This is a genomic window from Streptomyces uncialis (assembly GCF_001905345.1).
In the GTDB taxonomy this organism is placed as follows: domain Bacteria; phylum Actinomycetota; class Actinomycetes; order Streptomycetales; family Streptomycetaceae; genus Streptomyces; species Streptomyces uncialis.
This window is the reverse complement of the sequence record NZ_LFBV01000013.1, coordinates 1-114,480: the sequence shown is the minus strand read 5'-3', so window position 1 is coordinate 114,480 and position 114,480 is coordinate 1. Positions and strand designations below refer to the sequence as shown.

Genomic DNA, 114,480 nt, shown 5'->3' with positions numbered 1-114,480 from the left:
GGGCAGCGCGGGCAGATGGTGACTGCCGGTGTCGTACGCGGCCGGGACCCGGATCGGGGCGATCTGAGGTGTGCCCCGCTCTGCGACGAGGGAGTCGTAGATAGGGGTGTCCCGGAAGGACGGCGCGGAGTAGAAACCGCCGCCATAGGTGGAACGGGGGGAGGTCATGCCACCTAAGTTAAGCCCACGATGTGCTGGTTGGGGAGACCGATAAGAGGGTTGTTTTCCGTGCTCGTCGTAGCCGCGGATACCCAATCCGAGCGAACCCGGGAAAATCGGTCGCATGAGGGCGTAGGAATCCTGTAAAGGCGGAGTTCCCGGCAGGTTACCGCCGGTTGACCAGTGGTCATCCCCGTCGGCCGGAAATCCGTCCGTTCACCCGCCGCGCGTCCGCGCGCCGTTCGGTGAACACGGCGCACCAAGAACTGCCGCACCGTGCGGAACCGCTCACGCGGCCCCGGCCGTGAACAGCGGCGATGGAAGCGAACATGTCATCAGCACCTCATCCGCACACCATCCGCACGGTGTCCGTCCGGCGTTCACCGAAAGCGCCGAGGACCACCGCCGCGGTATCCGCGTCCCGTCCGAAAACGGATCACGGACGACGACAGCGCACCCGCGGGTGATCACTCCCGGTCACTGCTCGCCCGGGGCCACCCCGGCGTCCCCGGCGGCCAGCCCCGGCTCCCCCGGCGGACGGCCGGGGGGCACCCGGTCCGGCCGGGTGTAGGTACGGCCCTTCCAGCCCGTGCCGAGCCCCCGGTGGTGCCGTACCGCCGACTCCACCGTCATCAACAGGTACAGCAGGGCCGTGAACGGCAGCAGCGGCGCCGTCCACGCGCTCTCCCGGTAGTAGCGCAGCATCGGCAGATACGTCAGCGTCATCACCAGCCACGCCAGCCCGCCCAGGACCACCGGTGCCGCACCCGGCACGGTGCCCGTGGCACCGAGCACGACCGCGGCCGGGGGCACCAGGTACACCAGCGCGAGCCCCAGCACCGTCGCCACGAGCACCGCCGGGCGGTACCGCAGCTGCGCGTAGGCGCTGCGCGACACCATCCGCCAGACATCCGCCAGCCGGGGGCAGGGCCGCACACTGTCCACCTGGTCCGCGAGCCCCAGCCAGATCCGCCCGCCCGCGGCCTTCACCGCACGCGCCAGCGACACATCGTCGATCAGCGCGCCCCGGATCACCTCCGGCACCCCCGCCCGCTCCGCCGTCTCCGACCGCAGCAGCACACAGCCACCCGCCGCCGCGGCCGACCGCCCGCCCGGACGGTCCACCCGGCGGAACGGGTAGAGCTGCGCGAAGAAGTACACGAACGCCGGGACGAGCAGCCGCTCCCAGCCGCTCACCATCCGCAGCCGCGCCATCAGCGAGACCAGGTCGTAGCCGCCGGACTCCGCCGCCGTCACCAGCCGCTGGACGCTCGAAGGCCCGTGCGCGATGTCCGCGTCGGTGAACAGCAGATACCGGGGCGCGCCCTCCCGGGCCTGCGCCATCCCGTGCCGCAGCGCCCACAGCTTGCCCGTCCAGCCCTCCGGCGGCTCACCCGGCGACGTCACCGTGAGCGGGGCGCCCCCGTACCGCCCGGCCAGCGCGCGGGCCAGCTCGCCCGTACCGTCCGAGCTGCCGTCGTCCACCAGGAAGACCTCCAGCCGCCCCGGATAGTCCTGGGTCAGCAGCGACGGCAGGGTCCGCGGCAGTATCGCCGCCTCGTCACGGGCCGGGACGACCACGGCGACCGACGGCCACACCCGTGGCGCCCGCCCCAGCGGCAGCCGGACATCGGTCCGCCAGAAGAAGCCCTGGCCCAGCAGCAGCCACAGCCAGGCGGCGAGAGAAACAGCGGTCACCCACACCCACACGCTCACCCGCCGCAGTCTGCCCCACGACCCCGGGCCGGGCGATGCCCATCGTCTATGGTGACCGGGTGAAGATCGCGCTCATGGACTCCGGTATCGGACTGCTCGCCGCCGCCGCCGCGGTGCGCCGGCTGCGCCCCGACGCCGACCTCGTCCTCTCCTCGGACCCCGACGGCATGCCCTGGGGTCCCCGTACCCCCGAGGGTGTCGCCGAGCGCGCGCTGATCGTCGCCGAGGCCGCCGCGGAGACCGGCGCGGACGCCCTGATCGTCGCCTGCAACACCGCGTCCGTGCACGCGCTGCCCGCCCTGCGCGCCCGGCTCGAACCGGCGCTCCCGGTCATCGGCACCGTCCCCGCGATCAAGCCCGCCGCCGCCGGTGGCGCGGCCTTCGCGATCTGGGCGACCCCCGCCACCACCGGCAGCCCCTACCAGCGCGGGCTGCTCACCGAGTTCGCCGCCGGGGCCGCCGCCACCGAGGTCCCGTGCCCCGGACTCGCGGACGCCATCGAGCAGGCCGACGAGGACGCGATCGACCGTGCCGTCGCCGCCGCGGCGGCCCGCACCCCGAACGGCGTAACCGCAGTCGTCCTCGGCTGCACTCACTACGAACTGGTCGCCGAACGCGTCCGCGCCGCCGTCCGCGCACCCCTCGCCCAGCTGCCCGCCGCGCCGTCCCAGCCGGTGCCCCCGCTGATCCTGCACGGCTCCGCCGGGGCCGTCGCGGCCCAGGCGCTGCGCCGGATCGGGGTGAGCCCCGACCCGCAGGCGCCCCCTGTCGGATCGGTCACAGTCCTGCACAGCGGACGCCCCGCCAGCCTGTCGACACGCGCCCTCGCGTATGTCGAGGGACGGCTGCTGGCCGCCGTGGGCCAGCCCCGATAGCCTCCGGGCGCGCCCCGCCGTCACCCTCCGTGCTCCCCTGCCCCCGGTGCTGTTCGTCGGTACGCTCGACAGCATGAGGGACCACGCGCACGGCGATCGGGGCCCCACCGAGGGCCCCGACGAGATCTGGACCGGACGAGCGAGCAACCGCGTGCAGTGGCTGCTCGCCCTGGCGGGCGCCGCCTGTATCGCGCTCGGCGTCGAACTTGCTGTCGTCTCCGAGTGGGACAGCGGCGTCCTCGCCCTGGTGATGTCGGTCGTCGGCTGCATCGCGGCCGGGCTGCTCGTCCTGTTCGGCACCGTGGCGTTCGTCCATGTGGCCGTGCGCGTCGACGCCGACTCCCTGGAGGTCCGCTGCGGCCATATGGGACTGCCCCGGCGCCGTATCCCGCTGGCGCAGATCGTGGGTGTCGACTTCGCCCCCGCGGTCACCCCCCGGCAGTGGGGCGGCTGGGGCTACCGCTGGCGGCCCGAGATCGGTACGGCCGTGATCGTGCGCCGCGGCGAGGCCGTCGTGCTCAGCCTCGGCGACGGCCGCAAGTTCACCGTGACCGTGGACGACGCCGAGGCGGCCGTCCGGATCATCCGCGCCCGGCTCGGCCCGCCCTCCACCCCGGTCGCCCCCACAGCGGTCCGACCCTGATCCACCGACCGGGGACGCCCCGCCAGGTAGGCCGCCGTCCGCCCCAGGGCGCGCCCCGCATCCGTACGCGGCGTCCCGGTCAGTCCGGTGGCGCGGCGGCGGACGGCAGGGGCTCCGGGGACAGCGGCCGGGCCGTCGCGACCCCCGCGAGGAGCCCCGCGCCCACCGTCACCACCATGAAGCTCAGTGCGTCCCCGACCGCCGCCAGGGCCGCCAGCGCGGTGAGCGACGCCCCCGCCGTCAGCACCACACCGGTCGGCCGCGGTGAGAGCGCCAGGGCGTGCAGCACCCAGCAGAACACCGCCCCGAGCAGCGCCACCCCCACCAGCCCCTGCTCCGCGGCCTGCTGGAACAGCGCCGAATGCGGCCGTCCGTCCGGGACGACCGACTCCGCGACAGTCGGACTCAGCCCGCCGAAGAGGTTCGGACCGACCCCGGCCCACGGGTGCTCCCGTGTCATCTCCAGCGCGTCACGCCACAGCAGCACCCGGTACGGGGTGAGCTGGCCCTCCAGCGAACTCATCAGCCCGTCCGGGAGGACATCGGCCGCGACCGCCCAGGCCGCCGCCCCGACCCCCGCGACGGCGAGCCCGTAGCAGCTCAGCGCCGGGGCCCGCCGGGCCGTCCGGGCGGCGGCCGGGGAGATCAGCAGCACCCCGGCGCACAGGGTCAGCCCCGCGAGCGAGTCGAGGAGCAGGGCGCTCAGCGTCACCAGCACGGCGAGCGTCCACAGCGCGCGGCGGGCCCCGCGGTGCCGTGCCGCCCACGCCGCGCAGCAGGCCGCGCCGGTGGCCAGCGCGAGCAGGGCCGCCGCCGCGCCCCCGTGGCCCAGCGGCGAGGAACCCTCGGGGGCGGCCCGCAGATGCGGGAGGAGGAAGGCGAGGACGGCACCGGCGAGCGCGCCGACGGCCGGGGCGCCCACCGGGAACACGGCCCCGAAGATCCGGCCCGCGGCATAGGCGGCGGCCATCGCGAGGACGGCGAGCAGCAGTCCCTCGGGCCGTCCGCCGGTCGCCGCCGCGGTCATCAGCGCCCAGCCGGAACAGGCCGCAAGCAGGATCATGCCGACCGCGTCGGACGTGGGGCCGTGCGCGTCGGCCGCCCGTACCGTGCTCGCGGCGGACCGCTCGGCCGTGCCGCTCCCGCGCGCTGTCCCCGCGCGCCCCGCAGACCCCATCCGTCGCCCCCCGACGTCATGACGGGCCCCGGCGGCGGACCCCCTCCGGCCGTTCGTCCAGGGCTGCGGCACACGGTAACCGCTGGTACCGGCTTTGGGCACTCCCCGTGCCGACCTCGTCCGGTTCGCCACGGGCCCCTTCCCGGGGGTGTATTGCCCCCGGAAGGTATCCGGGGCCCGACCCGTAGACTCGCGGGGTGACCGTCACCGCCACCCCGACAGACGAGCCGGAGCGGCTCGGCGCGACCGAGGCGGCCTCCACGCGCGCGTCCCGTGCCGTACACCGGCTCCTGCCCACCCTCGTCGCCGCGCTCTCCGGCGTACTGCTCTATGTGAGCTTCCCGCCGCGCACCCTGTGGTGGCTCGCGCTGCCCGCCTTCGCCGGGCTCGGCTGGGCGGTGCGCGGGCGGTCCTGGAAGGCCGGGCTCGGCCTCGGCTACGTCTTCGGGCTCGGGTTCCTGCTGCCGCTGCTGGTGTGGACCGGGGTCGAGGTGGGCCCCGGCCCGTGGGTGGCGCTGGTGGCCATCGAGGCCCTCTTCGTCGGTCTCGTCGGCGCCGGGGCCGCGCTGGTGTCCCGGCTGCCCGGCTGGCCGCTGTGGGCCGCCGCCCTGTGGATCGCCGGTGAGGCGGCACGCGCGCGCGTGCCGTTCGAGGGCTTCCCCTGGGGCAAGGTCGCCTTCGGCCAGGCCGACGGCGCGTTCCTGCCGCTCGCCGCCCTCGGCGGCACCCCGGTCCTCGGCTTCGCCGTCGCCCTGTGCGGCTTCGGGCTGTACGAGGCGGTACGGCTGGCCGCCGACGCCCGGGGCGGCCGGAGCGTACGCCGGGCCGCCGCCGTCGCCGCCGCGGTGGCCGTGGTCCTCCCGCTCGCCGCCGCCTTCGCCGCGCGTCCGCTCGTCGGCGCGGAGGCCGAGGACGGCACGGCGACCGTCGCCGTGATCCAGGGCAACGTCCCGCGGATGGGCCTGGACTTCAACGCCCAGCGACGGGCCGTCCTCGACCACCATGTCAAGGAGACCGTGCGGCTCGCGGACGAGGTGCGGGCGGGCCGCGCGAAGCAGCCCGACTTCGTGCTGTGGCCGGAGAACTCGTCCGACATCGACCCGTTCCGCAACGACGACGCGCGCGAGGCGATCGATCGGGCCGTCACCGCCATCGGGGCACCGGTCTCCGTCGGCGCGGTCGTCGAGTCGGACGACGGCCGGCTGCTGAACGAGCAGGTCCTGTGGGACCCGGACAAGGGACCCGTCGACACCTACGACAAGCGGCAGATCCAGCCGTTCGGCGAGTACATCCCGCTGCGCTCGGTCATCAGCGTCTTCAGCAGCGACGTCGACATGGTCCGCAAGGACTTCAGCCGGGGCTCGGAACCGGGCGTCTTCACGATGGCGGGCACCCGGGTCGGGATCGCCACCTGTTACGAGGCGGCCTTCGACTGGGCGGTGCGCGACACCGTCACGGGCGGCGCCCAACTGCTGTCGGTACCGAGCAACAACGCCACCTTCGGGCGCAGCGAGATGACCTACCAGCAGCTCGCGATGTCCCGTATCCGCGCGGTCGAGCACAGCCGTACGGTCGCCGTACCGGTCACCAGCGGCGTCAGCGCCGTGATCATGCCGGACGGCCGGGTCGTGGACCGCACCCGGATGTTCACCGCGGACTCGCTGGTGGCCGAGGTGCCGCTGCGCTCGTCGCGGACGCCCGCGACCCGGCTGGGCACGGCACCGGAGGCGGTGCTGGTCCTGATCGCGGCGGGGGGCCTCGGCTGGACGGCGGCGCGTGCCGCGCGGGCCCGCGCGGCACGTACGGGAGAGCGCTCCCCGGCTCGTGTCTGACGGTTCGCGGCCAGGTGCGGTGCCGGGCGTCGCGGGCCGCGCGGCGCGTCCGGGAGAGTGATCCCGGGGGCCTTGAGCAGGCCCTAGGGTCGGGACATGGCTACTCCTGACTTCATCCGTGAACTCCGTACCACCGCCGGGCACCAGCTGTTGTGGCTTCCCGGGGTCACCGCGATCGTCGTGGACGACGACGACCGCGTCCTGCTCGGACGCCGCAGCGACACCGGTGAGTGGGCGGTGATCGGCGGTATCCCGGAGCCGGGGGAGCAGCCCGCCGTGTGCGCGGTGCGTGAGGTGTACGAGGAGACCGCGGTGCACTGCGTCGCGGAACGCGTCCTCCTGGTGCAGGCGTTGTCGCCGGTGCGGTACGACAACGGCGATGTGTGCCAGTACATGGACATCACGTTCCGCTGCCGGGCCGTCGGCGGGGAGGCCCGGGTCAACGACGACGAGTCGCTGGAGGTCGGCTGGTTCGCCGTCGACTCGCTGCCGGAGCTGGGGGAGTCGACGCTGCTGCGGATCAAGCTGGCGTTCTCGGACGACCCGGCGTGGTTCGAACCCGTGGAGTGAACCGGTCCCGCACAGCCGTCACCCACATGGGTGCATCGGGAGCGCGGGGGACCGTGGCGCGCGGGCTCAGCGCCGGTGCTCCGCCACCGTGGCCGTGATGGCGCGCGCGATCCGGGTGATACCGGGGGAGGGGACCGGACACGGCCTCGACCGGGGGGTCGTGGGTGCCAGACAGAAGTGCAGATAGTCGTCGTCGCGGTGCAGCGCGGTACGGTCCCGGGCCCGGTCGGTGCAGGCTCCCGCCGTCGTCCGCTCCCGCTCGGTGCAGGGCAGGTACTGGGTCCAGGTGTGGCGGGCGCCGGGCGCGCTGACCGCCGCGCCCGCGTCGGCCAGGAGCTCCCCGGTGTCCCGCGCGCGTTCCGCGTACACGGCGTTGACCTCGCGGACACGGTCCGGGGTGATCGGGTCCGGCCCCTGGAGCACCCAGACGATCCGGGGCGGCGTCGTCCCCGCGCGGCGGGCGGCGGCGGAGATCTGCCCGGACAGCCGTCCGGCGTCGGCCGCGTAGCGCTGGAAGTACGCGGCGGGGGACGCCTCGTGGGTGAGGCCGCCCATACAGGGCGTGTATCCCCAGGAGTTGCCCCAGAACTGGAGCACCACATAGTCGGGCCGCTCCTCGGCGACGAGCGTCGCCGCCTTGTGCTCCGTGGGGACGAGGGAGTCCTCGCCGGTGCCCTCCAGGTAGTCGCACAGTGTGGTGCCCGACCGGGGCGCGCTGGTGTACCGCGCCCCGAGCCCGTCCCGCAGTTGCTTCCCGAGCACGTCCTGGTTCTCCATGGCGAGCGAGTCGCCGAGGTAGAGCACCCGGGGGCCCTTCCTGGGGGTGGGGGAGGGCCGGGGCGGCCGGGTGGCCTCGGGTGACGCGGCGGGCCGCTGCTGGGTGGTGGCCGGCGGGCGGCCGGTCTCCTCGCGGGTGGGGGCGGGCGGGGCGGCGGCCGGTGACGACGGGTCCCCGCAGCCGGTGAGCAGCAGCAGCCCGAGCACGGGCACGACGGCCCATGGCTTCCGCATGCGGTAACCCCCGGTAAGTGTCAGCGGAACGGTCCCTCAGGCAAACACACGCCCCCGAGCCGTGAAAGTGCGGATCGCGCCACGCGAGGCATGGGTTTTCAGCCATGCGCGGGCGGTACGGGAGTGCCGGTACGGGATCGCCTCGCACCGGGTCGGCGTCAGCGTCGCGTAAGCGCCGGGCCGATCGCCGTATGCGACGCGTCAGGGGACGCGGGACCCCCGGGTCCGCCGCCCTAGCGTCGGCGGCGCGGCCCCGGCGGCGAACGCCCGGCACACGCCCATTGCCTCACCCCCGACCGCCCCATGGCCGATCCCCGCCCCCCGCTTCCCGCCCCCCGCATCCCGCATCCCGCATCCCGAGGAGCATTTCCATGGCAGCACTCCGGCCGGAGCGCGCACGATGACGCCCTCCGGTGGCGGGCCACCGCCCCCGCGCCGATTCCCCGCGCCGCCCGCGTGGGCCGCCCGGCACCTCGTCGCGGTACGGGTCGTCCTCGCCCTGACGCTGCTCGTCGGCCTCGGGTATCCGCTCGCCATGACCGCCGCGGCCCGGCTGCCCGGACTGCGGGACGCGGCCCAGGGCTCACCGCTCACCGGTCCCGGCGGCGAACACCTCGGCAGCACCCTGATCGGCCAGTCGTTCACGGACCCCGACGGCACCCCGCTGCCCGGCCGGTTCCAGCCCCGCCCCTCGCACGCGGGCGACGGCTACGACGCGCTGGCGTCCGGCGCCGGGAACCTCGGACCGGAGTCCACGGTCGACACACCGCCCACCGGCGGCGAGCCGGGCACCCCGGCGCTGCTCACCCAGGTCTGCGCCCGCAGCAAGGCGATCGGGCAGCGGGAAGGCGTCGACGGGTCCCGCCCCTACTGCACCGCCGACGGCGTCGGCGCGGTGCTCGGGGTGTTCCGCGCGGACGGCGCCACCGGCACCGCCACCCGGGTCGTGAGCCTCAACCAACCCTGTCCCGCCCGCCCGTTCCGCGCCCGCTACGAAGGGGTCCCGGTCGAGTGTGCCCGCCCCGGCGAGGACCACTCGGTGGCCGTCGTCACCCCCGTCCGAGGCGACGCGCCCGCCCGGCCCCGTGTCCCCGGCGACGCGGTCACCGCGAGCGGCAGCGGACTCGACCCCCACATCAGCCCCGGCTACGCCCGGCTCCAGACCCCACGGGTGGCCAGGGAACGGGGCATCGGCGAGGACGTCGTACGGGCCCTGGTCGCCGGATGCACCACCGGACGCCCGCTCGGTGTGCTCGGGGAACCCACGGTGAACGTCGTCCGGCTGAACGCGGAGCTCGACCGCGTCCGTCCCGGTGAAGGGGGCTGACATGCACGGCTGGCTCCAGGCCGCCCTCGTCGTCGCCGTGGTGGTGGGACTGCATGTCCCGCTCGGCGACCATATGGCCCGGGTCCTCGGCGGGGCACGCCACACCCGGGCGGAGCGGGTGCTGTACCGGTTCCTCGGTGTCGACCCGGAGAGCGAACAGCACTGGCGGCACTATCTGTCCGCCGTGCTCGCGTTCACCACGGCCGGGATCGCCGCGCTGTTCGCGCTCTTCACCTGGCAGCACGAACTGCCCTGGTCCACCGGCCACGACGGCATGCCGTGGCGGCTCGCCCTGCACACCGCCGTCAGCTTCACCACCAACACCAGCTGGCAGAACTACGCGGCCGAGGACACCACCGGCCATCTCGCCGTGATGGCGGGCCTCGGCACCCAGGCGTTCGCCTCGGCAGCCGTCGGGATATGTGTGGCGCTCGCGCTGATCCGGGGGCTGATCCGGCAAGGAGGGGACGCACTCGGGAACTTCTGGGTCGACCTGACCCGTACCGTGTTCCGCGTCCTGCTGCCGCTCGCCGTCGTCGCCGGGCTGTTGTTCATCGCGCTCGGGGTACCGCAGACCCTCGGCGCCCCGCAGCCGGTGACCACCGTCGCGGGCGGTACGCAGGTCCTGCCCGGCGGCCCGGTGGGCTCCTGGGAGTCGGTAAAGCTGTTGTCGGGGGACGGCGGCGGCTTCTTCAACGCGAGCAGCGCGCATCCCTACGAGAACCCCTCGGCGTGGTCCAACGCGCTGTCGGCCGTGCTGATGCTGCTGATCCCGACGGCGTTCGTCCGCACCTACGGACGGCTCATCGGTTCGACCCGGCAGAGCTGGACCCTGCTCGCCGTCGTCGGTGTGCTCTTCGGGCTGCTCGCCACCGCCGCGACCCTGGCACAGGGCGCCGGGGGCGGGACGGTCACCGAGGCGGTCGGCGGTCAGTACGAGGGGACCGAGACCCGGATCGGTGTCCCGGGCTCCACCCTGTTCGGGATCGCGGCCACCGCGAGCGCGGACGGCGCGGGAGGCTCCTCGTACGACAGTTTCTCCGCGTTGGGGGGCGGGGTGCTGCTCAGCGCGATGATGCTCGGTGAGATCGCCCCGGGCGGTACCGGCAGCGGGCTGTACGGGCTGCTGATCGCGGTGCTGGTGGCCATGTTCGTCGGCGGACTGATGGTCGGCCGGACGCCCGAGTACCTCGGCAAGCGGCTGGGGTGGCGGGAGATGCGGTTCGTCGCCCTGTACACGCTGGTCGCCCCCGTCACGATCCTGTCCTGCGCCGCCCTCGCGGTCGCGCTGGGGCCCGGGGTCTCGTCGATGGACGAGCCGGGACCGCACGGGCTGACCGAACTGGTCTACGCGTACACGTCCGGTGTGGTGAGCAACGGCAGCGCGATGGCGGGCTTCGACGGCACCACCGACTTCCATCAACTGCTGATGACCGGGGCGATGCTGATCGGCCGCTGTCTGCCGATGGTGTTCCTGCTGGCCCTCGCCGGGCGGCTGGCGCGCCTGACTCCGTCGGCGGCCACCTCCGGCACCCTTCGGGCCCGCGGCGCGGCCTTCGTGGTCCTCGCGACCGGTTCCGCGCTGATCCTGGCCCTGCTCAACTTCCTGCCCGTCCTGTCGCTGGGCCCGCTGGCGGAAGGTCTGGGGTGAGCTGCCGGGGTGCGCGGGGAAGCGGACGGCATGTGCGGGAGAGCGACACGTCCTCATATATGAGCAGGACAGGGTGAGTTGCGCGAAGGGCGCGGCGTATTGCCGCCATATCCCGTGCACCGTGCGGTGGTTGGTGGGTCGGGAGGGCCGCCGGAAGCTATTTGTGGCCGGATTCCGGTGACCTAATTGGTCTAAACCCTTGACTGGTACAGACCAAGGCGATTGAGTGGCAGCCCACCCCCCACAGCGGTCCGCCCGTCGCGTATCAGCCGCCCCCAACCGGCAGTGCGCGGGACCCACTCCGTCCCCTGTCACGGGCGAGGCCGTACGCGCAACGAGGAGTAGATCGCATGTCCAAGCGACGCTTCACCGCCGTACTCGCCGCCCTCGCCGTCGCCGGCGGGGCCGCGGTGATCATCCCGGCGACGCAGGCCGCGGCCGCGCCCTGTTCGAGCTACCAGTCATGGGTGCGCGGCCAGTCGTACCAGGTCGGCGACATCGTGCGGTACACCGACGGCCGGGCCTACATCGCCGAGCACGCCAACCCCGGCTACGACCCGACCGTCTCCACCTGGTTCTGGAACCCCCACACGTGCGAGACCGGGCCCGTCGAGCCCGAACCCACGGAACCGGCCGGCGACTTCGTGGTGAGCTCCGCGCAGTTCAACCAGATGTTCCCGGGCCGCAACTCCTTCTACACGTACGCCGGGCTCAAGGCCGCGCTCAGCGCCTACCCGGCCTTCGCGAAGACGGGCAGCGACACGCTCAAGAAGCAGGAGGCCGCGGCCTTCCTCGCCAACATCAACCACGAGACCGGCGGCCTCGTCCACGTCGTCGAGCAGAACACCGCCAACTACCCGCACTACTGCGACGCGAGCCAGCCCTACGGCTGCCCCGCGGGCCAGGCGGCGTACTACGGACGCGGCCCCATCCAGCTCAGCTGGAACTTCAACTACAAGGCCGCCGGTGACGCGCTCGGCATCGACCTGCTGCGCAACCCCTCGCTCGTCCAGAACGACTCGGCCGTCGCCTGGAAGACCGCCCTGTGGTACTGGAACACCCAGTCCGGTCCCGGCACGATGACCGGCCACAACGCGATGGTGAACGGCGCCGGGTTCGGCCAGACCATCCGCAGCATCAACGGCTCCCTGGAGTGCGACGGCCGCAACCCCGCGCAGGTCCAGAGCCGCATCAACTCCTACCAGCGGTTCGCCGGCGTCCTCGGCGTCCCCACGGGAGGCAACCTCTCCTGCTGACCCGCGTCGGCCGCCCCTCCCCAGGGGCGGCCCGACCCGCACGGCGGACCCAGACCAGCGGGCGCCCGGGGTGAACCGCCCCCCGGGCGCTTCTGCTGTTTTCCGCCTGCCAGCTCCTCTCATGAAGCGCCAAGGCGGGTCCGCTCCGCCGGTTTGCGCGGGGAGCGGTGACCGTGCCACCCTCCGACAAAGGCTCCCCGAAAGGCACTTCATGACGCTCGGCATGGTTCTCGGTGACCGCTCCTCCCGCGCTTCGACGCGGAAGCGGTAGCCCGGCCCGTCCGACGCACCGGCCCGTGCCACGCACGGGATCGCCCTCCCGCTCCTCGTCGCAGTGCGCTCCGTGCCCCGCACGCCCGCACCCGAGGAGCAGCCCCATGTCCACCGTCCGCTGGACCGAGAACGGCACCACCCGCGTCGCCCGCTGGCATTCCGAGAACGCGGCACCGGCACCCGGCCGGATCGTCACCGCCGACGACCGGATGAACGCCACCCACGCACACCGGTTGATCCGGACCGGCACGGCCCTGCTGTGGCGGGGAGACCTGCCCCAAGCGCGCGGCCTCCTCGCCGCCCTGGGCCGCCGCGTCGACCGACGGGCCCCCGACCCTGCCGCCAGCCCTCCCACCTGCCCCGCCGACCTCGCCGAGTCATACCGCGCACACCGCCGCGCCCGGCGGCACCGCGCCCGTACGCTCGGCGGACTTCTCGTCCTGCTGGGGGACGATCACGCCTTGGACCTGCGCCGGGCCCTGGACGTCCGGCGGGCGTGCGCCGAGGCGTACGGACCGCCCACCGGCCCGACGGTCGTCTCCCTCACCGAACTGCTGGGCGTGATCGGGGCCCACCAGTGGCGGCGGAACGGTGTGGAGGTCGCCGCCCTGGGCGCGCACGTCCATCCGCACTACGGAGTCTTCTCCCCGGTCAGGGGCGAGTACGTCGACCTCGTCGCCAGGGCCCCGCTACCTGCCCGCACAGTCCGCGCCTTCGACCTGGGGACGGGGACGGGTGTGCTGGCCGCGCTCCTGGCCCGGCGGGGGCTGCGGGAGGTCGTGGCCACCGATATCAACCCGCGCGCGCTGGTCTGCGCCCGTGACAACGTCCGGCGGCTGGGCCTGACCGCGTGCGTCGAGGTGACCGGTCCCGCGCTGTACCCCGAGGGCCGCGCCGATCTCGTCGTCTGCAATCCGCCCTGGCTGCCCGTCCCGCCCTCCTCCGCCCTCGAACGGGGCGTCCACGACGCGGACGGTGCCATGCTCCACGGTTTCCTCGACGGGCTCACCGCCCATCTGCGACCCGGCGGGGAAGGGTGGCTCGTCCTGTCGGATCTTGCCGAGCACCTCGGACTGCGGACGCGGACCGAACTGCTGACCGCTGTCGGAGCGGCCGGTCTGCGGGTGGTGGACCGGATCGCGACCCGGCCCCGGCACCCGCGGGCCCGGGACACCGGTGACCCGCTCCACCCCGCCCGCGCCGCCGAGATCACCTCGCTGTGGAGGCTCGCCCCCGGCTGACCGGACCCGGCCACCGGAACATTCCGGAGGTATCGGGCGAGCCCCCGCCGGAGCGGGGCGGCGGAGGGGGATCGTTGCGGCCGTATGAACACTCCGGCGGCCGGGGAATACCGGCGTGCCCCTCCGTCCTTGGTGCCGATGTCGCAGATGGAGAGTCGCAGGTGGAGAGCAGGCAGCCCGCCGACGAGCGAGAGGATGAGGTCCCATGCCGAAGGCATTCGTGTTCACCCGTCACGGCGGCCCCGAGGCCCAGGCCCTCGTGGACCGGGCCAAGCCCGTGCCGGGCCCGGGTGAACTCCTGGTCGCCGTACGGGCCGCCGGGGTCAACCCGGTCGACTGGAAGCTCCGGGAAGGGCTGCGCAGACCGGGCGCCGGGGAACCGCGCTTCCCGGTGGTCCTCGGCAGCGAGGTCGCGGGGACCGTCGAGGCGCTGGGGCCGGACGTCAGCGGGTTCCGGGTGGGGGACGCCGTCTTCGGCAACCCGTCGGACGGCGGCTACGCCGAGTACACCCTGTTGCCCGTCGCCCTCGCCGCCCGCAAACCGGACGCGGTCTCCTTCACCGACGCGGCGGCCCTGCCCGTCGCCGCGGCCACCGCCCTGGACGGAGTGCGTCAGCTCGCCCTGCCCCGGGGCGCGACCTTGCTGGTGACGGGCGCGGGCGGCGGGGTCGGCGCCTCGGCCCTGCAACTCGCCGTGGCCTCGGGGCTGCGGGTCGTGGGGCTCGCGAGCGCCGGGAAGAAGGAGTTCGTGGAGTCCCTGGGCGCCGTGCACGTGGCCTCCGGCCCCGGCTTCGCCGCCCTGGTGGGCGCCGTCACCCCGGACGGCGTGGACGGTGTGCTCGACCTCGTGGGCGGTGAGGTGCTCCAGGAGGCCGGGCCGCTGGTCGCCGACCGGACGAAGCTGGTCAGCGCCGGGGACCGGGAAGGCGTCACCCGGCTCGGCGGCGCCTTCGTGGTCCGCGCCCGTGCCGCCGACGTCCTCGGTGAACTGGCCGCCCGGGTGGCCGACGGCTCCCTGGACCCCCGGGTCACCCGCGTCGTGCCGCTGGACCGCGCGGCCGAGGCGCTGCGCGAGGTCGAGGAGGGGCACGCCCGGGGAAAGACGGTCATCGAGATCGGCGGCGGTGACCCGGGCGGTGACCCCGGCGGACATCCCGGTGGGCACGTCGGCCGAGATCCTGACGGGCATTCCGGCGGGCACCCCGGTGAGCACCCCGGCGGAGACCGTGACGGGCGTCCCGGTGGGGAGGTCCGCCGGTGAGCGCCCCGTCCCGTACCGCCGAACTGTCCGCATCCGGCCCTGCTCCGGAGACCGGCCTCGCCACGGCGGCCGGTCCCGTGCGGGACCCGGGTACCGGTACGCCCGCCGGTGCCGCCCCCGGTACCGCGAACGGTCCCGCGCTCGACGAGGCGTCCGCGCTGACCGGGGTGCCGCACATCCTCGACAATCCGGCGTACGCCGCGCTCCACGGCCCGCACGCGCGCTTCGCGGAGCGCGTCGGCCGGGTCGTCCGCTATCAGCTGGACGTGTCGCCCTGGCTCGGGATGCCCGAGGAGCCGGGCCCGCAGGACTGGGCGGACCTCGCCGCGCTGGTGGGGCCGGACACCGAGGTGCCGCTCCCGGCGACCGGGGTGACCCTGCCCGAGGGCTGGACGCTGGTCGACCGGCTGGCCGGGGTCCAGTTCGTGGACGCCGGTCTGGTGGCCGCGCATGACGCCGAGGCGGTACGGCTCGGGCCCGCCGATGTGCCCGAAATGCTGGATCTGGTGGCCCGGACCCGGCCGGGGCCGTTCCTGCCCCGGACCGTCGAACTCGGCACGTATCTCGGTATCCGGCGGGGCGGCGCGCTGGTGGCGATGGCGGGGGAACGGCTCAGACCGCCCGGCTGGACGGAGATCAGCGCGGTCTGCACCGACCCCGGCCACCAGGGCCAGGGCCTCGCCGCACGGCTGGTGCGCGCGGTCGCGGCCGGTGTCCGGGACCGCGGTGAGGTCCCGTTCCTGCACACCAGCGCGCGCAACACCCACGCCATCCGGGTGTACGAGCACATGGGATTCCGGCTGCGCAGGACCACGGAGTTCGGCGCCGCGCGCACCCCGCCGGCCGCAGGACGGTAGCTCCCCGCGCGGCTGCCGCTCCCGCGTCGTACGGCGACGGCCGACGGCTCCACCCCGTACGTCACGGCAAGCCGGTTCCGCGTACGGCGACGGCCGCCGCCCGGGGTGGGCGGCGGCCGTCGGGTGGAACGCCTCAGTGCTGACGCGCCCCGCCTTTGCGCCGTAGGTACAGCACGGTGGCGGCGACACCTGTCAGCACCAGGCCCCCACCGCCGACCAGGGTGAGGGTGCGGTGGTCCGTGGCGCTGCCGCCCAGGCCGCCCCGTACGCCCGCCGGTGCGGTCGTCGACGACAGGGTCGGTGCCGCGTTGACGGTGACCGATCTGGTCCCCGCCGTGGAGCCGTTGCCGCACACCACCGACACCGAGTAGGTGCCGGAGCCGACGTTCGTCCAGGTGGCGGACTGGGTGGCCCCCGTGCTGAGGGTGGCCTGCCGTCCCTGGGAGAAGTCCGCCTGGGTGCCCGTCATCAGCGACGCGGTGCCGCCCCCGGCGCAGGCACCGGTGCTGACCTGCACCGTCGACCCGGACGAGGTGACCGTGATGCCCGGTACCCCGGTGCCCCCGGCGAACACGGGGGAGGCCGTCGCCAGTGGTATCGCGGCGACGGCCACCGCGAGTCCGGCGCGGACGGCTATCTGAGTGGTGCGCATGTGTCTGCCCTCCGACGGCACGGTTGGCGGTACGTCCCGTGCGCCGCCGAGGGTGGGGAGTCGTCCGTGCTGCCTGGGTCGAGCCAACGGCCGATCGGAGCGGCCCGCATGCGGGCGCGGTCCGGGCAGGTGACGGGGTCCCACGTCCGGGGGACCCCGCCGCGCGACCGGCGGTACCGGCCGGACCGGGGAACCGCCCCGGCCCGGCCGTCCGCTACCGCTTCGGGGCCTCGCCCGTCACCACGACCCGCTCCGGCGAGTACTCCCCGAACGTGCCGTCCGGCAGCATCGCCTGGATGCGCACGCGATAGGTGACGCCCTTCTCCCGGTCGGCGTAGAAGCTGTGCTTCGCGCGGCCCTTCGGCGGATTGCCGCCCCAGACCAGGGACGTGGTCTGCTCACGGTTGAGCTGGATGCGGTACTGCATCACGACCCCGTCGGTCTCCGGCGGGTTCCACGACAGGTCGATGTGGTACGACCCGTCCTCCTCGCGGGAGACCGCCTCGAACTCGGTCGGCGCCGTGCCCCGGGCGTCCTCCGCGCCCTCGGCGGTCGTCAGCCGCAGCGCGTTGCTCGCGGCCGAGGAGTTGTCGGACGCGTCCCGCGCCTTGACCGTGAAGGTGTAGTCGGTCCCGGGCCGCAGCCCGGTCACCACGGTGCGGGTGGCCTTCGCGCCCGCGCTGTGGATCTTCGTGCCCGACTGGTAGATGTCGTACGACGCGACGGCCTGGTCGTCGGTGGAGCTCTTCCAGGTCAGCAGCGCGCTGCGGGCACCCCGGGCGTCGCCCTTCAGCTCGCCGGGTACCGTCGGCGGCTTCTTGTCGGCCTTCTTGAACCGCGGGGTGGTCACCTTGACGGCCCTGCTCCTGGGGCCGAGGGTGCCGCGGTCGTCGCGCGCCCGGACCGTGAAGGAGTACGAGGCCGAGGGCTTGAGCCCGGATATGTCGACCATGTACTGCTCACCGGGCAGTTCCTTGACCAGTTTCTCGCCCTGGTAGACGGAGTAGCCCTCGACCTTGGCGCCGGGGCCGGGCCGGTTCCACATGACATGGACGGTGCTGGAGCTCCCGGCCTCGGCGGTGACGCCGATGGGCGCGGCGGGCGGTGCGACGGACGGGCCGTCGTCGGTCCACCCGCAGGAGGTCAGGAGGAACGCCGCCGCGCACAGCGGCAGGGCGCGGAGGGGGATGCGGTGTGGGGGGATGTGTCGCACCGTGGTGCCTTCCGGTCGGCATTGGTACAGACCTGTATGACATGAATGTTGAGTGCACATCAAGGGGTTGACAGCGATCCGAAACCGTCCACCGCGTGCGGCGTCTGCGCCGACCGGGTGGCGACACGCCGCGCGACCGCCGGTTCACCCGCCCGTCCGGCCCCGGAGCGATGGACGGATGTCCCGTAACGGGCACAAATGTGTGACAGCTCGTCACTGTCCGCATCTGGAGGGTCTGTTCATCGTGCACAACCGGACGACGGTACTCGCCACCGCGATCGGCACCGTCCTGCTCGCCCCCGCCGCCCTCTCGGCCGAGGCTCTTCCGCTGCCCCCGCCGCCGCGCTGGGAGCACCGCGCCCCCGTCGTGCGGGAGGCGGCCGTCACGGCCGCCGACCTCCTCGCCGCGGTGAAGGGCTGCGCCCAGGTCTCCCAGGGCAGGTTCCGCACCGACGCCGTCGCGGCGGCGGAGACCGTCCCGGTGTGCGGGACGGCCGGGGCCGTCCACTGGACCGCCGACATGGACATCGACTGCGACGGCCGCCCCGGGCGGTACTGCAACAAGGAGACCGACCCCTCCTTCACCGCCATGACGGCCTTCCAGCAGTCGGACGGCCGCTATCTGAGCGCCGAGGAACTGCCGTTCATCGTCGTGCCCGCCCGTGGCTCCCGGTGGAAGCACAGCGACCACGGCGTCCACGGCGGCAGCGTCGTCGCCGTGATCCACGAGGACAAGGTGCTGTACGCCGTCGTCGGTGACACCGGCCCGACCGGGATCATCGGTGAGGCGTCGTACGCGGCGGCCGAGGCGCTGGGTATCCCGTCCGATCCCCGGACGGGCGGAGTGCCGTCCGGGGTCACGTACATCGTGTTCAAGGACTCGAAGGCCAAGCCCATCGAGAGCCGTTCGGCCGCCGTCACGGAGGGGGAGCGGCTGGCCCGGGAACTCGTCGCCCGCACCGGCTGACGGACCCGTTGCCCGCGCCCGGCGGGGCCGCTTTGGGGACCGTGCCGCACCGGCTGACGGACCCGTTGCCCGCGCCCGGCCGGGCCGCTTCGGGGGCCGCGCCATGACGACGAGAGCCGCGCGCCCGGCCGGGCGCCCTCGCCGCGAGGTCCCGCACGCGTGCCGTGGCCGGTCGTCCGGCCACGGCAATCCCCGTCACACCTTGCGGTAGTCGTACGCCTCCGTGGCCGCCGTGGCGACCGCGTCCAGATCGGCGCCGGTGGACGCGGTGACCAGCGCGGCGATCGCCCCCTCCACGAACGGCGCGTCCACCAGTCGGGTCGCCTCGGGGAGTTCGTCGCCCTCGGCCAGCAGCGCCTTGACGGTGAGGACCGCGCTGCCGAGATCCGTCAGCACCGCGACCCCCGCGCCCCGGTCGACCCGGGCCGCCGCCACGGAGATCAGTTCCGAGCTCGTACCGAGTCCGCCGCCCTCGGTGCCGCCCGCCGCGGCGATCGGCGCCGGGGCGCCGCCCGCGGCCAGCCCCAGCGCCAGTTCGGCGACCGACGCCGCGACCGCCGCGCTGTGCGACACCAGTACGATGCCGACGACCCGCTCACCGGGCCGTGCGTCCGCCGCCCGCGCGCCCGCGTCGTTCCCTCCCACGGACTCACTCACCGGACGCCCCCGATCCGGCCGCGTCCGAGAGCGCCGCGATCAGCAGCGCGGACGAGGTCGCCCCCGGATCCTGATGGCCGATGCTGCGTTCACCGAGATAGCTCGCCCGGCCCTTGCGCGCGAGCATCGGTGTCGTCGCCTCCGCGCCCGCGTCCGCCGCGGCCCGCGCCGCGGCGAACGAGCCGCCGTCGCCCAGCGCGTCCACCGCGGGCAGCAGCGCGTCGAGCATCGTCTTGTCGCCGGGCGCCGCGCCGCCGAGCGTGGCCACCGCGTCGACCCCGGTACGCAGCGCCGCCGCCAGATCGGCCTCGGACACCTCGTCCGCGTCGCCGAGCGCCTTCCCGGTCCGGCGCAGCAGCGTCCCGTACAGCGGGCCCGAAGCACCGCCGACGGTGGAGATGAGCTGACGGCCCGCCAGGACGAGGACGGCGCCCGGTGTCGCCGGGGGCTCCTTGTCCAGGGTGGTCACCACGGCGAGAAAGCCGCGTTGCATGTTGCTGCCGTGGTCGGCGTCCCCGATCGGGGAGTCGAGCGCGGTGAGACTCGCCGCCTCACGGTCCACGGACACGGCGGTCGCGCTCATCCAGCGGCGGAAGAACTCGGAGTCGAGCACTGGGCCTCCTTGCGGTTCATGGGGTCGGGCAGGGGTCGCACCCGGGCGTGTGCGGTTCGTTGTCCGCGCCTTCCGGGCCGCGCCCCTCGCGATGTCGGTTCGTACGGGGGTCACATGCCCCAGCGCAGGCCGGGGGTGCTGACCGGGGCGTCCCACAGGCGCAGCAGCTCCTCGTCGACCTGGCAGAGCGTCACGGACGCGCCCGCCATGTCCAGCGAGGTCACGTAGTTGCCGACCAGGGTCCGGGCCACCGTCACCCCGCGCTCGTCGAGGACCCGCCGTACCTCGGCGTGATACCCGTAGAGCTCCAGCAGCGGGGTCGCGCCCATGCCGTTGACGAGGACCAGGACCGGGTTCCTCGGCTCCAGGTCCTCCAGTACGGCCTGCACCGAGAAGTCCGCGATCTCCCGCGCGGTCATCATCGCCCGCCGCTCCCGGCCCGGTTCCCCGTGGATGCCGATGCCGAGCTCCAGCTCACCGGACGGCAGGTCGAACGTCGGGCTGCCCTTCGCGGGGGTGGTCACCGAGCTGAGCGCGACCCCGAAGCTGCGGGAGCTCTCGTTCACCTGACGGGCGATCGCCTCGACGCGCGCCAGCGGCATGCCCTCGTCGGCCGCCGCGCCCGCGATCTTCTCCACGAACAGGGTGGCCCCGGTGCCGCGCCGGCCGGCGGTGAAAAGGCTGTCCAGCACCGCCACGTCATCGTTGACCAGGACCTTCGCGACCTGGATGCCCTCGTCCTCGGCGAGCTCGGCCGCCATGTCGAAGTTGAGCACGTCACCGGTGTAGTTCTTGACGACGAACAGCACCCCGGCACCGCTGTCCACGGCCGCCGCGGCCCGCAGCATCTGGTCGGGCACGGGCGAGGTGAAGACCTCGCCCGGACACGCGGCCGAGAGCATTCCCGGCCCCACGAATCCGCCGTGCAGCGGCTCGTGCCCGGACCCGCCGCCCGAGATCAGCCCGACCTTCCCGGCGACGGGCGCGTCCCGGCGCACGATGACCCGGTTCTCCACGTCGACGGTGAGTTCCGGATGTGCCGCGGCCATCCCCCGCAGGGCGTCGGCCACCACGGTCTCGGCGACATTGATGAGCATGCGCAAGGGTTCCTCCCGGGAAGTTCCGGTCGGCCGCACGAGCGGCGTCCCGTCTGATCAGTGGGGATCGGATCGTGGGTGGCTGGGTGGCTGGGTGGGGTCGGGACCTGGATGGGCGGGCGGTCGGTGTGCCGGGTGCGGTGACGGGGCGTCCGGCGGGCGGTGTTCGTCCGGCGCGGGTCCGTGCCCGGGTGGCGACAGGCCCAGTATCGAAGACGGCGGGGTGATCAGGCACGACCCGCCCGCCGAATCCCGGAAATCCCCCCGAAGCGCCGGGTGGAAGACCGGGTCGGCCCAGCATCCGCCGGATCTCCGCGACGGTGGTCCCCTCGGGCGACCGTGCCCCAGCCGTCCGCTTCCTGCGGCTACGGCACCCGCCGCCGGATCAACCCGGGCGACCCTGGGCCATCGGGCGGGCGGGCTCCGTGGCCCGGTCGCCGGTCGCCTCGGGGGACGGACCAGGCCCCGCGCCGGACACCCGGCGCGTCCACAGGAGGGCCGCCGCGAACAGCACGGCCGACACCAGCAGCCAGGGCAGCGGCCCGGCGGGGAGCGCGGTGACCGTCAGGCCCGCGACCACTCCCGCCAGTTGCAGCGCCAGGGACTGCACGGACAGCGCGGTCGCCCGTCCGGCGCTGGTCACGCTCCGGTGCAGCAGGTCGTTCTCGTTGGGCCCCGCCGCGCCCAGACCGAGGTACAGCAGCCCGTAGCCCATGGCCGCCAGCGCCAACGGGGCGCCGTCCGTGGCCGCGCTGGTCACCCCGAGCAGCAGCAGACCGGCGGCACAGACGCTCAGCGACGCCAGCACCGCGCGTTCCCCGCTGCCCGTCAGCCGGGCCGTCAGGGGCGCGAGCTGGTTGCCGAGTGCCGAGCAGACGAACCCGGTGCAGGCGAGCCCGGCGAACAGCACGGCCCCCGACTCCGGGGCGCCCGTCAGGGCCGCCGCCCGTCCCGGGACGAGCAGTTCCACCGTGGCGAGTCCGCCGCCCGCCGCCGCCGCGCTCAGCAGCACCCGCCGCACCAGCGCGTTCCGTCCCCCGAGCCGCAGTCCGGCGGCGACGGTCGCGGGAACGCCCCGGAGCACACCCGCCGGTGTCACCGACGGACGTCCGGGTTCCCGGAGCACGGCCAGCACGTACGCGACGAACACCAGCGCGACCGCCGAGCCCATCAGGGGCGGCACGGACAGCGGGAGCACCGCACCCGAGGTCGCCTCGCGCAGCCGCTCGCCCGGGTCCGGGCCGAGGCCCAGCAGCCAGGGCACCCCGCCGCCCACCAGGGTGCCCACCGCGAGCGCGGCCGAGACCGCCGCGCCGCCCCGGGCCAGCCCGGTCCGCAGCTCGGCGCCGGGACCTCGCGCGGCCTGCACGGTGTCGACGTACCAGGCCTCCGCCGGGCCGCTGGACAGCGCGCGGGCCGCGCCCATCAGGGCCATGCCGACGGTGATTGCCCAGGCGGTGGTGCCCAGGGCCTGGAAGGTGAAGGCGACGGCGTTCAGCAGTCCGGCGGCGGCCAGGACGGCGCGGCGGCCGATGACGTCCGAGAGCCCGCCGGTGGGCAGTTCGAGCAGCGCCGTGGTGAGGGAGTGCGCGGCGAAGAACCCCGCGACGGCCGTCAGCGCCATGCCCCGCTCGGTGAACAGCAGCACCAGCGGCGCGATGGTCAGCCCTATGGGCAGCCAGAAGAGGGCGCACACGGTGATGTACCGGCGGCGCGCCTTCCGCACGGTCGCGTCCGGGTCCGGGTCCGGGTCTGTGCCTGTGCCCGTGCTCGCGGCGGTCTTCGTGTCGGCCTTGGGCTCGGCGTCGGGTTCGGGTTCGGGTATCGGGGGCGGGGGAGGAGTCATCGGGTGCTCCCGGGGCCCGGCCCGTCTTCGGCTGCCCCGGCGCCGGGGGCTGATCCGGCGTCCGGGGCCGGCTCCGTGCTTTCGGCGGGGCCGGTGTCCTTGGCGTCCACGGTCGATCCCGCGTCCCGGGTGGTGTCCCCGAGGGGGCCGGTGGTGTCCTCGGTGGGCCCGGTGCCCGCTGCTTCCGGGGCGAGCGGGAGGGTGGCGGTGAGCACCACGACCTGTAGTGCGCGGGGGTCCTCGGCGTCCTGGGCGGTGAGTTCGGCCAGGCGCTCCTCGTAGACACGCTGTAGTTCGACGGCCGACTCGGGGGTGAGCCGGGGCAGCAGGTCGGTGATCCCGGAAGGCTCCCGCCACTCCTGGCCCAGCCGCCCGGCCTCCACGTCCGCCTCGTGCTGGTCGAGCGAGGCCGCCAGATGTTCGACCTGCCGTCGTCGCATGGCCGCGACCGCGGCCCGGCCTTCCGAGGACGCGCCCATGGCCTCGTTGCTCCACGAGGTGACCAGATGCTCCGCCCGCCAGCGCCGCTCCCGGCCGTCCCGGTGCACCGCCTCGGCGACGAAGGCGTACTTCGCCAGTACCCGCAGGTGGTAGCTGGTGGACGCGGACGACTCGCCGGTACGGGCCGCCAGCTCGCTGGCGGTCGCCGGACCGTGCTGGCGCAGCAGGCCGAGCAGCCGGATGCGCAGGGGGTGGGTGAGGGCCTTGAGCGCTGCCGCGTCGCGCTCGGGGTCCAGGACACGACGGGTGCCGTCGCGACGGGTCTCTTCGGTGGTCACCTTTCGAGCGTAGGCCGGGCGAGGTGCTTTCCCAAAGTATTTTTGCAGAATACATTTGGGAAAGTTCGGGAGCGTGGATTTCGGGGGTCTGGAGTGGTGAGTGGGCCGGGCCGGGCCGTCGCGGTCAGGCCCGGCCCGGCCGGCGGGGTCCGGTCAGCGGAAGTCGTCGACGTGGTCCCGGGCCCAGGCGGCGAAGGGGCGGGCGGGCCGCCCTGTCGCGGTGGCGGCCGGGAAGCAGGGCGCGGACGATCCCGCCGTGTCCGTGTCCGTGTCCGTGTCCGTGCCGGTGCCGGGGTCGGCGTGCTGGCCCGTGTCCTGGTCGGCGGTGGGGCCGGGGTCCGCTCCGGGGTCATCGTCCTGTTCGGGGTCGACGGGGTTGCCCTCGTAGTCCGTGAAGCCGAGCAGCATGTCCGCGTTCTCGGCGGCGAAACCGCCCTGGCGGAGATAGTGCTCGCGCGCCTCCTCCGGGGTGACCTCGTCGAAGCGGATCTCCTCGCCCAGGGCGGCGGCGATCGCGCGGACCTGCTCGCGCAGGGTGAGGGGCGCGGGTCCGTCGACCGCGTAGGCGCGGCCCGTGTGCCCGTCCGCCAGCAGGGCGGTGACGGCCATGTCCGCGATGTCCCGCTCGTGCACGGGACGGCTCTCCAGATCGGGATACGGGTGGCGTACGACCCGCTCCGTACGGATCGGCGGCCCCCACAGGGCGACATGGTTCATGGCGAACTCACCGGGCCGTACATGGGTCCACTCCAGCCCCGACTCCTCGGCGGCGCGCTCCACGGGCAGGTGGTAGCTGGTGTCGTATCCCGCCGTGACGGCCCCCGAGGACAGCACCACCACGCGCCGGACCCCCGCCTCCCCGGCCAGGGCCATGACCTCGCGGGCCGTGTCGGGCTCCGGGAAGAGATACAGCCGCTCGACCCCCTTGAGCGCGTCCCGGAGGTCGGCGGGCCTGGTGAGATCGCCCGTCACCGCCTCGGCTCGCGCGGGCAGACCGGCCCGGCGCGGGTCCCGGGTCAGCGCGCGGACGTCCGCCCCCGCGTCGATCAGTTCGCGCACCACATGACGGCCGACCGTTCCTGTCGCACCGGTCACCAGAATCCTCATGACAGCCCCTCCCGTGGTCCTGTGATCCGGGCCGCGCGGGCCCGGGTTCCGTGCGGATGCCCCAGGGCGGCGGTCCGTTCGCCCCGGGGCGGTGTGCTCAGCCCTGTCCGCCGGTGCCGACCTGTCCGCCGGTGCCCAGCGACTTCGAGAGCGACAGCAGGCAAGCCGCCAGCGAGTCGTGCTTGGAGGCTCCGTGGTCGCGTACATGGGTCCACGCCGTGTAGAGGGTGGACCACATCAGTTGCTCCATCCACGCGGCGGTGAACCGCGCGTCCAGGGTCCCCTCCGTGCGGCCCCGGCCCAGCAGGGACCGCAGCGCCACGTCGGTGGCCGACTCCTCCTCCTCGGCCTCGTTCTCCCAGCCGGGCGCCACCAGCATCACGATGTCCCCGAGGTCGAACAGCTCCCGGGCCAGCCGCAGCAGGGCCTCCAGGGCGGGCCCGTCCTCGACGTGGGCCCGGTGGGTCGCGTCGTCGATCTTCTCCGTCGCGTACGTGGAGAGCGCGGCGAGCAGCGCGGAGCGGTCCGCGAAGTACCGCTGGAGGGTGCTGCGGGCCACTCCGGCCACGGTCGCGACCTGGCTGAGCGGGGCGGACTGGTCCTCGCCGAGGACCGCTACGGCGGCGTCGAGGATCGCCAGGCGGGTCCGGGACCGCGTACGGGATTCCTCGGAAGGCATCTGATTGAGCACGCCGTCAGTGTAGACGAATCGGTAATCGGTTGCCGCTTGTCGGGCGGTCATGCTTCACTTTGGGGCATGAGTGACCTATTTTCTGAACCGGCGGGCGGCCGAGCGCCGACCGCGTCCACCACCGCGTCCACCACCGCGCCCGCCCCCACCGCTCCCGCGTCCGGCACGTCCGCGCCCGACCGGGACCCGCCCGCCTCCGACCCGCCCGCGCGCGGCGGGCCCGCCTTCGTCCGGCTGCGGGTGCTGTGGAGCTTCGCCCGCCCCCACAAGGGCGGGCTCGCCCTCGGTCTGGTGCTGGCCCTGCTCGGCTCCGCGATGGAACTGGCCACCCCGATGGCGACCAAGGCGGTGCTGGACACCCTCAGCGGGGACGTCCGGTTGGCCTGGCCGATCACCGTCCTGCTCGCGCTGCTCGCCGTCGGCGCGTTCGTCGGCCTCTGGCAGGCGATCCTGCTGGGCACCGTCGCCGAACGCATCGTCCTCGACGCCCGGGAGTCCGTCGTCCGGCGTTACTTCCGCGCCGCCCTGCTTCCCCTGTCCGGACGCTCCACCGGCGAGCTCGCCACCCGTGTCACCTCGGACACCGTCCTGCTGCGCGAGGCCGCGTCCTCCAGCGTCGTCGGGCTGATCAACGGAGCCGTCCTCCTGGTCGGCACGCTGGTCCTGATGGGCACCCTCGACCTGGTGCTGCTCGGTGTCACCACCGGCGCGGTCGTCGTGATCGCCGTCGTCTTCCTGCTGCTGATGCCGGGCATCGCCACCGAACAGGAGAAGGCGCAGGAAGCTCTCGGGCGGATGGGTGGCGCGCTGGAAGGCGCGCTGCGCGCCCTGCGGACCGTCAAGGCCGCCCGTGCCGAGGAACGCATGGCGGACCGCGTGGTCGTCCACGCGCGCACGGCCGCCGCGCACGGCACCAGCGCCGTCCGGCGCGAGGCCGTCGCCTGGACGGTCGCCTTCGCCGGCATCCAGCTCGCCGTCATCGGCATCCTCGGCTTCGGCGCCTGGCGGGTCTCGGCCGGACATCTGGAGGTCTCCAGCCTGATCGCCTTCCTGCTCTACATGTTCACCCTCATGGGACCCGTCACCGAACTGTCCACCCATATGACCGCCCTCCAGTCCGGCATCGCCGCCGCCGCCCGCATCCGCGAGGTGGAGGCCATCCCCCTGGAGACCGCCCCCACCGCCCCCGCCGGGCACCCCACGACCCCGCCCGGCAAGACGTTCCCCGCGCCGCGCGCCGACCGCCCCGTGCTCGAACTGCGCGCGGTCACCGCCCGGTACGCCCCCGGCACCGAACCCGCCGTACGCTCCCTGGACCTCGCCGTCCCCGCGCGCGGCCACACCGCCGTGGTGGGCCCCTCCGGCGCGGGCAAGACCACCCTGTTCTCCCTGCTGCTGCGCTTCCTCGACGCCGAGCACGGCGAACTGCGCCTCGACGGCACCCCGTACACCGAACTGTCCGCGGCCGAGGTGCGCGCCCGCTTCGCGTACGTCGAGCAGGACACCCCGCTGATCCCCGGCACCCTCCGCGAGAACCTGCTCCTCGGCCACCCCGACGCCGCGGAGGACGACCTGTACCGCGTCCTGGACGAGGTCCGGCTGGGGGACCACGCCCGCGCGCTGCCCGAAGGGCTCGACACCGAGCTGTCCGCCACCTCCCTCTCCGGCGGCCAGCGGCAGCGGGTGGCACTCGCCCGCGCCCTGCTGCGCGCCCCCGATGTGCTGCTGCTGGACGAGGCGACCGCGCAGATCGACGCCCTGACCGAGGCGGCCGTCACCGAGTACGTCCGCGCCCACGCCGACCGGGCCGCCGTGATCTCCATAGCCCACCGGCTGTCGACCGTGATCAGCGCGGACCGCATCGTCGTGATGGAGGACGGCAGGGTCCGCGCGGTCGGCACCCATCAGGAACTCCTGCGCGCGGACCGCCTCTACCGCGACCTGGTCGAGGCCCTGCACATGTCCGGCGTCCCCGGGGACCCCGGTGCCCGTACGCCGTCGCCGTCGGCGGAGGTGGAGTACGCGGGCGCGGCGGGGGAGCAGCGGGAGTAACCCCCGCCAACACCGGACAGCACATCATCCACACCGGCGGGGAACACGCGTCCTACCTGCGACTGCCGGTCAAGGCGGTCCGACCCTCCTAGGGCCGGTCGCCCGGGGCGCCGTCGGTGCGGTCGGCGAGCCCGCAGTCGCCGCACTTGGCGCCCGCCGGGGCCCGGTAGTAGAGACAGCAGCTGCGGCGCCGGAACGTCAGCGCCGGACCGGTGACCCGGCCGGTCCCGGCGAGGCGCCCGGTGCGCAGCAGATCGTCCACGAGGACGGTGAGCGGCTCCCGCGCGGCGGGGTGGGCGGCGAGGATCGCGCGGCCCGCCTCGACCAGCGCGGACGCGGAGTTGCCGTCGAGGAGCCGGGGCGCCACCTTGACCCGCAGCCCGGCCCGCAGCACCTCCAGCTGGCCGGTCATCACGATCCCGTACAACGCGTCGGCCAGCCGGGGCACCCGCGCCGCGTACCGTCCGGCGGGCGCCGGGAGCCGCAGGGCCGGACCCTCGTCGGCCCGCTGGAGCCCCGACAGATCGGGGACGATCCCGTGCAGGACCGTGCACGCCAGCACCGGTGACCACAGCCGGGCCGCGTGCCCGAGCTGGGCGATCGACGCCCCGAGCCGTGCTTCGGGGCTGCGGTGCCGGGCCGCCGTCGCGGCGACCAGGTCCGGGAACCCGCGCGCGTACGACTCGGTGACGGGGTGCCAGCCCCCGTCGGGGCCGCCGAGCCGGACCGCGAAGAAGCCGCCGAGCCCCGCCACGTCACGCAGCGCGGCGCCGACCTCCGCCGCCGGGACACCGTCCGAGGACGCTCCCGGCGGCGGGTCACCGGGGCGGGACTCCGTCGTGCCCGGGGGACGGGGGCCTGCCGGGTCCGGGATGCGGGGGCCCGTCGCGTCCGGGAGACGGGGCCCTGTCATGGGCGGTCCGGTGGTTGTGCCGTTCCCGTCAGCAGGGTGATGTGCGGGACGCCGGTACGGGGGTGCTCGGTGACCTCGGCGTCCACCCGGTACACCTCCGCCAGCAGCCCGGTCGTGAGCACCTCGGCGGGGGAGCCGAGCGCGACCACCCGGCCTGCCCGCATCACACACACCCGGTCGCAGAACGCGGCGGCGAGGTTCAGGTCGTGCAGCGCGACCACGGCCGTGACGCCCAGCTCACGCACCAGCCGCAGCACGTCCAGCTGATGGCGCAGGTCCAGATGGTTCGTCGGCTCGTCCAGGACCATCGTCCCGGTGCGCTGGGCCAGGGCGCGGGCGATCAGTACCCGCTGCTTCTCCCCGCCGGAGAGCCGGTCGAACGGCACCTGCGCCAGCGGCGCCACATCGAGGCGCGCCAGCGCCGCCGCGATGACCGCCCGGTCGTCGGCGTCGTCCCCCGCGAAGGCCCGCTTGTGCGGGGTGCGGCCCATCGCCACCACGTCGTACACCGACAGCTCGAAGTCCCCGGCGCTCTCCTGGAGAACGGCGGCGAGCCGCCGCGCCAGCCGCTTGCCGGGCATGGCCCACACATCGCCACCATCCAGCAGCACCCGCCCCGACGTGGGCCGCAGCGTCCGGTACACCGTGCGCAACAGGGTCGACTTGCCCGCCCCGTTGGGACCCGCGAGCCCGACCACCTCCCCGGGGGCCACCTGTAGCGACACCCCGTCCACCAGCGCCCGGCCGCCCATGACCACCGACACGTCCTGGAGTTCGAGCAGACCGGGCACAAGTGCCTGAGGCTCCGTCAGCGGCGCCGTCATGAGGTCCTCCTTCGCATCAGCCACAGGAAGAACGGGCCGCCGACGAGCGCGGTGAGAATGCCGACGGGCACCTCCTCCGGGCTCATCAGGGTGCGGGCCGCCAGATCCGTCATGATGAGGAACGCCGCGCCCAGCAGCGCCGCCGCGGGCAGCGCCCGCCGGTGGTCCGCGCCCACCAGCAGCCGCACCACATGCGGCATGATCAGCCCGACGAACCCGATCTGCCCGCTGACCGCCACGATCGTGCCGATCATCAGCGCCACCAGCGTGAACAGCGCAGCCCGGAACCGGTGCACGTCCAGCCCGAGGGCGGTCGCCGCCTCCTCACCGGCCAGCAGCAGGTTCAGCGGACGGCTCACCCCGAGCAGCACCGCCGTACCGGCCAGCACCACCACGGCCGGTATCCACAGCATCGACCAGGTGGTGCCCGCCAGCCCGCCGAGCATCCACCGCAGCGCCGACTGGGTCTTGTGCGGGTCGTTGGACGTGACGATCAGGAAACTCGCCAGCGCCGACAGCACCTCCGCCGTCGCCACCCCCGCCAGCACCAGCCGGATCGTGGTCATCCGGCCGCCCGACCGGGCCAGGAAGTACACCGCGACCAGCGCCGCCAGCGCCCCCGCGAACGCCGCCACCGGCAGGGTCACCAGCCCGAACACCGTGATGTTCAGGACCAGTACCGACACCGCGCCGACCGACGCGCCCGAGGACACCCCGAGCAGCATCGGATCGGCCAGCGGATTGCGAACCAGGGCCTGGAGCGCCATCCCGGAGACGGCGAGCCCCGCGCCGACCACCCCGGCCAGCAGCACCCGGGGCAGCCGCACATCCAGCACGATCGTCTCGCGGACCGGGGTCCACGTGACCTCGGCGAGCCCCGGATGCACCTGGTGCAGGAGCATGCCCCAGACCTGCCCGGCCGGGACACTGATGGAACCGGCCGCGACACCCGCCGTCGCCGCGAGCACCACCAGTACCGCGAGCCCCGCGAGGACCAGCGCGTACGGCGGCCGGCCCCGGCCCCCGGCCGGGGCGGTGCCCGGTCCGGGAGCCTTGGCGACACTGCTGAGGACGACGTTCCCCGAGGACCGGGGCGCGCCCGTCACCGGACCCGGTCCGGGTGCAGCTGCCGGGCCAGCGACTCCACGCCCGCCGGGACCCGCACACCGAGCACCGTCGACGACAACGGCAGCACCGCGAACCGCTTCTTCTTGATGGCGGGCACGTCCTGGAGCGCCGGATGCGACAGCAGGAACTTCTTCTTGGCCGCGAGGGGCTGGTCCCCGTAGTCGTAGATCACGACGACCTCGGGGGCCCGCTCGGCGACCTGCTCGAACGAGACGTCACCGAACTGCTTGTCCAGATCGGCGAAGATGTTCACCCCGCCCGCCTCCTTGATCATCTCGTTGCCGACGCCCGCGCCGCCCGCGGTGAACGCCGTCTTGTCGCCGCTGTCGTACACGAACACCTTCAGCGGATCGACGTCACCGAGCTTCTTCTCGACCGCCCCGAGCGTCGCCTTCGCCTTCCTGACCTCCCGCTCGGCGCGCTCCGGGACCCCGAATATCTTCCCGACGGCGCGCAGTTCCTCGTCGATCATCGCCATCGTCACCGGACCGGTCGGGCATTCCTCCACATTCAGATAGGAGTTGACACCCGCCTTCGTCAGCGCGGCCCGGCCGCGGCCCTCCTTCTCGTCGAAGGTGCTCGCGAACCCGGCGTACGCGAAGTCCGGTTCGGCGTCGAGCAGCACCTCGAACGACGGGTACTCCTTCGAGAGCACCTTGATCCCCTCGTACGCGTCCTGGTACTCCGGCAGGATCTTGTCGTCGAGATAGGCGGTGCCCACCATCGACTTCTCCAGACCGAGAGCCAGCAGCACCTCGGTGGCGTGCTGGTTCAGCGTCACCGCGCGCTCGGGCGGACGCTGGTACGTGGTCCTCACCCCGCAGTTGGTCACGGTGACGGGGAAGCCCTCGGCCGTGGCACCCGACGCGGCCGGGTCGTCCCGGTCACCGGAGGTGCCACCACCGCAGCCCGCCACCAGGAAGGCGGCAGCGGCCAGCAGGGACAGAGAGCGTTTCGCCATGGTGTGGTCGGTCCTCTCACCGCGTACGCCCGTGCGCCGCGGTCGGTTGGAAGGGTTCAGCGGGGATCGGCGGACGACGCGCCACGGACCCGCCGCGGCGGGGTGAAGGCGTAGAGGTCGAGGATCTCCGGCAGCGGGGCGGCCCCGGGGCCGCCCGCCCGTACCCAGGCGACGATGTCGCCGGTCGCGGCGGGGTCGTTGACGAGGCCGAGCCAGACAGGACGGGCGCCGGCGGCGCGTTCCGCCGCCGAGGGCTGGACGACCACCACGTTCGCCTGGTCGCAGACGTCCAGGCACTCGGAGATCCGTACCGGCAGGTCTTTGCTCAACGCGGCGACCTGCGCCGCGTGATCGACACCGGTCACCTTCGCGCTGCCGCAGCAGCAGTCCCGGCACACGACGACCCGGCACGGCGCCGGAGCCCCGGAACGTTGCCCTTCGGGCATTGCGACCCACACTCCCCCCTGGGGAGATCCGCCCCAGTTCTGTCGAGGAGGCGACCGCGTGAGTCTCCTGGCTCTCGGGTCAACGCTCGCCCCGGCCTTCCCACCCGCGTACGGGCAGTGGTCTGTTCGGGGTCCGCTCGCCGATCACAGTGGCGGGACCGCACCGGATTCACACCGGTTTCCTCGATCCGCCGTCGCCTATCGGCGTCATCATGACAGACCGCGCGGCCGGATCGTATGCCCGGGGCGCGGTTGCAGCGCAGGTCACACGGCGCCCGGTCCGACCGGGCGGCCGGACCGAGGCCCCGGCCGGGTGGCGGGACCGCGTACCGGCCACCCGGCCGGACCACCGCGCACACCACTGCCCCGGGCGTTCACGGGCCCGCGACGCCCATGATCAAATATCCGCCGTGCCCTTCACGCTCTCCCATCTCGCGGCCGTCATACCCGTCGCCCGGGGACCGTTGGTGCCCTCGGCGCTCGCCGCCGGTGCCATGTCCCCGGACCTCCTCTACTTCGTCCTGCTCCGGCCGGGCGGACGCGAGGCCACCCACAGCGCCTGGGGGATCGTCGCGATCGACCTGCCTCTCGCGCTCCTCGCCCTCGCCGTCTTCCGGCTGCTGCTCCTGGAACCACTCGTGTCGCTCGCACCTGCGGCGGTCCGCGCCCGGGTCGCGCCCCTGTGCGGACCCCCGCGCCTGTCCTGGCGCGGCGCCCTCGCCGTCGTCGTGTCGGTACTCCTCGGCGCGCTCACCCATGTCGTGTGGGACGCCTTCACCCACGCCGGTGGCTGGGGCGTGGAACTGGTCCCCTCGCTCACCACCGAGGTCGCGGAGGGCATCCCCGCCTTCAAGATCGCCCAGTGGACCAGTTCGACCCTGGGCGGCCTCGCCGTGCTGATCTGGTCCGGCCGCTGGCTCCGGCGGACCCCCGCCGGACCGGTGCCCGAGCGGTTCGCCCCGCCCGCCCGGCCCGCCCTCCTGGCCGGAGCCGTGGTACTCGGCGCCGCCGCCGTCGCCGTGCTGTCCGTGGCGATCTCGACGCAGGGCGGCTTCCACGCCTCCCTGGTACGCGCCACCATCGGAGCCATGACCGGCGCCGTCCTCGCCCTGGCCGGATACGGGCTGCTGCGCCGCACGGTCGGCACCCGGGCCGGGCGCCCGGCGACCTGAGCACCGGCCCCGCCGCAGTCCCGCCGCCTTCTCCTCAGCGGGACGGCGTGGACGACGGTCGCGCGCCGGACGTGGACCCGGAGTCGGGCTCGTGCTCTGAACCGGACCGGGGCCCAAGGCCCGACACCGAATCGGACCCGGAGCCCGGATCGGCGGCCGTACCGCTCGGGTAGCGGCGGACCGAGCAGGCGATGACCAGTGCCGCCAGCAGCCCGATACCGGTGGCGGTCACGGCGACCCCCGTACCGCCGTGCGCGGAGACCGCCCAGCCGCCGACGGCCGCGGCGACGGCGATACCGGCATAGAGACCGCTGGTGTTCAGGGCGACCGCCTCGGCCTCCGCGTCCCGGGCCAGTTGCAGGGCGCGGGTGTTCATCGGGGGGTTGAAGCCCCAGGCCGCGAATCCCCAGACGGCGAGGACGGCGGCGAGCAGCCAGACAGGGGCTTCGTCGGTGAGCACACCGGTCGCGGCCAGCGCCGCCGTGGCGGCCACCAGCCCGCCGAAGGTGGCCAGCAGGGCCAGGTCCGCGCCCCAGCGGTCGGTCAGCCGCCCGCCCAGGAAGGTCCCCGCGGCCCCGGACACACCGATGACGGAGATCAACAGGGCCAGGACCGCCCCACCGCTCCCGGTGATGTCGCGGGTGAGCGGGGCGATATACGTATAGGTCATCAGACCGCTGGACGCGCCCAGGACCGTGCCGGTGACACAGAGCAGCACGGCAGGCCGCGACAGGATGCGCAACTGGCGGCGGACACCGATCGCGGGTGCGCCGGGCAGCACGGGGAGCAGCCGCCAGGACGCGACGGCGACCGCCGTACTGAACAGGGCGACGGCGACGAACGTGGAACGCCAGCCGAAGGCCGAGGACAGCAGGGTGCCCAGCGGCACACCGACGAAGAGGGCGACGGTCAGTCCGGCGGCGACGGTACCGATCGCCCGCCCGACGCGTTCGGGGGCCGCGGCACGGGCCGCCACGGCGAACACCGCGGGGGTGATGGTCGCCGCGATCAGCGCGGTGACGATCCGCAGGAGGATCAGGCTCGTGTGGTCGGGGGCGAAGGCGGTGACGGCGTTGGCCGCCGCGAAGACGGCCAGACCGCCGACGATCAGGGGCTTGCGGGGCAGCCGCGCCGTGGCCACCGCGAGCGGGGGAGCGGCGAGGGCGTAGGTGAGGGAGAAGACGGTGACCAGTTGCCCCGCCGCCGCCTCACCGACGCCGAGGTCCGCGGCGATCTCGGGCAGCACACCGGCGATCACGAAGTCGTCGGTCCCGATGACGAATGTCGTCAGCAGCAGACATATCAGCCACCCCGTGCCGCGCTGACCTGCTGTGTTGTTGCTTCCGGAAGTCATGCGCCGACGCTAGGACCTTGACGCCTGTGTCAAGGTCAACCCTGCCCGCCCCGCCCCGCCCTTGCCCGCTTCCGCCACCTCGCCCCGGCCAGGTCCCCGGACTGTCGTCACGTCTCCCGTGCCCGCCGCGCCTTCGGTTCCTTCCGTGCCTTCGGCGTCTCCCGTGCCTTCGGTGCCTTCGGTGTCTGCCGGGAGTCGACAGCCGCGTCGACGGTGGCGCTGTGCCGGGCCAGTCGGTCCCTGAGTTCCTGGAGCCGGGCGATCCGGTGGTCCAGGGACTCCAGCCGCTTGTGGATGGTGTCGCTCTCGCCCGCACACCGCGGGGTCTGCGCGAGCGGCTGTTCCAGGCAGCCCCGTTCCAGATAGTGCAGCACGTCCTCGGTGGTCAGTCCCACCGCGAGGAGTTCCTTGATGTTGCGGGCGCGCACGAGCGCGGTCTCGTCGTACTCCCGGTACCCGTTGCTGTCACGCGTGGGGGACAGCAACCCCTGCTGCTCGTAGTAGCGCAGTGAGCGAGTGCTGGCGCCCACGCGCTCCGCGAGTTCCCCGATCCGCATCCGCATCGTCATCCCCACCCCATGTCCCCACATCCCCGCGTTCGCATGTCCGCATCCCGGTCTCCGGCGGCAGGCGGCGTGGTCCAGGGGAACACGGCGCTGCCGCGAACCCCATGACCGTGGCGACCCGCGTGCCGGGTTCAGCGTTCGGCCGGGACCTGGCTCCTGACCAGTTCCAGCAAGGTGGTGTGCGTCCGCCGGTCCGCCGCCACGATCAGCCCGTCCGCGCCGGTGCCCAGGGGCTGTCCGTGGAGCGCGGTCACCACACAGCCCGCGGCCTCGCACAAGGCGATCCCGGCGGCGAAGTGCACACTGTCGTACGGCCGTCCGTCGGTGACGTAGGCGGCCCTGCGCCCGGCGGCGACCCAGGCCACCGCGAGGGTCGTGGAGACGACCCGGGGCCGGAAGTGCTCGCCGAAGGCGGGGTCGGTGAGGAGACGGGCCGCCCGGAAATCCGGTGCGTTCGGGAACGGCGGATCGAGATTGACGTCCACCAGCCGCGAACCGGCCGACGGCACCAGCACCTCGTCCGCACCGCCGCGCCGCACCCGGGCGTGTTCACCGTCGGTCCAGAACACCTCGTCGTTGAACGGGTCGGCCGCGGCGGCCACGGTGGTGCCGGCCCCGGTTCGCAGCGCCACGTTCACCGCGACGAGCATCGTGCGCACGGCGTAGTTCAACGTCCCGCACAGCGGATCGACCAGCCATCGGCGCTCGGCGTCGGCCGCCCCGGTGCGCCCGCTCTCCTCGCCCGTCACGGCGTCATCGGGACGTGCGCCCCGAAGTACGTCCAGGACGGCCTTCTCCGCCGCGAGGTCCGCCGCTGTCGCGAAGTCACCGGCGCCCTTCTCGAACCGCGCCGACGGTTCCCCGTACATGTCACGGACCACGGCCGCACCCGCTTGCGCCGCCGCCACGGCCAGCCGCGCGTCGGATTCCCTGTTCGTGATCGGCATGCGCGCAGGATATCCGCGGCCGTCCCGTCGGGGTCGGGAGCCCGTACGAGTATCCGTACGAGTACGGGGGGAACCGGATCGGGGTCGCCACGATTGCGTGCGGGCTCCGGGCGCGGCCTGTACGTCTTCCCGCTGAAACGCGCGGCGCCAACTCCGAGGGGTCGCGGGGATGTCGACGCAATGAGCACGGTCGCGCCCGCCGCCGGTCCGGGCCCGCCGCGATGTCAGTGCCGACAGGTACGTTGCCGGGAGCCGACCACCGTCCCCGGGAGTGGAACCACCGTGATCCAAGGACCGCACACGACACCGCTCGACGTGGGTGAGCTGATACCCGGGCTGGCCGCCCTCGCCATGCGGACGACGATGCTGTCCCCGAAGCCCGGGGCGCCCGGGGTCGGTGACAGCTCCATCGGCGGCCCGTTGCTCTGGCCCGCCGGCGAGCCCTGGCCCTACTGCGAGCAGCCCGGACACCGGACCTCGTACGACGACGAGTCCCCGGCGGGTCCGGTCCCCGTGGTGCCGGTCGTCCAGTTGTTCGCGCGCGATGTGCCCGAACTGCGGTTCCCCGAGGGCAAGGACGTGCTGCAAGTGGTCTGGTGCCCGCTGATCCACCCCGAGGAGTCGTACGTCGCGCTCCCCGCGTTGCACTGGCGCGACGAGGCCGAGGCCCGGGCGGCCGGTGTCCTGCGGGACGTCCCCGAGCCGCCCGGGGGCGAGTACGAACTGGACTTCATGCCGCGTCCTGCGTGCACCCTGACACCGACCGTCGTCGTCGACTACCCGGACAAGGACCTGCCCGGTGAACTCCTGCCGTACGTGGTGGAGTTCGAGGAGAAGTACGGTTCCTTCTACAACGAGGTGGCGTGTGTGTCCCGGAACAAGGTCGGCGGCTACCCGGCGTGGACCCAGCCGCCCGACTGGCCGTCCTGCGACGAGGGCCACCGGATGGAACACCTCCTGAGCGTCACCGGGGAGGAACATCTCGACATGGCCATGGGCGACGCGGGCGGCATCTATCTCTTCCTGTGCCGACAGTGCCCGGAACTCCCCAACGCGTACCGGTACGACTGCCACTAGCGCCTGCCCGGAGGTCCGGCCCGCAGCCGACGGCCCTCACCCCTCCGGGCGGCGCGGCTTCCCGGCCGCCGCACGGCCGTGGTCTACCGGCCGCCGGTGACGGCGCCCTCGCGCAGTTCCAGGCGTGAGCCGGTGAACCGTGACCGCATCCGGCGGTCGTGGGTGACCAGCACCACCGCGCCCGCGTAGCCGGTCAGCGCCGCTTCCAGGTCCTCCACCAGCGCCGGGGAGAGATGGTTGGTCGGCTCGTCCAGCAGCAGCAGATCCACCGGTTCGCTGACCAGCCGCGCCAGTTCGATACGGCGCCGCTGTCCGTACGACAGCTCGCCGACGCGCAGCCCGAGCGTGTCCGGGCCGAACAGGCCGAGCGACAGCAGCCGGTCGGCGTGCGTGTCCCGGTCACCGGGGCGGCCGTGGGCGAACGCCCCCAGTACGGTCAGCGACCGGGGGAACGGGGTCTCCTCCTGCCGTAGATGCCCCACCCTTCCGGATACGTGTGCCGCACCGGCGTCCGGCCGCAGTTCCCCGGCCAGCAGCCGCAGCAGGGTGGTCTTGCCGGCGCCGTTGGGGCCGGTGACCAGCAGCCGTTCGGACGGGCCGATGCGCAGCTCCGGGACATGCAGCCGTCCGGTCACCACGACACCGTCGAGCCGCGCGACCGGCCCTTCGCCGCCCGGACCGCCCGCGGTGGTGATGCGGGTCATGAAGGAGAGCGGGTCGGACGGTGGCGCCACCGGGTTCGCGGTGAGCCGCTCCAGCCGCTCCTTGGCGTTGCGGACCCGGCTCATCGCACCATGTGCGCGCCCCCGCGCACGGAACCCGCCGTAGCCGAAGATCGCCTTCGGCATCCTGCGCGGGATGCCGTCCAGCCGGGCGATGTTGGACTCGGCCAGACGGCGGCTGCGGTCGAGATCGCGACGCCACTCGTCGTACCGCTGCCGGTGCCGACGGCGTTCGGCGGCCTTGGCGGCGAGATAGCCGGCGTAGCCGTTGCCATGGCGTGTCACCCGTCCGCCGTCGACCTCCAGGACCGTGGTGGTGAGCCGTTCCAGGAAGACCCGGTCATGGGTGACCACGACGACGGTGCCGCGATGGGCCCGCAGACGCTCCTCCAGCCAGCCGACCGCCTGGTCGTCGAGGTCGTTGGTCGGCTCGTCCAGGAGCAGCAGCTCCGGCCGGGACGCCAGTGTCGCGGCCAGCGCCAGCCGCGACCGCTCGCCGCCGGAGAGTGTCCCCAGCCGCCGGTCCCGGGCCAGCCCCGGCAGGCCCAGCCCGTGCAGCGCGGTGTCCACACGGGCGTCGGCCCGGTAGCCGTCGCGTGCCTCGTACCGCTCGGTCAGCCGCGCGTACACGGCGAGGCGGTCTTCCAGTGCGGCGCCCGTGGGAGCCTCGGTCAGCGCGGCCTCCGCCCGCCGCAACGCAGCGTCCAACACACGTAGTTCGGCCAGTGCCGCGTCCACGGCGTCCTGGACGGTGGCCTCGGGCGGCAGCCCAGACGACTGGGCGAGATACCCGGAGCCGCCGGGCGCGGACACGGTCACCTCGCCCGCGTCGGGGCGTTCCGCCCCGGCGAGAAGCCGGAGCAGGGTGGACTTCCCCGCACCGTTGTCACCGACGACGCCCGCCTTCTCACCGGGCGCGAGACCGAAGGACACCTGGTCGAGCACGGTGCGGTCGTCGTACCGCTTGGTGGCGGCGTGCAGGAAGAGCTGTGCGGAATGTGCTGGGTGCATGGGAAAGCCCCTGTTCTCGGCCAGGCCGGAAGAACGGATTCGAGGACGGATCAACGCGACGACGGCGGAGCACAGCTCGACACGGTCGCGCGGGGGGCCGTCACAGAGTTCCCATACACCTCAACATAGGCGGGCGCGGCCTCGGCGTTCAAGGGGATTTCCCCGGTCGGCAGACCCTTGCCGGGCCGGGGCGGACACCTGGGGCGGCCCGCGTCCGCGCCCGTGTGCGCGCCCGTGTGCGCAGACGGGATCGCGCGCAGACGGGATCGCGCGCAGGCGGAATTGGCTGCTCAGGCGGATGTGGGGGAGGGTGGGTGGGGGACCCCAACGAAAGTGGGTACCGGAGCTGGACGTTGGTCCGGTGCGGGGCGGCGAGCGGGGGACCTAGGCTCGGTACCGGCCTGGGCGAGGGCCTTCCGGTGGGTTCGACCTGCGGAAACGTCCTCGGCCCGGTGCGTCGTCCAGCAATGACCGATCCATGGGAGTACACGTTGTCCGCTCTGCCGCTCGCCTCCTCCGCCGAACCCGAACTCGACGGTCTCGCCGGTACGCTGGTCGACCTGATGGAGGACCTGGGCGGGCCCGGCGCCGGTATCGCCGTCTTCGCGGAGAACCTTTTCCCGCCGCTCCCCAGCGAACTGTTCCTTCCCCTGGCCGGGTTCACCGCGAGCCAGGGACGGATGAGCCTGGCCGAGGCGCTGATCTGGACGACCCTGGGTTCGGTCGTCGGCGCCCTCGCGCTGTACGGCTTCGGCGCGCTCCTCGGCCGGGACCGGCTGCGCCGGATCATCGCGAAGATCCCTCTGATGAAGGTCTCCGACTACGACCGCACCGAGGAGTGGTTCGCCAAGCACGGCACCAAGGCCGTCCTGTTCGGGAGGGTGCTGCCGATCTTCCGCAGTCTGATCTCGATCCCCGCCGGAGTCGTCCGGATGCCGATCTTGACCTTCGTGGCTCTGACCGCGCTGGGGAGCGCGGTCTGGAACACCGTCCTGGTCATGGCCGGATACAGCCTCGGCAACAACTGGCACCGGGTCGAGGGTTACGCGGGAATCATGGAGCGGGTCGTGCTCGGCGGTGTCGCCCTCGGTCTCGTCGTGTTCGTCTGGACCCGGGTCTCCGGGCTGCGGAAGGAGAAGCGCGCCCGACAGGTGAAGTGAACGAGGGGGAGGATCGGGGGAGGGACGCCCGCCGGGTGTCCGTCGGGTGACCATCTGGTCGCCCCTTCCCCACGTCCTGTTCCGCGCCGCTCCGGTTCCCCTCCCGGTCCGGGATTCCGCCCGGCCTGTTCGGAGGGGCCGGGTCGCGTGGAGCACCAGGGCCGCGGTCTCGGCAAGGCGGTCATGAAGCGCTCACCGATGAGCTGGGGCGGCGGGCGCCCAAGGGTGCCTATGCCTTCCCCATCGCGGACGACGAGGCGCGCCACCTCTACGCGCGGTACGGGTTCACCGGGGCCACCCCGGCATCCGTGGGCGTGCACCGCCTGGTCTGAAGGCCCGCCGATGTCGCCCTCTCCGGTCCTCCGAGGGCGGTCGGGGAGTCGTTGACCTGCGGATGTGATACTCGAACCATGGCATCACGTAGGACAGGGCGCGGCCGACGTGCGGCAGGCCCTGCCCCGGTACGGATCGCGCGTGCCACCGCCCGGGACGCCAAGCGGCTCACCGCGATGGTCCGGGGCTCGCGTGCCTATGAGGGGCCGTACGCGCCGATGATCGCGGGGTACCGGGTGGGTCCCGACTACATCGAGGCCCACGAGGTATTCGCGGCGCTGGGGGAAGGCCCGGAGGAAGGGGCGCTCCTCGGTTTCTACGCCCTGCTCCTCGGCCCGGCCGAGCTCGACCTGATGTTCGTCGCGGACCGGGCGCAGGGCCGGGGGATCGGCCGCGCGCTCGTCGCGCACATGCTGGACCGGGCGCGGGAAGCGGGGCTCGACACCGTGCGCGTCGTCTCCCATCCGCCGTCCGAGGGCTTCTACCTCGCAGCGGGCGCGCGGCGCACCGGCACCGTCGCGGCGAGGCCGCCCGCCGTCCACTGGGACCGGCCCGAGCTCGTCTTCTCCGTACCGCGGGCCGACGACCGGGGCTGAGCGGGACGGGCCCGCGACGACCGCTGGGTGCGGGACGGGGCCCGCCGGGTGCCGGACGGGCCCACGGCGACCGAGGCCGAGCGGGACGGCCCGCGACGAACCGCGAGGACGCGGGACCGGCAGGTGTGACCGGGCGCGGGGCACGGCCCCCGCCGGACGCGGGGTGCGGTGACGGGAGCGTTCAAGAGACGCGGCGACAGGGCTTTCTCGCTCGAACTCCCGTTCCTTGCTGAGCAGTTCGGGTGTCCGGTCCCCTCCGCTGCGACATACTGGCGGCGTCGAAGCGGTTCCCACGGGGCCGTGTTCGCGACGTTCCGCGCGGGAGCGCGCGGAGGTGACCCGACCGGGGACGCGTGCCGTGCGGGGAGCGATGAACCCGGACCCATCAGGAGGAACTCCATGCCCGAGGTCAAGGAAAGCCCGCGCGTCGCCGTGTACGGGCTGGGGGCGATGGGGCTGGAGATCGTCAGGATTCTCTACCGCCGCCACGCGCGCGTCGTCGCGGGGATCGTCCGCCCCGGGTCCGACAAGGACGGGCGGGACCTGGGGGACCTGGCCGGTGTCCCCGGACTCACCTTCCCGGCCCGTGGCGACGCCTCGCAGGCCCTGCACGAGGCCGCGCCCGACATCGTGGTCGTCACCGTCAGCACCTACCTCGACGACACCCAGTTCGGGATCTTCTCGACCGCGGTCCGCGCCGGGGCCCATGTGATCACGCTGGCCGAGGAGATGCTGTACCCCTTCGCCACCGACAACCCGCTGGCCCGGGAGCTGGACACGCTGGCCCGGGAGCACGGTGTGACCGTGACGGGCACGGGGCACCAGGACGCCTACTGGGTCAACCTCATCAGCGTGCTGGCGGGGTCGACCCATGACCTCGGCGGGATCGAGGGCCGGCTCGCCTGGAACGTCGACGACTTCGGCCCCGCCCTCGCGGAGCAGCAGCGGGTCGGCACGACCACCGAGGACTTCAGCCGCTGGCTGGCTGGCACAGAACGGCCGCCGAGCTTCACCCACTACTCGCTGTACGCCCTGGCCGCAGCCGTCGGTCTGACCCCGGACGGCACCGCGGAATGCGTGACCGAGCCGGTGCTCGCCGAGCGGGACATCCACAGCAAGGCCCTGGGCACGACGGTGCGCAGCGGGACCCTTCTGGGCTACACCGACACCGACACCCTGCGGACAAAGGAAGGGATCACGCTCTCCGTCAGCTCGCAGGGGAAGGTCTACGACGAGCATGAGACGGACTACAACGAGTGGCGGGTCACGGACGGATCGGGCAAGCCGACACTGCATCTGCGCAACAGTGATCTGAGTACGGCGCACACCACCTGCGCCAGCCTCGTCAACAGGATCCCGGACGTCATCGCGGCGAGGCCGGGAATCGTCACCGTGGACCAGCTGCCCCAACTGCGCTACTGGACGGGCCTCCATCTGGCCTGACCTGGCCCGACCTGGCCGTAGGGCGGTCCTGGCCCGGTGCGCCGCCCGCCGCCGGACCGGGTCACCCCGATGCGGCGGCGGGCGCCGGGCGCTACGCCGCGCCACCCTTCCCCGTACAGGCGACGGCCTCGTTCAACCGGGTGACGATCGCGTTGGTGTCGGCCCTGCCGTACAGGCTCACCGCGGTGACGCCCTGCCGGTGGCCGTCCGCGTCACCGAACAGATAGGCCGCACTGCCGTGTATGCCGCCCGCGTGGCCCCACAGCGGCCCGCAGCCCAGCCCGTCGAGTGAGTCGAGGCGCTGGATTCCCAGCCCGTACCGCACGCCGAGCCCGGTCGGGACGGTGCGCTTCATCTCGGTCAGCTCGGCGGGGCGCAGCAGGGTGCCGCGGAACAGGGCCGAGTGGAAACGTGCCAGGTCGGCCGTGGAGGAGACACCGGCCCCGCCCGCCCCGGCGACGGACGGGTTCAGCTCGGTGGTGTCCACCGGACCGGACGGCAGCCGGGTGTAGTTGCGGGCGTGCGGGCCCCGGATCAGGGGTGAGGCGGATGGCATGGACGTGTCCCGCAGCCGCAGTGGGTGGACGATCCGCCGTTCCACCTCCTGGTTCCAGGTGCGGCCCGTCACTCGCTGGACGAGCATCCCGGCGACGAGGTAGTTGGTGTTGGAGTACCGCCAGCCCTGCCCCGGCGGGAAGTGCGGGGCACGCTCGGACGCCTCGGCCACCATCGTCGCCGCCGAGTACGTCCGCCAGCGGTCGGTACGCACCCAGCGCGCGAGCCCGGCGTCGTCCACGGGGACGTACCGGGGGTCGTCGGTGTAGTCGTACAGGCCGCTCGTGTGGTTGAGCAGTTGGCGGACGGTGATGCGGTCACCGTCGGGGAGCACTCCGGGCAGGTAGGTCTCCACGGGCTCGTCGAGCGTTATCCGCCCCTCGCCGACCAGTTGGAGCACCACCGTGGCGGTGAAGGTCTTGGTGATGCTGCCGATCCGGAACCGTCCGTCCGGGTCGACCTGCCGCCCGGTGCCCCGCACGGCCGTGCCGGCGGCGCCCTTCCACACCGTACGGCCGCCCTCCACGATCCGGGCCATGTCCCAGGTGGCCGCCCCGCTGTCTACCACCGTCCGCAGTACGCGCAGCCGTTCGGCCGGATCGACGCCGGTGACCCGGGCTGGCGCACCGGCACCCGGCGCGACGGCGGTCGTCGTGGCGGGTGCGGCGGGTGCCTGCGGGGCCAGGGTGCCCACCAGGCCGGCTGTGGCCAGCATCAGCACCCCGGCGCGCGTGGCGGCCCGTCGGGACATCGAGTTCGGCGAGCGGTCGTTCATCCAAGGTCTCCTTACCTCGTGCGGGACACCTCGCGTGTCCACCGTCGTACGCCACCGGCGGACCCGCCCGTGGACGGGCGCGGCTCCGTGGCGGCACGGCCTTCCGGGTACGCCGGTGCGGGGGGCACGGGTGGGCGGACGCGGTGGTGGGCGCCGTGGTGGCGGGGCCACCGCCCCGGGGTTCGGCCGTACTTGGAGCGTAGGAAGGGAGACGGGTGCCCCACCATGGCGCGCGCCCCCCGTCCGCACGGGAGCGGGATACCCCCTCGTGGTGGAGTCCGCTCCACCTTGCCCGCAGCCCAGCGGCTCTGAAATCCGTTGGTCGGGACGGCGCGGGCGGTGCACACTCGCCGTCATGTCTACGACGCTCCAGGCCGGGCCGCTCTGTACACGTGAGTCGCTGGCCCATGAACTGCGGGGGCTGGGCGTGACCCCCGGCGAGACCTTGCTCGTGCACTCCTCCCTCGGTTCGCTGGGCTGGGTGTGCGGCGGCGCCGTCACCGTCGTCCGCGCGCTCCTCGATGTCCTGGGTACGGACGGGACCCTCGTGGTGCCGACGCACTCCGGTGACAACTCGGACCCCGCCGGGTGGGTGAACCCGCCGGTGCCCGAGTCATGGTGGGCGGACATCCGCCGGTCGATGCCCCCGTACGACGCGGACCTCACCCCCTGTTTCGGGGTCGGGATCGTCCCGGAGACGGTGCGCGGCTGGCCGGGAGCCGTGCGCAGCGCGCATCCGCAGACCTCCTTCGCGGCCGTCGGCCCGCGTGCCACGGGCATCACGGACGGCCACGCACCGGACTGCCGCCTCGGGGAGCGCAGCCCGCTCGCCCGGCTGGAGGCGGCCGGGGCGCGGGTGCTGCTGCTCGGGACGGGCTACGGCGCCTGCACCGCGTTCCATCTGGCCGAGTACCGGGTGCCGTCGCCGACGGCCGACAACTCCTTCGCGGTCATGACGTCCGGGGGCCGCCGCTGGACCACCGTGCGGGACGTCGCGATCCGCGAGGACCGGTTCGACGAGCTGGGCGCGGCGTTCGAGAAGGAACACCCCGTGGTCCGTGGCCCGGTGGGCGCGGCCGAGGCCCGGCTGTTCCCGCTCGCCGACGCGGTCACCCACGCCACCGGCTGGCTCGCGGAGCACCGGCCGTGGCCCGCGCATGACTGATCCGGTGCGGCGCCCGCGGTCCGCCGGCGTGGCATCCCTGGTCCGCTCGCGCGGCACCCCGGGGTCACTTGACGGCGCTTCTCGTGCAGCGCCGTCGCCTCACCCGCCGGCGAGCGCGCGGGCCTCCTTCGCGATCAGCGCCGCGCGTGGCGCGGGCAGGCCCCGGCCGTGCTCGGCCCAGCGGGCCAGCTGCCGGTAGTGGCCGTGGCCCAGCATGGTGGTGAGGGTCGCGACATGGTGGTCGGTGGCGCCCGAGGTCAGGATCAGATGGGCCAGCCCGGTCCGGGACGCCCGGAGGGTGAAGGCCGACTCGGCGGTGGCCGTGCCGCCGGGACCGGTGACCGTGGCCCGCAGGGTGTGCCCACCGGCGCCGAGCGCGGTCAGGTCCAGCGGCTCGCCCGCCTCGACCGGACGGCCGTCCAGCGTCAGCCGCGTCGAGGCGGCGCCCGACGACTGCACGGCCGCCACCGGCGCCTGCGCCCGGTCCAGCCGCGCGCCGGGGGCCGGGGAAGTCACCGTCACCGCCGGTGCCGTGGGACGGTGCTGGCCCGACGCCGCGTTCCAGCCGACGAGTTCGGCGGGCCGATTGGTGATGACGGCGTCCACACCGGCCTCCTCCAGGGCCGCCCAGCGGTCGGGACTGTCGACGGTCCACACCATCACCGCGACTCCGGCGTCCCGCAGTTCGGCCACCGCCCCGGGCCGCGCGCCCAGCGCCGCGTCGGACGGGTTGTACGAGGTGAGGCCGAGTTCCCTCGCCACGGCCACCGGATCGGCGTCCAGGGTGCCGCGCAGCAGACCCAGGGGAAGTTCGGGCGCCAGCTCACGGGTGTACCGGAGCGCGTCGGGCTCGAAGCTCTGCACGAAGACCCGGTCGGTCATCCGCTGCTCACGGATGATCCGGACGATCGTGGCGACCTCGTCGCGGGAGTGCCTGCCCTTGATCTCCAGCAGCATGTCACCACCCCGCTCCCGCAGATCGCCCAGCTGCGCCGCGAGGGTGGGCACCCGGTTCCCGGCGAAGGCGGGACCGAACCACGACCCGGCGTCCAGCGCGTCCAGTTGGGCCGAGGTCAGCTCGCGGACCGCCCCGCTGCCGTCGGTGGTGCGGTCGACGGTGCTGTCGTGCAGCACGTACGGGACGCCGTCCTTGCTGGGCTGGACATCGTTCTCGATGTACTCGGCCCCGCCACGGCGACCCACCTCGTCGGCGACCAGGGTGTTCTCCGGCGCCGCGGACGAGGCGCCGCGGTGCGCGATCACGGTCAACGGGGCACCCGGCGGACGGAGATGGCCCCGGTCGGGCAGCGCCGTGATCCGCAGATCGTCGAAGGACACGGTCGCGCCGTTGACGACGAGCGCCTCGACACCGTCCGCCGAACGGGCCACCCGGCTGGTACGCAAGGCCTCACGCCCGTCGACGGACCAGCGAGCCCGGGAACCATGGACCTCCACCGCGAGCCGCACGTCACGGCCGGTGCCGACGGCCGACGGGGCCGGTCCGGTGTCGGTCACGTCCCAGGTGTTCCCGGCCGTACGCCGGGCGAACTCCAGTCCGTTCGCGGCGGTGGTACCGCTGCGCACGGTGGCCAGCGACCACGGCACCGAACCGTCCGCGGGCACGTCCATGCCCAGCGCGGCCCACCGGGAGGGGTCCGTCACCGACTCGAACCGGGCGGTCACCTCCATCCGGAAGTTCTTCAGACGCGCACCGAAGGTGATCCGGCTCAGGACCCCGGAATGGGCGGACGAGCCGTGCAACCGGCCGTCCCGCACCTCCCAGTTCCCCTCGACGGCACGGAATCCAGGGGGCAGCGCCGTACCGGGGAACCCGGTGGACAGCACCACCTCCTTCCCGGCCGCCCCCCTGCCCTCCTCGGTGGGAACGGCCCCCGCGGGCACGGGGACGGACAGGGCGGTGAGCGTGGCGGTCACCAGGAACGCGGCTGACGTACGAAGCGATCGGACTGACATGCCAGGAAAGGTAGGGACCCCGGACGAACGGCCGTGTACCCGTGGGAGAACAGCGCCCGGCGGTCGCGTGACCGCATCCGTACCGGGCCCTTTCCGGCCTTCCGGGCACTCGTTGCCACATCCGCTGTCGAGGCACTTCCCGGGTGTGGCAGAGTCGGGCCGCGAGCCGGTCCGGGGGGCCGGCGGGCCGTGGTGACCGGATACGGCACCCCGGCCGAGTGGTGAGGGAGACTTGTTGTGGCGCGGGTGATCGACGGCCGGTTCGAGCTGCTGACACGGCTCGGCGGCGGTGGCATGGGACTGGTGTGGCGGGCGCGCGACCTGGCGCTGAACCGCGAGGTGGCCCTGAAGGAGGTACGCCCCCCGGACCCGGCGCTCGCCGAGTACGACCCCGAGGGCGCCCGCGCGCTGCGCGCCCGGGTACTGCGCGAGGCCCAGGCCCTGGCCCTGATCGACCACCCCAATGTGGTCACCATCCACCACATCGTGGACGGCGGCGAACACCCCTACCCCTGGCTCGTCATGGAGCTGGTCACCGGGGGCTCGTTCCAGGAGCGGCTCGACCAGGGTGGCCCCCTCTCCCCGGTGGCGGCGGCCGGGATCGGGCGCGGGGTGCTCGCCGGGCTGCGGGCCGTGCATGCCGCGGGCATCCAGCACCGGGACATCAAACCCCCGAACATCCTGCTGCGCCCGGACGGCCGTCCCGTTCTCACCGACTTCGGCATCGCGGCCATCCAGGGCTCCACCGCCCTCACGATCGCCGGTTCCGTCATCGGCACCCCCGACTACATGGCCCCCGAACGAGTCGGCGGTCAGGACGGCGGCCCGGCGGCCGACCTCTGGTCGCTGGCCCTGATGCTCTACGTCGCGGTCGAGGGCCGCCATCCGCTGCGCCGGGCCAACACCCTCGCCACCCTCGCCGCGGTGCTCAGCGAGGACGTGCCACCGCCCCGGCAGGCCGGCCCGCTGGCGTCGGCCCTGATGGCCGTCCTGGTACGGGACCCGGCGGCGCGGCCCGACGCCGAGGAGCTGGACGAACTGCTGGCCGCAGCGGAGTCGGGGACGACGGCGGTGCCCAGTTCCCCGCGCGGTACGCCTCCGGGCCCGGCCGCGCAGCCGGATCCGGACGTCGTTCCCGGTGAGCCGACCTCCTACGCCCTGGCCCCCCCCGAGCGGCCCGCCGAGCCTGCCGACTCGTCCCCGTCCCCCTCCCTGTCGCCGTCTCCGTCCCGGCGGGAGCCCTCCGTGGTTCTTTCCCGGCCCCCCGGGCCGCCGCCTTCGGGGGACCCGCGGCGGATCCGGCGCAGACGCGGCTTCGCGTACGCGGCGCTCGTGGCCGTCCCGCTCGTCGGCGTCCTCGTGTGGAACCTGCTCCCGGACAGCGGCGACGACCCCGACGCCGCGGGCGGCGGACGTTCCACCAAGTCGCCCCAGGTGTCCGGTTCGAGCGGTGCCGGGCAGCTGACCGTCGGGATCAAGTTCGACCAGCCCGGCTTCGGGGAGCGGGACCAGGACGGCAAGTTCAAGGGCTTCGACGTGGACGTGGCCACCTACATCGCCCGCCATCTGGGCCGCGACCCCGCCGACATCGTGTGGAAGGAAGCCGTGGGCATCGAACGCGAGTCGATGCTCAAGGAGCAGGAGGTCGATCTGATGGTGGCCACGTACACGATGAACGATCGCCGGGAGGAGGAGATCGACTTCGTCGGCCCCTACCTCGTGGCCCATCAGGACGTGCTGATGAGCGTCGACAACATGGCCATCGCCAGGCCGTACCATCTGAACGGCAAGAAGGTCTGCTCGGTGACCGGTACCTCTCCCGGGCGCACTCTCCAGAACACGGTCGCCACCCAGGCCGTGCTCGTGGAGCGTCCCGGATACACCCAGTGCCTGACCGATCTGGCGAACGGCACGGTGGACGCGGTCACCACCGACGATGCCCTGCTCGCCGGGTACGCGGAGCTGAACCCCGGCAAGTACCGTCTCGGCGGCTTCAAGATGAGCGACGAGAGGTACGGCATCGGCCTTCCGCCGAACAGCCTCCTCAAGCAGAGGGTGCAGGCGGCGCTGGACAAGATGATCGCGGACGGCTCCTGGAAGAAGGCCCTGACACGCAACCTCCCGCTGCTGCAACGGGACTCACCGACTTCGTGACACTCCGGTAGGGCGCGACCCCGGGGCGCGGTGTCCGGCGGGCCGCGCCGCCCGGTGGAACGTCACGCCAGCGTCTGGGCCGCGTACACCGCCCCGGTCGTCGTGGCGAGGGTGCCGAGGAGGAGCCGTAGCGCGGTGTCGGGGAGGCGGGGCTGGAGCAGGGCGCCGAGGTAGCCGCCGACCAGTCCGCCGAGACCGCAGGACAGGCCGAGGAACCAGTCCGGGGCGACGGTCCCGTCGCTGACGAGCGACAGCAGTGCGAAGGTGGCGGCGCCGACCACCGAGGTCGTGAAGGTCGCGGCGAGCGCCGCGGGCGCGACCCGGGCGACCGGCATCCCCCGGCCGACGAGCACCGGCCCCAGGAGGGAACCGCCGCCGATGCCGTAGATCCCGCCGACCACACCGACGGCGAGGGCGAGGGCGGTGACCGTCCGCGGGGACGGTTCGCCGCCCGGTCCGCTCCGGGCCGGTCGCAGGGTGCGGGCGCACAGCCACAGGCCCAGGGGCAGCAGCAACGCGGCGATGAGCAGCCGGAAGACGGCGGGACCGGGCAGGACGAACACCCGCAGCGCGGCCCCGGCGACCACACCCGGGAGTGTGCCGAGGACCAGACGCCGGGTCAGCGGGCCGCGCAGGGTGCCGTGCCGCCGGTAGCGCCACAGGGCGCCGGGCCCGGCGACGACGTTGAAGAGCAGATTGGTCGGGGTGACCGCCGGGTTGGGCACGCCGAACACACTGAGCTGGACCGGGAGCAGGAACACCGCGCCCGACACCCCCACCGGCGCGGTGACCACCGCGATCAGCAGTCCGGCGGTCAGTCCGCCCAGCCCGGCCACCCAGTCCACAACAGCCCCCCGGCGCGACGACGTCGGCCATCAGTATCCCCGCCGCGTCCGTCCGCCAGCGTCCGTGTCCGGGCCCGCAACCCGCAACCCGCAACCCGCAACCCGTACCCGTACCGCTCCGGCCCGCGCTCGTCCCTGTCCCCGTGCCTTCCCCGACTTGTCCCTGATCCGGCAGCCCGTGCCTGTGCCTGTGCCCGGCCCGTGTTCGTTCCGCCCTCGCCCTTGTTCCGGCCGCTCCGGCCCGTCCCCGTCCCGTCCCCGACCCCGCCCCGTCCTCGTTCCGGCCGTGCCGCCCGGCTTCCGTCCCGTCCCGGGTCTCAGCGGCCGACGGGGTCCTCGTGGGCCGCGTCCCCGGGCTGTACCAGGGCGAGATGGCCGCCGTCGTCGAGCGGGGTGGGCACCCGCAGTGTGGTGACATGGGTCCCGGCCGTCGAGTCGATCACCTCGATCTCGCCGTGGCCGCCCCGGCTCACGGCGATGAGCGGGCCGCCGGGTGAGGCGGCGATCGCCCGGCGCTGCACCCCGTCCCAGGGGGTGCCGCCCCGCTTGGGCGCGCCGTCCATCGGGGGCAGCGCGATCCGCGCGCTGATGCGCGGCCCTTCGGGATCGAGCAGGATCAGCTCGTCCCCCTCCGGGTGGACCCGCGCGTAGGCGACCCGCCGCGCGGCGACCGCGAGCCGGAAGACCAGCCCGCGGCCCAGCGCGAGCCGGCCGGTGGTGCGCCGGTCGAGGGCGTGCCACCAGGCGCCGTTCTCCCATTCGGGCCAGCGTCCCGGGTCGGCGGGACCGGAGCGGACGCAGGACCACAGCAGCCGGCGGACCGGGTCGAGCCGCAGATAGTAGCCGCGTCCGGGGCCGCCCCAGCCGAGCGGGGTGCCGGTGGTGAGCCCGTCGCCGGCGCGGCGGGCGCGGTGGACTCCGGAACCGGCGGCGGCGTACAGCGTTCCCGTGCGCGGGTCATGGGCGTCGCCGTGCCCGTCGTCGTCGGACAGCCGAAGGCCGCCGGCCGGTACGGCGGGCGGGCAGGACGGCCCGGCGGCCAGCAGATCGGCGTGCCGGTAGGCGGTCAGCGAGCCGGGCTCACGGTGCCGCAGCACGACGAGGGCGTCCTCGGCGCCCGGCCCGCTCGGGGCGAGGACCGTGACCCCGGGCTCCCCGACCCGCGTCCGGACCCGCGCCGACCGGGGCGCCGCGGGGTTCGTGAGGTCGATCACGGTCAGCAGATCGCTCCACGGCTCATCGTTGCGGCCCAGCCCGGTGGTGACCGCGAGCAGCCTTCCCGACGGGTCGGCGGCCAGATGTTCGGCGGGCGCGGCCACCGGCACGGTCGCCGTGACGAGGGGCCGTCCCCGGTCGGGGCCGTAGGGGTCGAGGACGACGAGTTCGCCCGCCAGGTCGTCGACGAAGGCGGTGCGTCCCCCGGGCAGCGCCAGGAATCCGGCGTGCTCGGCGAGGTGGCGGCCCTCGACCAGCCCCGCCGTCTCACCGGACGGGAGATCCAGCACCCGTATGTTCCCGGCCACTTGATCGGCGACGAGGAGTCGGGGCGGGGTGACGGGCACGGGCGGCATGGCGGCTCCTGGTCGGGGCGGGGGAGGGGGCGTGACCCATTCTATTGAGAATGATTATCATGAGCGCCTGTTTTGGTGAAAGAAAGAAGGAAGAGATGTCCCGACACGATCTGCGGGCGGCCCGGCGCTGGACCGCCGCCGCCGTACTGGCGGCCCTGCTGGCAGGCTGCGGCACGAGCACGGACGGCGGCGACGCCGGAGAGGACGGCCGGGCCGCCTCGGAACGGACCGACGTACGGGTCGAACCCATAGCGGAGCGCCGGAAGATCACCGACGCCAAGGGTGAGACCGTCGCCACCCCCGCACCACCCCGGCGCGTGGTCTGCCTGGTCGCCCTCTGCGACGACATGCTCGCCGAACTCGGGATGACCCCCACCGCCACCAACAGCCAACTCCTCGCCCACCCGCGCTTCCTGGGCAAGGCCAAGGCGGCGCGCGTCCCCGTCGTCCCCGGCGGATTCCTCAGCCCCGAGGCCGAGGCGATCCTGTCCCACGAGCCGGACCTGGTCATCGGCCTCGGTGACACCCACGGCAAGCTCGCCCCCGCGCTGAAGGGCGCCACGGTCTTCTGGCCCGTGCAGCCCGCCCGCTGGCAGGACAGCGTCGGCTACCTCCGGGACCTCGCCGCGCTGACCGGCCGCACCACCGAGGGCGAGGCGGCCGAACGCGCGTTCCGCGAGAAGCTGGCCCGCGCCGAGCGGGCCCGCAGCGAGCGCACCGCACTGGTCATCTTCGGCAGCGACGAGAACTTCGGGGTCGCCACCGAGGGCAACGACGTCGCCGCCGGACTCCTCCCCAAGATCGCCTCCTACCCCTGGCGCAGCCGCGGGGTGGAGGGCTCCTACAGCATGGAGGAGATCCTGGCCCGGGACGTGGACGTCCTCTTCGTCGAAACTCTCTCCTTCGGCGGCCCCGCCGAAGGCAAGCTGTCCGAGAAGCTCGCCAAGAACCCGCTCTGGTCGCGCATCCCGGCCGTCAGGAACGGCGCGGTGCACGAGGTCGACCCCGAGGTATGGGCCAAGGGCCGCGGCACCCGGTCCCTCGGGATCGTCCTCGACGAGGCCACGGCCAAGCTGAAGTGAGCCGTTCCCTGGCCGTGCTCTGCGCGCTTCTCGCGCTCGCCGTCGGCGCGCTCACCCTCGGCACCCCCTATGTGCCCCTCGCCGCGCTGCCGCACGAGTTCGTGGTGACCGAACTGCGGCTGCCCCGGCTGGTGCTCGCCCTGGTCGCGGGCGCCTGTCTGGGCGCCGCCGGACTCGTCCTCCAGGAAGCGCTGCGCAACCCGCTCGCCGTCCCCGAGATGCTGGGCGTCTCCTCGGGGGCCGCGCTCGGGGTGGCCGCCCCGCTGGTCCTCGCCCTGTCCGTGCCGCTCGCCGTGCAACCCCTGCTCGCGCTGGCCGGTGCCGCCCTCGGCGGCGCCCTCACCCTGCTCGCGGCGGGCCTCGGCCGGAGCCCCTCCGCCGTACTGCTCACCGGCGCGGCCGTCACCGCCGCCCTCCAATCGGCGCTGCTGGTACTGATGGTGCTCGCCGACCAGCTCGACCTCCAGCTCATCTACCGCTATCTGCTGGGCAGTCTCTCGGCGCGCACCTGGCACGACGTGACGGGGCTGTGGCCCTGGCTCGCCGTCGCGCTGCCCGCCCTGGCACTGTGCGCGCCCGTCCTGTCGGTGCTGCGTCTCGGTGACGACGACGCGCGCGCCCTCGGCGTCCGGGTCGGCCGGGCCCGGCTCGCCGCGCTGGCGATCGCCATCGTGCTCATCGCACCCGTGGTCGCGGTCTGCGGGCCGGTCGCCTGGGTGGGCTTCCTCGCCCCCCAGCTCGCCCGGCGGCTGCGCCCAGGGGCGGACGCCGTCCGCTGGCTGCCCTGGTCGGCGGCCTGGGGCGCGGTCATCGTGGCCTGCGCCGACCTCCCCGCCCGGCTCGCCCTAGCCCCGGTCGAGACCCCCGTCGGCGCCTGGACCGCGCTGCTCGGGGTGCCCGCGGGCGTCGCCCTGCTCCGGGCCCGGGGACGCGGCCACCCACCGCCCGGCGGCGGTCGCCGCGCGCGTCCGGCCGCCGTCACCGCGCCCCGGGACGCCGACCCGGGGGAACGGCGCACGACGGCCCTCCCCGAGACGGACGGAGGCACCCGGTGAAGCGGCTGCTGATCCTCGCGCTCGCCGTCGTCGCCGTCGGCTGCGCCGACCTGGTCGCCGGACGCGCGCTCGGACCGTCCGACGTATGGCGGGTGCTCAGCGGCGGCGGCGACCCGCTCGCCCGGCACATCGTCCTCGAACTGCGGCTCCCCAGAACCCTGGTGGCGCTCGGGGCGGGCGCCTGCCTGGGACTCGCCGGAACGGTGCTGCAAGCCGCGCTGCGCAATCCGCTCGCCGGACCCGAGGTCACCGGGGTCACCCCGGGCGCGGTGCTCGGCGCGGTCGCCGCGACCGGACTCGGCCTCGCGGGCTGGGAGTCACCGGCCGCCGTGGTCGCCGCCGCCATGATCGGCGGCTTCGCCGGGGCGGGCCTGCTGTGGCTGCTCGCCGGACGGGAGGCCGACGACCCCGTAGGCACCGCCGTGTACGGCGTGCTCGTGTCGGCCGTGCTGTCCGGGCTCACCGCGATGGTGCTGCTCGTCGCACCGGGCGAACTGGGCAGCGTGGTCCAGTGGCTGGTCGGCTCCACGGAGGGCCGCGTATGGGACCACTGGACCCTGCTGTGGCCCTGGGCCCTCCTCTGGGCCCTGGCCGCCTGGACCCTCGCCGCCCCGCTGACCCTGCTGCGCTGCGGCGACGAACAGGCCGCGGCCCTGGGACTGCGCACCGGCCCGGCCCGCGTGGCGGCCCTCGTCTGCGCGGTCGCGCTGACCGCGGGCGCGGTGGCGGCCGTCGGGGCGCTCGGCTTCGTGGGGCTCCTGGTGCCCCATCTGGCCTTCGCGCTGTTCGGCGCCGGATTGCGCGTCGCGCTGCCCGGCGCCGCGCTGCTCGGCGCGGGCGTGGTGTGCGGGGCGGACGCCGCGGCCCAGTGGCTGTCCCGGCTGCTGGCCGACATGACGGACACCGACCGGCTCAGCGTGCCCACCGGCGCGCTGACGACCGGCGTCGGCGCGGTGCTGCTGCTCCTGGTGGCGCGGCGGTCGAGGGAGGAGGGGACATGAGCGGTGAGCACCCCGGGCGAACCGGGACGGACGGCGAGGAGCGGGACATGATCCAGTTGGAAGAGGTGCGGTTCGGCTATCCCGGCCACGAGGTCCTGCGCGGGGTCACGCTGCACGTCACCGAGGGCGAGTCCGTTGCCCTGGTCGGACTCAACGGCTGCGGCAAGAGCACCCTGCTGCGGCTCTGCGCCGGACTGCTGCGCCCGTCGGCCGGCCGGGTGCTCCTCGGCGGCGACGACCTCACCCGGCTCTCCCGCCGCGCCGCCGCACGCCGTGTCGCGCTGCTCCACCAGTCGGCACCCGCCGTACCCGGCATGACGGTACGTCAGCTCGTACGGCAGGGGAGGTACGCGGACCGGGGCCCGCTCGGGATGCTCCGCGACAGCGACGATCCCGTGTGCGCCCGCGCCATGGCCGACGTGGGCGTGACCGGCTGGGCGGACCGCCCGGTCGACTCGCTCTCCGGAGGTGAACGCCAGCGCGTACGGCTCGCGATGGCGCTGGCGCAGGGCACCCGGGTGCTGCTGCTCGACGAACCCACCACCTATCTGGACCTGCGTCATCAGCTGGAGGTGATGGGTCTGGTGGCCCGGCTGCGGGACGAACGGGGCCTGACCGTGGTGATGGTGCTCCACGACCTGGGGCACGCGGCGCGATTCGCGGACCGGATCGTCGCCCTGCGCTCGGGAACCGTGGCCGCCGACGGCCCGCCCCGGGAGGTCGTCACGCCCGCGCTGCTCGCCGATGTCCTCGGTGTGGTGGGGCGGGTGGGGCGTGATCCGGAGGGGGGCTGGCCCGTGTGTTACCCGGATCACCCGGTGAAGGACGAGACTCCTCTTGTAAAATGAAAATCATATTCACTAGAGTCATCGATGTTCCCCCCGGACGACACCGGAGGGGGGCTTTCCTTCCACGATTGGAGTCCCGACTCATGGACCAGCAGAGCGTGTTCAGCCCGATCGCCGACCAGAGCCAGCTCGCCCACCTGTCCGCCACCCACTCCAACGCGCTCGTCGAGAACCCCTTCGACGACGCCCCGGTGGACGGCGACGCCGACACCGAGAAGTAGTACCGGCACCACCACCGGGCAGTTGCGCCGCCGCCCGCGCGGCAGGCGCCTCGCGCGACCGGCGCCTCGCGCGACCGGTGCCCCGCGACGTCGGTGGCGACACGCGCGGACGGGCCCGTCCGGACCACGGTTCCGGGCGGGCCCGGCCCGGCCCCCCTTGCCTTCAACACGAGCAGCCCGCCCGTCCGAGTGGCCCAAGCGGTCCAAGTGGCCGGGCGTTCACAGCAGTCCGAGCAGTCCGAGCAGTTCCAGCACAGGAAACGAGGAGTGCCCCCGTGAACAGCGTGCGACTCGCCCCCGGCGTCGCCTTGGTCACCGTCCCCGGCCGAGGGCTCGCCGTCCGCACCCCTGGCGGAGAGTTCCTGAAGGTGGCGACCGGAGAGGTGCGCGAGACGGACCTGCGCCGACGGCTGCACGCCCCGGACGGGACTCCTGACGGACCCGCCGCGGCCTCCGCCGACGGCGACGGCCCGTCCGGCGGTACGGACCCGGCGCTCGACGCCCTGGTCGCCGCCTTCGAGGGCGCGGGGTACGCGACCCGTGAGCCTCTCGGCACAGGCATGTTGACGGGGTGCCAGGTGTTGCTGCTGGGCGACCCCGTGCTCGTCGACCCCCTCATGCGCTGTGCGCGGGACGAGGGCGCCGAGGTCGGGACGATCACACCTGACCGGCTCCCGCGCACGGCACGGCGGTCCGGCGGCTCAGGTCGTACCGTGGTCGTCTGGTGCCTCGACGGACCGGTGCCGCCGGGACTCTGGGACGAGGCCGACCGGCTGCCCGGGCACTCCGTCGCCTGGCTGCGGTGCCACCGCGAGGGCGACACGGCCTGGCTGGAGCCCCTCGCCGCGACCACGGACGACGTCACCTCCGCCCATGTACGGCTGCGCAGGCTCGCCGCGACCGCCGCCCACCATGAACTCGGCGCGTACTGGGCGTCCTTGTCCGCCGAAGGCCCCGGCTCCGGGCACTCCACCGCCTCGGCGGCGCTCACCGCCGGGCTGCTGATGGAGGACCTTGTCGCCTGGGCGTCCGGCGACCGGAGCGCACGGCGGCGACTGCGGCGGGTACGGGTACGGAGGCTCACCGTCTCGCGACACCCGGTCCTCCCGGTCCCCGAGGTGGCCCCGTACCCGACCTCGGCCCCCGCCTCCGCCCTACCCGTGCCCACCGACCCGGCATCCGCCGAACCGCCGCGCAACGCTTCCGCGCCCGCCATGCCGACCGCGCCGGAGTCCGGTACGCCAAGGTCGGTCCCGCCGGAGTCCGGTACGGCCGTGTTGCCTGCCCGGGAGTCCGGTACGCCCGCACCCGCGTCGGCCGCGTCGGAGTCCGATGGGCCCGCACCGGCGTCGATCGCGCCTGAGTCCGACAAACCGGTGCCCGCCGTGCCCGCACCCGAACCCGCGTCCACCACCCGCGCACCCGCGTCCACCGTGACCGGCCCACCGCGTTCCCGGGCGGCCGTCGCCGCGCCCCGGACCGCCGGCCGCGCCCCCCGATGACCGCCCCGCCGTCCGGCCCGTCGACCACCGTGCCGACCGACGGTACGACCGGTCCGGCACCCGGTCCGGCACCCGGCCCTGCACCCGGCCCCATGTCCGTACAGGTTCCCGTCCCCGGGGCCGCGCTGGCGACCGATGTCCGGTTGCCCGCAGGGGCCGGCCCCTTCCCCGCCGTCGTGCTCCGGACCCCTTACGACCGCCGCGGTCATCGCGGTGAGGCCCGCGCCTGGGCGGCCCACGGTTTCGCCGCCGTCGTCCAGGACGTCCGGGGGCGCCACGCGTCCGGCGGCGACTGGCACCCGTACCGGCACGAGGCCGGCGACGGCGCCGACACCCTGCGCTGGATTCGTGCCCAGCCCTGGTCCGACGGACGGGTGATCGCCGTCGGTGCCTCCTACGCCGCGTACTGCGCGCTGGTCACCGCCGTGCCCGGCGCGGAACCGGCCCCGCCCGCGACCACCGGCGCCCCGGCCCCCGCCGCTTCCGTGCCCCGGTCCGCCGCGGCCCCTGACGGGGTCATAGCCGCGGTTCCCGCCGTGGGCCAGGCCGCCGTCGCCCGTGAACCGTCCGGGGTGGAGAGGCTGCTGGGGCGCGCCGGATGGTGGGCGGCCCACGGCGACCGTGCCGGGTCCGACCCCGCCGCCCTCGGCAAGGCGCTCGCCGACGACCCCCGCCTCCTCGAACACCTCCCCGTCAGCGCGCTGCCCGAGCGGCTGGGACGCCCCCTGCCGTCATGGGCGGACGTCTGGACCCCGGCCGCCCCGGACCGGACCCCCTGGGCCGACGGACGGGTCCCGCTCCTCGCCGTCGGCGGCACCCGTGACCCGTTCGCCGCCGACACGCTCGCCCTCTGGCGGAACTGGGGCGGTCCCGCACGACTCGTCCTCGGCCCCTGGGGCCACGGGCTCACCGCCGAACCCGCGCCCGAGGCCCGGCCGGGCCACCGGACCGACCTGGGAAGGCTCTACGTCCGGTGGGCCCGGGCCGCCCTCGCCCCGACCGGACGGCCCGGCGCGCACGGCGCGGTGGCCCTCGGTGGCAGCGAGCACTGGTACCCGGTCACCCCGCAGGACACCGCCCCGGACGCGGGAACCGCCCTGCCCTTCGTCAGCAGCGGCAGCGGTACCGGGCCACGGCTGCTGCGCGGCCGGGACTTCACCGCCGACCCCGACCGCCCCATGCGCTCCGACCGGCTCGACACGGACCCCCGCGCCCACCCCGACCGGGCGCTCCTGCTCACCCCGCCGCTGCCCCGCCCCCTGGACCTCCTCGGCCCCGCGTGCGCCCGGCTGCGGGTCGCGGCCGACACCCCGGCCGCCGACTGGTTCGTGCGGCTCGTCGCGCTCGACCCGCGTGGCCGCGCCGAGCCCCTCGCCCTCGGCACCGCGCGCCGCACCGATCCTCCCGGTGCGCCCGTCACGTTCACCGTCCCGCTCGGCTTCCTCGCCCGCCGCCTCGGCGCGGGCACCCGGCTGCGGGTCGAGATCGGCGGACACCACTTCCCCGCCCACGCCCGCAACCCGCACACCGGCGACGACCCGACGACCGCCACCCGGCTGCGCCCCTCCCGGCGCACCCTGCACACCGACGGCAGCGCCCTGCTGCTGCCCGTCCGCACCGGCCGCCGCCCCTTCACCGACCCCCTCCAGGAGATACGCACGTGACCACCGCCCCGCTGTCCCTGGACCAACTCGTGGACCCGGTCTGCGGAATCGTCCGCTCGGTCGCCCCCGTGCCCCATCCGACCGGCGCGCCGCCCCGCTACACCGCGATGACCGCCGAGGTCGCGGACGCGCGCCGGTTCGGGCTCTGGCCCGCCGACCGGGTCTCGCTGGGCACCACCTTCGGTGACCCGGACGGCGCTCGGACCGCCGCCGTCGCCGAAGCGGTGGAACGCTACTGCGGCAACCGGCTGCCACCCCCCGGCCATCCGGCCGCCCCGCGCCGGGCCACGGCCGCCGAACTGCGCGCCGAGGGCCGCACGGTGTACGGACCGGGGGACCTGCCCGCCTACGCCCCCTGGCAGTACGCCCGCCCCGGCTTCCCCTACCGGCCCCTCACCGACGACACCCCCGCCCTTTGGGCACGCGGCGACGAAGCCGGTACGGAAGTGTGGGCGCCGGTCGCGCTGACCCACCTCAACTGGCGCCAGGGCGCCCTGCGGGACCTCCCGCGCACCCATCACCTCAACTACGCGGGCATCGCCACCGGCCAGGGACTCGACGACGCCGTGGAACGCGGGCTGCTCGAAGTGGTGGAGCGGGACGCCCTGGAGGTGTGGTGGCGGCTCGACGGGCCCACCCGGGGCATCGACCTCGCGAGCGTCCCCGGCCTGGAGCGGGAACTCGCGGGCGGCGGACTGGAGATCAGCGCCGTCGAGATGCCCTCCGAGTTCGCGCCGTGCGTCGCCGCGCTGGCGTACGACCCCGTCCGCGATCTGTACGCGGCGGGCTTCGCCTGCCGCTACGACCCCGCCGAAGCGGTACGCAAGGCCGTCCTGGAAGCCGTGCACACCTGGGTGTTCACCCTCGGCACCCTCGACCTCGACGGCTGGGTGTTCCGCGCGGTCGACGCCGGGACCCTGGCCCGCGGTCTGTACCTGGAGCACCGCGCCGACCGCCGCTACCTCGACGACTGCGGACCCGAGTTCGCGTCCGTACGGGACCTCGGCGCCCATGTACAGGTGTGGCTCGACCCCCGGACGGCGCCCCTGGCCCGCCGCTTCACCCACCCCGCGCTCGGCACGGTCCCGGTGCACGACATCGCCACCGGCAGCCGGACGCGTCTCGACGCGCGCCTCGCCGAGGGCGGCCACCGGACGGTCACCCTCGACCTGACCACCGAGGACATCGCCGAGACGGAACTCAGGGTCGCCCGGGTCCTCGTCTCCGGACTCGTCCCCAACGCCCCGGCCGCCTTCGGGTACCTCGGCTGCCCCCGCCTCGCCCACGCGGCCGAGGCACGCGGCTGGCGCTCCCGACCACCGCGCGGACCGGGCGACTTCACCCTCGTCCCGCCTCCGCACATGTGAGCCCGGCATGCCCACCCTGATATCCGGCGCGCTCGCGCGGGCCCGCTCCTCGGCCGTCCCCGGACCGGACCTCCGGCCCCCCGCCCACCGCCGAGCCCCTGGAGCCCTGGTGGCCGTACCCGCCGCACTCGACCGGCTGCTCGCGCGATCCGTCGCCGGGGCCCGGCTGCGGCCCGCCGCGTCCGCCGGAGCCCTGCACCCCGTCGATGTGCTCCTGCTGATGGGCGCTGGCAGCGGGGTGCGTCCCGGCCGCTATCTGTACCGGCCCGCCGAACACCGGCTCCAGCGGGTCGCCGCCGCGCCCGTCCCCGCCCCGCCCGGGGTGTTCGCGGTGCTCCACGCGCGGGCGGAACGCACCGTCGCCCACTACCGGCACCGCGGCTGGCCGCTGGTCCTGCTGGACACCGGGCACACGGTGGCCGCCCTCGTGGCGGCCGGCGCACCGGCGTTCACCCTCGACCTGGACGGCCGCGTGCTGCTGCCCCGCACGGCGACGGGCCGTGCCACGGCTGTCGGCCTCTCGACGGGCCGCACCGCGAAGGGCCGTGCCACGGCTGCCCGCCCCTCGACGGACCACCCTTCGACGGACCGCCCCGCCACGGAACCTGGCGGCGCCGTCCTGGCCGTGGTCCGGCTGACCAGGGACGGCACCCTGGACCCCTGGTGCGTACCGGAAACGGCAGGCGCATCCGGACCCGCACCCGTACCCCCACCGGCTCCGGTACCCGTACCGGCCCAGGCACCCGTACCCGCGCCCGCCCAGGCACCCGTACCCGCCCCGATACCCGCCCCGGCTCGTGACTCCGCGAGCCCGGGGACACGATCCCCCCAGGACGACGACCTCGCCGAGGCGGCGCGGGTCCTCGCGCGGCTCGCGGCGGCCGGGGAAGGCACCGGGAGCTGGACCACGCCCCGCGCCCCCGCCGCGCCCGACGCGGTCCTCCTCGGCCGCCGCAGTGCCGATCCGGACGTCCTCGCGACCGCCGGCCGGCCCTCGTCCGCCGCGCTCGCCCTGCTCCTGGAAGCGGCCGCGTCGGCCGCCCCCGACGGGCCCCGCTGGTGCGTGGCCGTGGGCGGCCCCGCACCCGGCCTTCTACGACTTGAGGGCGACACGCTGACCACCCTCGCCACCGGACCCGTACTGCCCACCCTCGCCATCTGGGGCGCCGGACAGCGGTGGATCGCCGCCACCGGCGCCGTCCTCCTCGCCCACGGCTGCCCCTGGGACGCCACCCCCGCCCGCGTCCGCCGCGAACACCTCCTCGCCGGGTACGGCGCCGGTCGGGCCCAGCTCACCGCCACCGCCCTCGGCCTGGTGTCCCGGCCCGTCGGCTCCTGGCAGCAGGCCGACCTCGGTGCCCGTCTCGGCGGACCGCCGGGCCGCGACTGGATCGTGCACGCACTGGCCGTCGGCACCCCGGCGGCCTCCGAGGACGGCACCGCCCGCACCGCCCGTACGACTCAGGAGACGAACACCCGATGATGCTCCACCCGGAGCTGCTGCGCGCGGCCCGGACCGCCCGCCGCCCGCTGCTCCTCGCGACCGCCCTGCTCGCCGCGACCGCCTGCACCCACCTCCTCCAGGCCGTCCTGCTCGCCCTCGTCCTCGGCGCGGTGGCGAGCGGGGACCTCACCGGCCTGCCCCCGCTGCTCGCCGCCGTCCTGGCGGCCGTCGCGGCCCGCGCGCTGCTCACCCGGTGGCAGCGGCGGGTCGCCGTCGGCGCCGGATCGGCCGTACGGGTCGGACTGCGTGACGAACTGCTGGTCCGGCTCGGCCGCACCGGACCGGCCCGGCACACCGACGTCCGCTCGGGTGCCGTCCGCGCCACCCTCGTCGACGGCGTCGAAGGGGTCGACGCGTACGTCTCCCGCTATCTGCCCCAGTTCCTGGTCACCTGTGTGCTGCCCCTGCCGCCACTCGTCGCCGTCACCGTCCTCGAACCGTGGGCGGGTGCCGTACTGGCGCCCGCGCTGCTGCTCGCCCTGTTCGCCCCCCGCTGGTGGGACCGGCTGCTGGCACGCCGCGGGGAGCGGCACTGGGGCGCCTACGAGGCCCTGGCCGCCGACTACCTGGAGGCGCTCCAGGGCATGCCCGCGCTGCGCGCGCTGGGCGCGGTCGGCCAGGTGCGGGCCCGGCTCGCGGAACGCTCGGACACGCTGCACCGGGCCACCGTCGCCAAACTGCGGGTCTCGCTCGTCGACACCGGGATCACCGACCTCGCCGTCCAGGGCGGCACCGTCGCCGCCGTCCTCGTCGCCTGCTGGTCCGCCGCCGCCGGACATCCGGCGGCCACCTCGACGTACCTCGTCCTGCTGCTCACCGCCGAGTGCTTCCGGCCCGTGCGCGATCTCTCCCGGGAATGGCACTCCGGCTACCTCGGCGTCTCGGCCGCCGACGGGATCGCCGCGCTGCGCACCGCCCCCGGCGGCGTCCCCGACACCGGACACCTCACCGCGGGCCCCGGGCAGGGGCCGGAGATCCGCTTCGACGACGTGCGGTTCACCTACCCGGGCACCGGACGGCCCGCCCTGCGCGGTGTCAGCTTCACCGCCCCCGCCGGACGCACCACCGCGATCGTCGGACCTTCCGGCGCGGGCAAGTCGACCCTCGTCGGCCTGCTGCTGCGGCACCATGAACCCGGCGGGGGACGCGTCCTGCTCGACGGCGCCGAGGTCGGCGCCCACACCCTCGGTTCGCTCCGCCGCCAGATCGCCGTGGTCTCCCAGCACACGTACCTCTTCCACGACACCGTCGCCGAGAACCTGCGCCTCGCCCGCCCGGACGCCACCGACGGCGAACTGCGCGCCGCCGCCCGCGCGGCGGGCGTCCACGACGAGATCCTCGCCCTGTCCGACGGCTACGCCACCGTGATCGGGGAACGCGGCTCGACCCTGTCCGGCGGGCAGCGTCAGCGGCTCGCCCTCGCCCGCGCCCTGCTCGCCGACGCGCCGGTCCTCGTCCTCGACGAGGCCACCAGCGCCGTCGACGAACACCGAGAGGCCGGGATCGTCCGCGAACTGGTGCGTGCCGCACGCGGCCGGACCTGTCTGGTCGTCGCCCACCGGCTCGCCTCCGTACGGCACGCCGACCGGATCGTGGTGCTCGACGGCGACGGCCGGGTCGAAGCCGTCGGGGACCACACCGCCCTGCTGGCCGCCGACGGGATGTACGCACGACTGGTCGAGGCGGGGGAAGCGGCATGACCATGGACCACCGCACCACCGAACCCGGTGCCGCCCCCGGTCCCGGTTCTCCTGCGAGTCCCTCGCCGGAACGCGGTTCGCTGCGCGCCCTGTTGCCGGTGCTCGGCGCCCATCGCTCCATGACCGTACGGACCTTCGTCGCCGCGCTCGCCGGACAGACTGCGCTCGCCGCCCTTGTGGTGCTCGCCGCGCACACCGTCGGCACCGCCGTCATGACCCGCGCCGCGCCCGGCACCGGCACCGTCCTCGCCCTTGTCGCGCTCGTCCTCGTCCGCGCGGCGACCACCTGGTGGGAGATGGACCTCTCCCATGACCTCGCCTACCGGGTGCTGGCCGAACTGCGCGTTCGGGTCTTCGACGGGCTCGCCCGCAGCGCGCCCCTGCGGATCGGCGGCCGCCGCAGCGGGGACCTGGCGTCCGCCGCGCTGGCCGACGTCGAGGCGCTGGAGTTCTTCTACGCCCACGCCGTCGCCCAACTCCTGGCCACCACAGCCGTGTTCGGTGCGGGCACGGTGGTTCTCGCCGACCTCGAACCCTGGCTGCTGCCGGCGGTGCTGCCGATGGCCGCCGCGCTGATGCTGGGCCCCCTGCTGGAAGGCCGCGACCGCGCCGCGCTCGGCGCGCGCACCCGGTCGGCGGCGGCGGAACTGTCGGCGCGGGCGGTCGAGACCGTCGACGGCCTGCCGGAACTGCTGGCGTTCGGCGCGTTCGACCGGCGCCGCGCGGACTTGCGCGGGTACGGGCGGCTGCTCGGCGCCGCCCAGCGCGCGGAGCAGACCCGGGAGGCACGGTCCGCGGCCGTCCGGGACATCCTGGTGGTGATCTCGCTGGTCGCCGTCGTCGCGGTGTCCGCGCACACGCTGGAAGGCGCGTGGGTCCCGGCGGCCGTGGCCCTCGCCCTCGGGGTGCTGGCACCCGTGGCCGACTCCGCCGCCGCGCTCGGCCAGGCCGCCTGTCTGCGTGCCGCCGCCGCCCGGGTGGGCGCGGCGGTCCGGGCGCCCCGGGGCGCGCCCGAACCCCGTTCGCCCCGGCCCGTCCCCGACGGTCCGCTGGGCTTCCGGCTCAGTGGCGTCCGCTTCGGGTACGGCGGCGGGCCTGTCCTCGACGGTCTCGACCTGCTCGTACGTCCCGGCGAGACGGTGGCGTTGGTCGGGGCGTCCGGTGCGGGCAAGTCGACCTGCGCGCATCTGCTGGCCCGCTTCTGGGACCCGGCCGACGGCCGGGTCGAACTGCTGGCCGGTGACGGCCGGAGCGTGGATCTGCGCCAGGTCGCCGAATCCGAGCTGCGGGCGGCCGTGGCGGTCGTCGGCCAGGACGCCCCGCTGTTCCACGGCACCCTCCGCGAGAACCTGCGGCTGGGCACCCCGGCGGCCTCCGACGCGGACCTGGTCGCGGTCGCCGCGCTCACCGGTGTCGACCGGATCGCCGACGGACTGCCGCAGGGGTTCGCCACGATGCTCGGTGAACGCGGGTCGACCCTCTCCGGGGGTCAGCGCGCGCGGGTGGCGCTGGCGCGGGCGCTGATCGCGCGCCCCAGGGTGCTGGTGCTCGACGAGACCACCAGCAACCTCGACGGGCTCGGTGACGCCGAGCTGCTGGCCGCGCTGCCGGACTGCGCCACGCTGATCATCGCCCACCGGGCGGCGACGATCCGGCGGGCGGACCGGATCGCGGTGCTGGAGGACGGCCGCGTGGCCCAGGAGGGCACGTGGGCGGAACTCACCGCCGTACCCGGTCCGTTCACCCGGGTGCTGGACCGGGAGCAGCGGGGTTGAGCCGCTTGGGCTTCCGAGGTCGGTCCGGCTGAGTGCACCTGTTGCTGTGCCGTCGCTCGGTGGTTCCGCGCGGTTCCCCGCGGGTCGCCTTCGCTCGGGCTTGCGAGGTCTGTCCGGCTGGGCGCACTTGGTCCTTTGCTGTCGCTCGTGTGCTGTCGCTCGTGGGTTTCGCGCAGTTCCCCGCGCCCCTTCGGGGCGCCCCTGCGGGTTCCCCGTCGGCCCCGTGGCGCGGCGGGGTGGTCAGCGCGAGCCGCTCCACGCGGCGGGGACGAACGTCCACAGCACCTCGGCGGGACCCTCGCCCGCGTTGCGCCAGTTGTGGGGCTCGCGGCCGGAGAAGGTGAGGGTGTCGCCCGCGGCCAGCCGTTCCGCGCGGCCCGTGAAGAGCACCTCGACCTCACCGCTGATGACGTGCAGGACCTCGGCGTCGCAGTTGATCGTGTAGAGCTGGTCGCCGCCGTGCGCGCCCGGCTCCAGCCGGGACCGCAGCACCTGCACCTTGGACTGCGCGCGGGGGGTGACCATCCGGTCCAGGACCCCGTGCCCGCCCATGTTGATGTGCGGCGCGTCGGCCAGCCGGACGACCTCGGTGTCGGCGTCCTCGAAGAGCGAGCCGACGGGCAGTGACAGGACCTGGCACAGGGTGACCAGGGTGTTGACGCTCGGGGAGGTCTCGTCGCGTTCGACGCGGCTGAGGAAACCCCTGGTCAGCTGGGCCGCGGCGGCCACCTGCTCGATGGTCAGCCCCTGGTCCTTGCGGCAGGCGCGCAGCCGCGCGCCGACGCGGACCGGATCGGCCGACGGCGTCGGGTGCAGCGCTTTCATGGCAGTCCTCGGATAGCTCGATCGGCCCACTGACGACGCTTGACAGGGTGATGACCCGGAGCCAGACTACCCGGAATGCAAGTTGCCTAATAAGCATTCTTTGTTGTGTATAGGTAACTTCTCGTGCACCAGATCCGAGGTTCCGATGAACGCCGTCGAACCCCCGCTCGGCCCCCCGGACACCGGCGATGTCCCCCCTCGCGCCGGAGTCCCCGCCTCATCGCGCCCCACGCGCCCGCAGGTCGCCCCGCGCGTCCTCATGTGCGCGGTGGCCCCACCGGCGTACGAAGGTCTCCGCACATCTCTCCCCCGACACGGCTCCCGCGGGACGACCGGCCGGTACCGCCACCACCACGGATAGGACGACGACGATGTCTACCCCAGAGACCGCGACCAGTCGCGAAGGAGCGATCGAGCAGCACTCGATCGACTACGTCCCCAGCTCCGAGCGGCACGGCAAGGTGTGGCACCAGGGGCCGTTCTGGTTCACCGGCAACTTCGTGCTCCCCACGATGGTCGCCGGATTCGTCGGCGCCTCCATGGGACTCAGCGTCTGGTACAGCGTGCTGGCCATCGTGCTCGGTGTCGGCGTCGGCACCTTCTTCATGGCCTTCCACGCCAACCAGGGGCCCCGGATGGGTCTGCCGCAGATGATCCAGTCGCGCGCGCAGTTCGGCAGCCGCGGCTCCACCGTGCCGTTCGCCGCGACGGTCTTCGTCTACGTCGGCTTCCTCGTCTTCGACACCGTCCTCGCCGAACAGGGCCTCGGGCTGATCTTCCCGGACGGCAAGCTCTTCTGGTACCCGGTGCTGATCGCGGTCTCCATCGTCATCGCCGTCGTCGGCCATGACCTGCTGCACTTCGTGCAGCGCTGGCTGACGTATCTGCTGATCGTGGTGTTCGCCGTCCTCACCGTGGTCGCCGTCGTGCACTTCTCCGGCAACCCGATCCCCGCGGGCGCCCCCGCCGCCACCGCGGGCTGGGACTCCACGGCGTTCCTCGTGCAGTTCTCCCTCGCCGCCGGATACAACATCAGCTACTCGGTGTACGTCTCCGACTACACCCGCTACCTCCCGCGCAACGCCCCCGCCCGCAAGCTGATCACCGCCGTCTACACGGGCGCCGCGTTCTCCGCCGTGTGGCTGATGTCGCTGGGCGCGATCCTCGCCAGCTACCTGCCCGACCCGGACCCGATCCTGGCCCTGCGCGAGGTCGGCGACCTGCTGTTCCCCGGCTTCGGACTGATCGTCGTCCTCGCCTCGGTGCTCGCCCTGATCTCCATCATGGGCGTCAACGCGTACGGCGCCATGCTCACCGGCGCCAGTGCCCTCGACGGCTTCCGCAAGGTCCGTCCGACCGTCCGGCTCCGGGTCGTCGGGCTGATCGTGGTGGGTGTGATCTCGCTCGTCGTCGCGCTGCTCATCCCCGACGACTACATCGGCAGCTTCAACAACTTCGTGCTGATGATGCTGTACTTCCTGGTGCCGTGGACCGCGGTCAACCTCGTCGACTTCTACTTCGTGCGCCGCGGCCAGTACGCCATCGCCGAGATCCTCAAGCCGGACGGCATGTACGGCCGCTGGGCCTGGCGCGGGGTCACCGCCTACCTGGTCGGCTTCGTCGCGATGATCCCGTTCTTCTCCACCACCTTCTACGTCGGACCGGTCGCGGACGCCCTGGGCGGCGCCGACTTCTCGTTCGTCGTCGGCCTGACCGTGTCCGGGCTGCTCTACCTGTACCTCTCCCGTAACCTCGACCGCGGCGCCGAGGCCGAGGCCCGCGCCGCGAGCGAGGCCGAACTGGAAGGAACCCCCCGATGACCCCGACGGCACCCGTCGGCACCCCCTCCGGGCCCCGGCCCGTCACGGTCGCCTGCTGCCAGCTCGCCCTCCAGGTCGGCCGCGTCGAGGAGAACCGCGCGCGGATCCGCGCCGCCGTCGAGGACGCCGCCGCCCAGGGCGCCGGCATCGTCGTCCTGCCGGAGCTGGCGAACTGCGGCTACGTCTTCGAGGACGCCGCCGAGCTCCACGCCCTCGCCGAACCCCTCGACGGCCCCACCGTCCGGGAGTGGACCGAGCTCGCCGCCCGGCTCCGGCTCGTGATCGCCGGCGGCTTCGCCGAACGCGGCGACGACGGCCGCACCTACAACTCGGCCGTCCTCGTCGACGAGACCGGGCCGCGCGCCGCGTACCGCAAGGCCCATCTGTGGAACGGTGAGAAGACCTGGGGCTTCACCCCTGGCTCACAGCGCCCCCCGGTGGTCGACACCCGGCACGGCCGGATCGGGCTCATGGTCTGCTACGACCTCGAATTCCCCGAATGGGTACGGCTCGCCGCCCTCGACGGCGCCGATCTGCTGTGCGGCCCGGTCAACTGGCCGCTGTACCCGCGCCCCGAGGGCGAACGCCCCGGCGAGATCGTCCGCGTCCAGGCCGACGCCGCCGTCAACCGTATGTTCGTCGCGGTCGCCGACCGTGTCGGCACCGAACGCGGCCAGGACTGGCTCGGCGGCAGCACCGTCGTCGACGCCGACGGCTACCCGGTGACCGCGTCGCGGCTGGGCGAGGAGGCGGTCCTCACCGCGACGGTCGACCTCGCCCAGGCCCGCGACAAGTCCATCAGCGAACACAACGACGTCCACCAGGACCGCCGTCCCACGCTGTACGCCCACCCCGGATCGGACCCGTCATGACCCGGACGACCGTCACCATCGTCCAGCAGCCCCCCGCCCTCCTCGATCTCGCGGAGTCCCTGCGCCGCGCCGTCGTCCACATCGGGGACGCCGCGCGCTCCGGGGCGTCCCTGGTGGTCTTCCCGGAGACCTGGCTCACCTGCTACCCGGCCTGGGTGTTCGGCCTCGCCGGATGGCGGGACGCCGAGGCCCGCCACTGGCACGCGCGGCTGCTGGAACAGAGCCCGGTCCTCGACCACGAGGGCGGCGACGAGGACGACCTCGCCCCGGTCCGCGCCGCCGCGCGTGAGCACGGGGTCACCGTGGTCCTCGGGCTGAACGAGCGCCCCACCCGCACCAGCGGCTCGCTCTACAACTCGCTCCTCGTCCTCGGCCCCGACGGCCGGACCCTGAACCTGCACCGCAAGGTGTCGCCCACCCACACCGAACGCATCGTCTGGGGGGCGGGCGACGGCGCCGGACTGCGGGTCGTCGACACCCCCGCCGGGCGGCTCGGCGGGCTCATCTGCTGGGAGCACTTCAACCCGCTCGCCCGGCACGCGCTGCACGCGCAGGACGAGGAGCTTCATGTCGCGCTCTGGCCCGACATGCCCGAGAGCCACACCATCGCGGCCCGGTCCTACGCGCTGGAGGGCCGCTGCCATGTCGTGTCCGCCGGACAGTTCCTCACCACCGACGACCTCCCGGCAGACCTGCGCGACGCGTTCCGGGCGGGTGTCGGTCCGGACGCCCCCGAGCAGGGGGTGCTCTTCGACGGCGGCTCCAGCATCGCCGGACCGGACGGGACCTGGATCCTGCCGCCCGTCCACGGCGAGGCCCGGCTGATCACCACGACCCTCGACACCGGCAGCCGCTACGGCGAGGCCCTCGACCTGGACGTCGCCGGACACTACGCCCGCCCCGACATCTTCCGCCTCTCCGTCGACCGCCGCCGCCGCGGCACGGGCGTCGACTTCACGGAGTGACCGCCCGGCCCGGTGCCTCCCCGGCCGAAGAGCCCGGTGAACGCGCCTCATCGGCCGGGTAGCCTGGAAGGACGATCTTCCCGGCGAGGAGGCACCTGTGGTGGAGGACGCCGACCTGCCGCATCTGCGGCGTTGTGTGGAACTGGCGACCGAGGCACTGGAGGCGGGCGACGAGCCCTTCGGCTCCGTCCTCGTCGCGGGCGGCGGCGCCGTCCTCTTCGAGGATCACAACCGGGTCGCCTCCGGGGACCGAACCCGTCATCCGGAGTTCGAACTGGCCCGCTGGGCCGCGGCGCGTCTGCGTCCGGAGGACCGCGCGGCGGCCACGGTCTACACCTCCGGCGAGCACTGTCCGATGTGCGCGGCGGCCCATGGCTGGGTCGGCCTCGGCCGTATCGTCTACATCTGTTCCTCGGCGCAACTGGCGGGCTGGCTCGCCGAGTGGGGTGTGCCGCCCGCCCCTGTCAGCGCCCTGCCGATCCGGGACGTCGTGCCCGGTGCGCGGGTGGAGGGTCCGGTACCGGCCCTGGTGGACCAGGTCCGGGCCCTGCACCACCGCTTCCACGGAGCGCCCTGACGCGGCGGGCCCCGGGCACTTCCGCCCGGCCCCACTCGTCCCGGTGCGCACACCCACCGGGTACCCGCACCGGCTCACCTACGGTTCGGCCCGGGTCAGGGGAGCTTGGGGGCGGCGTGGACGAAGTGCTTGATCTCCTGGAACTCCTCCAGCGCGCGCTCGCCGTTGAGGCGCCCGACCCCGCTCTGCTTGAAGCCGCCCTCCTCCATCTGGTCGACGATCACGGCCCAGGTGTTGGCCCACACCGTGCCGGCCTCCAGCTCCCGCCCCACCCGCAGCGGCCGGTCCACGTCCCGGGACCACACACTCGCCGCGAGACCGAACTCCGTCGCGTTGGCACGGCTGATCGCGTCGGCCTCGTCGTCGAAGACCTCGAACGTGGCGACCGGGCCGAACACCTCCTGCTGGACGATGGGCCGCTCCACGTCCTCGACCTCCACCAGACTCGGCCGGACGAACGCCCCGGCGGCCAGCGGACCCTCGGTGATCCGGCCGCCCCGGACGAGGATCTTCGCGTACGCGGCGGCGTCCGCGACCACCTGGTCGACCCGGTCGGCGTTGGCGTGGTCCACCAGCGGACCCATCTCGCTCGCCGGATCGGTGCCCGGCCCGACCCGTACCGCCTCCAGCGCGGCGGAGAGCCGGGAGCGCAGCTCGTCGGCGATCCCGCGCTGTACCAGGATGCGGCTCCCGGTCATGCAGAACTGTCCGGTGAAGGTGGTGACGGCCTTGGCGAGGACCGGCACGGCCGCGTCGAGATCGGCGTCGTCGAAGACGATCATCGGGGTCTTGCCGCCCAGTTCCAGGGACATCCCCTTCAGTGAGGCGGACGCGTCGGCCATGATCGAGCGTCCGACGCGGGTGCTGCCGGTGTAGCTGATGACGTCCACGCCCGGGTCGGCGACGATGAGCCGCGCGCCCTGGCTGCCCGACTCGGTGAAGGCGTTGAACACGCCCCGCGGCAGCGACGGGGTCTCCGCGATGATCTCGAACAGCAGACTGTTGGTGAGCGCGGTCTGCGCGGGCAGCTTGAGGACCACCGTCGCGCCCGCGGCGAGCGCCGGGGCGAAGGAGCGCACGGAGAGGATCACCGGGGAGTTCCACGGGGCGATGACCCCGGCGACCCCGACCGGCTGGCGCAGGGTCATCGAGTAGAGACCCGGCTTGACCTCGGAGGCGCGGCCCGACTCGGTGAGCGCCAGGGCGCCGTAGTAACGGATCTTGGAGATCGTCAGATCGACCTCCAGCGCGGCCTCGGACGGGATCTTGCCGTTCTCCTGGCACAGCAGGGCGACGAGTTCGTCGCGCCGCGCGGCCATCCGGTCCGACATCTCGAACAGGGCCTTGGCCCGCAGATCCCGGTCGCGTGACCAGCCGCCGGTACGGAAGGCGCGCCGGGCGGCGTCGATCGCGGCGCGGGCCTCCTTGGGGCCGCCGTCGGCGTAGCGGCCCAGGGTCAGGCCGGTGGCCGGGTCGACGGACTCCCGGATGGTGTCGGAGTCGGTCCAGACGCCGTCGATGTGGTTGCGGGCGTAGGGCGTGTCCTGGGGTTCGGTGCTCATGGGGTCTTCCTCGGAGGTCGCTCGGATGCGGGGGAGAGGGGAGAGGGGTGAGAGATGAGGGGAAGGGCCGGGGTGCGGTCCGTCCCCCTTCGCCGCGCGTGCCCTCCGGACGGGTCCGGCGGACACGGTGCCCGGTGCGCCGGCCCCGGTGGGGCCGGTGGCCACGGGGTGCGTGCCGCGGGGTTCGGAGAGACGCTGGTCAGGTGAGCGCCGTACCGCGCCGACGGGCGGTCGGCAGCCGTGGAGGCGGCCGTTCCAGGAATCGTCGGCCGGGCTCACCCGGGTGTGCAGTCGGGTGTTCACTCGGCAATATAGTTCGTTCTGCAACGAAGCGTAACAGCTGAAGCGCCGGGTGGGGGGCGGATATTCCGGGTGTTCGCGGATCGGAATCCCCGGTCCGGGGAGTCGCTTGACCCTGGCTCTGCGGCGTGTCTATTATTCGTTGCGCAACGAACTAAATGGAGGTCGGACGGGACAGGGCGGGACGCCCTTCCCGCCCTCGCCGGAGCAGATCCGGCCCTCCGTACCACGCCGCCCAAGGCGGCTGAGGGATCACCGCCCCCGCCCGGAGCCGACCGCCCGCCCGGGGAGCGCATCCGGTTGGGAGAATCGATCATGGCGGTAGCAGCGGGCTCCCCCGCACCGCACGCACCGGGCACGTCCGGTGCCTCCATCACGCCCGTACGGGCGGCGGTGACCGAGGGCAAGGGAGCGCCGTTCGTCTTCGAGAACCTCGAACTCGACACGGCCCTGCGGCCCGACGAGGTCCTGGTCAAGGTCGTCGCGACGGGCGTCTGCCAGACGGACATCCATGTCCGGGACCAGGCGCTGCCCGTCCCGCTGCCCGCGGTGCTCGGCCATGAGGGCGCGGGCGTCGTGGAGCGGGTCGGGGACGGTGTCACCTCGGTGGCACCCGGTGACCGGGTCGTCATGTCCTACCAGGCGTGCGGCCACTGCCGCCCCTGCCGCAGCGGCAACCCCGCGTACTGCGCCGTCTCGTTCCCCGCGAACTTCGGCGGGGCGCGGCTGGACGGCAGCAACGCGCTGCGCCGTACCCCGGAAGCCGGGGGCGGGGAGATCCACGGCCACTTCTTCGGCCAGTCCTCCTTCGCCACCCACGCCCTCGCCACCGAGCGCAATGTCGTCAAGGTCGACGACGGCATCCCGCTGGAACTGCTCGCCCCCCTCGGCTGCGGACTCCAGACCGGCGCGGGCGCGGTCCTGAACTCCCTCAGGATTCCCGCGGGCGCGTCCGTGGTCGTCATCGGCACCGGCACCGTGGGACTCGCCGCCGTCATGGCCGCCAAGGCCACCGGCGCCGCCCCGGTCATCGCCGTGGACATCGTCCCCGAGCGGCTCGCCCTCGCGGCCGAGCTGGGCGCGACCCACACGGTGAACGCCAAGGACGAGGACACGGCCGCCCGGATCGCCGAGATCACCGGCGGCGGCGCGGACTACGTCCTGGAGATCACCGCTCGCCCCGAGATGCTCACCCTCGCCGTCGACGCCCTCGCGCCGCTCGGCACCGCCGCGCTGATCGGCGGAGCACCCGCCGGGGCACGCGCCGAGGTGGACATGAACGCCCTCCTCGGCGGACGCACGGTCCGCGGTATCGCGCAGGGCGACTCCGTTCCGCAGCTCTTCATCCCCCAGCTGATCGAGCTGTACAAGGCCGGCCGCTTCCCCTTCGACCGGCTGATCACCCCCTACGGCTTCGACGAGATCAACGAAGCCGTCGAAGACACGCGGACCGGAGCTGTCATCAAGCCCGTGCTGCGCATCGGCGACCCGGACGTGTCCTGACCGGACACCCCGGCGGCACCCCCGTGCCGTCGCCGCCGACCCGGAGCCCTCGCGCGACCCGCGCCCAGCTCCTCCGTACGACCCTCCAGAGGACATCACCATGACCGACTTCCAGAAGCCCGGCACACCCACCGACCGCCACCAGCTCGGCGCCGCGGGCATGCCGCTGAACACCCTCGCCGACTACCGGCCCATCCCCGCCGACGGCTACGGTTCCCTCTTCCTCCCCGACCGGATCGCCAAGGGCTACCACCTGGAAGAGATCCAGGACGGCGCCTACTACGTCACCTCCGGCGCCTACGACACGATGTTCGTGCGCACCGGCAACGGTGTCGTCGTGGTCGACGCCCCGCCGCTGCTCGGCGAGAACCTGAAGCGCGCCATCGCCGAGGTCACCGACGAGCCCGTCACCCATCTCATCTACAGCCACTGGCACTCCGACCACATCGGCGCGGCCGGGATCTTCGCGGCCGACAAGCCCAAGGTCATCGCGCACGACTACACCCGCGAGATGATCCAGCGCTGGCCCGACCTCGGCGGCGAGCGCGGACTGCCCGTGCCCACCGACACGATCACCGAGAGCGACACCCTCGACGTCAACGGCGTCCGGTTCAACCTCGACTACCACGGTGTGAACCACACCCCGGGCAACATCTTCATCTATGCCCCGCAGCAGAAGGCCCTCGCGGCGATCGACATCATCAGCCCCGGATGGTCGGCCTTCAAGCACTGCGACGCCTCCGAGAACATCCGCGGCTGGGCCGAGGCCCACGACTGGATCCTCGGTTACGACTTCAAGGCCGTCGTCTCCGGTCACGTCAACCGCTACGGCACCCCCGAGGACGCCAAGGCGTCCCGCGACTACACCAACGACATCGTCGAGTTCTCCAAGGAGGCCCTGTCGCACGGCCAGGAGTTCGAGTACATCGAGAAGATCGGATTCTCCAACGCCTGGGTCCTGTGGGAGAACTACTTCAACGAGATGACCAACTACGTCACCAAGAAGACCCTGGAGAAGGTCACCGACAACGGCCAGACCTGGGCCCAGCGTCTCGCCGGTGCCGATGTCATGACCAAGTACCACGCGTACTCCGTGCTGGAGGCCCTGCGCCTTGAGTACGGCATGGTCTCCGGCTTCGAGAAGCTGATCCTCCCCAAGGCGGGCGACTGACCTGACGAGGAGGGACACCCGGGGAGGCGGCCCGGCGGAGGAGACCCTCCGCCGGGCCGCCCGCGTCCCGGACCCCCGATATCATGGGCCAGGAACCACATCTGCGGAGGGGCGATGAGCCTGAACACCGAGAACGCCACGAGCGAGGACGGCCCGGCCGGACCACGGCGGGGCGCACCCTCGCGCGCCCTGAACCACACGGAGCGGGCGGTGTGGCTCGGCTTCCTCTCCACCCATCTCAAGCTGCTGCGCACCCTCGACGCGGAACTCGTCGCCGCCGAACGCATCCCGATGTCCTCCTTCGAGGTGCTGCTGACCCTCGCGGAGTCGGCCGGGGGCCGGGTGCGGATGAAGGACATCGCCGCGTCCCTGCTGATCAGCCGCAGCGGACTCACCCGTATCGTCGACGACCTCGAACGCCAGGGGTTGGTGGTGCGGGAGAAGTGCCCCACCGACGCCCGGGGCTTCGACGCGGTCCTCACCGAGGCGGGCAAGAAGGCGTACCGGCGTGCCCGGAAGGTCCATCTGACCAATCTGCGCGGCGAGTTCCTCGACAAGCTCAGCGACGAGCAGCTTGCCGGGCTCGCCGACATCTGGCGCACGCTCGGCTTCGACGACCGTTCGGACGCCTGCTGACCCCGGCCGGGCCGGACGGCTCCCGCCTCCGCCCTCGGTGCGGACTCCCGCCTCCGCCTCGGCGCGTATGAAGCCCCCCTCGGCGCGTGGGAAGGCCCCCGGTCCTGGGACCGGGGGCCTTCCCACGCGCCGAGGCGTCGTCAGCCCGTCCGTGCCGCCGCCCCGCGGGCGCGGGAGCGTTCCACCAGCAGCAGACCGCCGACACCCGCCGCCGCCCAGAGCGCCAGGACGACGACCCCGGTGGCCACCCCGTCGCCGTCGAAGTAGGCCAGCCCGTTCACCGCGCGGACGCCCACCCCGACCGGCAGGAGCCGGGAGAAGGGCTCCAGCCAGCCGGGAAGGAACTCGGCGGGCAGACTGCCGCCGCTGGTCGCGTTGCCGATCGTCATGAACAGCACCGCCGCGGCGCTCGACCCGAGCACCCCCAGCGCCCGGACCAGCAGCATCGTGGACGCCCCCACGGCCAGCGCCACCAGGCCCACGAGCGCGGCCACCCCGGCGAACGGCGCGGGCAGCGCCCCGAACGCCCCGACGACGGACGCCACTGCCAGCCCGCCGGCGCCGCCGAACGCCGCGAGTCCCACCAGCCGCCGCCCCGGGGAGAGCCCGGGCGCGAGCTGCCACGACATGATCCCGAACAGATAGCCCGCCAGCACCAGACCGAAGGTCGTGTAGAACACGGCCAGCCCCCGGGTGTCCTGCGCGGACGCGGGGACGACGTCGGTCGTCGTCAGGGTGAGGCCGCCGGCGCGGGCCACATCCCCGAACTCGTCCGTCACCAGGGTGCTCACCGCCGGACCGTGGGCGCCCGCGAACAGCAGCTGGGCGCTCCGTTCCCCGGGGACGTACGCGGCGAACACCTCACCCGTCTCCACGGCCGCGCGGGCCGACCCGGTGTCCGGCGCGGCGCGCACCTCGAAGGTGCCCGACGGCGATCCGGCGAGCTCCTCCCGTACCGTCGCCGTCTGCGCGGCGCCGCCGACGACGGCCACCGGCAGATCCCGGGCCACCGGGGCGTGGAACGCGGAGAGGTACACCCCGATGAAGATCGCGCCGATCGCCACGGCCACGGCCACCGGCAGCAGGACCGGCCGGGCCAGGGACGTCCAGCGGGGTCCGGGCGGGTCCGGCGGGGTGTCCGCGGGCGGGGCCGCGGGCATCGGGCGGGTGGGCTGCTCGTCGGTCCGCAGAGGGCCTGGCGGGGTCTGGGGCATGATCACTGTTCCTCACTGATGACGGCAGGAGGCGGAGTGGCCGCGGGGGAGGCCCGAGCGGGCGGCACCGGCCGTCGAGGGCGTCCAGGGCCGCTTCCCGGCATGGACAAACCCCTCATATATTTCGTTGCTCAACGAACTATATGAGGGGTGGGAGGAGGGGGTCAAACGTGTACCGGGCCCACCGGGGCGGCGTTCCCGGCCCGGACGGCCGCCAGCGCTCCGGCGACGGGCACCACATCGTTCACGGCCATCTCGATCCGCTCGTACACCTCCGGATTGAGGATCGTCGTCCCGTCGAAGTCGCCCGAGTTGAGATAGATCCCGGCCGGGGCGGTCCATGCCTGGAGGAAGCCGAACAGCGGGCGCATCGCGTGCTCGATCACCAGGGCGTGCCGGTCGCTGCCGCCGGTGGCCGCCAGCAGTACGGGCTTCGCGGCCAGTCCGTACTGGTCGACCAGATCGAAGAAGTGCTTGAACAGTCCCGTGTACGAGCCCCGGAAGACGGGGGTGGCCGCGATCACGAGATCGGCCTCCTCCACCGCCCGCAGCGCGTCGGCGACCTCGTCGTCCACCTGGTCGCGGTCCGTCGCGCCGGTGAACGCCGGTCCCAGGGTGTGCAGTTCGATCAGCCGGGTGTCCACGGCGGTCCGCGCGGCCAGGGTCGCGAGGATCAGCTCCACCAGCGCCGTCGTCCTCGACGGGGCGCTGAGCGTGCCCACCACCGCCACGACCCGCAGCGGGGCGGCGGTCATGCCGTCACCCGCGCCGCGGACGCCTCCAGCGAGGCGATCTCCTTGCGGACCACCGGCGCGACCTCCGCGCCGAGCAGTTCGATCGACTTGAGCGCCTCACGCTGCGGCACATTGCCGAAGCCGAGCTGGATCATCATGCGGTCGTGGCCGAACACCTCGTACTGGGCCATGATCTTGTCGGTCACTTCCTGGACACTGCCCAGGAAGAACGCGCCCGCCGGGGTCGCCTGCGCCTCATAGGCCATCTTCGGCATCGGGACGCCCTGGCCGCGCTGATGGTGGTTGGCCATCCACCCGGCCTGGAAGTACGGATGCGACACCTCGACGGCCTCCTGATGCGTGGCGGCGACGAAGCCGGGCGAGTTCACGGAGACCTTGAGCTTCTCCGGGGCGTGCCCCGCCTCGGCCCCGGCCTTGCGGTACAGGTCGACGAAGGGCGCGAACTGGCGGTAGCTGCCCCCGATGATCGCCAGTGACAGCGGCAGCCCGAGGCGCCCGGCGCGCACCACCGAGGCGGGCGTGCCGCCGACCGCCACCCAGACGGGCAGCTCACGGTCGGGGCGCGGGGTGATGTCGGCGTTCATCAGCGGGGGCCGCAGCGAGCCCCGCCAGGTCACCGGGTTCTCCTCCCGCAGCTTCAGCAGCAGGTCCAGCTTCTCGGCGAACAGCTCGGAGTACTCGTTCAGGTCGTAGCCGAAGACGGGGAAGGACTCGATGTACGAGCCGCGCCCCGCGATGATCTCCGCCCGGCCGCCGGACAGCAGGTCGAGCGTCGCGAACTGCTGGAAGACCCGTACCGGGTCGTCGGAGCTGAGGACGGTGACCGCGCTGGACAGCTTGATCGTGCGGGTGTTCTCCGCCATCGCCGCCAGCAGGACGGCGGGGGAGGACACCGCGAAGTCCGTACGGTGGTGCTCGCCGACGGCGAAGATGTCCAGCCCCGCCTCGTCGGCCGTCCGCGCCTGCTCCACGAGTTCCCGCAGTCGCGTACCCGGGGCGGGCGGCTGGTGGGTGGTGGGGTCGGGCGTCAGCTCGCCGAAGTGGTAGATGCCCAGTTCAAAAGCCATGGTTCGGATCTCTCCGCGCGTCGATTTATTAGTTGCGCAACGAACAACATGGTGAGTCCCTGATCGTATTCCCGCAGGCCCCGGGCCCGGCGGAGCCATGTCCCCCGACCAGGAACGACTCGAAAATCCCGCCCCCACCCGGCACAGGCACATCCCCCGCCGCGCGCCGGACAGCGCCCCCGACCGGATTCCCGCCGTCGGCGGTCTTGTGCTCCGGGTGGTTGAGCCGTACACAGACCGTGTCCGAGATGACGTCCCCAGCGCATCAGCGCGCACAGGAGGTTCCATGCCGCCCCCGTCCCGCCGTCTCCGACGCGGACTTCTCGCGCTCGTCCTCGTCCCGACGGTCGCCGCGGTCCCCCTGACCCTCCCGCCCCCGCCCGCCGCCGCCGCGGACGCCGACGCCCCCTATCTCGTCGGCCGGGGCATCTCCGATGTGACCGGGGAGGCCGCGGAGACCGGGATGATGGGCTACTCCAGCTTCGACCAGAAGACCTCCGGCATCCACCAGCGGCTGCGCTCCCGGGCCTTCGTCGTCGCGGACCGCGCGAGCGGACGGCGTGTGGTGTACGTCAACGCCGACCTCGCAATGATCTTCCAGTCCGTCCGCCAGGGTGTCCTCGACCGGCTGGGCGAGCGGTACGGCGATCTCTACCGCGGCGAGAACGTCCTGCTGTCCGCCAACCACACCCACTCCGGACCGGGCGGCTACTCCCACCACCTCGCCTACAACCTGTCCGTGCTGGGCTTCCAGAAGGGCACCTACCAGGCGGTGGTCGACGGGATCGTCGAGTCCGTCGTGGCGGCCCACGAGGATCTGCGGCCCGGCACCCTCGCCCTGGGCACCGGCACCCTCACCGACGCGAGCGTCAACCGCTCCCGGTCCGCCTTCGACCGCAACCCCGCCGCCGACAAGGCCGCCTTCCCCGCCGCCATCGACCCCGCGATGACCGTGCTCCGGCTGCGCCAGGGCGGCAAGGACGCGGGCGCGATCAGCTGGTTCGCCACCCACAACACCTCGGTCACCAACAAGAACACCCTGATCAGCCCCGACAACAAGGGCTACGCCGCCTACACCTGGGAACACGACCACGAAGGGGTGCGCTATCTCGACGACACCCCGGGGTTCGTCGCCGCGTTCGCCAACACCAACGCCGGTGACATGTCACCCAATCTGAATCTGCGGCCCGGCTCCGGCCCCACGGAGGACGAGTTCGAGAACACCCGGATCATCGGTGAGCGGCAGTTCGCCAAGGCCCGCGAGGTCTTCGAGGACGCGGCCCCCGCCCCCGGCGGTGTCGACGCCCGGCTCACCCACGTGGACATGGAGAACGTGGCCGTCTCCGGCGCGTACACCACCGACGGCCGCCCCCAGCGCACCTGTCCGGCCGTCGTCGGCGCCTCCACCCTCGCGGGCAGTGTCGAGGACGGACCCGCGCTCCCCGGCTTCACCGAGGGCATGCGCAGCCCCGTCGCGTCGCTGGCCGAATCGCTCAGGACCGAGGTGCCGGCCTGGCTGAAGAGCTGCCAGTACCCCAAGGCGAGCCTCGTCCCCACCGGTCTGATGAGCGGTCTGTACCCCGTGACCCCGCGTGTCCTGCCGCTCCAGATCGTCCGTCTCGGACCGCTGTATCTGGTCGCCGCACCGGGGGAGTTCACCATCACCGCGGGATTGCGGGTCCGCCGCACGGTCGCCCGGGAACTCGGGGTGCCCCTCGAACGCGTCCTCCTCCAGGGCTACGCCAACTCCTACAGCCAGTACGCGACGACACCCGAGGAGTACGACGCCCAGAACTACGAGGGCGGCTCCACCCTCTACGGCCGCAACACCCTGCCCGCGTACCAGCAGGAGTTCGCCAAGGTCGCGGCCTCCCTGCGGGACGGCACCCCGATCCCCGGGGGTGCCACCCCGCCCGACGAGTCGGGCCGCCAGATCAACCTCCAGACCGGTGTGGTCCTCGACAGCCCGCCCGCCGGCCGTTCCTACGGTGAGGTGCTGACCCCGCCCGCCGCTTCGTATCCGCGCGGGGCCACCGCCACGGCCGCGTTCGTCACCGGCCATCCCAAGAACAACCTGCGGCGCGGCGGCACCTTCCTGGAGGTGCAGCGGCTCGTCGACGGCCGCTGGGAACGCGTACTGGACGACGGCGACTGGGCGACCACCTACCGCTGGACCCGGCTCAACGCCGTGCTCGGAACCTCCAAGGCGACCCTGACCTGGCGGATCGGCCCCGGCACCCCGGCGGGCACCTACCGCTTCGTCCACCACGGCGACGCGAAGAACTTCTGGGGCCGGATCACCCCCTTCACCGGCACATCCGGCACCTTCACCGTCGGCTGACGCCACCGGCGGGCCGGGACCCGGCGGACGGACCTGCTGCGACGACCGGCTGGGACGGGACCGAAACGGCCGCCCCGCGCGAAGTGCTGCGCGGGGCGGCCGTCGGTGGACGATCCGGGTCCGGGTATCGGGTGCGGGTGCGGGTGCGGTGGAAGGTACCGGTCCGGCGGGGACGGTCCCGGTGCCGTGCGCTCCCGGGCGGGATCAGTCGCAGGTGACCTCGTCGCGCGGGGTGTAACGGGTGTTGAAGGGCTCCCGCTTGACCTCCTTGCCACCGTCGATGAAGATCCGCTCGACGGTCACGTCGAACCCTTCCAACGGGGTCTGCGGCTGGCAGTCCTTCTTCGCGCCGGGCAGCTTCTTCGGCTCCTGGACATTGGTACGCGGTCCCTTGCTCGCCTCGACCGCGTCGTACTTCTTGGTGCCGAGGAAGGTCACCGTCACCGAGGTGTCGGTGGCCTCCGTGGCGATGTACAGGGCCTTGCCCGAGTCGTTGGTGAACTTCAGGTCGAGGCTGCCCCACGCCACCGTGGCCTCCCGGCCCTCCGGATAGCGCTCGATGTAGAAGGAGTGCGCGCCGTACTCCACGGGCTTGACCCCCGCGAAGAAGATCGCGTTGAACATCGCCGTCGCCACGGTGGAGACACCGCCGCCACCGGCCTTGGTGTACTTGCCGTCGAGGATGATGATGCCGTCGACGAAACCGTTCTCCGTGGTGCGCTCGCCCACGGTGTCGTTGAAGCTCCAGGTCTCCCCGGGCAGCACCGTCGAACCGTTGATCAGCTCGGCGGCCCGGCCTATGTTCTTCGTGCGGTACTCGGCGCGCTCGAAGTTCGCGGTGAAGGACGACACCTTCTCCGTCATCCCCATCTCCGCGACCTTCGCCCGGGTGAGCTCGGGCTGGGAGAGGACGGTGTCCACCTTGCCGATGCGCTCCGGTCCCGAGCCGGTCAGCAGCGGCAGCACGGCCTTGCCCAGGGCCTCGGCGGTGACCTTCTGCCCCGGCTTGCCGTCCCGGGCCACCTCGACGCGCTCGCCGACGACGCGAAGTGTGGCGTCGACCGGCTCCGTCGTCACCGCGCGTACCGAGGCGGCCACGGCCGGGTCCTTGTACAGGCCCTTCTCGTCGAGTCGCGGGACGAGACGCTGACTGTCGTCGGGCCGCATCGTCAGATGATCGCCGAACGTCGCCGGGTCGATCGTGACGCGCCCCTCACCGGTGGTGAGCGTGACGGGCGCCGACATCGCGGGCCGCGCGAACTCGCGCAGCGCGCGGTCCGTCTCGGCCTTGCCGATCCTCGGCTCCTTCTCCTCCACGGGCAGCTCGATCCGCCCGGGGTTCTCGGCGAAGTACGCGTCCCGCACCGGGTCGACCGATCCGTCGATGTCCAGCGTCTGGCCGGTGACCGGCCGTACCGCCTTCGCCGCGCCCTCGCTGAAGGAGACGGCGCCCTCACGGACCTTGCGGTCGTGCTTCTCCGCGAGCCCCCGCAGGGCGGCCCGGGTGGCGTCCTCGTCCATCGCGAGCACGGGGTCGACCGCGCCGCCACGGGAGGTGAACAGATCACCGATCACCGTGAAGGGGTCGTAGCTGGAGCGGACCGCGCGGGAGGCGGTCTCCTCGGTGTCGAGCCGGAGCCCGGCCGCCGCGGGGTCGAGCCGGTCCGTACGGTCCCCGACGGTCACCGTGAGCGGGGCCGTTGCCGTGGCCGCCAGCTCCCGGTCCAGCTTCTCCTTGGCCTCCGGCTGGCTCAGCCCACCGAGGTCCACCCCGCGCACCGTGGTGCCGGAGGGAGCCTCGTCGCCGGTCACCAGCAGCCCGGTCAGATAGAGGGCCCCCGCGCCGAGCACGACAGCGCCACTCGCGACGGCGGCGGGATGTATTCGGCGGCGCATGGGACTCCCAGAAGATGACCGGCACGGATCAGTCCGGACATGGCCCGGCCGGTGTGACGAACGCACTGGACGCTACCGTGCCATAAGTAAGCGAATAGTAAGAAACGGAGGTAGGGATAACCGGCCACCGGCCCACCGGCCGCTATCGTCGCCTTCCCCGCTTCGCCGCCCGGACACCGTCCCCGCGCCCCCGGCCCGGCCCCGCCCGCCCGGCCTGCGGGCCCTCACCCGGCGGCAGTTCGCACGCCGTGAGATGACGGCCGTCCGCTGCCCCGCGCCGCGCGCCGGGCCGCCGACCGCGCCGGACGTGGAAACCCCCGGCCCCGCCCTCCCCGGTGGGCGTGACAAGACCGACACGGGAGCACCCCGCTTCCGCGCCGTCCAGCGCGAACCCCGCGACGGGCGCCGTACCCGGCACCGCGCTCGCGGCCCGCGCCGACCTACTACGGTGTGTAGAAGATCAATGGCCGGATCGTGACGGTCGTATCGGGCGACGGATCATGAACGGCGACCCCCATGATCCGGACCGGCGGCGCCTGTTGCGGGTGCGGTGAGCCGTACCGGCGGCCGGGGGAGGGAGTGCGATGATCAACGGATCTACTAAGGTGGTTCCCACATGCGTCGCGCCGGGAGGACTCCACGGCGACCACGCGTACGCGGTAGCACGTGCCACGGCGACGGGCACGGAGCTGAGGGAGGCGGACCGATGCGGACCTGGACAGCACGTCAATGGCTGGCCGCGGCGGCGGTGACGGTGGCCGCCGGTGCGGCGATCGGGATTCCGACCGGGGTCGTCGACACCCCGCTGTACGCCCGGATGACCGCCGTGCTCTGGTGGAACTACCCGGTCTGGGCGCTGTCCTCGCTGCTCGTGGGACTGCTGGTGGCGACGTACGTGGGTCAGCCGCCTGCGGTCCGGGCCCGGGGTCCGCGCGGACCGCGCGCCGTCGCCGCCGCCCTGCTGTCCGCGTTCGCGGTCGGCTGCCCGGTCTGCAACAAGCTCGTCGTCCTCGCCCTCGGCACGAGCGGGGCCCTGTCCTACTGGGCCCCCGCGCAGCCCCTGCTCGCGATCGCCTCACTGGCGCTGCTCGTCCACGCCCTGGTGCGGCGGCTGCGCACGGTGGCCGACTGCCCGGTGCCGGTCACCGCGTCGTCCACCAAGGCCGACGGCGCACCGGTCGCCTGACGGACGGCCGCGCGGACCACGGGCGCTCCCGTGACGCCTCGCGGGGGCGCACCCGGGGGGCGTCTGAGGCGTACGTCTTCGTGGAGCCGTGGGCCGAGGGGCGCCCGACGGTCAGCGCGGCGTGGGGCGCCAGGCGGCTTCGGCGTCCTGGGCGGTGGGATGGGTCGGGAAGACCTGGTCCAGGCCGACGATGCGGAAGATCCGGCTGACCCGGTCGGGGACCGCGGCCAGCGCGATGGTCGCCTGCGCGGCCAGGGCGTGGTTGCGGGCGGCGAGCAGGACCGTGATGCCGGTGGAGTCGCAGAAGGTGAGGCTCCCCAGATCGACGACCAGCTGCTGGCCCGGACACAACGCCAGTCCGGGCAGCACGGCGCGTACCTCCGGCGCGGTGAGGTGGTCGAGCTCCCCGGCGACCGCGACGACCGGCCCGGCGGCCGTGCTGCGGGTACGGACGGTCAGCTGCCTGGTCACCGCTGCTCCTCACCGGGGGGCCGGGGCGCGTGGACGGCGAGGACGGCGGTGTCGTCGTCCACGCCGGTGCCGAGGGTGTCGAGCAGGCCGCGGACCGCGTCGACGGTGTCCGACGCGGTGGCGGGGGCCAGCGCGCGGGCGAAGTCGAGAAGGGCGTCGTCGCCGTAGCGTTCCCCGCCGCCGGAGGTGGCGTCGGTGCGGGCCTCGGTGAGGCCGTCGGTGTACAGCAGCAGGGTGTCGCCGGGGGCGAGGCGCACGGTGGTGGTGGCGATATGGGCCTCGGGCAGGACACCGATGAGCTGTCCGCCGGGGGTGGGCAGGAAGTCGGCGGTGCCGTCGGCCCGCAGCAGCAGGGCGGGCGGATGTCCGCCACCGGCCAGGGTGATGTGGAAACCGCCTTTCTCGGGGTCGAGCGTGAGCAGTCCGAAGACGACGGTGCAGAACCGGGGATCGGCACCGTTGTACTCGTGGTGGAGAACCGTGTTGAGGTTGCCGAGCACGGCCACCGGGTCGGGGTCGTAGACGGCGGCGGCGCGCAGGGTGTAGCGGGCCAGGGAGGTGACGGCCGCGGCGGCGGCGCCCTTGCCGCACACATCGCCCAGGAACAGGCCCCAGGTGTCCGGGGCCAGGGGGAAGAGATCGTAGAAGTCGCCGCCGACCTCGTCCGGGGAGGCGAGATGGTAGTGCGTGGAGACATCCAGGCCCGGCATGTTCTCCAGCGCCGGCGGCAGCAGCGTCTTCTGCAAGGTGGCGGCCAGCACCCGGAGGCGGTCGCGTTCCTGGTCGGCCTCCTTGCGGGCGCGCAGCAGCTCGGTCTCGTAGGCGCGCCGGTCGCGGGCGTCGAAGAGCGTGGTGCGGACGAGCAGCGGCTGCCCGTTGCTGCCCCGCTTCAGGGTGGAGGTGACCAGGACCGGCAGGCGGGTGCCGTCGGCGGCCTTCAGCTCCAGGGCGATGCCGCTGATCTCGCCCTGCATCCGCAGCAGCGGGGCGAAGTGGGTCTCGTGGTAGAGCCGGCCGCCGACGGTCAGCAGGTCGGAGAAGTGCTTGCGGCCGACCAGGTCACCGCGCCGGTAGCCGAGCCAGTCCAGCAGCGTGGTGTTGACCTTCGCGATCCGGCCGTCCAGCTGGGTCGAGAGATAGCCGCACGGGGCGTGCTCGTAGAGGTCCTCGACGCTGTCCTCCAGCAGCGCGGAGAACTGCGCCTGCTCGTCCCCCGGGACCTCGTCCTTTCTCGGACCGTTCTGGTCGTCGTCGGTCCTGCTCATCACGGGGTGCCTCCCGCGAACGCGGCGATCGCCGCGGCGGTCTCGTCGGGGGCGGCGAGCTGCGGGCAGTGTCCGGTGGCGTTCAGCGTGACGAGCCGGCTGCCCGGTATCCGCGCGTGCACGAACGCGCCCACCTCGGGCGGGGCGATCGCGTCACGGGAGCACTGCGCGACGAGGGTGGGCACCGTCACCCCGGCGAGGTCGGCGCGGTTGTCGGACAGGAAGGTGACCCGGGCGAAGACCCTGGCGATCTCCGGGTCGGTACGGCAGAAGCTGCTCGTCAGTTCCTCGCCCAGCTCCGGCCGCTCCGGGTTGCCCATGATGACCGGCGCCATCGCACCCGACCAGCCCAGATAGTTGGCGTCGAGCGACTCCAGCAGCTCGTCGATGTCCTCGGCGCTGAACCCGCCCCGGTAGCCGGTGTCCGGGTCGTCGATGAAGCAGGGCGACGGGGCCAGCAGGACGAGCCCGGTGAACGCCCCGGGCTCCTTCGCGGCGGCCAGCACGCCCATCATGGCGCTGACCGAGTGCCCGACGAACGTCACCGGGCCCAGTGCCAGCTCCCGGCACAGCTCCAGCAGGTCGTCGACGTATCCGTGCAGGGTCGAGTACCGCTCCCGGCTCCATGCCGAGAGGTCCGAGTTCCCCGCGCCGACATGATCGAAGAGGACGACGGTGAAGTCGCGCTCCAGCGCCGGCACGATCAGCCGCCACATGTTCTGGTCGCACCCGAACCCGTGCGCCAGCATCACCACAGGGCCGCCGGGCCGCCCCGACACCGTCACATGGTTCCTGCTCCGCACATCCATATGGCACATACTCGCAGAGACCGCCCAGGCCGCCCGCGGAGCATGCCACCGGGTGCGCGCGCCGTCGGCCCCGGCACCCCGGTCGCCGCCCCGCCGGAACCGTCAGTGGTGCGAGGTCACCGCCACCGGGCAGGGGGCGTGGTGCAGCGCCGCGTGCGCCACCGAACCGATACGGCCGCCGATGGGCGTGTACCGGGCCCTGCGCCCCACCACCAGCAGCTGTGCCCCGGTGGACGCGGCGAGCAGGACCTGACCGGCGCTGCCGATCTCCACATGCTCCACGACGCGGACGTCCGGGAACTTCTCGCGCCAGGGCGCCAGGGCCTCGCGCAGGGATTTGCGCTCCAGCGGCTCCAGCCCGCCGGCCTCGTCGGTGAGCCGCAGGAACTCGGGGCTGTAGGCGTGCAGCGGCGGCAGGCTCCAGGCCCGTACCGCGCGCAGGGTGGCGCCGCGCGCGGCGGCCGCCGCGAACGCGAACGCGAGCGCCGGTCCGCTGTCCTCGGCGCTGCCCTGCTGGCCGACGACGACCTCGCCCGCGCGCGGCGGCGGCCTGTCCCCGGGGGACCGGACGGAGACCACGGGGTGCCGTGCCTCCGCGATCACCTGCCGGCCGTAGGAGCCGAGCAGGAAGCCCAGGACGGGGCCCTGTCCCTTGGAGCCGAGCACCAGCATCTCCGCCGTCCGGGCGGCGCCGAGCAGGGCGTCCACCGGGTCCTCGGCGACCACCTCGGAGCTGATCTCCAGCTCCGGGCGCCCCTCGGCCGCCCGTGCCTCGGCCTTCGCCACGACGGCCTCGGCCGCGCGGCTCAGGGCGTCCCCGCCGCCGGTCACCGGGACGTCGCGCGGCTCCCACCAGGGGGCGTGGACGATACGCAGGGGGAGCCGCCGCAGGGCCGCCTCATGGGCCGCCCAGTCGACGGCCGCCAGACTCTCCGGTGAGCCGTCCACCCCAACAGCGATTGCGCGGGCCATTGCCATGCCTCCTTGTGACGCGACGGAGCGGCAACGCTACCGCCCCTCCCCGCAGCCTTCCGGATCATGGCCCGCCGGGGGAGGGCCGATCGTCCCGAATCCAGGAACCGGCCGGTCGGGGCCGCCCTGGCGTCCCAGGCGGCCGTGCCGGATCCCACGAGGGCGGGCGCCTTCCCGCCGCCGCCCGGTACCCACCGGCGGGCGTGCGGGGCTCACCACTAGGCTGCCGGGATGACCTCGGTGACGTACCTCTCGGAGCTGTTCTCACTGGACGGCAGGGTGGCCCTGGTGACGGGCGGCAGCTCGGGGATCGGCCGGGCGGTGGCCGGGGCGCTGGCGCGGGCGGGCGCCCGGGTGGTGATCGTGGCGCGCGGCGAGACGGAACTCGCGGCGACCGTGGCCGAGCTGACGGCCGAGGGCCGCGAGGCGGCCTGGGTGAGCGCCGATCTGAGCGCCCGCGAGGGGGTGCGCGCGGCGGCGGAAGCGGCGGCGGCCGTGTTCGGGGAACCGGACATCCTGGTGAACAGCGCGGGCATCAACCTCCGTCCTCCGCTGGGTGAGCTGGGCGAGGACGTCTGGGACACCACCATGGCCGTGAACCTGGAGGCACCGTTCCTGCTGGGGCAGCGCTTCGGCCCCGGGATGGCCGCGCGGGGGTTCGGCCGGATCATCCACATCACCTCGCAGCAGGCGCACCGGGCGTTCGTGCAGAGCGGCGCGTACGGCGTCTCCAAGGGCGCGCTGGAGTCGCTGGCCCGCTCGCAGGCCGAGGCGTGGTCACCGCACGGCGTCACCTGCAACACCCTGGTACCGGGTTTCGTGATGACCCCGCTCAACCAGCGGCTGTCGTCCGACCCCGACCGGGTGGCGGCGCTCGCCGCCCGCACCATGGTCGGACGCAACGGCCTGGCCGAGGACTTCGCGGGCGCCGCCGTGTTCCTGGCGAGCGGGGCGTCCGCCTATGTGACGGGCCAGTCCCTCTTCGTCGACGGCGGCTTCTCGACCCACTGACCTGGCGGCCCACCGACCCGGCGACGCGGGTACGGGCGGCCCACCGACCCGGCGACGCGCGGACCGACGGCCTTCCGATCGGCGGCCCTCCGCCCGGCGACCGCGTCCACCGGCGACCTACTGACCGACCACGTGCGGGCCGGTGGCCCGCTGACCCGCCTCGCCGCGACCGTCGACGCCCCGACCGGCCACGCACCGTCCCGCCCCGCCGCGCCCGGTCCCCTCCCGAGGACCGGGTGCGGCGCGGACACCGTCAGGCGTCGGCGTGTTCCGCCGTCCGCCGGGACGCCGTCGGTACGGCGGGTATGCCGGTACGGCGGTCGCGCCGCTCCAGCGCCCCCGCCCACAGCGCCCCGGCCAGTCCGAGGAGGGCGAGCGCGGCGCCGACCCAGGCGACCGAGGGATAGCCCCAGCCCGCCGCGATCGTCGCGCCGCCCAGTGCCGGGGCCAGGGTGTTGCCGATGTTGAAGGCGGCCGTGTTGGTGGCGCCGACGAGGGTCGGGGCGCCCGGTGCGAGGGTGAAGACCCGGGCCTGGAGGGCCGGGTTGGTGACATATCCGGCCAGGCCGAGGACGAAGACCAGCACCAGGGTGACGGCGGTGTGCCGGGCCGTGAGCGCGAGCGCGGCGGAGGCCACGGTCAGCACCGCGAGTCCGGCGACGAGCGTCGGCACGGACCGTTCCTCGGGCTGCCGTCCGCCGATCGTCATACCGACCAGCCCGCCGACCCCGAACAGCGCCAGCACCACGGGCACCCACCCCTCGGACATCCCGCTCACGCCGGTCAGCAGCGCGGCGAGATAGCTGAAGGTGACGATGACCGCGCCGAAGGCGAAGGCCGTGACGGCGTACGAGAGCCACAGCTGGGGCCGCCGCATGGCCCGCAGCTCCGCGCGGACCGTCCGGGGCTCCTCGCGCGCGCCCTTGCCGCCGGGCACGGCGAACACCGTGCAGACGAGGCTGACGAGGGTCAGGACGGCGACGCCCCAGAAGGCCGCGCGCCATCCGGCGAACTGGCTGAGCACCGTACCCGCCGGGACGCCCACGATGGTGGCCAGGGTCAGTCCGCCCGCCACCACCGCGACGGCCCTGGCCTTCGCGTCCGCCGGTACGAGCGCCACGGCGGTCGCCACCGCCACCCCCCAGAACCCGGCGTAGGCGAGGGCGCTGACGATCCGGGTGGCGAACAGCGGCCCGTAGCCGGGCGCCAGCGCGCCGACGACGTGCGCGGCGATGAACACGCCCTGGAGGGCGACGAGTGCGGTGCGGCGCGGCCAGCGCAGTGTGGCGACGGCGAGCAGGGGCGCGCCGACGACCATCCCGATCGCGAAGGCCGAGATGAGCAACCCGGCGTCGGGGATCGAGACACCCAGATCGTCGGCCATCCCCGGGAGCAGCCCGGAGAGCATGAACTCCGAGGTTCCCTGGGTGAAGATCCCCAGTCCGAGGACGTAGACGGCTAAGGGCATGAGTGTTCCTCCGGTGTACGGGCGGTGCCGCGGTGGACAGGTCAACGCCGATACGGCACAGCGGCGTTCGACGTCGCGGTGTGCCCGGCCCGAAGGACGCTAGCATGTTTTGAAGCGTCCGCTTCAGAACTGGCGGAAGGCCGCCGGAGGCCAAGGCGCGCATGGCGCGGGGCCGTTGAGAGGCGAGAACCGGGGGTTTGGTGCGGTCGCTTCAGAACCCCTACGATCGCGTCATGGCACGGCCACGGAAGTTCGACGAGGCCCGGGCGGTCGGCTCCGCGATGGACGCCTTCTGGCGGCAGGGCTACCACGCGACGTCCACCAGGGACCTGACCGACCGCACCGGCGTCGGACCGTCCAGTCTGTACAACACCTTCGGCGACAAGCGGCAGCTCTATCTGCGGACCCTGCGCGAGTACTTCGCCGTCCACACCGCCGAACAGACCCGCGGGCTGCGCGCACCGGGACCGGCCAAGGAACGGCTGCGCCACCTCATGGTCCACGCGGTCGACCTGGACCTGTCCGGGACCGGACCCGCGGGCTGCTTCGCGGTCAACGCGCTGATCGAGATGGGCAGCGAGGACCCGGACGTCGCCGAGGAACTCCAGCGTCACTTCGGCGCCGTGGAGGACGCCTTGACCGACACCGTGGCGGAAGGGCAGCGCGACGGCGGGATCACCGCACCGGGCGACGCGCGCACCCTCGCCCGCCAGGTCCTCAGCACGTACTACGGGCTGCGGGTCCTCGCCCGGGTCCAGAAGGACCGGCAGGCGCTGCTCGCCGTCGCGGACAGCGCCCTCGCCGCACTCTGATCCCGGGGCGACACGGGCGTGCGGGCCCGGGACGGCTACTGAGCAGCCGTGGCCGCCAGCGGAGCCCGCTCATGGGCGGACGGAGCGACGGCCTCCGCCGCGCCCACGGGCTGCGCGCGAGCGCTGACGAGCAGGTTCACCGGCTCCTGCGCACCCGACGGCAGACCGTCCAGCGGCTCCCACACCACATCGGTGAACCCGGAGGCCCGCAGGGTCTTCTCGATGGTCTCGCAACTCCAGTACCGCGCGGGCAGCGTCGTCGGGGGAGTCGTGGGGATCGTGAGGGGCGAGGGGTCACCGTCGCGGGCGTTGTCGGGGCGGTGCACCACGAGACCGTTCATCTGGGCGCTGTCCGCCGGGAGCCGGGGATTGCCCACATAGGCGAGGAAGCGGCCGCCGGGCGCCAGATTGGCCCAGGTCTGCCTCATCATCCGGGCCAGCGTCGCCCGGCTGTCCGCGTAGTGCAGGACCGCGACCGCCACCACGGCGTCGAAGGTGCCGAGGACGGGCATGTCGGCCGCGTCCACGACCTCGTACCGCACCCCGACCGGCTCCCGCTCCTCCAGCGCCCGCGCCACCTCGATCATGCCGGGCGACACATCCACACCCAGCACCTCGGCCGCGCCCCGGCGCCGCAGCAGCCGGGCGTACGCCCCGGAACCGCACCCGAGGTCCAGTACGGAGGCCCCCTCGACCGGGCCGAGGGCACGCAGGAGCGACGGGATCTCGATGAGGCTGCGGTAGGTGCTGAACACCCGCTCCACATCGGTGTAGTCCGCCGCGATCTCGTCGTACTGCTCCGTGAGGGTCAACTGCTCTCTCCTTGTACGTGAACGGGTCTGCTGGGGCGGGGAATCCGGCGCGGCGACCGGTTCCGGGCTGACGACGAGGAAGCCCTGCCGGGGGCTGCGCCCGGGGCTCCCGGGTTCCTGGTAGAGCGCGGTGACCACCGGCATCAGCTTGTGATAGCAGGTGACCGAGGAGGGGACGCCCAGAATGGCGGGGGTGTCGAGCAGGAAGGGGATCTCCGAGCGGACGTACGCGAGTCCCGCCTGTATCTGCACGGAATCGGCGGAGTGCTCCGTGACGGGGCCGGAATGGTGTTCGAGGAGTTCGCGTACCTGTTCCTCGGCGGCCCGCCGCACCGGCCCGCTGTCGTCGAAATCCCGGTCCAGCCGGCGCAGCACCTCCTGATACGCGGGAAGTTGCGCGCATTCCGACATCGACCGCACCCGGAGCCGCCCGTGCGCGGTTCCCGAGGTCTTCTCCAGGGCACGCCGGATTCTTCGCCGGACATCCTTGAGCATGCTTCTGGTGCGACTGCCGGCCTGGGCCGGGGTGAGTCCCGTCGCGATGAGCATGGCGTCGATATGGGTGTCGATGTACAGGACGTCGACCAGGGTGAAGTGTTCTTCCGCCCAGGCCAGCAGCGAACCCAGCCGTTCCTGATGGAAATAGCTGTTCCCGGCACTCACGCCGATCAGCGCGTGGTCACCGCGCTCATAGATCCGCCGACAGGTCGGGGTGACGGGTTCCACCTCGAACTTCGTCATGTCTCTGCTTCCCTCGGCCGTTCGGATTCCCCGCCGTCAGGTGGTGGCGGGGGAAGCCGGACCCCGCCGGATGAGATCGGAGTCCCGCAGCAGCAGTGTCAGCTTCCCGCACACCTCGTCGAGGAACGCGGTGAGATCCCTGGGAGCCATCGGCCCGCACATGAAATCCTCCAACCGGCCGTGCAGTTCCTGGAGTTCGCTGTTGGTCACACCGCGGTCCCGGAGCAGCACCAGTACCCGCCGGGCGGCGTCGATGCAGCGGAAGGGGCCGTACTGCTGGGGCTCCTCCAGAAGTCCCCGCCCGCTGCTGAGCAGATACGCGGTGAGAAGGAGGAGTTCCTCATCGATCGGCCGGAGTGCCGTTTCCCCAGAACTCATGACTGACTACCTCACTGCGGTCTCGGCGGGGCGGTGATACGAGATCCCTGGCCGGGTGGCCGAGGGGAACCAGGAGCAGGGGTTCGAGATGGCTGGGCAACCCGAGGATCGTGGCGACGGAACCACGCCGGAAACTGGCCGCGGGACAGCCGCCCAGCCCCAGGGAATGGGCGGCGAGCAGCAGGTTCTGCACCGCCATCGCCACGCACAGCAGTCCCTCGTCCCAGAACTCGCCGTCGTCCTTGACCGCGCGGGAACGGTCGAAGCACGCGACCACGACGAGCGGCGGCGGCTCGATCATCCCGGGGGAGAAAGCCCGTACGAGCCGCAGGGTGCGCGGGTCGCGCACGGCCACGAAGGCCCAGGCCTGCTTGTTCCCCCCGGTGGGGGCGGCCAGTATGGCGTCGATCAATTGCTCCAACTGGCCGTCCGAAACGGGTTGGTCGGTGAACTGCCGCACCGCACTCCGGGTACGGAGCACACGCATGACGGCTGATGACTGCTGGGTGGACAACGACTTCCTCTCCGAACCCCGAACCGCACTCAAGAGAGTCCCCGTGACGCGGTGTTCGCGAAGCGCCGGGAACCGTGAGGGCGTCGCCGTCGAGCGGCGCGCACCGGAACTGTGGCATGCCCGATCCGGGCCGTTCCCGGCATCCCCGATCCATTCACCCGCGCGGGGTCAAAGTGTGATGGTCCGCTGGTCCGCGATTCCGCCGGTCCTTTGCCCGGAGCATTCCCGGGGGCCGGAACTCCGTGCCATGAACGGGATTTCGGGCCGCTCGTCCGTTGCCTCGGCGCCGGTGTTCCGCCGGGCGGAACGCCGACGTTCCCGTACCGCATGAGGTGTGTGAACGCGGGTAGACGGCCCAAGGTGACCCACGGCCAACTGGAGGAAAGATGCCTGTACCCAAGACGGCCGTCCTGGCGCTCGACTGCGCCGACCCCGAGGCGCTCGCGGAGTTCTACGCGGCCCTGCTCGGCGGTGAGATACGCCCGACCGGTGACCCCGACCTCGTGGAGGTGAGGGGCGAGGACGGATCCGTGCTGGGGTTCCAGCGCGACCACGGCTTCGCGCCCCCGAGCTGGCCCCGGCCCGAGGACGCGCAGCAGGCACATCTGCTGATCATGGTGGCGCGGTCGGACCTCGACGAGGCCGAGCGCGAGGCGGTCAGTCTCGGGGCCACCCCGATGGACGTACAGGGCCGGGGCACCACCCGTGAGGGGCGGCTGCTGTCCGACCCCGCCGGGCACTCGTTCATGCTGCGCTCCCTCAAGTGACCCACGACGGCCCCTCGTGTCCCGGCGGCGACCGAGGCGGCAGAGGCGTCCGGCGCGACCGGAGGCGACCGCCGACCGGCACCGGGGCGCCGGTCAGGGGGACCGCGGGGGGCCGACAAGAGTGGTGAGGCGGTCGGTGAGCGCACCCGTGTGGCCGATGTCGGAGCCCGCCCGCCGTGGACGTCAGCCGCGCAGTGACGCCGCGTCACCCATCACCACGACCGGCCGCAGCCGGGGGTCCAGCGCGCGCAGCAGCTCCCGCATCCGGCCGCGCGGCAGCGACACACAGCCCTTGGTGGGGCCGCCGTGGTCCACATGGAGCCAGATCCCGCTGCCCTTGTCCGCGCCCAGCGGCCGGGTCTTGTCGAGCGGCGACGTACCGGGCACCCGGTTGTAGTCGATCGCCAGGACGTAGTCGAAGGAGCCTTCCAGCGACTCGTCGAGGTAGCCCGTGCCGGAGTCGCCGAACTCGATGTCCTGGTCGTACGGCAGCGCGGTGCCCGGGTCGGGCAACAGCCCGCCCGCGTCACCGAGGCCGAACACCCCGATCGGGCTGCGCAGATCGCCCGCCCGGTGGTCGTCCGTCCAGCCGCGCAGCGCGTTGTGCGCGGGCCAGGGTCCGGCCACGGTGCGCCAGACGCCCTGGGCGCCCTGCTGGTGCAGCGCGGCCGTGCCCGCGCTGGAGTCCCGTCCGGCGCCGGTCACCACGAGGGCCTGCCGGGTACGGGCCGGAATCCGGGCCCGGGTCCCCGGCCCGAGCCCGGGGACCGCCGCGACCTCACCGGCCGTGCCCGGCCCGGGGCGCCCCTCGATCGGGGGCCGGGCCGACGGGCCCGTCGCACTGCCCGCCTTGGCGTTCAACGGGGCCGGACCACCGCCCCCGGCCCGTCCGGACCCGGCCCCGGCGGAGCAGCCGGTGAGCAGCAGGGCACCGCACGAGAGCGCGGCCAGCGCGGAACGGGTGGCACGGACGGTACGAGCGGTACCGGTGGAACGGGAGGTCCGGGCGACGGTCCGGACGGCAGGGCGGGTCCGGAACGTCCGGGTGGGGCTCGCGGGCACGGGAGGGGGCCTTTCGACGACGAGGAGCGGGGCTCGGGGCGGCGCGCGGACGGATTCCGGGGCACCGGTGTGACATCTGTGCCCGGCCCCGGCGCAAACCCCGCATTCCGTTGGGCCGACCCGGCGCCGTTCACCACCCCCGAGTGGCCCGGGAGCCCCCGGACGGCCCACCCCGACGGGCGACCCCGCGGCCGCGCCGCTGGAATGGGCAGATGACCCCGCCGGACGACTGCCTCGCCCGCAACGACTGGATCTGCGGCGAGTACCTGACGACCAGGAGCCATATCCTCACCGACGCGACCGTCCAGCACCTCCAGCTCACCTTCCTCGCGGTGCTGATCGCCCTGGTCGTCGCCGTCCCGCTGGCCGTCGCCGCACGGCGCTGGCGCTGGGCCTCGGGGCCCGTCCTCGCCGTCACCACCGTCCTCTACACCATCCCGTCGCTGGCGATGTTCTCCCTGCTGCTGCCCGCGTACGGGCTGTCCGCGTCCCTGGTGGTCGCCGGACTCGTCCTCTACTCGCTGACGCTGCTCGTCCGGAACATCCTCGTCGGCCTGCGCGGCGTCCCCGAGGAGACCCGGCAGGCCGCCCGCGGCCTCGGCTACGGACCGGTCCGGCTGCTGCTCACCGTGGAACTCCCGCTCGCCCTGCCCGCCTCGATGGCGGGACTGCGGATCGCGACCGTCTCCGCGGTGTCCCTGGTGACCGTCGGCGCCATCGTCGGCTTCGGCGGCCTCGGCAATCTGATCTACGCGGGGATGAATACCTACTTCAAGGCCCAGGTCCTCACCGCGTCCGTGCTCTGCGTCGTCATCGCGGTCGCGGCCGACCTCCTGCTCCTCGGCGTCCAGCGGCTGCTGACCCCCTGGACCCGGGCCGCCCGCGCATGAGCGCCGACCAGGGGAGGCGGCGGCCCTGACCACCCTCACCGACGCCTGGCAGTGGCTCGCCGACCCCGCCCACTGGTCCGGGGACGACGGCGTCTGGCACCGGCTGCTCCAGCACTTCCTGCTGACCGTCGTCTGCCTCGTCATCAGCTGTCTGATCGCCCTGCCCGTCGCCCTGGTCCTCGGCCATCTCGGCAAGGGCGGCGCGCTCGCCGTCAACATCTCCAACGTCGGCCGGGCCGTCCCCACCTTCGCCGTCCTCGTCCTGCTGCTGCTCACCCCGGTCGGCGAGTACGGGGAGGGCCCGACCGTGATCGCCCTGGTGCTGTTCGCGGTACCGCCGCTGCTCACCAACGCCTACGTCGGGATGCGCGGCGTCGACCAGGACGTCGTGCGGGCCGCCCGCGGCATGGGGATGACGGGACGGCAGGTCCTGCTGCGGGTCGAGCTGCCGCTCGCCTCGCCGATGGTGCTCAGCGGGGTCCGGATCGCCGCCGTCCAGCTCGTCGCCACCGCGACCATCGCCGCGCTCGCGGGCGGCGGCGGACTCGGACGGATCATCACCGCCGGGTTCAACCTCGCCAGCACCCCGCAGGTCGTCGCGGGCGCCGTCCTCGTCGCCGTGTTCGCGCTGCTGGTGGAAGGCGTCTTCGAGGCCGTGGAACGGCTGGCGCCGAACCGGGCCCGCGCCGGGCGCGGCGGATGAACCGCCGCGCGGCCCCCGCCGCCGTCCTCGCCCTGCTCTGCCTCACCGCCGGCGGCTGCGCCGGCGGACCGTCCCTGGAGACCCGGGACGCGGTGGCCGCCTCACCCGGCGACAACAAGAACCTCGTCGTCGGCTCGGCGGGCTTCACCGAGAGCGACGTCCTCGCCCAGATGTACGCCCTGCTGCTCAAGCACGCGGGCTACTCCACCCGGACGCTCACCGTCGCCAACCGCGAGCTGTACGAACCGGCCCTGGAGTCCGGACAGATCGATGTCGTCCCGGAGTACGCCGCCACCTTCGCCGACTGGCTCAACGCCAAGGCGAACGGCCCCGACGCCCCGCCCGCCGGGTCCCCCGATCTGACGACCACCATGGACAATCTGCGCCGTCTCGCCACGCCCCGGGGGCTCACCGTCCTCGATCCGGGCCGCGCCGTGGACCAGAACGCGTTCGCGGTGGCCGCGTCGTACGCGCGCGAGCACCGGCTGAAGACCCTCAGCGACCTCGGGCGGTCGGGGCTGAAGGTGCGGCTCGCCGCCGGGGACGAGTGCGTGAAGCGGCCGTACTGCGAGCCCGGCCTCAAGAAGGTGTACGGGATCGACATCACCGGTATCGACCCCAAGGGCGTCGGCACCACCCAGGCCAAGAAGGCCGTGCAGTCCGGGCAGGACCAGATGGTCCTCACCACCACGACCGACGCGACGCTCGCCCAGTTCGGGCTGGTCATCCTCGCCGACGACAAGCACCTCCAGAACGCCGACTACATCGTGCCCGTCGTCAACCGCTCGCGCGCGGGCGGGGCGGGGCCGACCAAGGCCCTCGACAAGCTGAACAAGGTCCTCACCACGGCCGATCTGGCCTCCCTCAACCAGCAGATCGACAGCTGGCGCAGACTCCCGCAGGACGTGGCCCGCACCTACCTAGAGGACAAGGGCCTCCTCTGACCTGCTGCGGACGCGCCCCGAAAGGAGCGCGGGGAACCGCGCACCCACGAACGGCCCGCACGGGGACAGGTACGTCCAGGGGCGCGACCCCAGGGGCGCGGGGAACTGCGCGAGCAACCACGGGCGACCCGCACCCGAGCGGCGACAACGAGGGTCGCGACCCCAGGGGCGCGGGGAACCGCGCACCCACGAACGGCCCCGCCGGAACAAGCCCGTCCAGGTGGGAAGGCCTGGGGGCGGGCACGAGCCAGGGTGACCCTCAGACGTCGGACACCGAGTCGAACGAGACCTCGTCCCGCGCGACCCCTTGCGCGTCCGCGTCGACCGACCGCCGCAACGCCTCGTGCAACTTCGCCGGGGTGAGCACCCCCAGGAACCGGGCCCCGTCGATCACCGCCACCCAGCCCGCGTCGTGCTGGAGCATCACCCCGAACGCCTGCTTCAGCGGGGCACCCACCGGCACCCACGCGTTCATCCGGTGCGCCAGGTCCCCGACCGTCGCGCCGGGCCCCGCCAGCGCCAGCTCGTCCACGCCGACCCAGCCGTGCAGATCCCCGTCCGTGTCCAGCACCACACCCCAGCGGGCGTCCTCGCCGCGCAGCCGCCCGGCGGCCCGCCCGGCCGGTTCACCGGTGCGGACGACCACGGGCTGCTCCAGGTCGTCCGGTTCGATCGCCGTCACCGACAGCCGCTTCAGACCCCGGTCCGCGCCCACGAACTCCGCGACGTACGGGGTGGCGGGGGTCCCGAGGACCGCGCCCGGGGTGTCGAACTGCTCGATGCGGCCCTGCCCGTACACCGCGATGCGGTCACCGAGCCGGACCGCCTCCTCGATGTCGTGCGTGACCAGCAGCACCGTCTTGCGCACGGCGTCCTGCATCCGCAGGAACTCGTCCTGCAACTGCTCCCGCACCACGGGGTCCACCGCGCCGAACGGCTCGTCCATCAGCAGCACCGGCGGGTCGGCGGCGAGCGCGCGGGCCACCCCCACCCGCTGCCGCTGGCCGCCGGACAGCTGCTCGGGATAGCGGGAGCCGAACAGCGCGGGGTCCAGGCCCACCAGGTCCAGCAGTTCGGCGGCCCGCTCCCGGGCCCGTGTCCTCTTCCAGCCCATCAGGGTGGGGACGGTCGCCGTGTTGTCGAGGACGGTCCGGTGCGGGAACAGTCCCACCTGCTGGATGACGTACCCGATACGGCGGCGCAGCTTGACCGGGTCGACGGTGGAGATGTCCTCGCCGTCGATCAGGATGCGGCCGGAGGTCGGTTCGATGAGCCGGTTGACCATCATCATCGTGGTCGTCTTGCCGCACCCCGAGGGACCCACCAGGGTCACCAGCTCGCCCTCACGCACCTCGAACGACAGATCGTCCACGGCCGTCGTCCCGTCCGGGTAGCGCTTGCCGACCTGCTCGAACCGGATCATTCCCCCACGCTAACCGGGTCCGTCACCACCCGCACACGCGTGGCCGTCCCCGCTCAGCAGCACCACCTCCAGGGTGCGCGGACCGTGCACCCCCTCCACCCGGTCGAGTTCGATGTCGCTGGTCGCCGACGGACCCGAGATCCAGGTCTGCGGCCGGCGCGGGTCCAGCCGCTCGATCGCCTGCGGCACCGAGCAGACCACCTGGTCCGGCACCCGCACGACGCAGATGTGGTGGTCGGGGATCAGGGTGATCCGGCGGCGGCCCTGTTCCGGCCCGCCGTCCAGGACGATCGTGCCGGTCTCGGCGATCGCCAGCGCGCAGCCCGTGACGACGCTCCCCACCCGGTCCAGCCTGCGCGCGGTGAGAGCCGCCCGGTCGTGGACACGGACCGGATCGGCCGCCGACAGCCAGTACGGCGGCAGCGCGGGCGGCACCAGCATCTCGTCGGGGCCCTGTTCGGACAGCAGCCGCATCAGCAGTTCCGGCAGCCCCTCGTCATCCGTCCGGTGGACGAGCGCCCGGTACTCCGTCAGACGCGCGGCGAGCAGGTCCACGGACTCTTCAGGGGTGCGCTCGCCATGGACGCGCAGATAGTCCCGTACCCCGTCGTAGGCGACAGGGCCGTCCGGCCCGGGGGAGGCGCCGGACCCGTCCGCGAGCGCCCGCCGGACCCGGCCGAGGACGACCTCCCTGCCGTTCACGACCGCTCCTCCCGCCCGCTTCCGCCCGCGCTGTCGCGGCCGCCCGAGGTACGCCGCCACCAGTCGCGGAACGACTCCTCGGGGACCTCCGGCAGATCACGGTCCGCGCTCCACGCCCGGCCCGGACCCGGCAGCCTGCGCGGATGCAGCCGCCGGGTCCGGGAGAGCAGCCGCTGACCGGCGGCCAGCGCCGCGGGACGGGTGAACACCCAGCCCGCCGCGCGCATCGCGGCCCGCTGCGCCGCGTGCCCCCGCGCGGGCCGCAGCACGACCCGGGTGCCCCGGCGCACCGCCGGACCGCCCTCGACCACGCGTTCACGCAGCCGTACCAGTACCTCCGGGATGTCGATCGCGACGGGACACACGTCGTAGCAGGCCCCGCACAGCGACGAGGCGTACGGCAGCGACGCGTCCACGGCGCTCCCGGTGCCCCGCAGCTGCGGGCTGAGGATCGCGCCGATCGGACCCGGGTACACCGACCCGTAGGCGTGACCGCCCGCCCGTTCGTACACCGGGCAGACGTTGAGGCAGGCCGAACAGCGGATGCAGCGCAGCGCCTGACGGCCCACCTCGTCGGCGAGGGTGTCGGTGCGGCCGTTGTCGAGCAGCACCAGATGGAACGCGGACGGCCCGTCGGTGTCCGTCACCCCGGTCCACATCGAGGTGTACGGGTTCATCCGCTCGGCAGTCGACGAGCGGGGCAGGGTCTGGAGGAACACTTCCAGGTCCCGCCAGGCCGGTACCACCTTCTCGATGCCGACCACCGAGATCAGCGTCTCGGGCAGGGTCAGACACATCCGGCCGTTGCCCTCCGACTCCACGACGACCATGGTTCCCGTCTCCGCGACCATGAAGTTCGCCCCGGACACCCCCACCTTCGCCCGCAGGAACTTCTCCCGCAGATGCAGCCGGGCCGCCTCCGCCAGCTCGGCGGGCGCGTCCGTCAGCCCGTCCGGCGCGGGACGCCCCCAGTCGCCCATCGCGGACGCGAGGACGTCCCGGATCTCCGCCCGGTTGAGATGGATCGCGGGGACGAGGATGTGCGAGGGCCGGTCGTCGGCGAGCTGCACGATCAGCTCGGCCAGATCCGTCTCGTAGGCGCGGATGCCCTCGGCCGCCAGCGCCTCGTTCAGCCCGATCTCCTGGGTCGCCATCGACTTGACCTTCACGACCTCGCGTTCACCGGTCGCCTTCACCAGCTCGGTGACGATCCGGTTGGCCTCGGCGGCGTCGGCGGCCCAGTGCACGGTCCCGCCCGCCGCCGTCACCGACTCCTCCAGCCGGAGCAGATAGTGGTCGAGATGGCGCAGGGTGTGGTCCTTGATCTGCTTCCCCGCCTCCCGCAGCCGCGCCCAGTCGGAGAGTTCCGCGACGGCGCGGGCGCGCTTGTCGCGGATGGTGTGGGTGGCGTGCCGGAGATTGCCGCGCAGGGTCGTGTCCCGCAGGGCGTCCCGCGCGGCGTCCGGGAACGCGGGCATCCCGAGGGGGGTGGCGCTCATCGCCGTACCCCTTCCCGGGTGCTCGCCAGGATCTCCGCGATATGGACCGGCCGCATCCGTGACCCCTGTCTGCCGAGCAGCCCGCCGAGATGCAGCAGACACGAGTTGTCGGCGGCGCACAGCACCTCGGCGCCGGTGCCCTCCGCGCTGCGTACCTTGTCGGTGCCCATGGCCACCGACACCCCGGGATTCTTCACCGCGAACGTGCCGCCGAACCCGCAGCACTCCTCGGCGCCCGGCAGCTCCACCAGCTCCAGCCCCCGGACCGCGCGCAGCAGCCGCAGCGGCCGGTCCCCGAGCCGCAGCGAACGCAGCCCGTGACACGTCGGGTGGTACGTCACGGTGTGCGGGTACCAGGCACCCACGTCCGTCACCCCCAGTACGTCGACCAGGAACTCCGTCAGCTCGTACGTCTTGTCCGCGAGCGGTGCCAGGGCCGTCGCGAGAGCGTCGCCCCGGCCCTCCGCGCGGGCCCGCTCACCCAGCCGCGGATACATCTCCCGCACCATCGCCGCGCAGGACCCGGACGGGGTGACGACCGCGTCGTGGTCGCGGAACACCTCCGCGAGCCGCCGGGCGATCGGCTCGGTCCCGCGCCGGTACCCGGTGTTGTACTGGGGCTGCCCGCAGCAGGTCTGCCCCAGGGGGAAGTCCACGTCCACCCCCAGCCCGGCCAGCAGTTTCACCACGGCCCGCCCGGTGCCCGGGTAGAGCGTGTCGTTGACGCAGGTCAGGAACAGGGCGACACGCATCGCGGGTTCCTCCTTCGGCGATCACCGGACGGTCCGCACCCTACGCCGACCCGCCCCGCCGGGGGAGAGCCCCGGCCCCGGGCCGCACCGGCCGTCCGGACCGGGGCCCCGCGGCGGCATAACCTGACACGCTCGGGCCCGACACGGGCCGCCGTGCGGCAGGACGGGAGCACCGGGCATCCATGGTCGGCATCAAGGACGTGGCCAGAGCGGCCGGAGTGTCCGTGGGGACCGTGTCGAATGTGATCAACCGTCCCGACCTGGTCTCCGAGGAGACCAGGAACCGGGTCCGGTCCGTCATCGAGGAGCTCGGTTTCGTCCGCAGCGAGTCCGCCCGCCAGCTGCGGGCCGGCCGCAGCCGGATGATGGCGCTGCTGGTCCTGGACCTGGGCAACCCGTTCTTCGTGGACGTGGCGCGGGGCGCCGAACGCGCGGCGCGGGCCGCCGGGCTCGGGGTGATGGTCTGCGACAGCGCGCAGAGCGCCGCCGAGGAGGCCGAGTACCTGGGGCTGTTCGCGGAGCAGCGGGTGCGCGGGGTGCTGCTGACCCCGGCGGACGCCACCGGCGCCAACATCGCGGCGTTCCGGCGCCACGGCATCCCGTTCGTCCTGGTCGACCGGGTCTCCGAGGGCACCACGGAGTGCTCGGTGTCCGTGGACCATGTGGCCGGGGCGGCGCTCGCCGTACGCCATCTGACCGGGACCGGGCACCGGCACATCGCGTACGTCAGCGGTCCGCAGGAACTGCACCAGGTCCGCGACCGCCGGGAGGGCGCCCGGCTGGCGCTCACCGAGGCCGGTCTGTCCCCGGACGCGCTGCGGGAACTGCCCACCCAGCGGCTGGACGTGGCGGCGGGCCGGGACGCCGGAGCCCGGCTGCTGGCTCTCGCGGAGCGGCCCACGGCGGTGTTCTGCGCCAACGACCTGCTGGCCCTCGGGGTCCTCCAGGCGGTGTTCGCGGCGGGCACCCGGGTCCCTGGCGAACTGGCGATCGTCGGCTACGACGACATCGAGTTCGCGTCGGCCGCGGCCGTCCCCCTCACCTCGGTACGCCAGCCCGCCGCCGAGATGGGCGCGCTCGCCGCGGGACTGCTGCTGGAGGAGACGGACTCCTCGGCGTCCCACCGGCACCGCCGGGTGGTGCTCCCGCCGGAACTGGTGGTCCGCGACTCCACCCGGAGGCCGGTGTAGCGGCGTCCCGTCCGGACCGGGCGGAACACGGGAACCGGGACGCGCGAGCCCCGGCGGGATCCGGACGAAAGGCCGCCCGGCGGCCCCGGACCCCCGGTGCGCCCCGGGCGGCGGGACGTACCGGCCCCTGTGGTCAACTGGGCGCACAAGCCCCCATACCGATCACCGCAGGAGGACCCCGTGCCGCTTTCCTACCGCCAGCCGGGCGTCGTTTTCACGGACCACCACTTCTCGGTCCCGCTGGACCACGACGCCCCCTCCGGTGAGCAGATCGAACTCTTCGCCCGGGAGGCCGTGGCGCCGGGCAAGGACCCGGAGCAACTGCCGTGGCTGGTCTACCTCCAGGGCGGCCCCGGCTTCGGCGCCAACCGCTTCGCGGGCAGCGGCGCGTGGCTGCCCCGGGCGCTGAAGGAGTTCCGGGTCCTGCTGCTCGACCAGCGCGGTACGGGCCGCTCCACCCCGGCGACCCGGCAGACGCTGCCCCTGCGGGGCGGCCCCCGCGAACAGGCCGACCATCTGGCGCTGCTGCGCTCGGACTCGATCGTCCGCGACTGCGAGGCCATCCGCCCGGCCCTCACCGGCGGCGCCCCCTGGACCGTCCTGGGCCAGAGCTTCGGCGGCTTCTGCGCCACCCGCTATCTGTCGTCCGCGCCCGAGGGGCTGGCCGCCGCCCTGATCACCGGCGGTCTGCCGTCGCTCGACGGTCACGCCGACGACGTGTACCGGGCGGCGTACCCCCGTATCGCGCGCAAGGTCGCCGCGCACTACGCCCGCTACCCGATGGACGTCGAGCGGGCCTGGCGGATCGCCGCGCATCTGCGCGAGCACGAGGTCGTCACGGACGGCGGCTACCGCCTCACCGTGGAGGCGTTCCAGTCGCTCGGCATCCTCCTCGGCGGCGGGGACGGCAGCCACCGGCTGCACTATCTGCTGGAGGACGCCTTCGTCCGCACCCCGTCGGGCCCCGCGCTCGCGGACGCCTTCCTCGCGGAGGTCCACGGACTCCTGTCGCACGCCGGGCACCCCCTGTACGCGCTCGTGCACGAGTCCATCTACGCCCAGGACCACCGCCCGACCGCGTGGTCGGCCGAGCGGGTCCGTGCCGAGTTCCCGGCCTTCGACGCGGAGCGCGCCCTGACCGGCGACGGCCCGCTGCTGTTCACCGGCGAGACGGTGCACCCGTGGATGTTCGACGCGGACCCCGCGCTGCGCCCGCTGCGCGAGGCCGCCGACCTGCTGGCCGCCCGTACCGACTGGGCCCCGCTGTACGACGCCGACAGCCTCGCCCGCAACGAGGTGCCGGTCGCCGCGGCCGTCTACCACGACGACATGTACGTGGACACCGCGCACTCCCTCGCCACGGCGGGGACCGTACGGGGGCTGCGCACCTGGGTGACCGACGAGTTCGAGCACGACGGGGTGCGGGCCGGGGGCGACCGGGTCCTGGACCGACTGCTCGCACTGGTCCGCGACGAGGTCTGAGCCCGCCCGCCCCGCCCTTCGGCGGCCCCGGCCTCCCTGCCCTTCGGCGGCCCGGCCTCCCCGGTCCGGAGGGGGCCGGGACCCCCGTGGCGGCGGGGGTGCGCGGGGTGCCGTCCGGAGCGGACCGCCGTGACGGTTCGTCAGGGTGGCCGCGCTGCGTCGCAGGTCGGTCCGCCGGGGGTTCCCGAAGAGGCGCCGGAAACCCCTTCCGAGGACAAAACTGCTGGTCCAGACCACATCGGCGGTGCGTCACGGGTAGGACACGAAGCGTTGGGCTCTAGTGCCGCGCGGTCCATTCCCCTCAAGAATGTCCTTCCACAGCACCGTTATCGTGGGGGCACCGTCATGCGCACCAGGTCCGCTCTTCTCACCATCGCCACTCTGTCGGCGGCACTCGTCGCCTGTGGCACCGAAGGCGGGGGGACCGTCGAGAGCGGATCCAGCACCGCCGCCCAGGCCGGGAGCTCGGCGCCGGCCGGCACCACCAAGGCGTCGCTTCCCGTGCCCGGTCCGGACGGCAGGTACGAGCAGACCTGGAAGCGGGCCACCGCGGACACCACCTGCGACCAGTTCCGCCAGCAGATGACCCCCGAGGAGCGCTGGGTGATGGCCGCCGAGGTCCTCACCGACGAACGGGGCGACGGCGCCGAGGCGCCCGCGCAACAGGAGATCAGCCGCTTCGAGACCGATCTCAATGTCGCCTGTCAGGACACCTCGACCGCCGAGAGCGTGATGACCGAGGTCGGCTCCACGCTCTATCTGCTGGACCAGACCTACAAGCCCTGACGGTCGATGCCGCGCGCCGGTGACACCCCGGCGCGCACGAACCCGTGCGGCCCTCCCCACCGGCCGCGCGGACCCGCGGCCCCCGCGTCTCCCGGTCCGCTCCCCGGCGGGCCGGGCACCGCGTCATTTGACAAATCTCCTTGCCGAAACTGCACTGAACCCGTGACCGATGACCAGCGCCCCGAGCCCGCCCAGGACGAGGACCGTACCGGCGACGTACTGGCGGGGGTCGGCCCCCGGCTGCGCACCCTGCGCAAGGAACGCGGATCGACCCTCGCGGAACTGTCCGCCGCGACGGGCATCAGCGTGAGCACCCTGTCCCGGCTGGAGTCCGGGCAGCGCAAGCCCAGCCTGGAACTGCTGCTGCCCATCGCCCGCGCGCACCAGGTCCCGCTGGACGAACTCGTCGGCGCCCCGCCCGTCGGCGACCCCCGCATCCGGGCCAAGCCCATCCACCGCGGCGGCCGCACCATGTTCCCGCTGACCCGTCAGCCCGGCGGCCTCCAGGCGTACAAGGTCGTCGAACCGGCCCGCTCCCCGGACCCCGAGCCGCGCACCCACGAGGGCTACGAATGGCTGTACGTGCTGTCCGGGCGGCTGCGGCTGGTGCTCGGTGAGCACGATGTGGTGCTCACCGCCGGGGAGGCCGCCGAGTTCGACACCCGGCTGCCGCACTGGTTCGGCTCCACGGGCGAGGGCCCGGTGGAGTTCCTGAGCCTGTTCGGACCGCAGGGCGAGCGGATGCACGTACGCGCCAGGCCCACCCGCCCCCGCGCCGACACCGACCCCGACGACTGACCCGGACGACTGACCCGGACGGCCGACCCGGACGGCCGACCCGGACGGCCGACCCCACGGCCGCGACCGGCCTCTTCCGTGCCCGCGCCCCACCCGGTCCACCGGCTGTGAGTTCCCCCACACGCCCGCCGTCACCAGCGGGAACCTTCCCGGCGCACCGGCCCGCCACGGCCCTCCGCCCGCCCCGGAGGGCAGCCCGTCGTACGGGACCCACTCCTGACACGCCCATTACCTGGTGCATAATGCACAACTGCGAACGAGTGGCAACAACTTCTGATCTTCAACGACTCAGAGAACCTTTAGGGGTGGAGCGGCATGAGGGCCCGATCGATACGTGGTACGGGCACCGTGGCGGTCGTCGCCGCGATAGCGGTGGCCGCGACGGCCTGTTCGGCACCCGGCGGCGGCGACAGCGGGAACGCGGACTCCGCGGTCGTCGGCATCGGCTACGAACCCGAGAGCCTGAGCCCCTTGCTCGGCTTCGGCAAGGACGGCAACTCCAAGATCTTCGACGGACTGCTGACGCACGACGCGCAGATGAACCTGCGCCCCGCGCTCGCCGCCGAACTCCCGAAGGTCGGCGACGACGGCCTCACCTACACGTACACCCTCCGTGAGGGTGTGAAGTTCAGCGACGGCAAGCCGTTCACCGCCAAGGACGTCGTCTTCACCTACCGCACCATCCTCGACGCGAAGACGAACAACGCGTCCAAGGGCGAACTCGACGCCCTGAAGACCGTCACCGCCGAGGGCGACCACTCCGTGGTGTTCCGCCTCAAGTACCCCTACGCGCCCTTCGCCGAGCGGACCGTCCTGCCCATCGCCCCCGAGCACGTCGCGGGCGGCCAGGACGTCAACACCGGCGCCTTCACCACCAAGCCCATCGGTACCGGCCCCTACAAGCTGGTCAGCTGGTCCAAGGGCGAGAAGCTCGTCTTCGAGGCGAACCCCGGCCACTGGGGCGACGCCCCGAAGGTCAAGAACTTCACCATGGCCGTCATCAAGGACGACGACGTACGCGCCACCCGGCTGCGCTCCGGTGACCTCGACGGCGCGATCCTCCCGCCGAACCTCGCGGAGACCTTCGCCAAGGACAAGGACCGCAAGACCCACGCGGCCAAGACCTTCGACTACCGCGTCGTCACCCTCCCCACCGGCAACAAGGTCGCCGGGGACACCGCCGTACGCCGCGCCCTCGACATCGCCGTCGACCGGGGCGCCATGGTCGACTCGATCCTCAACGGCGCGGGCAAGGAGGCGTACGGCCCCGTCCCCACCGACAGCGAGTGGTTCACCGAGGGCACCGAGCGCACCCACGACCTCGACCGGGCGAAGAAGATCCTCGACGACGCCGGATGGAAGCCCGGCTCCGACGGCGTCCGTGAGAAGGACGGCGTCCGCGCCTCCTTCCCGCTCTGGTACGTCTCCGGCGACAAGCTCCGCCAGGACCACGCCCTCGCCTACGCCTCCGACGCCAAGAAGGCCGGCGTCGAGATCAAGGTCCAGGCCGGCACCTGGGAGGTCATCGAGCCCCGGATGCCCAAGGACGCCGTCCTCGCGGGCGGCGGCTCCCCGGCCGACCCCGACTTCGACCAGTACACCCTGCTGAAGTCCGACCTCGCGGGCGACGGCTTCAACAACATGGCCTGGTACGACAACCCGGCCGTCGACAAGGCCCTCGACGACGCCCGGCGCAGCGGCGACAAGGCCGAACGCGCCGCCGCCTACGACACCGTCCAGCGCGAACTGGTGAAGAACCCCGGCTACACCTTCCTCACCCACATCGACCACCTGTACGTCGTCGACGACCGCTACGGCACCCTCACCACCCAGGTCGAGCCGCACGACCACGGCCTCGCCTCCGGGCCCTGGTGGAACGTCGAGGACTGGCAGCCCGCCAAGTGAGGCGAGCCGCCGCCGGCGGCCCCCGCACCGGACGGGGGCTGCCCTGGGGACCCATGGCCCGGCTCGCCGGACGCCGGGCGCTGTTCGCCGTGCCCATCCTGCTCGCGGTGACCTTCGGCGTCTTCGCGATCGCCGCCGCCTCCCCCTTCGACCCGGTCAAGGCGTACGCGGGCACCGCCGGACTCACCGCCTCGCAGGAGAACCTCGACCAGCTCCGCGCCAACCTCGGCGCCGACCGCCCCTTCACCGCCCGCTGGTGGGACTGGCTCACCGCCGCCGTCGGCGGTGATCTCGGGGACTCCTCCGTGATGCGCCAGCCCGTCGCCGACGTCATCACCGAACGCATCGGCTGGTCCGTCCTCCTCGCCACCACCGCGTTCGCCCTGGCGATCCTGCTCGGCACCCTCCTCGGCGTCCTCGCCGCCCGCCGCCGCGGCGGGATCGTCGACCGCGCGGTCACCTCCCTCGCGTACACCCTGGAAGCCGCCCCGCCGTTCTGGCTCGGCCTGCTCGCCGTCTGGCTGTTCGCCCTCAAACTCGGGGTGCTCCCGGCCGGCGGACTCACCGACACCGGCAGCAGCGTCATCACCGCCGGACAGGTCGCGAGCCATCTGATCCTGCCCGCCGCCGTCCTCGGGATCTCCCAGCTGCCCTGGTTCGCGCTCTACGTACGCCAGGGCGTCGGCGACGCCCTCGACGAGGACCCCGTACGCGGCGCCCGCGCCCGCGGCCTCGCCCCCCGGACCGTCCTCGTCGGCCACGCCCTGCGCTCCGGGATGCTGCCCGTGCTGACCCTCGTCGGCTCCCGCGTCCCCGAACTCATCACCGGCGCCCTCCTCGTGGAGACCGTCTTCAGCTGGCCCGGCATCGCCGCCGCCACCGTCGAGGCCGCCACCTCCGTCGACTTCCCGCTGCTCGCCGCGCTCACCGTCCTCGCCACCGCCGCCGTCCTGCTCGGCAACCTGCTCGCCGACCTGCTGTACGGACTCGCCGACCCGAGAGTGGGCTTCGATGGCTGACACCACCCTCTGGACCTCCCGCGGCGGCACCCGCCGCTCCACCCGCACCTGGCGCATACGGTCCTCCGCCGTCGTCGTCGCCGTCGTCGTGCTCGCGGTCCTCCTCGTCCCGCCGCTCGTCCAGCTCGACGAACAGGCCGTGAACCTCGCGGCGAAACTCCAGCCCCCGTCCTGGGAGCACCCCTTCGGCACCGACGACGTCGGGCGCGACCTGCTGCTGCGCTGCGTCTACGGACTGCGGGTCTCCCTGCTCGTCGGCCTGGTCGCCGCGGTCGTCGCCACCGTCATCGGCACCGCCGTGGGCACCGCCGCCGCCGTGTTCGGCGGCTGGGTCGACCGGCTCGTCATGCGCCTCGTCGACGCCTTCGCGTCCGTCCCGCATCTGCTGCTCGGCATCTTCATCGTCGCGATGTTCCGCCCCGGGGTCTGGCCCGTCGTCTTCTCCGTCGCCCTCACCCACTGGCTGTCCACCGCCCGGATCGTCCGCGCCGAAGTGCTGTCGCTGCGCTCCCGCCCCTATATCGACGCCGCGATATCCGGCGGCGCCTCACGCCGCCGGGTCGCCGTACGCCACCTGGTCCCCGGCGTCCTGCCGCAGGCCGGACTCGCCGCCGTGCTGATGGTGCCGCACGCCATCTGGCACGAGTCCGCGCTGTCCTTCCTCGGCCTCGGCCTGCCCACCCACCAGGCCAGCCTCGGCACCCTGGTGCAGAGCGCCCGCGGCTCCCTCCTCGCGGGCGACTGGTGGCCCACCCTCTTCCCCGGGCTCTTCATCATCGTCCCGACGCTCGCCGTCGCCGGACTCGCCGGAGCCTGGCGCGAACGCCTCAACCCACGACGCCGATCGGAGCTGATGCTGTGAGCAGCGCAACGCGCGGCGCACCGGACCGCCCGGCCGCCCCCGGCACGGAAGCCGCCCGCTCGCAGGCTCCTCGTACGGCAGCCGACGGGCCGCGCGGTCCGGTGCCCGGCACGGCACCCGGCGCCGAGTCACCCGTGCTGTCCGTCCGGGGGCTGTCCGTCCGGTTCCGGATGCGGGGCACCACCTACGTCAGCGCCGTCACCGACGCCGGATTCGACCTCGCGCGCGGTGAATGCCTCGCCCTCGTCGGGGAGAGCGGCTGCGGCAAGTCCGTCCTCGCCTCCGCGCTGCTCGGACTGCTCCCCGCCAACGCCCAGACCGCGGGCTCCGCCGTCCTCGCCGACGGCACCGACCTGCTCACCGCCGACGAGGCAACCCTGGCCCGGAGCGTACGGGGCCGCCGCGTCGCCCTCGTCCCGCAGAGCCCCGCCGCCCACCTCACCCCCGTCCGCACGGTCCGCTCCCAGCTGGAGGAGACCCTCCGCGAGGTCACCGCCACCCGGCGGCCCGAGCTGCGCGCCGCCGCCGAGGACGCCGCCGAACGCGCCGCGTTCCCCGCCGACCACCTCGACCGCTACCCCCATGAACTCTCCGGCGGCCTCGCCCAGCGCGCCGCCACCGCCCTCGCGCTCGTCGGGAACGCCCCGCTGCTGCTCGCCGACGAACCCACCACCGGCCTCGACCGCCCGCTGGTCGACCGCACCGTCGACGAACTGCGCCGCCACACCGGCGAGGACCGCGCCCTGCTCCTCATCACCCATGACCTCGCCGCCGCGGAACGCGTCGCCGACCGGGTCGCCGTGATGTACGCGGGCCGGATCGTGGAGATCCAGGACGCGCCCGGCTTCTTCGGCGCGCGCGGGCCCCGCCACCCCTACGCCCACGGGCTGCTGAACGCCCTGCCCGAACGGGCCTTCACCGCCATCCCCGGGATGCCGCCGGAGCTGTCCGCGCTGCCCGGGGGCTGCGCCTTCGCCGAACGCTGCGACCGGGCCACCGGGCTCTGCGGGACGCTGCCCGTGTTCGACGGGGTCGCCTGTCATCATCCCCTGCCCCGGCAGGCCACCGCCCGGGAGGTCAGCGGTGCTTGAACTCCGTTCCGTCACCGCCGGATACGACCGCCGTGCGCCCGTCGTCCGGGGGATGGGTCTCACCATCGAGGCGGGCGGCTCCGTCGGCCTGCTCGGTCCCAGCGGCTGCGGCAAGTCGACCCTCGCGCGGGTCGCCGCGCTGCTGCACCGGCCCTACGCGGGCGAGGTGATCCTCGACGGGGTGCCCGTCGCGGGCTGGCGTCACCACGCGCCGCGGGCCCAGCGCACCGCGATCGGTGTGGTCTTCCAGCAGCCCCGATTGTCCGCCGACCCCCGGCTGCGGATCGCCGACATCATCGCGGAACCCCTGCGGGCGACCGGCCGCGGCGCCGAGGCGCGGTCCCGGACCGAGGAACTGGCCCAGGCCGTCGGGCTCGGCGGTGACCTGCTGGGACGGCGGCCCCATGAGGTGAGCGACGGGCAGTTGCAGCGGGCCTGTGTCGCGCGGGCGCTGGTGCTGCGGCCGCGGTTGCTCATCTGCGACGAGATGACGGCGATGCTCGACGCGTCGACGACCGCGGCGCTCGTCGGGGTGGTCGAGGAGTACCGGGCGCGGAGCGGGGCGGCGCTGCTTGCCGTCGGGCACGACCGGGTGCTGCTGGAACGCTGGTGCGCACGTACGGTCGCGTGGCCGGACCTCACGGCGCCGTCCCCGCGGTGACGGGCCGCCCTCGGCCCGCGCCCCTGGGTTCCCCCACCTGAGCGCACTTGTCCCTGCGGGCGCCGGACGGGGGTGCGCAGTTCCCCGCGCCCCTGGGGTTGCTGTGCTGGGTGTACTTGTTCCTGCGCGGGTCGGACGGGGGTGCGCAGTTCCCCGCGCCCCTGGGGTTGCTGCCGTCGGGACAGTTACCGCTTCCGGACGGTGTAGGTCAGGTGCGTCACCCTCAGGGAGGGCTCCGCGCGGACCTGTTCCAGGGCCACGCGCCCGGCGTCCACGCCCTCGAACAGGCGGATTCCGGAGCCGAACAGCACGGGTGAGAGCGCGATCGAGAACTCGTCGATCAGGCCGGCGTTCACGTACTCCAGGATCGTTGCGCCGCCGCCCGAGATGCGGACGTCCCGGTCGCCGGCGGCCTCGCGGGCCTGGTCGAGGGCGGACTCGATGCCGTCGTTGACGAAGTGGAAGGTGGTCCCGCCGGGCCGCTCCCAGGGGTCACGCTTCTCGTGCGTCACGACGAAGACCGGCGTGTGGAACGGCGCCTCCTCCGGCCACATCCGCTCGCCGGCATCGAACATGCGCTTGCCCATCACGCTCGCGCCGGTGCGCTCGAACGTCTCCCGCACGATGTCGTTGTCACGCCCCTCCTTGCCGCCCTCGCCCAGCTTCAGGTTCTCCCGGAAGAACCGCAGCGGGAAGATCCACCGCTGGAGCTCCACCCACTGCTGCCCCATCAATTCCTCGGAGGACTCGGGCGCGATGAAACCGTCCAGCGACATCGACACGCTGAAGAACACCTTCCCGGCCATCAGCCCTCAACCCCCTTCCGAACGATCTCGGTGACGTACGCGGCCAGGTTGCTCAGGGTCTGCCGGCCGCTCTCGATCGCGTGGTACTTCTCGACCGCCTCGTCGCGCTGCTCCTTGGTGGGGAACACCGCGTGCATCTCGATCCGGGTCGCCGCACCGTCGGGCGTGAACGTCAGGACCGACTCGAAGGCGTTCGGGTCGTCGCGGGACTCACCGTGGAGCATCGCGATCCGTTCCGGCGGGGCGAGCTCGGTCCAGGTGATCCACTCGCTGTAGTCCGTCCCGTCCGGTCCGTGCATCACGAAGTCCCACTCTCCGCCGACGCGGAACTCGAACGCCCGCGTGGTGGTGGTGAACCCTTCCGGTCCCCACCACCGCGACAGGTGCTGCACCTCGGTGAACGCCTCGAACACCAGCTCCCGTGGGGCGTCGATGATCCGGGAGACGACGATCTCGCGGTCGGCTGTCGCCGACCGCGCCGGCGTTCCTTGTTCTTTCGTGCTCATCAGCTACTCCGCATTCCTTGTCTGCTTCAGGTCCTGCACGTAGGCGTCCAGTCGGTCGAAGCTCTCGTTCCAGAACTGCTCGAAACCGCCGGTCCACTCATGGACGGGCCGCAGCCCGTCGGCGTCAAGGCCGTACAGGCGCTGCTTGCCTGCCTTGCGGTCGTGCACCAGCCCGACCTCCCGGAGCACCCGCAGGTGTTTGGACGCCCCCGGCTGGGTGATCCCCAGCTCCTGGGCCAACTCGGTCACCGACCGCTCACCCGCCCGCAGCAGTACCAGGATCTCCCGGCGCTGCGGCTCGGCGATCGCGTTGAAGACGTCCGACGTCGTCGCTGCTCGTGCCATGGGGCAATCGTATGCCGATATCGGCATGCGTCAAGTGGAAAGGAATCAGTCCGGCCGTGCCGGAGCTCGCCGAACCGGCCGCCATCGTCGAACAGTCCGGCTGCCCCACCTGTGAAGCGCCCGCGGGAAGCACCTGCCGCACCCGCGGCCGCGAGGTCGCCCCGAAGCAGGGGTCTCGAACGCTAGGCTCAGGTCGAGGTTCGGGATGTCCACAACATCTGGTGGCCGACCGGTTCGGGCCACGCCGGGTCGCTGTCGTCAGCGACGCGGTCCGCTGCGCGGTCGTCCTCGCCGCCGCCGTGGCAGTCATGCTGGCGTCCCCGAGCGTGTGGCTCCTGGTCACGGTCGCGTTGATCTTCGGAGTGGTCGACGCGGTATTCATGCCGGCGGTGGGCGCGCTCCCGCCGCGTATCACGGCACCTGACCAGCTCGCCCGGGTCCAGGGGATGCGCGGATTATCCATCCGGCTGAGCAACGCCGTCGGACCACTCCTGGCGGGAACCGTACTGGTGATCGGCGGCGCGGCCGGCGCTTTCACAGCCGCTGGAGTCCTCTTCGCTCTCTCGCTCGTCACTCTGCTCACCGTGCGGATCACTCCTTCCGCGGAGGTACCCCAGCGCGCCTCCGCCTGGCGTGAACTGGGTGACGGTCTGCGATACGTCCGTCGGCACCGGATGCTCGCCCCGCTGGTCACCGTGATCGGGCTGAGCGAGATGTGCTTCAGCGGTCCCGTCGCCACCGGCCTGGTGCTCCTGGCCGAAGAACGCGGCTGGGGCGCCTCGGGCATGGGATGGATCGCGAGCGCGTTCAGCGTCGGAGCCGCGGCCTCAGCGTTGCTGCTCACCGTCTCGACCCGGATACCGCGCGCCGGGCTGGTGATGTGCGGCGCGTTGCTCGCCACCGCTGCGGGAGCGGTCGCCTTGGGGCACGCGGCCTCACTGCCCATCGCCGTCATGTTCGGTTCCTTGATCGGACTGACCAGCGGGTTCACGACCACCCTCACTGGTGCCCTGATTCAGACGGAGACAGACCCCCGCTACCTCGGACGGGTCGTCTCGGTCACCACTCTGTGCACGCTGGGCCTCGCTCCCGTGCTCTTCCCGGCCGTCGGCATCACGGTGGCCCTGTGGGGAGCGGACATGTTCTTCATCGGATGTGGCGCGATCTGCCTGCTGGCCGCAGCGCTCGGCCTGTCGGTCCCCGTGATCCGGCACGCCGAACTCCACCCGTCCAGTTCTGCCTCGCCGGCAGGCGGCTGAGGGGACCGGCAGGGTTCGCGTCCAACCGTTCGTCGGCCGATGCCTCACGTCAGGCCCGCACAGGTAGAGGTGCGTCAAGGCGGGGAACCCTAGACGAGTCATTCCGAATGATCAGTGGTCGTAGGCGATCAGTGATCGTGTGACCGGCTGG

101 protein-coding genes, 2 pseudogenes and 1 riboswitch (1 of these 104 only partly in view) are annotated in these 114,480 nt (G+C 73.5%); of the genes and pseudogenes, 55 read left to right on the top strand and 48 right to left on the bottom strand.

Features of this window, described 5'->3' with window-relative positions; all coding sequences use genetic code 11:
- Positions 1-168 carry the start of a DUF6643 family protein gene (locus AB852_RS36810; protein ID WP_073795840.1) on the bottom strand. 273 nt of this gene lie to the left of the window's left edge, so the window shows 168 of its 441 coding nt (coding positions 1-168); its start codon is at positions 166-168; its stop codon lies off the left edge, out of view.
- A 468-nt stretch (positions 169-636) separates the two neighbouring features.
- Positions 637-1,875: a glycosyltransferase gene (locus AB852_RS36805; protein ID WP_245877066.1), complete on the bottom strand. Its 1,239-nt coding sequence runs from the start codon at positions 1,873-1,875 to the stop codon at positions 637-639.
- A 35-nt stretch (positions 1,876-1,910) separates the two neighbouring features.
- On the opposite strand from AB852_RS36805, the gene AB852_RS36800 reads away from it, so the two are divergent.
- Positions 1,911-2,750 (top strand): glutamate racemase, encoded by an 840-nt coding sequence (locus AB852_RS36800; protein WP_073795837.1) that lies wholly within the window; start codon positions 1,911-1,913, stop codon positions 2,748-2,750.
- Positions 2,751-2,823: 73 nt separating this feature from the next.
- On the top strand, positions 2,824-3,393 hold the full coding sequence (locus AB852_RS36795; RefSeq protein ID WP_073795960.1) for a hypothetical protein: 570 nt from the start codon (positions 2,824-2,826) through the stop codon (positions 3,391-3,393).
- A gap of 79 nt (positions 3,394-3,472) precedes the next feature.
- Here AB852_RS36795 and AB852_RS36790 read toward each other — a convergent pair whose 3' ends face one another.
- Positions 3,473-4,570: an O-antigen ligase family protein gene (locus tag AB852_RS36790; protein ID WP_342748525.1), complete on the bottom strand. Its 1,098-nt coding sequence runs from the start codon at positions 4,568-4,570 to the stop codon at positions 3,473-3,475.
- A gap of 197 nt (positions 4,571-4,767) precedes the next feature.
- On the opposite strand from AB852_RS36790, the gene lnt reads away from it, so the two are divergent.
- Positions 4,768-6,402, top strand: coding sequence for an apolipoprotein N-acyltransferase (lnt, locus tag AB852_RS36785; RefSeq protein WP_073795834.1), 1,635 nt, complete (start codon positions 4,768-4,770; stop codon positions 6,400-6,402).
- Between the two features lie 96 nt (positions 6,403-6,498).
- On the top strand, positions 6,499-6,972 hold the full coding sequence (locus AB852_RS36780; RefSeq protein WP_073795832.1) for an NUDIX hydrolase: 474 nt from the start codon (positions 6,499-6,501) through the stop codon (positions 6,970-6,972).
- A 66-nt stretch (positions 6,973-7,038) separates the two neighbouring features.
- On the opposite strand, the gene AB852_RS36775 is transcribed toward AB852_RS36780, so the two are convergent.
- Positions 7,039-7,983, bottom strand: a complete 945-nt coding sequence (locus AB852_RS36775) for an SGNH/GDSL hydrolase family protein (RefSeq protein WP_073795830.1) — start codon at positions 7,981-7,983, stop codon at positions 7,039-7,041.
- A 400-nt stretch (positions 7,984-8,383) separates the two neighbouring features.
- Between AB852_RS36775 and AB852_RS36770 the strand changes: the two genes are divergently transcribed.
- The 6 genes from AB852_RS36770 to AB852_RS36745 all read left to right on the top strand — a co-directional run bounded on the left by AB852_RS36770 (position 8,384) and on the right by AB852_RS36745 (position 15,849).
- On the top strand, positions 8,384-9,310 hold the full coding sequence (locus AB852_RS36770) for a potassium-transporting ATPase subunit C (RefSeq protein WP_073795828.1): 927 nt from the start codon (positions 8,384-8,386) through the stop codon (positions 9,308-9,310).
- Between the two features lies 1 nt (position 9,311).
- Entirely contained in the window at positions 9,312-10,961 is a 1,650-nt protein-coding gene (gene kdpA / locus AB852_RS36765) for a potassium-transporting ATPase subunit KdpA (RefSeq protein ID WP_073795824.1), read from the top strand.
- 350 nt (positions 10,962-11,311) lie between these two features.
- Complete coding sequence (locus AB852_RS36760) at positions 11,312-12,217, top strand: glycoside hydrolase family 19 protein (RefSeq protein WP_073795821.1); 906 nt, start codon at positions 11,312-11,314, stop codon at positions 12,215-12,217.
- A gap of 377 nt (positions 12,218-12,594) precedes the next feature.
- A complete protein-coding gene (locus AB852_RS36755) occupies positions 12,595-13,731 on the top strand; it encodes a methyltransferase (protein ID WP_073795819.1) in 1,137 nt (378 codons plus the stop codon).
- A 205-nt stretch (positions 13,732-13,936) separates the two neighbouring features.
- Entirely contained in the window at positions 13,937-14,992 is a 1,056-nt protein-coding gene (locus AB852_RS36750; protein WP_073795817.1) for an NADP-dependent oxidoreductase, read from the top strand.
- Positions 14,993-15,150: 158 nt separating this feature from the next.
- Complete coding sequence (locus tag AB852_RS36745) at positions 15,151-15,849, top strand: GNAT family N-acetyltransferase (RefSeq protein WP_073795955.1); 699 nt, start codon at positions 15,151-15,153, stop codon at positions 15,847-15,849.
- A 133-nt stretch (positions 15,850-15,982) separates the two neighbouring features.
- Here AB852_RS36745 and AB852_RS36740 read toward each other — a convergent pair whose 3' ends face one another.
- Positions 15,983-16,501: a hypothetical protein gene (locus AB852_RS36740; RefSeq protein WP_073795815.1), complete on the bottom strand. Its 519-nt coding sequence runs from the start codon at positions 16,499-16,501 to the stop codon at positions 15,983-15,985.
- A 214-nt stretch (positions 16,502-16,715) separates the two neighbouring features.
- Positions 16,716-17,714 carry a fibronectin type III domain-containing protein gene (locus AB852_RS36735; protein ID WP_245877065.1) on the bottom strand — a complete coding sequence of 333 codons (999 nt, stop codon included), beginning with the start codon at positions 17,712-17,714 and terminating at the stop codon, positions 16,716-16,718.
- Between the two features lie 202 nt (positions 17,715-17,916).
- Between AB852_RS36735 and AB852_RS36730 the strand changes: the two genes are divergently transcribed.
- Entirely contained in the window at positions 17,917-18,681 is a 765-nt protein-coding gene (locus AB852_RS36730; protein ID WP_245877064.1) for a glycoside hydrolase family 75 protein, read from the top strand.
- Positions 18,682-18,876: 195 nt separating this feature from the next.
- Here the strand turns inward: AB852_RS36730 and AB852_RS36725 are convergent, their stop codons facing one another.
- From AB852_RS36725 to AB852_RS36695, 7 genes are all read right to left on the bottom strand, one after another.
- Positions 18,877-19,326 carry a PTS-dependent dihydroxyacetone kinase phosphotransferase subunit DhaM gene (locus AB852_RS36725; protein WP_073795813.1) on the bottom strand — a complete coding sequence of 150 codons (450 nt, stop codon included), beginning with the start codon at positions 19,324-19,326 and terminating at the stop codon, positions 18,877-18,879.
- A 4-nt stretch (positions 19,327-19,330) separates the two neighbouring features.
- Positions 19,331-19,951: a dihydroxyacetone kinase subunit DhaL gene (gene dhaL, locus AB852_RS36720; protein ID WP_073795811.1), complete on the bottom strand. Its 621-nt coding sequence runs from the start codon at positions 19,949-19,951 to the stop codon at positions 19,331-19,333.
- Between the two features lie 110 nt (positions 19,952-20,061).
- A complete protein-coding gene (dhaK, locus tag AB852_RS36715; RefSeq protein WP_073795809.1) occupies positions 20,062-21,054 on the bottom strand; it encodes a dihydroxyacetone kinase subunit DhaK in 993 nt (330 codons plus the stop codon).
- Positions 21,055-21,433: 379 nt separating this feature from the next.
- Positions 21,434-22,894, bottom strand: coding sequence for an MFS transporter (locus AB852_RS36710; protein WP_245877063.1), 1,461 nt, complete (start codon positions 22,892-22,894; stop codon positions 21,434-21,436).
- Positions 22,891-23,673 carry an ArsR/SmtB family transcription factor gene (locus AB852_RS36705; RefSeq protein ID WP_073795794.1) on the bottom strand — a complete coding sequence of 261 codons (783 nt, stop codon included), beginning with the start codon at positions 23,671-23,673 and terminating at the stop codon, positions 22,891-22,893. The genes AB852_RS36710 and AB852_RS36705 overlap by 4 nt, the downstream gene beginning before the upstream one ends.
- A 153-nt stretch (positions 23,674-23,826) precedes the next feature.
- Positions 23,827-24,780 (bottom strand): SDR family oxidoreductase, encoded by a 954-nt coding sequence (locus tag AB852_RS36700; RefSeq protein ID WP_073795792.1) that lies wholly within the window; start codon positions 24,778-24,780, stop codon positions 23,827-23,829.
- A gap of 97 nt (positions 24,781-24,877) precedes the next feature.
- Complete coding sequence (locus AB852_RS36695; protein ID WP_073795790.1) at positions 24,878-25,471, bottom strand: TetR/AcrR family transcriptional regulator; 594 nt, start codon at positions 25,469-25,471, stop codon at positions 24,878-24,880.
- A gap of 66 nt (positions 25,472-25,537) precedes the next feature.
- Between AB852_RS36695 and AB852_RS36690 the strand changes: the two genes are divergently transcribed.
- Positions 25,538-27,523: an ABC transporter ATP-binding protein gene (locus AB852_RS36690; RefSeq protein WP_178391212.1), complete on the top strand. Its 1,986-nt coding sequence runs from the start codon at positions 25,538-25,540 to the stop codon at positions 27,521-27,523.
- An 88-nt stretch (positions 27,524-27,611) separates the two neighbouring features.
- Here AB852_RS36690 and AB852_RS36685 read toward each other — a convergent pair whose 3' ends face one another.
- From AB852_RS36685 to AB852_RS36665, 5 genes are all read right to left on the bottom strand, one after another.
- Complete coding sequence (locus tag AB852_RS36685; protein ID WP_079185199.1) at positions 27,612-28,436, bottom strand: (2Fe-2S)-binding protein; 825 nt, start codon at positions 28,434-28,436, stop codon at positions 27,612-27,614.
- Entirely contained in the window at positions 28,433-29,260 is an 828-nt protein-coding gene (locus tag AB852_RS36680) for an ABC transporter ATP-binding protein (protein ID WP_073795787.1), read from the bottom strand. Before AB852_RS36680 ends, AB852_RS36685 begins: the two co-directional genes overlap by 4 nt.
- Entirely contained in the window at positions 29,257-30,258 is a 1,002-nt protein-coding gene (locus AB852_RS36675; protein WP_073795925.1) for a FecCD family ABC transporter permease, read from the bottom strand. Before AB852_RS36675 ends, AB852_RS36680 begins: the two co-directional genes overlap by 4 nt.
- Positions 30,259-30,362: 104 nt before the next feature.
- Positions 30,363-31,349, bottom strand: coding sequence for an ABC transporter substrate-binding protein (locus AB852_RS36670; RefSeq protein ID WP_073795785.1), 987 nt, complete (start codon positions 31,347-31,349; stop codon positions 30,363-30,365).
- 56 nt (positions 31,350-31,405) lie between these two features.
- Positions 31,406-31,795, bottom strand: a complete 390-nt coding sequence (locus AB852_RS36665; protein WP_073795783.1) for a hypothetical protein — start codon at positions 31,793-31,795, stop codon at positions 31,406-31,408.
- A 45-nt stretch (positions 31,796-31,840) separates the two neighbouring features.
- A riboswitch (cobalamin riboswitch) is annotated at positions 31,841-32,015 on the bottom strand.
- Between the two features lie 190 nt (positions 32,016-32,205).
- On the opposite strand from AB852_RS36665, the gene AB852_RS36660 reads away from it, so the two are divergent.
- A complete protein-coding gene (locus tag AB852_RS36660; RefSeq protein ID WP_073795781.1) occupies positions 32,206-32,967 on the top strand; it encodes a DUF4184 family protein in 762 nt (253 codons plus the stop codon).
- 34 nt (positions 32,968-33,001) lie between these two features.
- Here AB852_RS36660 and AB852_RS36655 read toward each other — a convergent pair whose 3' ends face one another.
- The 3 genes from AB852_RS36655 to AB852_RS36645 form a co-directional block, all read right to left on the bottom strand.
- On the bottom strand, positions 33,002-34,321 hold the full coding sequence (locus tag AB852_RS36655) for an MFS transporter (RefSeq protein WP_073795779.1): 1,320 nt from the start codon (positions 34,319-34,321) through the stop codon (positions 33,002-33,004).
- 107 nt (positions 34,322-34,428) lie between these two features.
- Complete coding sequence (locus AB852_RS36650; RefSeq protein WP_073795776.1) at positions 34,429-34,890, bottom strand: MerR family transcriptional regulator; 462 nt, start codon at positions 34,888-34,890, stop codon at positions 34,429-34,431.
- A 128-nt stretch (positions 34,891-35,018) separates the two neighbouring features.
- A complete protein-coding gene (locus AB852_RS36645) occupies positions 35,019-35,834 on the bottom strand; it encodes an inositol monophosphatase family protein (RefSeq protein WP_073795773.1) in 816 nt (271 codons plus the stop codon).
- A 282-nt stretch (positions 35,835-36,116) separates the two neighbouring features.
- Here AB852_RS36645 and AB852_RS36640 point away from each other — a divergent pair, with 282 nt between their 5' ends.
- Positions 36,117-36,911 (top strand): DUF1963 domain-containing protein, encoded by a 795-nt coding sequence (locus AB852_RS36640; RefSeq protein WP_245877062.1) that lies wholly within the window; start codon positions 36,117-36,119, stop codon positions 36,909-36,911.
- Positions 36,912-36,994: 83 nt separating this feature from the next.
- On the opposite strand, the gene AB852_RS36635 is transcribed toward AB852_RS36640, so the two are convergent.
- Positions 36,995-38,644: a TlrC/CarA/OleB/SrmB family ABC-F type ribosomal protection protein gene (locus tag AB852_RS36635; protein ID WP_073795771.1), complete on the bottom strand. Its 1,650-nt coding sequence runs from the start codon at positions 38,642-38,644 to the stop codon at positions 36,995-36,997.
- A 491-nt stretch (positions 38,645-39,135) separates the two neighbouring features.
- Between AB852_RS36635 and AB852_RS36630 the strand changes: the two genes are divergently transcribed.
- The 3 genes from AB852_RS36630 (at position 39,136) to AB852_RS36620 (ending at position 42,176) form a co-directional block, all read left to right on the top strand.
- Positions 39,136-39,804: a DedA family protein gene (locus AB852_RS36630; RefSeq protein WP_329562539.1), complete on the top strand. Its 669-nt coding sequence runs from the start codon at positions 39,136-39,138 to the stop codon at positions 39,802-39,804.
- 410 nt (positions 39,805-40,214) lie between these two features.
- The gene (locus tag AB852_RS36625; RefSeq protein WP_073795767.1) at positions 40,215-40,733 is read left to right on the top strand and encodes a GNAT family N-acetyltransferase; all 519 of its coding nucleotides are present in this window, start codon (positions 40,215-40,217) and stop codon (positions 40,731-40,733) included.
- A gap of 399 nt (positions 40,734-41,132) precedes the next feature.
- A complete protein-coding gene (locus tag AB852_RS36620; RefSeq protein ID WP_073795765.1) occupies positions 41,133-42,176 on the top strand; it encodes a hypothetical protein in 1,044 nt (347 codons plus the stop codon).
- A 91-nt stretch (positions 42,177-42,267) separates the two neighbouring features.
- On the opposite strand, the gene AB852_RS36615 is transcribed toward AB852_RS36620, so the two are convergent.
- Complete coding sequence (locus tag AB852_RS36615; protein WP_073795763.1) at positions 42,268-43,506, bottom strand: serine hydrolase domain-containing protein; 1,239 nt, start codon at positions 43,504-43,506, stop codon at positions 42,268-42,270.
- A 355-nt stretch (positions 43,507-43,861) separates the two neighbouring features.
- Here AB852_RS36615 and AB852_RS36610 point away from each other — a divergent pair, with 355 nt between their 5' ends.
- On the top strand, positions 43,862-44,671 hold the full coding sequence (locus AB852_RS36610; protein ID WP_073795760.1) for an AAC(3) family N-acetyltransferase: 810 nt from the start codon (positions 43,862-43,864) through the stop codon (positions 44,669-44,671).
- A 99-nt stretch (positions 44,672-44,770) separates the two neighbouring features.
- On the opposite strand, the gene AB852_RS36605 is transcribed toward AB852_RS36610, so the two are convergent.
- On the bottom strand, positions 44,771-46,645 hold the full coding sequence (locus AB852_RS36605; RefSeq protein ID WP_073795758.1) for a glycerophosphodiester phosphodiesterase: 1,875 nt from the start codon (positions 46,643-46,645) through the stop codon (positions 44,771-44,773).
- A 237-nt stretch (positions 46,646-46,882) separates the two neighbouring features.
- On the opposite strand from AB852_RS36605, the gene AB852_RS36600 reads away from it, so the two are divergent.
- On the top strand, positions 46,883-48,799 hold the full coding sequence (locus tag AB852_RS36600) for a bifunctional serine/threonine-protein kinase/glutamate ABC transporter substrate-binding protein (RefSeq protein ID WP_342748524.1): 1,917 nt from the start codon (positions 46,883-46,885) through the stop codon (positions 48,797-48,799).
- A 62-nt stretch (positions 48,800-48,861) separates the two neighbouring features.
- Here AB852_RS36600 and AB852_RS36595 read toward each other — a convergent pair whose 3' ends face one another.
- Both AB852_RS36595 and AB852_RS36590 read right to left on the bottom strand, forming a co-directional pair.
- On the bottom strand, positions 48,862-49,644 hold the full coding sequence (locus tag AB852_RS36595; protein ID WP_073795755.1) for a sulfite exporter TauE/SafE family protein: 783 nt from the start codon (positions 49,642-49,644) through the stop codon (positions 48,862-48,864).
- 317 nt (positions 49,645-49,961) lie between these two features.
- Positions 49,962-51,215 (bottom strand): hypothetical protein, encoded by a 1,254-nt coding sequence (locus AB852_RS36590; protein WP_107499461.1) that lies wholly within the window; start codon positions 51,213-51,215, stop codon positions 49,962-49,964.
- 95 nt (positions 51,216-51,310) lie between these two features.
- Here AB852_RS36590 and AB852_RS36585 point away from each other — a divergent pair, with 95 nt between their 5' ends.
- The 11 genes and pseudogenes from AB852_RS36585 to AB852_RS36540 all read left to right on the top strand — a co-directional run bounded on the left by AB852_RS36585 (position 51,311) and on the right by AB852_RS36540 (position 64,934).
- Positions 51,311-52,297, top strand: coding sequence for an ABC transporter substrate-binding protein (locus tag AB852_RS36585; protein WP_073795753.1), 987 nt, complete (start codon positions 51,311-51,313; stop codon positions 52,295-52,297).
- A gap of 8 nt (positions 52,298-52,305) precedes the next feature.
- Positions 52,306-53,352, top strand: a complete 1,047-nt coding sequence (locus AB852_RS36580) for a FecCD family ABC transporter permease (protein ID WP_073795917.1) — start codon at positions 52,306-52,308, stop codon at positions 53,350-53,352.
- Positions 53,349-54,353: a FecCD family ABC transporter permease gene (locus AB852_RS36575; RefSeq protein ID WP_073795751.1), complete on the top strand. Its 1,005-nt coding sequence runs from the start codon at positions 53,349-53,351 to the stop codon at positions 54,351-54,353. Before AB852_RS36580 ends, AB852_RS36575 begins: the two co-directional genes overlap by 4 nt.
- A gap of 47 nt (positions 54,354-54,400) precedes the next feature.
- A pseudogene (locus AB852_RS36570) lies at positions 54,401-55,217 on the top strand (ABC transporter ATP-binding protein).
- A gap of 67 nt (positions 55,218-55,284) precedes the next feature.
- On the top strand, positions 55,285-55,422 hold the full coding sequence (gene amiA, locus AB852_RS40150) for a streptamidine family RiPP (protein WP_178391211.1): 138 nt from the start codon (positions 55,285-55,287) through the stop codon (positions 55,420-55,422).
- Positions 55,423-55,697: 275 nt separating this feature from the next.
- The gene (locus AB852_RS36565; RefSeq protein ID WP_073795749.1) at positions 55,698-56,924 is read left to right on the top strand and encodes a hypothetical protein; all 1,227 of its coding nucleotides are present in this window, start codon (positions 55,698-55,700) and stop codon (positions 56,922-56,924) included.
- Between the two features lie 92 nt (positions 56,925-57,016).
- A complete protein-coding gene (locus tag AB852_RS36560) occupies positions 57,017-58,588 on the top strand; it encodes a CocE/NonD family hydrolase (protein ID WP_073795912.1) in 1,572 nt (523 codons plus the stop codon).
- On the top strand, positions 58,585-59,955 hold the full coding sequence (locus tag AB852_RS36555) for a YcaO-like family protein (RefSeq protein WP_073795746.1): 1,371 nt from the start codon (positions 58,585-58,587) through the stop codon (positions 59,953-59,955). Before AB852_RS36560 ends, AB852_RS36555 begins: the two co-directional genes overlap by 4 nt.
- Positions 59,956-59,962: 7 nt before the next feature.
- The gene (locus AB852_RS36550; protein WP_143201330.1) at positions 59,963-61,438 is read left to right on the top strand and encodes a nitroreductase family protein; all 1,476 of its coding nucleotides are present in this window, start codon (positions 59,963-59,965) and stop codon (positions 61,436-61,438) included.
- A complete protein-coding gene (locus AB852_RS36545) occupies positions 61,435-63,159 on the top strand; it encodes an ABC transporter ATP-binding protein/permease (protein ID WP_073795742.1) in 1,725 nt (574 codons plus the stop codon). Before AB852_RS36550 ends, AB852_RS36545 begins: the two co-directional genes overlap by 4 nt.
- A complete protein-coding gene (locus AB852_RS36540) occupies positions 63,156-64,934 on the top strand; it encodes an ABC transporter ATP-binding protein (RefSeq protein ID WP_073795739.1) in 1,779 nt (592 codons plus the stop codon). Before AB852_RS36545 ends, AB852_RS36540 begins: the two co-directional genes overlap by 4 nt.
- A gap of 240 nt (positions 64,935-65,174) precedes the next feature.
- Here the strand turns inward: AB852_RS36540 and AB852_RS36535 are convergent, their stop codons facing one another.
- The gene (locus tag AB852_RS36535) at positions 65,175-65,759 is read right to left on the bottom strand and encodes a helix-turn-helix domain-containing protein (RefSeq protein ID WP_073795737.1); all 585 of its coding nucleotides are present in this window, start codon (positions 65,757-65,759) and stop codon (positions 65,175-65,177) included.
- A 371-nt stretch (positions 65,760-66,130) separates the two neighbouring features.
- Here AB852_RS36535 and AB852_RS36530 point away from each other — a divergent pair, with 371 nt between their 5' ends.
- The 4 genes from AB852_RS36530 to AB852_RS36515 all read left to right on the top strand — a co-directional run bounded on the left by AB852_RS36530 (position 66,131) and on the right by AB852_RS36515 (position 69,993).
- Positions 66,131-67,579 carry a purine-cytosine permease family protein gene (locus AB852_RS36530; RefSeq protein ID WP_073795735.1) on the top strand — a complete coding sequence of 483 codons (1,449 nt, stop codon included), beginning with the start codon at positions 66,131-66,133 and terminating at the stop codon, positions 67,577-67,579.
- Entirely contained in the window at positions 67,576-68,451 is an 876-nt protein-coding gene (locus AB852_RS36525) for a nitrilase family protein (RefSeq protein ID WP_073795732.1), read from the top strand. The genes AB852_RS36530 and AB852_RS36525 overlap by 4 nt, the downstream gene beginning before the upstream one ends.
- The gene (locus AB852_RS36520) at positions 68,448-69,416 is read left to right on the top strand and encodes a carbon-nitrogen hydrolase family protein (RefSeq protein WP_073795730.1); all 969 of its coding nucleotides are present in this window, start codon (positions 68,448-68,450) and stop codon (positions 69,414-69,416) included. The genes AB852_RS36525 and AB852_RS36520 overlap by 4 nt, the downstream gene beginning before the upstream one ends.
- 97 nt (positions 69,417-69,513) lie before the next feature.
- Positions 69,514-69,993 (top strand): nucleoside deaminase, encoded by a 480-nt coding sequence (locus AB852_RS36515; protein WP_073795728.1) that lies wholly within the window; start codon positions 69,514-69,516, stop codon positions 69,991-69,993.
- A gap of 95 nt (positions 69,994-70,088) precedes the next feature.
- Here the strand turns inward: AB852_RS36515 and AB852_RS36510 are convergent, their stop codons facing one another.
- Positions 70,089-71,555 (bottom strand): aldehyde dehydrogenase family protein, encoded by a 1,467-nt coding sequence (locus tag AB852_RS36510; RefSeq protein WP_073795725.1) that lies wholly within the window; start codon positions 71,553-71,555, stop codon positions 70,089-70,091.
- A 615-nt stretch (positions 71,556-72,170) separates the two neighbouring features.
- On the opposite strand from AB852_RS36510, the gene AB852_RS36505 reads away from it, so the two are divergent.
- The 3 genes from AB852_RS36505 to AB852_RS36495 all read left to right on the top strand — a co-directional run bounded on the left by AB852_RS36505 (position 72,171) and on the right by AB852_RS36495 (position 75,165).
- Positions 72,171-73,358, top strand: a complete 1,188-nt coding sequence (locus AB852_RS36505; RefSeq protein ID WP_079185194.1) for an NAD(P)-dependent alcohol dehydrogenase — start codon at positions 72,171-72,173, stop codon at positions 73,356-73,358.
- A 100-nt stretch (positions 73,359-73,458) separates the two neighbouring features.
- The gene (locus tag AB852_RS36500) at positions 73,459-74,529 is read left to right on the top strand and encodes an MBL fold metallo-hydrolase (RefSeq protein ID WP_079185193.1); all 1,071 of its coding nucleotides are present in this window, start codon (positions 73,459-73,461) and stop codon (positions 74,527-74,529) included.
- Positions 74,530-74,643: 114 nt separating this feature from the next.
- Positions 74,644-75,165 (top strand): MarR family winged helix-turn-helix transcriptional regulator, encoded by a 522-nt coding sequence (locus AB852_RS36495; RefSeq protein WP_073795722.1) that lies wholly within the window; start codon positions 74,644-74,646, stop codon positions 75,163-75,165.
- 140 nt (positions 75,166-75,305) lie between these two features.
- Here AB852_RS36495 and AB852_RS36490 read toward each other — a convergent pair whose 3' ends face one another.
- The 3 genes from AB852_RS36490 to AB852_RS36480 form a co-directional block, all read right to left on the bottom strand.
- The gene (locus AB852_RS36490) at positions 75,306-76,379 is read right to left on the bottom strand and encodes an ABC transporter permease (protein ID WP_245877061.1); all 1,074 of its coding nucleotides are present in this window, start codon (positions 76,377-76,379) and stop codon (positions 75,306-75,308) included.
- Between the two features lie 164 nt (positions 76,380-76,543).
- Positions 76,544-77,134, bottom strand: a complete 591-nt coding sequence (gene msuE, locus AB852_RS36485) for an FMN reductase (RefSeq protein ID WP_073795719.1) — start codon at positions 77,132-77,134, stop codon at positions 76,544-76,546.
- Positions 77,131-78,201, bottom strand: a complete 1,071-nt coding sequence (locus tag AB852_RS36480; protein ID WP_073795717.1) for an LLM class flavin-dependent oxidoreductase — start codon at positions 78,199-78,201, stop codon at positions 77,131-77,133. Before AB852_RS36480 ends, msuE begins: the two co-directional genes overlap by 4 nt.
- A gap of 286 nt (positions 78,202-78,487) precedes the next feature.
- On the opposite strand from AB852_RS36480, the gene AB852_RS36475 reads away from it, so the two are divergent.
- Positions 78,488-80,542: a neutral/alkaline ceramidase gene (locus tag AB852_RS36475; RefSeq protein ID WP_073795715.1), complete on the top strand. Its 2,055-nt coding sequence runs from the start codon at positions 78,488-78,490 to the stop codon at positions 80,540-80,542.
- Positions 80,543-80,746: 204 nt separating this feature from the next.
- Here the strand turns inward: AB852_RS36475 and AB852_RS36470 are convergent, their stop codons facing one another.
- On the bottom strand, positions 80,747-82,438 hold the full coding sequence (locus AB852_RS36470) for a VanW family protein (protein WP_073795713.1): 1,692 nt from the start codon (positions 82,436-82,438) through the stop codon (positions 80,747-80,749).
- 706 nt (positions 82,439-83,144) lie between these two features.
- Between AB852_RS36470 and AB852_RS36465 the strand changes: the two genes are divergently transcribed.
- Positions 83,145-83,624, top strand: a complete 480-nt coding sequence (locus tag AB852_RS36465; protein WP_073795710.1) for a hypothetical protein — start codon at positions 83,145-83,147, stop codon at positions 83,622-83,624.
- Between the two features lie 111 nt (positions 83,625-83,735).
- Here AB852_RS36465 and AB852_RS36460 read toward each other — a convergent pair whose 3' ends face one another.
- The 4 genes from AB852_RS36460 to AB852_RS36445 form a co-directional block, all read right to left on the bottom strand.
- On the bottom strand, positions 83,736-84,095 hold the full coding sequence (locus tag AB852_RS36460; protein WP_073795708.1) for an STAS domain-containing protein: 360 nt from the start codon (positions 84,093-84,095) through the stop codon (positions 83,736-83,738).
- Complete coding sequence (locus AB852_RS36455) at positions 84,092-85,360, bottom strand: PP2C family protein-serine/threonine phosphatase (RefSeq protein WP_073795705.1); 1,269 nt, start codon at positions 85,358-85,360, stop codon at positions 84,092-84,094. Before AB852_RS36455 ends, AB852_RS36460 begins: the two co-directional genes overlap by 4 nt.
- Complete coding sequence (locus tag AB852_RS36450; protein ID WP_073795702.1) at positions 85,360-86,169, bottom strand: alpha/beta fold hydrolase; 810 nt, start codon at positions 86,167-86,169, stop codon at positions 85,360-85,362. Before AB852_RS36450 ends, AB852_RS36455 begins: the two co-directional genes overlap by 1 nt.
- A gap of 102 nt (positions 86,170-86,271) precedes the next feature.
- The gene (locus tag AB852_RS36445; protein ID WP_073795700.1) at positions 86,272-87,141 is read right to left on the bottom strand and encodes a universal stress protein; all 870 of its coding nucleotides are present in this window, start codon (positions 87,139-87,141) and stop codon (positions 86,272-86,274) included.
- Between the two features lie 231 nt (positions 87,142-87,372).
- Between AB852_RS36445 and AB852_RS36440 the strand changes: the two genes are divergently transcribed.
- Positions 87,373-88,152 (top strand): SDR family NAD(P)-dependent oxidoreductase, encoded by a 780-nt coding sequence (locus AB852_RS36440; protein ID WP_073795697.1) that lies wholly within the window; start codon positions 87,373-87,375, stop codon positions 88,150-88,152.
- Positions 88,153-88,405: 253 nt separating this feature from the next.
- Here the strand turns inward: AB852_RS36440 and AB852_RS36435 are convergent, their stop codons facing one another.
- Positions 88,406-89,620, bottom strand: a complete 1,215-nt coding sequence (locus tag AB852_RS36435) for a Cmx/CmrA family chloramphenicol efflux MFS transporter (RefSeq protein ID WP_073795694.1) — start codon at positions 89,618-89,620, stop codon at positions 88,406-88,408.
- A 233-nt stretch (positions 89,621-89,853) separates the two neighbouring features.
- Here AB852_RS36435 and AB852_RS36430 point away from each other — a divergent pair, with 233 nt between their 5' ends.
- Complete coding sequence (locus tag AB852_RS36430) at positions 89,854-90,432, top strand: TetR/AcrR family transcriptional regulator (protein WP_073795692.1); 579 nt, start codon at positions 89,854-89,856, stop codon at positions 90,430-90,432.
- A gap of 35 nt (positions 90,433-90,467) precedes the next feature.
- Here the strand turns inward: AB852_RS36430 and AB852_RS41235 are convergent, their stop codons facing one another.
- From AB852_RS41235 to AB852_RS36415, 3 genes are read right to left on the bottom strand one after another with little or no spacing between them, the layout of a single operon-like run.
- Positions 90,468-91,985: a tRNA-dependent cyclodipeptide synthase gene (locus tag AB852_RS41235; protein WP_073795689.1), complete on the bottom strand. Its 1,518-nt coding sequence runs from the start codon at positions 91,983-91,985 to the stop codon at positions 90,468-90,470.
- A 36-nt stretch (positions 91,986-92,021) separates the two neighbouring features.
- Positions 92,022-92,363 carry a DUF6092 family protein gene (locus tag AB852_RS36420; RefSeq protein WP_073795687.1) on the bottom strand — a complete coding sequence of 114 codons (342 nt, stop codon included), beginning with the start codon at positions 92,361-92,363 and terminating at the stop codon, positions 92,022-92,024.
- Complete coding sequence (locus tag AB852_RS36415; RefSeq protein ID WP_245877060.1) at positions 92,326-92,877, bottom strand: nitroreductase family protein; 552 nt, start codon at positions 92,875-92,877, stop codon at positions 92,326-92,328. The genes AB852_RS36420 and AB852_RS36415 overlap by 38 nt, the downstream gene beginning before the upstream one ends.
- Before the next feature lie 386 nt (positions 92,878-93,263).
- Between AB852_RS36415 and AB852_RS36410 the strand changes: the two genes are divergently transcribed.
- Positions 93,264-93,644, top strand: a complete 381-nt coding sequence (locus tag AB852_RS36410) for a VOC family protein (RefSeq protein WP_073795683.1) — start codon at positions 93,264-93,266, stop codon at positions 93,642-93,644.
- 183 nt (positions 93,645-93,827) lie between these two features.
- Here AB852_RS36410 and AB852_RS36405 read toward each other — a convergent pair whose 3' ends face one another.
- Positions 93,828-94,706, bottom strand: a complete 879-nt coding sequence (locus AB852_RS36405) for a hypothetical protein (RefSeq protein ID WP_245877059.1) — start codon at positions 94,704-94,706, stop codon at positions 93,828-93,830.
- 212 nt (positions 94,707-94,918) lie between these two features.
- Here AB852_RS36405 and AB852_RS36400 point away from each other — a divergent pair, with 212 nt between their 5' ends.
- The 3 genes from AB852_RS36400 to AB852_RS36390 are packed head-to-tail and all read left to right on the top strand — an operon-like array spanning position 94,919 to position 97,243.
- Positions 94,919-95,596: an ABC transporter permease gene (locus AB852_RS36400; RefSeq protein WP_073795680.1), complete on the top strand. Its 678-nt coding sequence runs from the start codon at positions 94,919-94,921 to the stop codon at positions 95,594-95,596.
- Positions 95,597-95,621: 25 nt separating this feature from the next.
- Positions 95,622-96,299, top strand: a complete 678-nt coding sequence (locus AB852_RS36395; protein WP_073795678.1) for an ABC transporter permease — start codon at positions 95,622-95,624, stop codon at positions 96,297-96,299.
- On the top strand, positions 96,296-97,243 hold the full coding sequence (locus tag AB852_RS36390; RefSeq protein ID WP_073795676.1) for an ABC transporter substrate-binding protein: 948 nt from the start codon (positions 96,296-96,298) through the stop codon (positions 97,241-97,243). The genes AB852_RS36395 and AB852_RS36390 overlap by 4 nt, the downstream gene beginning before the upstream one ends.
- Positions 97,244-97,502: 259 nt before the next feature.
- Here the strand turns inward: AB852_RS36390 and AB852_RS36385 are convergent, their stop codons facing one another.
- From AB852_RS36385 to AB852_RS36370, 4 genes are read right to left on the bottom strand one after another with little or no spacing between them, the layout of a single operon-like run.
- Positions 97,503-98,666 carry an ABC transporter ATP-binding protein gene (locus AB852_RS36385; RefSeq protein WP_073795674.1) on the bottom strand — a complete coding sequence of 388 codons (1,164 nt, stop codon included), beginning with the start codon at positions 98,664-98,666 and terminating at the stop codon, positions 97,503-97,505.
- A 9-nt stretch (positions 98,667-98,675) separates the two neighbouring features.
- Positions 98,676-99,368 (bottom strand): LutC/YkgG family protein, encoded by a 693-nt coding sequence (locus AB852_RS36380; RefSeq protein ID WP_073795903.1) that lies wholly within the window; start codon positions 99,366-99,368, stop codon positions 98,676-98,678.
- The gene (locus tag AB852_RS36375; RefSeq protein WP_073795672.1) at positions 99,365-100,867 is read right to left on the bottom strand and encodes a lactate utilization protein B; all 1,503 of its coding nucleotides are present in this window, start codon (positions 100,865-100,867) and stop codon (positions 99,365-99,367) included. Before AB852_RS36375 ends, AB852_RS36380 begins: the two co-directional genes overlap by 4 nt.
- Positions 100,864-101,619, bottom strand: a complete 756-nt coding sequence (locus AB852_RS36370; protein WP_073795669.1) for a (Fe-S)-binding protein — start codon at positions 101,617-101,619, stop codon at positions 100,864-100,866. The genes AB852_RS36375 and AB852_RS36370 overlap by 4 nt, the downstream gene beginning before the upstream one ends.
- A gap of 182 nt (positions 101,620-101,801) precedes the next feature.
- On the opposite strand from AB852_RS36370, the gene AB852_RS36365 reads away from it, so the two are divergent.
- From AB852_RS36365 to AB852_RS36325, 9 genes are all read left to right on the top strand, one after another.
- Entirely contained in the window at positions 101,802-102,809 is a 1,008-nt protein-coding gene (locus AB852_RS36365; RefSeq protein WP_073795667.1) for a LacI family DNA-binding transcriptional regulator, read from the top strand.
- 180 nt (positions 102,810-102,989) lie between these two features.
- The gene (locus tag AB852_RS36360) at positions 102,990-104,291 is read left to right on the top strand and encodes an alpha/beta fold hydrolase (RefSeq protein ID WP_073795664.1); all 1,302 of its coding nucleotides are present in this window, start codon (positions 102,990-102,992) and stop codon (positions 104,289-104,291) included.
- Positions 104,292-104,636: 345 nt separating this feature from the next.
- A complete protein-coding gene (locus tag AB852_RS36355; RefSeq protein WP_073795662.1) occupies positions 104,637-105,077 on the top strand; it encodes a hypothetical protein in 441 nt (146 codons plus the stop codon).
- Between the two features lie 162 nt (positions 105,078-105,239).
- Positions 105,240-105,875, top strand: a complete 636-nt coding sequence (locus tag AB852_RS36350; RefSeq protein WP_073795659.1) for a helix-turn-helix domain-containing protein — start codon at positions 105,240-105,242, stop codon at positions 105,873-105,875.
- A gap of 315 nt (positions 105,876-106,190) precedes the next feature.
- Positions 106,191-107,780: an ABC transporter substrate-binding protein gene (locus tag AB852_RS36345; protein WP_073795656.1), complete on the top strand. Its 1,590-nt coding sequence runs from the start codon at positions 106,191-106,193 to the stop codon at positions 107,778-107,780.
- Positions 107,781-107,833: 53 nt separating this feature from the next.
- Positions 107,834-108,799 carry an ABC transporter permease gene (locus AB852_RS36340; RefSeq protein WP_073795653.1) on the top strand — a complete coding sequence of 322 codons (966 nt, stop codon included), beginning with the start codon at positions 107,834-107,836 and terminating at the stop codon, positions 108,797-108,799.
- On the top strand, positions 108,792-109,661 hold the full coding sequence (locus AB852_RS36335) for an ABC transporter permease (protein ID WP_073795650.1): 870 nt from the start codon (positions 108,792-108,794) through the stop codon (positions 109,659-109,661). The genes AB852_RS36340 and AB852_RS36335 overlap by 8 nt, the downstream gene beginning before the upstream one ends.
- Positions 109,658-110,752: an ABC transporter ATP-binding protein gene (locus AB852_RS36330; RefSeq protein ID WP_425444214.1), complete on the top strand. Its 1,095-nt coding sequence runs from the start codon at positions 109,658-109,660 to the stop codon at positions 110,750-110,752. The genes AB852_RS36335 and AB852_RS36330 overlap by 4 nt, the downstream gene beginning before the upstream one ends.
- On the top strand, positions 110,745-111,413 hold the full coding sequence (locus AB852_RS36325) for an ABC transporter ATP-binding protein (protein WP_073795647.1): 669 nt from the start codon (positions 110,745-110,747) through the stop codon (positions 111,411-111,413). The genes AB852_RS36330 and AB852_RS36325 overlap by 8 nt, the downstream gene beginning before the upstream one ends.
- Before the next feature lie 185 nt (positions 111,414-111,598).
- Here the strand turns inward: AB852_RS36325 and AB852_RS36320 are convergent, their stop codons facing one another.
- From AB852_RS36320 to AB852_RS36310, 3 genes are read right to left on the bottom strand one after another with little or no spacing between them, the layout of a single operon-like run.
- Positions 111,599-112,219: a dihydrofolate reductase family protein gene (locus tag AB852_RS36320; protein WP_073795645.1), complete on the bottom strand. Its 621-nt coding sequence runs from the start codon at positions 112,217-112,219 to the stop codon at positions 111,599-111,601.
- A complete protein-coding gene (locus AB852_RS36315) occupies positions 112,219-112,725 on the bottom strand; it encodes an SRPBCC family protein (protein ID WP_073795642.1) in 507 nt (168 codons plus the stop codon). The genes AB852_RS36320 and AB852_RS36315 overlap by 1 nt, the downstream gene beginning before the upstream one ends.
- Before the next feature lie 3 nt (positions 112,726-112,728).
- On the bottom strand, positions 112,729-113,070 hold the full coding sequence (locus AB852_RS36310; protein ID WP_073795640.1) for an ArsR/SmtB family transcription factor: 342 nt from the start codon (positions 113,068-113,070) through the stop codon (positions 112,729-112,731).
- Between the two features lie 218 nt (positions 113,071-113,288).
- Between AB852_RS36310 and AB852_RS36305 the strand changes: the two are divergent.
- Positions 113,289-114,329 (top strand): annotated as a pseudogene (locus tag AB852_RS36305) (MFS transporter); the annotation flags it as partial.
- Positions 114,330-114,480: the final 151 nt, after the last annotated feature.

Bases quoted from the DNA above. Each gene is read 5' to 3' on its own strand.
- AB852_RS36780 (WP_073795832.1), top strand. From the start codon at position 6,499: ATGGCTACTCCTGACTTCATCCGTGAACTCCGTACCACCGCCGGGCAC.
- AB852_RS36480 (WP_073795717.1), bottom strand. From the start codon at position 78,201: ATGGCTTTTGAACTGGGCATCTACCACTTCGGCGAGCTGACGCCCGAC.
- AB852_RS36550 (WP_143201330.1), top strand. From the start codon at position 59,963: ATGCCCACCCTGATATCCGGCGCGCTCGCGCGGGCCCGCTCCTCGGCC.
- AB852_RS36770 (WP_073795828.1), top strand. From the start codon at position 8,384: ATGACGCCCTCCGGTGGCGGGCCACCGCCCCCGCGCCGATTCCCCGCG.
- AB852_RS36505 (WP_079185194.1), top strand. From the start codon at position 72,171: ATGGCGGTAGCAGCGGGCTCCCCCGCACCGCACGCACCGGGCACGTCC.
- AB852_RS36500 (WP_079185193.1), top strand. From the start codon at position 73,459: ATGACCGACTTCCAGAAGCCCGGCACACCCACCGACCGCCACCAGCTC.
- AB852_RS36495 (WP_073795722.1), top strand. From the start codon at position 74,644: ATGAGCCTGAACACCGAGAACGCCACGAGCGAGGACGGCCCGGCCGGA.
- AB852_RS36655 (WP_073795779.1), bottom strand. From the start codon at position 34,321: ATGACTTCCGGAAGCAACAACACAGCAGGTCAGCGCGGCACGGGGTGG.
- AB852_RS36390 (WP_073795676.1), top strand. From the start codon at position 96,296: ATGAACCGCCGCGCGGCCCCCGCCGCCGTCCTCGCCCTGCTCTGCCTC.
- AB852_RS36775 (WP_073795830.1), bottom strand. From the start codon at position 7,983: ATGCGGAAGCCATGGGCCGTCGTGCCCGTGCTCGGGCTGCTGCTGCTC.
- AB852_RS36610 (WP_073795760.1), top strand. From the start codon at position 43,862: ATGTCTACGACGCTCCAGGCCGGGCCGCTCTGTACACGTGAGTCGCTG.
- AB852_RS36385 (WP_073795674.1), bottom strand. From the start codon at position 98,666: ATGATCCGGTTCGAGCAGGTCGGCAAGCGCTACCCGGACGGGACGACG.
- AB852_RS36490 (WP_245877061.1), bottom strand. From the start codon at position 76,379: ATGCCCCAGACCCCGCCAGGCCCTCTGCGGACCGACGAGCAGCCCACC.
- AB852_RS36625 (WP_073795767.1), top strand. From the start codon at position 40,215: ATGGCATCACGTAGGACAGGGCGCGGCCGACGTGCGGCAGGCCCTGCC.
- AB852_RS36335 (WP_073795650.1), top strand. From the start codon at position 108,792: ATGGCTGACACCACCCTCTGGACCTCCCGCGGCGGCACCCGCCGCTCC.
- AB852_RS36370 (WP_073795669.1), bottom strand. From the start codon at position 101,619: ATGCGTGTCGCCCTGTTCCTGACCTGCGTCAACGACACGCTCTACCCG.
- AB852_RS36665 (WP_073795783.1), bottom strand. From the start codon at position 31,795: ATGCCCGAAGGGCAACGTTCCGGGGCTCCGGCGCCGTGCCGGGTCGTC.
- AB852_RS36700 (WP_073795792.1), bottom strand. From the start codon at position 24,780: ATGAGGATTCTGGTGACCGGTGCGACAGGAACGGTCGGCCGTCATGTG.
- msuE (WP_073795719.1), bottom strand. From the start codon at position 77,134: ATGACCGCCGCCCCGCTGCGGGTCGTGGCGGTGGTGGGCACGCTCAGC.
- AB852_RS36590 (WP_107499461.1), bottom strand. From the start codon at position 51,215: ATGCCGCCCGTGCCCGTCACCCCGCCCCGACTCCTCGTCGCCGATCAA.
- AB852_RS36760 (WP_073795821.1), top strand. From the start codon at position 11,312: ATGTCCAAGCGACGCTTCACCGCCGTACTCGCCGCCCTCGCCGTCGCC.
- AB852_RS36410 (WP_073795683.1), top strand. From the start codon at position 93,264: ATGCCTGTACCCAAGACGGCCGTCCTGGCGCTCGACTGCGCCGACCCC.
- AB852_RS36685 (WP_079185199.1), bottom strand. From the start codon at position 28,436: ATGACAGGGCCCCGTCTCCCGGACGCGACGGGCCCCCGCATCCCGGAC.
- AB852_RS36620 (WP_073795765.1), top strand. From the start codon at position 41,133: ATGCCCGAGGTCAAGGAAAGCCCGCGCGTCGCCGTGTACGGGCTGGGG.
- AB852_RS36475 (WP_073795715.1), top strand. From the start codon at position 78,488: ATGCCGCCCCCGTCCCGCCGTCTCCGACGCGGACTTCTCGCGCTCGTC.
- AB852_RS36690 (WP_178391212.1), top strand. From the start codon at position 25,538: ATGAGTGACCTATTTTCTGAACCGGCGGGCGGCCGAGCGCCGACCGCG.
- AB852_RS36345 (WP_073795656.1), top strand. From the start codon at position 106,191: ATGAGGGCCCGATCGATACGTGGTACGGGCACCGTGGCGGTCGTCGCC.
- AB852_RS36525 (WP_073795732.1), top strand. From the start codon at position 67,576: ATGACCCCGACGGCACCCGTCGGCACCCCCTCCGGGCCCCGGCCCGTC.
- AB852_RS36800 (WP_073795837.1), top strand. From the start codon at position 1,911: ATGCCCATCGTCTATGGTGACCGGGTGAAGATCGCGCTCATGGACTCC.
- AB852_RS36585 (WP_073795753.1), top strand. From the start codon at position 51,311: ATGTCCCGACACGATCTGCGGGCGGCCCGGCGCTGGACCGCCGCCGCC.
- AB852_RS36710 (WP_245877063.1), bottom strand. From the start codon at position 22,894: ATGACTCCTCCCCCGCCCCCGATACCCGAACCCGAACCCGACGCCGAG.
- AB852_RS36420 (WP_073795687.1), bottom strand. From the start codon at position 92,363: ATGAGTTCTGGGGAAACGGCACTCCGGCCGATCGATGAGGAACTCCTC.
- AB852_RS36375 (WP_073795672.1), bottom strand. From the start codon at position 100,867: ATGAGCGCCACCCCCCTCGGGATGCCCGCGTTCCCGGACGCCGCGCGG.
- AB852_RS36790 (WP_342748525.1), bottom strand. From the start codon at position 4,570: ATGGGGTCTGCGGGGCGCGCGGGGACAGCGCGCGGGAGCGGCACGGCC.
- AB852_RS36680 (WP_073795787.1), bottom strand. From the start codon at position 29,260: ATGACGGCGCCGCTGACGGAGCCTCAGGCACTTGTGCCCGGTCTGCTC.
- AB852_RS36340 (WP_073795653.1), top strand. From the start codon at position 107,834: ATGGCCCGGCTCGCCGGACGCCGGGCGCTGTTCGCCGTGCCCATCCTG.
- AB852_RS36450 (WP_073795702.1), bottom strand. From the start codon at position 86,169: ATGGATGTGCGGAGCAGGAACCATGTGACGGTGTCGGGGCGGCCCGGC.
- AB852_RS36320 (WP_073795645.1), bottom strand. From the start codon at position 112,219: ATGGCCGGGAAGGTGTTCTTCAGCGTGTCGATGTCGCTGGACGGTTTC.
- amiA (WP_178391211.1), top strand. From the start codon at position 55,285: ATGGACCAGCAGAGCGTGTTCAGCCCGATCGCCGACCAGAGCCAGCTC.
- AB852_RS36455 (WP_073795705.1), bottom strand. From the start codon at position 85,360: ATGAGCAGGACCGACGACGACCAGAACGGTCCGAGAAAGGACGAGGTC.
- AB852_RS41235 (WP_073795689.1), bottom strand. From the start codon at position 91,985: ATGACGAAGTTCGAGGTGGAACCCGTCACCCCGACCTGTCGGCGGATC.
- AB852_RS36465 (WP_073795710.1), top strand. From the start codon at position 83,145: ATGCGGACCTGGACAGCACGTCAATGGCTGGCCGCGGCGGCGGTGACG.
- AB852_RS36435 (WP_073795694.1), bottom strand. From the start codon at position 89,620: ATGCCCTTAGCCGTCTACGTCCTCGGACTGGGGATCTTCACCCAGGGA.
- AB852_RS36445 (WP_073795700.1), bottom strand. From the start codon at position 87,141: ATGGCCCGCGCAATCGCTGTTGGGGTGGACGGCTCACCGGAGAGTCTG.
- AB852_RS36605 (WP_073795758.1), bottom strand. From the start codon at position 46,645: ATGTCAGTCCGATCGCTTCGTACGTCAGCCGCGTTCCTGGTGACCGCC.
- AB852_RS36535 (WP_073795737.1), bottom strand. From the start codon at position 65,759: ATGAAAGCGCTGCACCCGACGCCGTCGGCCGATCCGGTCCGCGTCGGC.
- AB852_RS36540 (WP_073795739.1), top strand. From the start codon at position 63,156: ATGACCATGGACCACCGCACCACCGAACCCGGTGCCGCCCCCGGTCCC.
- AB852_RS36740 (WP_073795815.1), bottom strand. From the start codon at position 16,501: ATGCGCACCACTCAGATAGCCGTCCGCGCCGGACTCGCGGTGGCCGTC.
- AB852_RS36755 (WP_073795819.1), top strand. From the start codon at position 12,595: ATGTCCACCGTCCGCTGGACCGAGAACGGCACCACCCGCGTCGCCCGC.
- AB852_RS36645 (WP_073795773.1), bottom strand. From the start codon at position 35,834: ATGCCGATCACGAACAGGGAATCCGACGCGCGGCTGGCCGTGGCGGCG.
- AB852_RS36615 (WP_073795763.1), bottom strand. From the start codon at position 43,506: ATGAACGACCGCTCGCCGAACTCGATGTCCCGACGGGCCGCCACGCGC.
- AB852_RS36315 (WP_073795642.1), bottom strand. From the start codon at position 112,725: ATGAGCACGAAAGAACAAGGAACGCCGGCGCGGTCGGCGACAGCCGAC.
- AB852_RS36750 (WP_073795817.1), top strand. From the start codon at position 13,937: ATGCCGAAGGCATTCGTGTTCACCCGTCACGGCGGCCCCGAGGCCCAG.
- AB852_RS36510 (WP_073795725.1), bottom strand. From the start codon at position 71,555: ATGAGCACCGAACCCCAGGACACGCCCTACGCCCGCAACCACATCGAC.
- AB852_RS36355 (WP_073795662.1), top strand. From the start codon at position 104,637: ATGCGCACCAGGTCCGCTCTTCTCACCATCGCCACTCTGTCGGCGGCA.
- AB852_RS36635 (WP_073795771.1), bottom strand. From the start codon at position 38,644: ATGCACCCAGCACATTCCGCACAGCTCTTCCTGCACGCCGCCACCAAG.
- AB852_RS36440 (WP_073795697.1), top strand. From the start codon at position 87,373: ATGACCTCGGTGACGTACCTCTCGGAGCTGTTCTCACTGGACGGCAGG.
- AB852_RS36650 (WP_073795776.1), bottom strand. From the start codon at position 34,890: ATGACGATGCGGATGCGGATCGGGGAACTCGCGGAGCGCGTGGGCGCC.
- AB852_RS36470 (WP_073795713.1), bottom strand. From the start codon at position 82,438: ATGCGCCGCCGAATACATCCCGCCGCCGTCGCGAGTGGCGCTGTCGTG.
- kdpA (WP_073795824.1), top strand. From the start codon at position 9,312: ATGCACGGCTGGCTCCAGGCCGCCCTCGTCGTCGCCGTGGTGGTGGGA.
- AB852_RS36430 (WP_073795692.1), top strand. From the start codon at position 89,854: ATGGCACGGCCACGGAAGTTCGACGAGGCCCGGGCGGTCGGCTCCGCG.
- AB852_RS36365 (WP_073795667.1), top strand. From the start codon at position 101,802: ATGGTCGGCATCAAGGACGTGGCCAGAGCGGCCGGAGTGTCCGTGGGG.
- AB852_RS36400 (WP_073795680.1), top strand. From the start codon at position 94,919: ATGACCCCGCCGGACGACTGCCTCGCCCGCAACGACTGGATCTGCGGC.
- AB852_RS36530 (WP_073795735.1), top strand. From the start codon at position 66,131: ATGTCTACCCCAGAGACCGCGACCAGTCGCGAAGGAGCGATCGAGCAG.
- AB852_RS36795 (WP_073795960.1), top strand. From the start codon at position 2,824: ATGAGGGACCACGCGCACGGCGATCGGGGCCCCACCGAGGGCCCCGAC.
- AB852_RS36310 (WP_073795640.1), bottom strand. From the start codon at position 113,070: ATGGCACGAGCAGCGACGACGTCGGACGTCTTCAACGCGATCGCCGAG.
- AB852_RS36520 (WP_073795730.1), top strand. From the start codon at position 68,448: ATGACCCGGACGACCGTCACCATCGTCCAGCAGCCCCCCGCCCTCCTC.
- AB852_RS36560 (WP_073795912.1), top strand. From the start codon at position 57,017: ATGTCCGTACAGGTTCCCGTCCCCGGGGCCGCGCTGGCGACCGATGTC.
- AB852_RS36545 (WP_073795742.1), top strand. From the start codon at position 61,435: ATGATGCTCCACCCGGAGCTGCTGCGCGCGGCCCGGACCGCCCGCCGC.
- AB852_RS36670 (WP_073795785.1), bottom strand. From the start codon at position 31,349: ATGGCGAAACGCTCTCTGTCCCTGCTGGCCGCTGCCGCCTTCCTGGTG.